89 protein-coding genes, 1 tRNA gene and 1 pseudogene are annotated in these 96,092 nt (G+C 68.1%); 31 read left to right on the top strand and 60 right to left on the bottom strand.

Translation table 11 applies throughout. The annotated features are described in order from the left end of the window. Window positions 1–513 precede the first annotated feature (513 nt). Entirely contained in the window at window positions 514–927 is a 414-nt protein-coding gene (locus ACWCOV_RS27190) for a hypothetical protein (protein WP_449832136.1), read from the top strand. A 17-nt stretch (window positions 928–944) separates the two neighbouring features. Here ACWCOV_RS27190 and ACWCOV_RS27185 read toward each other — a convergent pair whose 3' ends face one another. Next, entirely contained in the window at window positions 945–1,274 is a 330-nt protein-coding gene (locus tag ACWCOV_RS27185; protein WP_449832135.1) for a hypothetical protein, read from the bottom strand. An 87-nt stretch (window positions 1,275–1,361) separates the two neighbouring features. Here ACWCOV_RS27185 and ACWCOV_RS27180 point away from each other — a divergent pair, with 87 nt between their 5' ends. After that, window positions 1,362–1,910 (top strand): AAA family ATPase, encoded by a 549-nt coding sequence (locus ACWCOV_RS27180; protein ID WP_449832134.1) that lies wholly within the window; start codon window positions 1,362–1,364, stop codon window positions 1,908–1,910. On the opposite strand, the gene ACWCOV_RS27175 is transcribed toward ACWCOV_RS27180, so the two are convergent. Then, on the bottom strand, window positions 1,872–3,086 hold the full coding sequence (locus tag ACWCOV_RS27175) for an MFS transporter (protein ID WP_449832133.1): 1,215 nt from the start codon (window positions 3,084–3,086) through the stop codon (window positions 1,872–1,874). The two genes, ACWCOV_RS27180 and ACWCOV_RS27175, sit on opposite strands and share 39 nt — an antisense overlap. Before the next feature lie 204 nt (window positions 3,087–3,290). Here ACWCOV_RS27175 and ACWCOV_RS27170 point away from each other — a divergent pair, with 204 nt between their 5' ends. From ACWCOV_RS27170 to ACWCOV_RS27150, 5 genes are all read left to right on the top strand, one after another. Continuing rightward, on the top strand, window positions 3,291–5,186 hold the full coding sequence (locus tag ACWCOV_RS27170) for a hypothetical protein (protein WP_449832132.1): 1,896 nt from the start codon (window positions 3,291–3,293) through the stop codon (window positions 5,184–5,186). 323 nt (window positions 5,187–5,509) lie between these two features. Beyond that, on the top strand, window positions 5,510–7,174 hold the full coding sequence (locus ACWCOV_RS27165; protein WP_449832140.1) for an ABC transporter ATP-binding protein: 1,665 nt from the start codon (window positions 5,510–5,512) through the stop codon (window positions 7,172–7,174). Beyond that, on the top strand, window positions 7,171–9,042 hold the full coding sequence (locus ACWCOV_RS27160) for an ABC transporter ATP-binding protein (RefSeq protein ID WP_449832131.1): 1,872 nt from the start codon (window positions 7,171–7,173) through the stop codon (window positions 9,040–9,042). Before ACWCOV_RS27165 ends, ACWCOV_RS27160 begins: the two co-directional genes overlap by 4 nt. Window positions 9,043–9,144: 102 nt before the next feature. Beyond that, complete coding sequence (locus ACWCOV_RS27155; RefSeq protein ID WP_449832130.1) at window positions 9,145–10,296, top strand: AAA family ATPase; 1,152 nt, start codon at window positions 9,145–9,147, stop codon at window positions 10,294–10,296. Between the two features lie 204 nt (window positions 10,297–10,500). Further along, window positions 10,501–13,860, top strand: a complete 3,360-nt coding sequence (locus ACWCOV_RS27150; protein WP_449832129.1) for a S8 family serine peptidase — start codon at window positions 10,501–10,503, stop codon at window positions 13,858–13,860. Between the two features lie 66 nt (window positions 13,861–13,926). Here ACWCOV_RS27150 and ACWCOV_RS27145 read toward each other — a convergent pair whose 3' ends face one another. From ACWCOV_RS27145 to ACWCOV_RS27110, 8 genes are all read right to left on the bottom strand, one after another. Then, the gene (locus ACWCOV_RS27145) at window positions 13,927–14,763 is read right to left on the bottom strand and encodes a hypothetical protein (RefSeq protein WP_449832128.1); all 837 of its coding nucleotides are present in this window, start codon (window positions 14,761–14,763) and stop codon (window positions 13,927–13,929) included. Next, window positions 14,764–15,492: a CDP-alcohol phosphatidyltransferase family protein gene (locus ACWCOV_RS27140; RefSeq protein WP_449832127.1), complete on the bottom strand. Its 729-nt coding sequence runs from the start codon at window positions 15,490–15,492 to the stop codon at window positions 14,764–14,766. A 219-nt stretch (window positions 15,493–15,711) separates the two neighbouring features. Further along, window positions 15,712–16,152, bottom strand: a complete 441-nt coding sequence (locus ACWCOV_RS27135) for a nitroreductase family deazaflavin-dependent oxidoreductase (RefSeq protein ID WP_449832126.1) — start codon at window positions 16,150–16,152, stop codon at window positions 15,712–15,714. Window positions 16,153–16,176: 24 nt separating this feature from the next. After that, window positions 16,177–16,548, bottom strand: coding sequence for an ArsR/SmtB family transcription factor (locus ACWCOV_RS27130; protein ID WP_449832125.1), 372 nt, complete (start codon window positions 16,546–16,548; stop codon window positions 16,177–16,179). Continuing rightward, a complete protein-coding gene (locus ACWCOV_RS27125) occupies window positions 16,545–16,985 on the bottom strand; it encodes an SRPBCC domain-containing protein (protein ID WP_449832124.1) in 441 nt (146 codons plus the stop codon). Before ACWCOV_RS27125 ends, ACWCOV_RS27130 begins: the two co-directional genes overlap by 4 nt. Window positions 16,986–17,041: 56 nt before the next feature. Next, window positions 17,042–17,494, bottom strand: a complete 453-nt coding sequence (locus ACWCOV_RS27120) for a hypothetical protein (RefSeq protein ID WP_449832139.1) — start codon at window positions 17,492–17,494, stop codon at window positions 17,042–17,044. Window positions 17,495–17,536: 42 nt separating this feature from the next. Beyond that, entirely contained in the window at window positions 17,537–18,631 is a 1,095-nt protein-coding gene (locus ACWCOV_RS27115; RefSeq protein WP_449832123.1) for a PP2C family protein-serine/threonine phosphatase, read from the bottom strand. Window positions 18,632–18,694: 63 nt separating this feature from the next. Continuing rightward, the gene (locus ACWCOV_RS27110; RefSeq protein ID WP_449832122.1) at window positions 18,695–19,522 is read right to left on the bottom strand and encodes an Fpg/Nei family DNA glycosylase; all 828 of its coding nucleotides are present in this window, start codon (window positions 19,520–19,522) and stop codon (window positions 18,695–18,697) included. A 10-nt stretch (window positions 19,523–19,532) separates the two neighbouring features. Between ACWCOV_RS27110 and ACWCOV_RS27105 the strand changes: the two genes are divergently transcribed. Then, the gene (locus ACWCOV_RS27105) at window positions 19,533–19,730 is read left to right on the top strand and encodes a hypothetical protein (protein ID WP_449832121.1); all 198 of its coding nucleotides are present in this window, start codon (window positions 19,533–19,535) and stop codon (window positions 19,728–19,730) included. Here the strand turns inward: ACWCOV_RS27105 and ACWCOV_RS27100 are convergent. The 3 genes from ACWCOV_RS27100 to ACWCOV_RS27090 form a co-directional block, all read right to left on the bottom strand. Then, window positions 19,694–20,161, bottom strand: a complete 468-nt coding sequence (locus ACWCOV_RS27100) for a ribose-5-phosphate isomerase (RefSeq protein WP_449832120.1) — start codon at window positions 20,159–20,161, stop codon at window positions 19,694–19,696. The genes ACWCOV_RS27105 and ACWCOV_RS27100 overlap by 37 nt on opposite strands. Window positions 20,162–20,181: 20 nt before the next feature. Then, a complete protein-coding gene (locus ACWCOV_RS27095) occupies window positions 20,182–20,946 on the bottom strand; it encodes a hypothetical protein (protein ID WP_449832119.1) in 765 nt (254 codons plus the stop codon). A 92-nt stretch (window positions 20,947–21,038) separates the two neighbouring features. Continuing rightward, a complete protein-coding gene (locus ACWCOV_RS27090; RefSeq protein ID WP_449832118.1) occupies window positions 21,039–21,653 on the bottom strand; it encodes a mycothiol-dependent nitroreductase Rv2466c family protein in 615 nt (204 codons plus the stop codon). A 122-nt stretch (window positions 21,654–21,775) separates the two neighbouring features. Between ACWCOV_RS27090 and pepN the strand changes: the two genes are divergently transcribed. Next, complete coding sequence (gene pepN / locus ACWCOV_RS27085; protein ID WP_449832117.1) at window positions 21,776–24,346, top strand: aminopeptidase N; 2,571 nt, start codon at window positions 21,776–21,778, stop codon at window positions 24,344–24,346. Window positions 24,347–24,423: 77 nt separating this feature from the next. Continuing rightward, window positions 24,424–24,954, top strand: a complete 531-nt coding sequence (locus ACWCOV_RS27080) for a hypothetical protein (RefSeq protein ID WP_449832116.1) — start codon at window positions 24,424–24,426, stop codon at window positions 24,952–24,954. Here ACWCOV_RS27080 and ACWCOV_RS27075 read toward each other — a convergent pair. Beyond that, window positions 24,951–26,063 carry a serine hydrolase domain-containing protein gene (locus ACWCOV_RS27075; protein ID WP_449832115.1) on the bottom strand — a complete coding sequence of 371 codons (1,113 nt, stop codon included), beginning with the start codon at window positions 26,061–26,063 and terminating at the stop codon, window positions 24,951–24,953. The genes ACWCOV_RS27080 and ACWCOV_RS27075 overlap by 4 nt on opposite strands. 286 nt (window positions 26,064–26,349) lie before the next feature. Between ACWCOV_RS27075 and ACWCOV_RS27070 the strand changes: the two genes are divergently transcribed. Further along, window positions 26,350–27,063 (top strand): hypothetical protein, encoded by a 714-nt coding sequence (locus tag ACWCOV_RS27070; RefSeq protein WP_449832114.1) that lies wholly within the window; start codon window positions 26,350–26,352, stop codon window positions 27,061–27,063. On the opposite strand, the gene ACWCOV_RS27065 is transcribed toward ACWCOV_RS27070, so the two are convergent. From ACWCOV_RS27065 to ACWCOV_RS27035, 7 genes are all read right to left on the bottom strand, one after another. After that, complete coding sequence (locus tag ACWCOV_RS27065; protein ID WP_449832113.1) at window positions 27,033–27,611, bottom strand: GNAT family N-acetyltransferase; 579 nt, start codon at window positions 27,609–27,611, stop codon at window positions 27,033–27,035. The two genes, ACWCOV_RS27070 and ACWCOV_RS27065, sit on opposite strands and share 31 nt — an antisense overlap. Before the next feature lie 5 nt (window positions 27,612–27,616). Next, window positions 27,617–28,015 carry a DUF5130 family protein gene (locus ACWCOV_RS27060; RefSeq protein WP_449832112.1) on the bottom strand — a complete coding sequence of 133 codons (399 nt, stop codon included), beginning with the start codon at window positions 28,013–28,015 and terminating at the stop codon, window positions 27,617–27,619. Next, window positions 28,002–28,283 carry an aa3-type cytochrome oxidase subunit CtaJ gene (gene ctaJ, locus ACWCOV_RS27055; protein ID WP_449832111.1) on the bottom strand — a complete coding sequence of 94 codons (282 nt, stop codon included), beginning with the start codon at window positions 28,281–28,283 and terminating at the stop codon, window positions 28,002–28,004. Before ctaJ ends, ACWCOV_RS27060 begins: the two co-directional genes overlap by 14 nt. Window positions 28,284–28,327: 44 nt before the next feature. Then, on the bottom strand, window positions 28,328–28,831 hold the full coding sequence (locus ACWCOV_RS27050) for a hypothetical protein (protein ID WP_449832110.1): 504 nt from the start codon (window positions 28,829–28,831) through the stop codon (window positions 28,328–28,330). 81 nt (window positions 28,832–28,912) lie between these two features. Further along, the gene (locus ACWCOV_RS27045) at window positions 28,913–29,512 is read right to left on the bottom strand and encodes a lytic polysaccharide monooxygenase auxiliary activity family 9 protein (RefSeq protein ID WP_449832109.1); all 600 of its coding nucleotides are present in this window, start codon (window positions 29,510–29,512) and stop codon (window positions 28,913–28,915) included. Window positions 29,513–29,792: 280 nt separating this feature from the next. Continuing rightward, entirely contained in the window at window positions 29,793–31,910 is a 2,118-nt protein-coding gene (malQ, locus tag ACWCOV_RS27040; protein WP_449832108.1) for a 4-alpha-glucanotransferase, read from the bottom strand. A 55-nt stretch (window positions 31,911–31,965) separates the two neighbouring features. Then, entirely contained in the window at window positions 31,966–32,967 is a 1,002-nt protein-coding gene (locus tag ACWCOV_RS27035) for a hypothetical protein (RefSeq protein ID WP_449832107.1), read from the bottom strand. A 69-nt stretch (window positions 32,968–33,036) separates the two neighbouring features. Here ACWCOV_RS27035 and ACWCOV_RS27030 point away from each other — a divergent pair, with 69 nt between their 5' ends. Then, entirely contained in the window at window positions 33,037–33,837 is an 801-nt protein-coding gene (locus ACWCOV_RS27030; protein WP_449832106.1) for a mechanosensitive ion channel family protein, read from the top strand. Here the strand turns inward: ACWCOV_RS27030 and ACWCOV_RS27025 are convergent. The 5 genes from ACWCOV_RS27025 to ACWCOV_RS27005 all read right to left on the bottom strand — a co-directional run bounded on the left by ACWCOV_RS27025 (window position 33,737) and on the right by ACWCOV_RS27005 (window position 36,269). Continuing rightward, the gene (locus ACWCOV_RS27025; RefSeq protein WP_449832105.1) at window positions 33,737–34,441 is read right to left on the bottom strand and encodes a GNAT family N-acetyltransferase; all 705 of its coding nucleotides are present in this window, start codon (window positions 34,439–34,441) and stop codon (window positions 33,737–33,739) included. The genes ACWCOV_RS27030 and ACWCOV_RS27025 overlap by 101 nt on opposite strands. Before the next feature lie 95 nt (window positions 34,442–34,536). After that, a complete protein-coding gene (locus ACWCOV_RS27020) occupies window positions 34,537–34,965 on the bottom strand; it encodes an OsmC family peroxiredoxin (protein ID WP_449832104.1) in 429 nt (142 codons plus the stop codon). Between the two features lie 27 nt (window positions 34,966–34,992). Beyond that, on the bottom strand, window positions 34,993–35,412 hold the full coding sequence (locus ACWCOV_RS27015) for a globin (RefSeq protein WP_132207589.1): 420 nt from the start codon (window positions 35,410–35,412) through the stop codon (window positions 34,993–34,995). 15 nt (window positions 35,413–35,427) lie between these two features. Beyond that, the gene (locus ACWCOV_RS27010; protein ID WP_449832103.1) at window positions 35,428–35,847 is read right to left on the bottom strand and encodes an acyl-CoA thioesterase; all 420 of its coding nucleotides are present in this window, start codon (window positions 35,845–35,847) and stop codon (window positions 35,428–35,430) included. Beyond that, window positions 35,844–36,269 carry an acyl-CoA thioesterase gene (locus ACWCOV_RS27005; RefSeq protein WP_449832102.1) on the bottom strand — a complete coding sequence of 142 codons (426 nt, stop codon included), beginning with the start codon at window positions 36,267–36,269 and terminating at the stop codon, window positions 35,844–35,846. Before ACWCOV_RS27005 ends, ACWCOV_RS27010 begins: the two co-directional genes overlap by 4 nt. Before the next feature lie 90 nt (window positions 36,270–36,359). On the opposite strand from ACWCOV_RS27005, the gene fabG reads away from it, so the two are divergent. After that, window positions 36,360–37,115, top strand: a complete 756-nt coding sequence (gene fabG / locus ACWCOV_RS27000; RefSeq protein WP_449832101.1) for a 3-oxoacyl-ACP reductase FabG — start codon at window positions 36,360–36,362, stop codon at window positions 37,113–37,115. A 13-nt stretch (window positions 37,116–37,128) separates the two neighbouring features. Further along, window positions 37,129–37,584 (top strand): MaoC family dehydratase, encoded by a 456-nt coding sequence (locus tag ACWCOV_RS26995; protein WP_449832100.1) that lies wholly within the window; start codon window positions 37,129–37,131, stop codon window positions 37,582–37,584. Here ACWCOV_RS26995 and ACWCOV_RS26990 read toward each other — a convergent pair. Both ACWCOV_RS26990 and ACWCOV_RS26985 read right to left on the bottom strand, forming a co-directional pair. Next, a complete protein-coding gene (locus tag ACWCOV_RS26990) occupies window positions 37,581–38,465 on the bottom strand; it encodes a GNAT family N-acetyltransferase (RefSeq protein WP_449832099.1) in 885 nt (294 codons plus the stop codon). The genes ACWCOV_RS26995 and ACWCOV_RS26990 overlap by 4 nt on opposite strands. Before the next feature lie 110 nt (window positions 38,466–38,575). Next, on the bottom strand, window positions 38,576–39,484 hold the full coding sequence (locus tag ACWCOV_RS26985; RefSeq protein ID WP_449832098.1) for an N-acetyltransferase family protein: 909 nt from the start codon (window positions 39,482–39,484) through the stop codon (window positions 38,576–38,578). A gap of 254 nt (window positions 39,485–39,738) precedes the next feature. On the opposite strand from ACWCOV_RS26985, the gene ACWCOV_RS26980 reads away from it, so the two are divergent. Then, window positions 39,739–40,284, top strand: a complete 546-nt coding sequence (locus ACWCOV_RS26980) for a hypothetical protein (protein ID WP_449832097.1) — start codon at window positions 39,739–39,741, stop codon at window positions 40,282–40,284. Here the strand turns inward: ACWCOV_RS26980 and ACWCOV_RS26975 are convergent. Further along, on the bottom strand, window positions 40,275–41,249 hold the full coding sequence (locus ACWCOV_RS26975) for a helix-turn-helix transcriptional regulator (protein ID WP_449832096.1): 975 nt from the start codon (window positions 41,247–41,249) through the stop codon (window positions 40,275–40,277). The two genes, ACWCOV_RS26980 and ACWCOV_RS26975, sit on opposite strands and share 10 nt — an antisense overlap. A gap of 53 nt (window positions 41,250–41,302) precedes the next feature. Between ACWCOV_RS26975 and ACWCOV_RS26970 the strand changes: the two genes are divergently transcribed. Beyond that, entirely contained in the window at window positions 41,303–41,878 is a 576-nt protein-coding gene (locus tag ACWCOV_RS26970; protein ID WP_449832095.1) for a TIGR03086 family metal-binding protein, read from the top strand. Window positions 41,879–41,881: 3 nt separating this feature from the next. Here the strand turns inward: ACWCOV_RS26970 and ACWCOV_RS26965 are convergent, their stop codons facing one another. The 3 genes from ACWCOV_RS26965 to ACWCOV_RS26955 are packed head-to-tail and all read right to left on the bottom strand — an operon-like array spanning window position 41,882 to window position 45,016. Next, window positions 41,882–42,637, bottom strand: a complete 756-nt coding sequence (locus tag ACWCOV_RS26965; protein ID WP_449832094.1) for an SDR family oxidoreductase — start codon at window positions 42,635–42,637, stop codon at window positions 41,882–41,884. Then, the gene (locus ACWCOV_RS26960; protein ID WP_449832093.1) at window positions 42,637–43,857 is read right to left on the bottom strand and encodes an acetyl-CoA C-acetyltransferase; all 1,221 of its coding nucleotides are present in this window, start codon (window positions 43,855–43,857) and stop codon (window positions 42,637–42,639) included. The genes ACWCOV_RS26965 and ACWCOV_RS26960 overlap by 1 nt, the downstream gene beginning before the upstream one ends. Before the next feature lie 13 nt (window positions 43,858–43,870). Further along, the gene (locus tag ACWCOV_RS26955) at window positions 43,871–45,016 is read right to left on the bottom strand and encodes an acyl-CoA dehydrogenase family protein (RefSeq protein ID WP_449832092.1); all 1,146 of its coding nucleotides are present in this window, start codon (window positions 45,014–45,016) and stop codon (window positions 43,871–43,873) included. A gap of 73 nt (window positions 45,017–45,089) precedes the next feature. Between ACWCOV_RS26955 and ACWCOV_RS26950 the strand changes: the two genes are divergently transcribed. Beyond that, a complete protein-coding gene (locus tag ACWCOV_RS26950; RefSeq protein WP_449832091.1) occupies window positions 45,090–45,689 on the top strand; it encodes a TetR/AcrR family transcriptional regulator in 600 nt (199 codons plus the stop codon). Between the two features lie 42 nt (window positions 45,690–45,731). On the opposite strand, the gene ACWCOV_RS26945 is transcribed toward ACWCOV_RS26950, so the two are convergent. Beyond that, complete coding sequence (locus ACWCOV_RS26945; protein WP_449832090.1) at window positions 45,732–46,307, bottom strand: YceI family protein; 576 nt, start codon at window positions 46,305–46,307, stop codon at window positions 45,732–45,734. 146 nt (window positions 46,308–46,453) lie between these two features. On the opposite strand from ACWCOV_RS26945, the gene ACWCOV_RS26940 reads away from it, so the two are divergent. Continuing rightward, window positions 46,454–46,912: a MarR family winged helix-turn-helix transcriptional regulator gene (locus ACWCOV_RS26940; RefSeq protein WP_449832138.1), complete on the top strand. Its 459-nt coding sequence runs from the start codon at window positions 46,454–46,456 to the stop codon at window positions 46,910–46,912. A 104-nt stretch (window positions 46,913–47,016) separates the two neighbouring features. Then, a complete protein-coding gene (locus ACWCOV_RS26935; protein ID WP_449832089.1) occupies window positions 47,017–47,904 on the top strand; it encodes an aminoglycoside phosphotransferase family protein in 888 nt (295 codons plus the stop codon). On the opposite strand, the gene ACWCOV_RS26930 is transcribed toward ACWCOV_RS26935, so the two are convergent. The 4 genes from ACWCOV_RS26930 to ettA form a co-directional block, all read right to left on the bottom strand. Further along, window positions 47,888–48,514: a dihydrofolate reductase family protein gene (locus ACWCOV_RS26930; protein ID WP_449832088.1), complete on the bottom strand. Its 627-nt coding sequence runs from the start codon at window positions 48,512–48,514 to the stop codon at window positions 47,888–47,890. The genes ACWCOV_RS26935 and ACWCOV_RS26930 overlap by 17 nt on opposite strands. Beyond that, window positions 48,511–48,984, bottom strand: a complete 474-nt coding sequence (locus ACWCOV_RS26925) for an SRPBCC domain-containing protein (RefSeq protein WP_449832087.1) — start codon at window positions 48,982–48,984, stop codon at window positions 48,511–48,513. Before ACWCOV_RS26925 ends, ACWCOV_RS26930 begins: the two co-directional genes overlap by 4 nt. Beyond that, window positions 48,981–49,283, bottom strand: a complete 303-nt coding sequence (locus ACWCOV_RS26920) for an ArsR/SmtB family transcription factor (protein ID WP_449832137.1) — start codon at window positions 49,281–49,283, stop codon at window positions 48,981–48,983. Before ACWCOV_RS26920 ends, ACWCOV_RS26925 begins: the two co-directional genes overlap by 4 nt. Before the next feature lie 201 nt (window positions 49,284–49,484). Continuing rightward, window positions 49,485–51,167 carry an energy-dependent translational throttle protein EttA gene (ettA, locus tag ACWCOV_RS26915; protein WP_449832086.1) on the bottom strand — a complete coding sequence of 561 codons (1,683 nt, stop codon included), beginning with the start codon at window positions 51,165–51,167 and terminating at the stop codon, window positions 49,485–49,487. 146 nt (window positions 51,168–51,313) lie between these two features. On the opposite strand from ettA, the gene ACWCOV_RS26910 reads away from it, so the two are divergent. Together ACWCOV_RS26910 and ACWCOV_RS26905 are read left to right on the top strand one after the other, a co-directional pair. Beyond that, window positions 51,314–51,898, top strand: a complete 585-nt coding sequence (locus ACWCOV_RS26910; RefSeq protein ID WP_449832085.1) for a single-stranded DNA-binding protein — start codon at window positions 51,314–51,316, stop codon at window positions 51,896–51,898. A gap of 78 nt (window positions 51,899–51,976) precedes the next feature. Continuing rightward, entirely contained in the window at window positions 51,977–52,594 is a 618-nt protein-coding gene (locus tag ACWCOV_RS26905) for an SRPBCC family protein (protein WP_449832084.1), read from the top strand. A 56-nt stretch (window positions 52,595–52,650) separates the two neighbouring features. On the opposite strand, the gene ACWCOV_RS26900 is transcribed toward ACWCOV_RS26905, so the two are convergent. From ACWCOV_RS26900 to ACWCOV_RS26890, 3 genes are all read right to left on the bottom strand, one after another. Beyond that, window positions 52,651–54,297, bottom strand: a complete 1,647-nt coding sequence (locus ACWCOV_RS26900; RefSeq protein ID WP_449832083.1) for a GTPase — start codon at window positions 54,295–54,297, stop codon at window positions 52,651–52,653. Window positions 54,298–54,326: 29 nt separating this feature from the next. Then, the gene (locus tag ACWCOV_RS26895) at window positions 54,327–58,190 is read right to left on the bottom strand and encodes a dynamin family protein (protein WP_449832082.1); all 3,864 of its coding nucleotides are present in this window, start codon (window positions 58,188–58,190) and stop codon (window positions 54,327–54,329) included. Between the two features lie 90 nt (window positions 58,191–58,280). Beyond that, window positions 58,281–59,762, bottom strand: coding sequence for a PrsW family intramembrane metalloprotease (locus tag ACWCOV_RS26890; protein ID WP_449832081.1), 1,482 nt, complete (start codon window positions 59,760–59,762; stop codon window positions 58,281–58,283). 147 nt (window positions 59,763–59,909) lie between these two features. Here ACWCOV_RS26890 and ACWCOV_RS26885 point away from each other — a divergent pair. From ACWCOV_RS26885 to ACWCOV_RS26860, 6 genes are all read left to right on the top strand, one after another. Further along, window positions 59,910–59,983, top strand: a tRNA-Arg gene (locus ACWCOV_RS26885). A gap of 91 nt (window positions 59,984–60,074) precedes the next feature. Further along, the gene (locus ACWCOV_RS26880) at window positions 60,075–61,520 is read left to right on the top strand and encodes a tyrosine-type recombinase/integrase (RefSeq protein WP_449832080.1); all 1,446 of its coding nucleotides are present in this window, start codon (window positions 60,075–60,077) and stop codon (window positions 61,518–61,520) included. Between the two features lie 64 nt (window positions 61,521–61,584). Then, complete coding sequence (locus ACWCOV_RS26875; RefSeq protein WP_449832079.1) at window positions 61,585–62,697, top strand: hypothetical protein; 1,113 nt, start codon at window positions 61,585–61,587, stop codon at window positions 62,695–62,697. Between the two features lie 928 nt (window positions 62,698–63,625). Beyond that, on the top strand, window positions 63,626–66,604 hold the full coding sequence (locus ACWCOV_RS26870; RefSeq protein ID WP_449832078.1) for a hypothetical protein: 2,979 nt from the start codon (window positions 63,626–63,628) through the stop codon (window positions 66,602–66,604). 611 nt (window positions 66,605–67,215) lie between these two features. Next, a complete protein-coding gene (locus tag ACWCOV_RS26865) occupies window positions 67,216–68,403 on the top strand; it encodes a hypothetical protein (protein ID WP_449832077.1) in 1,188 nt (395 codons plus the stop codon). A gap of 132 nt (window positions 68,404–68,535) precedes the next feature. Then, a complete protein-coding gene (locus ACWCOV_RS26860; protein WP_449832076.1) occupies window positions 68,536–68,964 on the top strand; it encodes a hypothetical protein in 429 nt (142 codons plus the stop codon). Between the two features lie 85 nt (window positions 68,965–69,049). Here ACWCOV_RS26860 and ACWCOV_RS26855 read toward each other — a convergent pair. The 15 genes and pseudogenes from ACWCOV_RS26855 to ACWCOV_RS26785 form a co-directional block, all read right to left on the bottom strand. Further along, window positions 69,050–69,870 (bottom strand): annotated as a pseudogene (locus ACWCOV_RS26855) (bifunctional DNA primase/polymerase). An 86-nt stretch (window positions 69,871–69,956) separates the two neighbouring features. Continuing rightward, on the bottom strand, window positions 69,957–70,181 hold the full coding sequence (locus ACWCOV_RS26850) for a hypothetical protein (RefSeq protein ID WP_449832075.1): 225 nt from the start codon (window positions 70,179–70,181) through the stop codon (window positions 69,957–69,959). Next, window positions 70,178–70,474 carry a hypothetical protein gene (locus ACWCOV_RS26845; RefSeq protein WP_449832074.1) on the bottom strand — a complete coding sequence of 99 codons (297 nt, stop codon included), beginning with the start codon at window positions 70,472–70,474 and terminating at the stop codon, window positions 70,178–70,180. Before ACWCOV_RS26845 ends, ACWCOV_RS26850 begins: the two co-directional genes overlap by 4 nt. Window positions 70,475–70,476: 2 nt before the next feature. After that, window positions 70,477–71,232: a hypothetical protein gene (locus ACWCOV_RS26840; protein WP_449832073.1), complete on the bottom strand. Its 756-nt coding sequence runs from the start codon at window positions 71,230–71,232 to the stop codon at window positions 70,477–70,479. Window positions 71,233–71,414: 182 nt separating this feature from the next. Next, window positions 71,415–72,959: a DNA cytosine methyltransferase gene (locus tag ACWCOV_RS26835; RefSeq protein WP_449832072.1), complete on the bottom strand. Its 1,545-nt coding sequence runs from the start codon at window positions 72,957–72,959 to the stop codon at window positions 71,415–71,417. A gap of 84 nt (window positions 72,960–73,043) precedes the next feature. After that, window positions 73,044–73,235, bottom strand: coding sequence for a hypothetical protein (locus tag ACWCOV_RS26830; RefSeq protein WP_449832071.1), 192 nt, complete (start codon window positions 73,233–73,235; stop codon window positions 73,044–73,046). A 298-nt stretch (window positions 73,236–73,533) separates the two neighbouring features. Then, on the bottom strand, window positions 73,534–78,180 hold the full coding sequence (gene mobF / locus ACWCOV_RS26825; RefSeq protein ID WP_449832070.1) for a MobF family relaxase: 4,647 nt from the start codon (window positions 78,178–78,180) through the stop codon (window positions 73,534–73,536). After that, window positions 78,174–78,428, bottom strand: coding sequence for a hypothetical protein (locus ACWCOV_RS26820; protein WP_449832069.1), 255 nt, complete (start codon window positions 78,426–78,428; stop codon window positions 78,174–78,176). Before ACWCOV_RS26820 ends, mobF begins: the two co-directional genes overlap by 7 nt. Further along, a complete protein-coding gene (locus ACWCOV_RS26815) occupies window positions 78,425–79,885 on the bottom strand; it encodes a DUF2637 domain-containing protein (RefSeq protein ID WP_449832068.1) in 1,461 nt (486 codons plus the stop codon). Before ACWCOV_RS26815 ends, ACWCOV_RS26820 begins: the two co-directional genes overlap by 4 nt. Continuing rightward, window positions 79,882–80,649, bottom strand: coding sequence for a hypothetical protein (locus ACWCOV_RS26810; RefSeq protein ID WP_449832067.1), 768 nt, complete (start codon window positions 80,647–80,649; stop codon window positions 79,882–79,884). The genes ACWCOV_RS26815 and ACWCOV_RS26810 overlap by 4 nt, the downstream gene beginning before the upstream one ends. Then, complete coding sequence (locus tag ACWCOV_RS26805; RefSeq protein ID WP_449832066.1) at window positions 80,649–80,852, bottom strand: hypothetical protein; 204 nt, start codon at window positions 80,850–80,852, stop codon at window positions 80,649–80,651. Before ACWCOV_RS26805 ends, ACWCOV_RS26810 begins: the two co-directional genes overlap by 1 nt. Beyond that, a complete protein-coding gene (locus ACWCOV_RS26800; RefSeq protein WP_449832065.1) occupies window positions 80,849–83,140 on the bottom strand; it encodes a type IV secretory system conjugative DNA transfer family protein in 2,292 nt (763 codons plus the stop codon). Before ACWCOV_RS26800 ends, ACWCOV_RS26805 begins: the two co-directional genes overlap by 4 nt. Next, the gene (locus ACWCOV_RS26795; RefSeq protein ID WP_449832064.1) at window positions 83,140–83,655 is read right to left on the bottom strand and encodes a Pycsar system effector family protein; all 516 of its coding nucleotides are present in this window, start codon (window positions 83,653–83,655) and stop codon (window positions 83,140–83,142) included. Before ACWCOV_RS26795 ends, ACWCOV_RS26800 begins: the two co-directional genes overlap by 1 nt. Beyond that, window positions 83,652–84,080 carry a hypothetical protein gene (locus ACWCOV_RS26790; RefSeq protein WP_449832063.1) on the bottom strand — a complete coding sequence of 143 codons (429 nt, stop codon included), beginning with the start codon at window positions 84,078–84,080 and terminating at the stop codon, window positions 83,652–83,654. The genes ACWCOV_RS26795 and ACWCOV_RS26790 overlap by 4 nt, the downstream gene beginning before the upstream one ends. Window positions 84,081–84,193: 113 nt before the next feature. Continuing rightward, window positions 84,194–84,445 (bottom strand): helix-turn-helix domain-containing protein, encoded by a 252-nt coding sequence (locus ACWCOV_RS26785; RefSeq protein ID WP_449832062.1) that lies wholly within the window; start codon window positions 84,443–84,445, stop codon window positions 84,194–84,196. A 117-nt stretch (window positions 84,446–84,562) separates the two neighbouring features. Between ACWCOV_RS26785 and ACWCOV_RS26780 the strand changes: the two genes are divergently transcribed. The 3 genes from ACWCOV_RS26780 (at window position 84,563) to ACWCOV_RS26770 (ending at window position 86,824) form a co-directional block, all read left to right on the top strand. Continuing rightward, entirely contained in the window at window positions 84,563–84,910 is a 348-nt protein-coding gene (locus tag ACWCOV_RS26780) for a GntR family transcriptional regulator (RefSeq protein ID WP_449832061.1), read from the top strand. Between the two features lie 121 nt (window positions 84,911–85,031). Then, a complete protein-coding gene (locus ACWCOV_RS26775; protein WP_449832060.1) occupies window positions 85,032–86,255 on the top strand; it encodes a helix-turn-helix domain-containing protein in 1,224 nt (407 codons plus the stop codon). A 20-nt stretch (window positions 86,256–86,275) separates the two neighbouring features. Beyond that, window positions 86,276–86,824, top strand: a complete 549-nt coding sequence (locus tag ACWCOV_RS26770) for a flavoprotein (RefSeq protein WP_449832059.1) — start codon at window positions 86,276–86,278, stop codon at window positions 86,822–86,824. A gap of 60 nt (window positions 86,825–86,884) precedes the next feature. Here ACWCOV_RS26770 and ACWCOV_RS26765 read toward each other — a convergent pair whose 3' ends face one another. From ACWCOV_RS26765 to ACWCOV_RS26745, 5 genes are all read right to left on the bottom strand, one after another. Further along, window positions 86,885–90,127, bottom strand: coding sequence for a hypothetical protein (locus tag ACWCOV_RS26765; RefSeq protein ID WP_449832058.1), 3,243 nt, complete (start codon window positions 90,125–90,127; stop codon window positions 86,885–86,887). A gap of 622 nt (window positions 90,128–90,749) precedes the next feature. Next, window positions 90,750–91,829 carry a GTP pyrophosphokinase gene (locus ACWCOV_RS26760; protein WP_449832057.1) on the bottom strand — a complete coding sequence of 360 codons (1,080 nt, stop codon included), beginning with the start codon at window positions 91,827–91,829 and terminating at the stop codon, window positions 90,750–90,752. Next, window positions 91,816–93,012 (bottom strand): DUF262 domain-containing protein, encoded by a 1,197-nt coding sequence (locus ACWCOV_RS26755; RefSeq protein ID WP_449832056.1) that lies wholly within the window; start codon window positions 93,010–93,012, stop codon window positions 91,816–91,818. The genes ACWCOV_RS26760 and ACWCOV_RS26755 overlap by 14 nt, the downstream gene beginning before the upstream one ends. Window positions 93,013–93,124: 112 nt before the next feature. After that, complete coding sequence (locus ACWCOV_RS26750) at window positions 93,125–93,355, bottom strand: hypothetical protein (protein ID WP_449832055.1); 231 nt, start codon at window positions 93,353–93,355, stop codon at window positions 93,125–93,127. Window positions 93,356–93,733: 378 nt separating this feature from the next. Further along, window positions 93,734–94,366, bottom strand: a complete 633-nt coding sequence (locus tag ACWCOV_RS26745) for a hypothetical protein (RefSeq protein ID WP_449832054.1) — start codon at window positions 94,364–94,366, stop codon at window positions 93,734–93,736. A gap of 233 nt (window positions 94,367–94,599) precedes the next feature. Between ACWCOV_RS26745 and ACWCOV_RS26740 the strand changes: the two genes are divergently transcribed. Continuing rightward, window positions 94,600–95,619: a hypothetical protein gene (locus ACWCOV_RS26740; RefSeq protein WP_449832053.1), complete on the top strand. Its 1,020-nt coding sequence runs from the start codon at window positions 94,600–94,602 to the stop codon at window positions 95,617–95,619. Window positions 95,620–96,092 lie beyond the last annotated feature (473 nt).

Raw genomic sequence — 96,092 nt, 5'->3', positions numbered from 1 at the left:
AATACATGCGATGGTTTGAGATTTCGTTGTCAGGCTACGGACCGGAATAGACCGGTCACCGCACGTTGCTAGCTGTGATCGGCACGAACGTCTGGCCACCACCCGCCTCAACCACGTGTGGCATCTCAGACTCGTGCCCTCCACGTGCCCTAAGGGGTGGTCATCGGCGGTCACTCACGGGGCGTGGCGGGGGTGTGTTTCAGGTGCGAAGATCCCACCCAGGCGGGCGGTCGGCCGCACTTCCAAACTGGCTACGCGAGTTCGATTCTCGTCACCCGCTCCACCCCTAAAGGCCCAGGTCAAATGACCTGGGCCTTTGGTGTAGAAGCGCCCGTGGTCCCGTTTGCATGTGGATTCCTGCCCGGGCGGGGATTGGCTATGAGGCCCTGGTTGGACAGCGCCGGGTTGTAGCGTCGGGCCGTGCATGAGGAACCGTGGGAGGCGGTGGACTGGGCGGGTGTCCCAGGGCCGGCGGCTTACCGGCCGGAGGCGGTCCTTGGTGCGTTGCGGGCCATGGTCTCGGCGAAGGCCGGAGGGTGGGCCGATCCGGCCACGATGATGCGGTCTGCGGCCGGCAACGACCACGGTGGCACGATCTACCCGGCCGGGGTTGCGGCCACAGCGGCACTGCTCGAAGTCATTGACGTGCATCCGGGCTGTCCTAGGCGCGCGGCGCTGGCTGTGCTGCTCGATTGGTGGGTCTTCGATCCGGAATCGGGCTACGAGCAGTACCTCGGAGAGAACAACAAACCTGTCAGTGTTGTGCTGGCCATCCAGGGCACCGTCCTCGCCGCCTCGTCCATGCTGGAGCGGGTGGCCTCCGATCTGCAGGATCCCACCGCGGGCCGCCTCGCAGCCGAACTGATCCTCTGCGCCCGCCACGGATGGGGATCCTTCGTCCACGACGGCACCGTCCACCATCGATAGAGCGAGTGTCGGGGGTGTCAGGAGACGAGCTCGTCGAGGGGGATGCCTTCGATCGCCAGGGTTTCCCGCATCCAGCGACGCATCAGCTCGTTCGAGATGTCCCACGCGTACTGCAGGGCTTCAGCAGGCGTCTGGCGCGTGTCAGGGCGGAGAGACCCCGGCAGGCCGGCGGCGGTGTTCGCCAGCAACCGGATGAGCTCGTGGTGGTCGTCGACGGGTTCGTCCGCGACGGGTCCGGGGTCTCGTCGGAGATAGGCGATCGTGCGAATGCCGGCCAACGCGTTGTGCATGAGGATCGCGTTCGCCCGCGCGGCCAGGTTCTCGGCGCGACGTTCTCTTCTCCGCATGCGGGCAATCATCCAGCCATCGACTAGGCCCAATTCACCGGTTGGGAGCCACCGCGCTCAGGCTGCTGGCGGGCTAGGGTCTGCTGGGTGGCGAAGCTTGGGGATGAGGGGTCGCGGTTGGTTGTGGTTCGGGGGAACTCGGCGTCGGGGAAGAGCACTACGGCGCAGGAGGTACGGCGGCGGGTCGGTCGCGGCGTCGCCTGGGTCGAGCAGGACTATCTGCGGCGGACGCTTCTGCGCGAGCACGATCGGCCGGCTGCGCCCAACATCGGTCTGATCGACCAGACAGTGCGGTACGCGCTCGACAACGGCTACCACGTGATCCTGGAAGGCATCCTCTACAGCCCGACGTACGGCGCTATGGTCCGCCGGCTGATCGCCGACCACGCCGGCCGCACCGGCGTGTACTACTTCCAGCTCCCCTTCGAGGAGACCGTACGGCGACACCACACCAAACCGTCGTACGGCGTCGACGCGGACAAACTGCGTGACTGGTACCAACCGTGCGACCTCCTCGGCGTACCGGGCGAGCAGATCATCGACTCCACCAGCACCCTCGACGACACCGCCACCCGCATCATCACCGACCTCTCCTGGTCATCGGGCGGCCGGATCGCCCACCCGCTCGAGGACTGAAAGGGTCCGTAGGGGTGAGAGGCCCGCGATGAGGGTGCCGAGAAGCATCGCGGTGGTGGAGAGGATGAGTGTGGGGCGGAGACCGAGCGTCGTGGCTAGCAAGCCTGAGGTCAGGGCGCCCAGGGATTGGCCGCCGATGACGAGGGTGCGCCAGGTGGCGGCGACCTGAGCCAGAGCGGTGGGTGGGACCAGGAACTGTCGCAGGGTGCGCTGGGGTACGGCGAACAGCGACATGCCCAGCCCCGCCAACGCCTGGCCCAGCAGGACGACCGGAGCGAAGCCGACTGCCAGCGCAGCCCCAGTCAGGGAAGCTATGAGCTGCCCAGTGATGTAGCCGCGGCCGATGCCGACCAGGCGGATCCACGCAGGCGCGACCAACGAGCCGACAATGGCGGCCAAGCCGAAGACCGTGATCGCCACACCGACCAGTCCGGGCGCCCAGTGGAGCTCGCGGACCAGGTAGAGAACGATCAGCGGCCCCTGCAACGAGCCAGCGATCGCACCGACGGTCGCGGACACCGCCAGCGGTCCCAGCACCGGGCTGCCAAAGATTGTCCGCAGCCCATCCGTCAGCCGCACCTCCGACCGCTCAGCCACCTCACGTCGAGGCTCACGGATCAGGTACGACGCCACAGCAGACACCACGTACGACGCCGCGTCGAACAAGATCGCAAACGACGCAGTCACCAACTGCACCAGCAACCCCGCCACAGAAGGCCCTGCCGTCGACGCGACGTTCAGGTTGAGCAGATGCGCGCTGTTGGCCCGGATGAGGTCGTCACGCGGCACCAACGCGGGCATCAACGTCATCGACGCGGTGTCGGACAGCAGCGTCAACACACCGGTCAGCACGGCCACGACGTACAGCTGCCACATCCGTAGCACCCCAACGGCCGCCGCGGCCGGGATGGACCCGAGCAGTACGGCGCGCCCAATGTCCGTCACCACCAGCACCCGCCGCAGCGACCACCGCTCCACCCACACGCCAGCCGGCAAGCCGAAAACGAGGTGCGGGAGCACATTCAGCGCCGCCAGCACACCCATCTCCACGGCCGACGCATGCAGCGTCAGTACGGCGACCAACGGCAGCGCCACTGTGGTGATCGCACTCCCCGACGCCGACACCAACTGCCCGACCCACAGCTTCCGGAACTCACCCCTGACGACCCAAGCCATGCCCGGCAACCTGTCACCGAGCACACTCGCCCGACTACACCTGTTCGCCCCCGGCAGAGCCTGTTCACCACCCGCGAAACCGATGCGCCGACAGCCCGCCCAGTCTGGTCCAGGCCGGTAAGCGCTTCCGTTACCGGTGGTTACTGGCTAGGGTGCCGCCCTGTGTCGACGGGCCCGCTGGGGAGCGGCGCCGAGGGGGTTCTTGTGGTCAGGTTGCGGGTCAAGGCGGCCGCGGTCGCCGGTGCGATCGCTCTGGTACCGGTGCTGGCGAGTCAGGTGATGGCAGCCGATCCACCGGAGCACCTGGGCGAAGGTGTACTGGTCACCCCGCGAACGCCCACGGCACAGGTCGGCGAGGTCGGCCTGTCCAGCGCGCGGGTGGTGACGACGGACCGCACCGACCAGACGCTCTGGGAAACCAGCAACAACGGCACCACCTGGACAGCTACAGGCGGCTCGAACGACACCAAGCCCTTCCAGCTCGAGGGCTCGTCCCTGCTCACGTTCCAGGCAGGTACGGCGAAGGTCGGCGGCCTCACCTTCCCTGCAGCGGATGAGGTGATCCTCGGCAAGGGCGGCAAGCTCGTCTCCCACCGCACCCCCAACGCTGCGACCGCAGAGGTGTACGACGTCGCCACCAAGACCAAGCTGGCCGACTACGCCCCGCCGTTCGCCATGTCCGACAGCACTGTCTGGAAGGTCACCGATCCCGGACAACTGACCGGCAAGGACCTCACCACGGGCACCGTCAAGACAGTCCTGGTCGCCAGCAACTGCGCTGTCGGTCCGGACCGCGTCAACGGTCGCTGGGCCCTACTGAGCGGCTGCGGCCAAGTGGTGGACGTCAAGGGCCCCCAGGCCCCGCGCAACCTCACCGTCGCGGCCGACTCCCAGCTAGGCAACGGGTTCACCGTCCAGGCGACCACCGACCAGAACCTCCTGGTCACTGACCTCAACGACCCGGCCCTCGGCCAGCGCACGTACGGACCGGTCCGGCAGTCCGCCGGCTTCCGCGCCGACGGCTCGGGACTGGCCAAGATCGTGTACGCCGACCCGGACTCGAAGGCCCGCGTCATCACCCTGAACTGGCTCACCGCGGACCCGCAGCAGCGCCCGGACACAGTCGCACCGGTGCTGACCAGCGCGTCGGCAGGTGAGCGCATCCGCGACAACACGAGCCTGTCGTTCGAGTGGGCCTTCACCGACCCGCAGGACCCCAACTCCCCCGCGACCGGCGTCGACTCGTACGACCTGCGCATCCAGCAGCGCCCCAACCGCACATCGCCGTACGGCGCATGGAACCAGGTCCCCTCGTGGCAGGGTCTCAAGACGACCGGCGCGAGCTACACCGCAGCGATCGGCACTGACACCTGCTGGCAGGTCAGGGCACGCGACTACGCGGGCAACGTGAGCGCCTGGAGTACGTCGTACTGCAGTGAGGTCGACGGAACGGCGCCAGTGCTGCAGACACTGCGGATCGGTGACCGGGTCGCGGTCACGGCGCCGGTGACGTTCCGGTGGGCCTACAAGGACGACACCGACATCGAGTCGTACGACGTGGTCTACAAGATCGCCGCTCCGGGCGTTGCTCTGGGCAAGTGGATCTACCCGCCGACCTGGCAGAACACCAAGATCACGTCGATCACCTGGACGCCGCGGCTGGGCTGGGACGAGTGCTTCCTGGTCCGCTCCCGCGACTACCTGGGCAACCTTTCCGCCTGGTCGCCGCAGATCTGCGCCGTCGCGCCCCAGGACGACCGCGCCCTCACCTCGGCCGGGTCGGTGACGCGGTCGACCAGCACGCTCGCGTTCCAGGGCACCACGTCGATCCTCAAGGCGAACGGCGCCTACCTGACCAAGACCGCGGAGGCCGGGGCCCGGATCGCCCTGGTCGCGATCCACGGACCCGGGCAGGGCCGGGTCGACATCTACCACGCGAACATCAAGATCGGCACAGTCTCGCTGGCAGCGACCACGACCGCCCGCAAGGTGACCTACCTGCCGATCACGCCGTTCCGCACCGGTGCGGTCAAGATCGTCTCCACCTCCACGGCGCCGGCCACGATCGACGGCATCGCGTTCCTGCGAGTCAATCCGTAGACCTATCGCGATCCGTAATCACTGTGACCCCCGTCACCGCGTGGTGGCGGGGGTCGCCTATTGCGACACGAGGTTATTCATCGCCGGGGAATGGAATTCGAGGGACAAGCGCTTACCCGTAGGCGATACTGGAAAGTGCGCCGTTTTCCGGTGGCAACCCCCACGAACCGAGCATGATGGGAAGTGCGCCCGTCCAGATGCCCTCAGAGAGACCTGCCCAAGCGCCGTCGATCGCAGCCCCTACCACCAGAGCACCCGAACGCAGCCGCAACCTCTGGCGGCTCCGCCCCTATCTCCGACCACACCGCTGGCGCTTGGCGACGATGTTCTCCACCGCCATGCTGGGCGTCGGCGTCAGCCTCACCGTCCCCCTCGTCACCAGGGCCATCATCGACGGCCCGGTCACCCGCCGCGAGCTCGACATGCTGGTCCCGCTGGCACTGCTCGCCCTCGGCCTCAGCATCTCCGAAGTGATCCTGGTCTGGGTGCGCCGCTGGGCCCAGTCCCGGACGGTCAGCGACCTCGAGGCCACCCTCCGGCACGACCTGTACGTGCGGTTGCAGTCCCTCCCGATGGAGTTCCACACCCGCTGGCAGAGCGGCCAGCTGCTCTCCCGGGTCACCACCGACCTGTCCACCATCCGCCGGTTCATGGGCTTCGGCCTGCTGTTCCTGGTGATGAACATCCTCCAACTCGTGGTCGTCACCACCCTGCTGCTGCGGCTGTACTGGCCGCTCGGTGTCGTCGTCCTCGCGGCGGCGGTGCCGATCATCGTGGTGTCGCTGAAGTTCGAGCGCAAGTACCTGGTGATCTCCCGGAAGGTCCAGGACCAGCAGGGCGACCTGGCCACCCAGATCGAGGAGTCGGCGCTCGGTTTCCGGGTGATCAAGGCGTTCGGCCGGCGCCAGCACGTCCAGCAGCAGTTCGACGACGGCGCGGTCACCCTGTTCAACACCTCGGTCGACAAGGTCCGGCTGGCGTCGCGGTTCTGGAGCTTCCTGGGCGTGATCCCGAACCTGACCCTGGTGGTCGTGCTGCTGCTCGGCGCGCTCGCCGTCGGCCGGGAGGCGATCACCCTCGGCACCCTGGTCGCCTTCATCACGCTGATGCTGTCGCTGATCTGGCCGGTCACGTCGCTGGGCGCCATCCTGGCGATGGCCCAGGAGTCGATGACCGCGGCGGACCGGATCAGCGAGATCCTGGACACCTGGTCCACCATCCAGTCCGGCGACGAGGAGCTGGTGAACCCGCGCGGCCACCTGCGGTTCGAGAACGTCAGCTTCCGGTTCTCCCCGGACTCCCCGGAGATCCTGCACGACGTCAACCTCGACCTCACCCCCGGCACGACGCTGGCCCTGGTCGGCGCCACCGGGTCCGGCAAGACCACTCTGACCGCACTGGTTCCACGCCTGTACGACGTGACCGGCGGGCGGATCACGCTGGACGGGCACGACGTCCGTGACCTGACCCTGCAGTCGCTGCGCGGCGCGGTCGCGTCCGCGTTCGACGACCCGACGCTGTTCTCGATGAGCGTCCGGGAGAACCTCACCCTCGGCCGGCCGGGCGCGACCGAGGCAGACATCCAGCAAGCCCTCCAGGTAGCGCAGGCCGAGTTCGTCAACGACCTGCCGTGGGGCCTGGAAACCCGGGTCGGCGAGCAGGGCATGTCGCTGTCCGGTGGCCAACGGCAACGACTTGCGCTTGCCCGGGCCGTGCTCGCCAAGCCCGCAGTGCTGGTGCTCGACGACACGCTGTCGGCGCTGGACGTCCACACCGAGGCCCTGGTCGAGGAGGCGTTGCGCAACGTGCTCGCCGACACCACCGGCATCGTGGTCGCGCACCGCGCGTCGACGGTGATGCTGGCGGACAAGGTCGCCCTGCTCCAGAACGGCACGATCACCCATGTCGGCACGCACCACGAGCTGCTCACCGACGTACCGGCGTACCGGCTGCTGCTCGCGGCCGAGGAAGAGGAGGTGCACGCATGACGACGACCCAGCAGACACCTCCTCAGTCCGACGCCGGGGAGGAGAAGTCGGCGGAACAGTCCTGGCGGGGGTACTTCGAGGACGAGGGCGACCGGGAGTTGTCGAGGGCAACGACCATCCGGTTGAAGGAGGACTCGCGCAAGCTGCTCGGCGAGCTGCTCCGGCCGTACTCGAAGATGATCTGGCTGCTGGTCGTGATCGTCGTGGTCGAGAACGGCGCCCGGCTCGCGGTGCCGTACCTGGTCCACCTCGGCATCGACAACGGCATCCCGCCGATCCTCGCCGGTGAGGGTCCGAAGACCCTGATCACGATCGTGGTCACCGTGTTCGTGATGGCCTTGCTGCAGGCCTTCGCGCGGCAGCTGTTCCTGATGCGGTCCGGCAAGCTCGGCCAGACCATCCTGCTCGGTCTGCGCCGCCGGGTGTTCGACCACTTCCAGCGGCTCAGCCCGGCGTTCCACGACAAGTACACCTCCGGCCGGGTGATCTCCCGGCTCACCTCGGACGTCGGCGTCATCGACGAGATGCTGGCCAACGGGTTCGACGGACTGGTCACGGCGCTGCTCACCCTGATCGGCACGGCGATCCTGCTGCTGACCCTGGACTTCAAGCTCGGCCTGCTGGCGCTGCTGTCATTCCCGGCGCTGATCCTGATCACCGCCTGGTTCCGGCGCCGGTCCGCTGTCGTCTACCGCCGTACCCGCGAGGCCGTCGTACTCGTCATCGTGCACTTCGTCGAGTCGATGACCGGCATCCGCGCGGTCCAGGCGTTCCGCCGGGAGCCGCGCAACGAGGAGATCTTCCACGGCGTCAACGACAAGTACCGCGAAGCCAACCTCGAGTCGTTCCGGCTGAACGCGATCTTCATGCCGTCGATCAAGGGCGTCGGCAACATCACCATCGTCGCGATCCTGGCGTACGGCGGGTACCAGGCGTACCACGGTCACGTGACGGTCGGCGTACTGACCGCGTTCCTGCTCTACCTGCGGCAGTTCTTCGAGCCGCTGCAGGACATCTCGCAGTTCTACAACACCTTCCTGTCCGCGAGCGCGGCCCTGGAGAAGCTGTCCGGGGTGCTCAACGAGAAGCCCGACGTACCGGAGCCGGTCAAGCCGGTACGACCGGGCAAGAGCCGTGGGCACCTGGAGCTGCGCAACGTGCAGTTCCAGTACGTCGACGGTGTCGCGGTGCTGCCCGGTCTCGATCTCGATGTGCCGGCGGGGCAGACACTGGCGCTCGTTGGTACGACGGGTGCGGGCAAGACCACGATCGCCAAGCTGGTGGCGCGGTTCTACGACCCGACCAGCGGTCACGTGCTGCTGGACGGATCCGATCTGCGCGACCTCACCGAGGACGACCTGCGCGAGCGGGTGGTGATGGTGACGCAGGAGAACTTCCTGTTCACCGGGACGGTCGCGGACAACATCCGGTTCGGCAAGCCGAGTGCGACGCTGGACGAGGTGGTCGAGGCGGCCAAGGTGATCGGCGCGCACGACTTCATCATGGCGCTGCCCGAGGGGTACGAGACTCAGGTGGAGAAGCGCGGCAGCCGGTTGTCCGCTGGTCAGCGGCAGCTGGTTGCTTTTGCTCGGGCGTTCCTGGCGGACCCCGCCGTACTGATCCTGGACGAGGCGACATCCAGCCTCGACATCCCCAGCGAGCGGCTCATCCAGCGCGCGCTGCGGACCATCCTGGCGGACCGTACGGCGATCGTCATCGCCCACCGCCTGTCCACGGTCGAGACCGCAGACCGCGTCCTGGTCCTCGAATACGGCCAGATCATGGAAGACGGCTCCCCCGACACCCTGATAACCACCGGCGGCCGCTACGCCGGCCTCCACCAGGCCTGGGAAGACTCCCTGGCCTGACCCAACCGCGACAGACGGGCGCGTGGGATCTTCCCACGCGCCCGCTGGCTGACGCCAAGTCTCCCGAGCAGTCTGTCGGAGTGGCTAGGTAGCGTGAGCGGCATGCTGACGGCGTTGGCGGTGGAGAACTACCGGTCCTTGCGGCGGTTGGTGATGCCACTGGGCGGGCTCAACGTGGTGACCGGCGCGAACGGGACCGGGAAGTCCAGCCTGTACCGCGCGCTTCGACTGCTCGCTGACGCGTCGCGCAACGGCGCCGTCGCCGCCTTGGCCCGCGAAGGCGGCTTGCAGTCGACGCTGTGGGCAGGCCCGGAGTACGTGCGCAAGGACCGGCCGGTGCAGGGCACCGTCCGGACCAAGTCGGTTGGGCTGCGGATGGGGTTCGCGGGGGACGACTACGGCTATCTGATGGACCTCGGCCTGCCGCAACCGAACGGGTCGGTGTTCGACCTCGACCCGGAGATCAAGCGGGAAGCGCTCTGGTCAGGACCATTCCTGCGCCCGGCCGCGCTCCTGGTCGAGCGGGTCAACCGCGAGGTGCGAATCCGTTCCAACGACGGGGACTGGCAACGCGGCGGCCATCAGCTGCAGACGTTCGACAGCATGCTCAGCGAGTACGCCGACCCCGAACGCGCACCCGAACTCCTGACCGTCCGGGACCGCCTCCGGTCGTGGCGTTTCTACGACCACTTCCGCACCGACGCCGACGCGCCTGCACGACGGGTCCAGGTAGGCACTCGCACGCCAGTTCTCGGCCCCGATGGCAGCGATGTCGCAGCAGCCCTGCAGACCATCCGCGAGATCGGTGCGAAGGGCGCCCTCGACGAGGCGATCGAGCTGGCGTTTCCCGGCAGCCGCGTCGAGATCGTCAACGCCGCAGGGCGCTTCGAGATCGCCTTCCGCCAGCACGGCCTGCTCAGACCGCTGTCCGGCGCCGAACTCTCCGATGGCACCCTCAGATACCTCCTCTGGGTCGCCGCACTCCTCACCCCGCGACCGCCCGAGCTCCTGGTCCTCAACGAGCCCGAAACCAGCCTCCACCCCGACCTCCTACCCGCACTGGCCAACCTGGTCGTCACCGCGGCGAAAGACACCCAGGTCATCGTCGTCACCCACTCCCGCCCGTTCCTGGCCGCGCTCGACGCTCTCTCCGACGACCTGCACACCATCGAGCTCGTCAAAGACCACGGCGCCACCACCATCGCCGGCCAGCGCCCCCTCGACGAACCGCCCTGGAAGTGGCCGACGCGGTGATGGATCCAGGTCTAGCCGGGGTCGGCGTTCTCGCATAGCCTCAGCTCAGGCACGCACCGTGGGGGTGCGTGCCGTTACGCCGGTACCCGGGGGGGTTCGGTCACAGGACTGAGGGGTCTGCTGCGTCGACGTCGCGTCTGCCCGATGTCCCATGTCTGTCTCCTGTGGTGACGGCGTCTTTCCGCCTTTCACAGGAGGCCGCGCATGAGGTCACCGATCCACCGACGAACCACTCGACGTACCACCGTGGCCGGCCTGTCCGCCGGCCTGCTGCTTGCTGCCACGCTGCCTGCGCTGAGCGCGTCAGCCGCTGACCCGTCCCCCACCGCGCCGAACGGCCGCGCCTGGACGGCGACGCCCCTGACCGTCGCCAGTACGGTCAACGGGGCGAAGTCGCCCAGCGGTCAACTCGCCAAGAGCGACCCCGATCTCGTCAACAGCACGTCGGCCAAGCAGGTCCGAGTGGTCGTCAAGCTCGACTACGACTCGCTGGCCGCATACCGCGGCGGCATCAAGGGCCTCCCCGGCACCAGCCCCTCGGTCACCGGCAAACGGCTCGAGACCAAGAGCGCGAACTCGGCCAAGTACCTGCGGCACGTGACCGCGATGGAGAGCGACTTCCTCGCCGCCATGAGCACGAAGGTCCCGAGCGCGAGGGCCGGCCAGAAGCTGCGCACCGTGTACGGCGGCGTCGCGGTCAGCGTGCCGGCGAACAAGGCACGCGACCTGCTGAAGCTGCCCGGCGTGGCGGCGGTCCAGCCCGACGATCCGCAGCAACTGCTGACCGACTCCAGCGCCTCCTTCATCGGGGCTCCGGCCATCTACAGCCAGCTCGGGGGCTCGGCCAACTCCGGCAAGGGCATCATCGTCGGCATCCTCGACAGCGGCGCCTGGCCGGAACACGCGTCCTTCGCCGATCCCGGCACGCTGCCGGCGCCGCCGCCGAAGGCTGACGGCACACCGCGGACGTGCGACTTCGGCGACAACCCGTTGACACCGGCCGCGGACCCGTTCGTCTGCAACCGCAAGCTCATCGGCGGCCAGCCGTTCCTCGACACGTACAACGCGGTGATCGGCGGCGACGTGTACCCCGACAGTGCGCGTGACTCGAACGGTCACGGCACCCACACCGCCACCACGTCCGCCGGTGGACCTGTCGCGCAGGCCAATCCGCTCGGCATCAACCGGGGCCCGATCGCCGGGATCGCGCCGGCCGCGGCCGTGTCGGCGTACAAGGTCTGCGGCGCCGAGGGCTGCTTCCCGTCCGACTCCGTCCAGGCCGTCGCACAGGCCATCCTCGACGGCGTCCGGGTGATCAACTTCTCGATCTCGGGCGGCAGCAACCCGTACAGCGATCCGGTCGAGCTCGCCTTCCTGGACGCCTACGCGGCCGGCGTGTTCGTCTCCGCCTCGGCCGGCAACTCCGGTCCGGGCGCCAACACGACCGACCACCGCAGCCCGTGGGTCACCACGGTCGCCGCGTCCACACAGAGCCGGACCTTCCGATCGACGGTCACGCTGAACGATCCCGGTGGCGCCCTCGCGACCGCCACCATCTCGGGTGCGTCGATCACGGCAGGCCTGAGCACCGCGGCACCGGTCGTCCTCGGCTCGGCACCGCCGTACAACAACGCGCTCTGCGACACGCCCGCGCCCGCAGGCCTGTTCACCGGCAAGATCGTCGCCTGTCAGTTCAGCCCCGGCCGGGTGATGAAGGGCTTCAACGTCAGGCAGGGCGGCGCCGTCGGGCTGCTCATGTACAACGCCACACCGGCCGACGTGTTCACCGACAACCACTGGTTGCCGGCCGTGCACCTCGAGAAGCCTGAGTCGGACACGCTGCTGGCGTTCCTCTCGGCGCACCCCGGCACCACTGCATCGTTCACCCAGGGCGCTACGACCACCTGGCAGGGCGACGTGATGACGCACTTCTCGTCGCGCGGCCCCGGTGGCGACTTCCTCAAGCCCGACGTCACCGCACCCGGTCTGCACATCATGGCCGGAGCGACTCCGACGCCGGAGTCCCCGGCCGAGGGACCGCCCGGGAACCTCTACCAGGTGATCGCCGGTACGTCGATGTCCTCGCCACACGTGGCTGGCTCGGCTGCCCTGGTCCTCGCCCTGAACCCGTCCTGGACGCCGGGCCAGATCAAGTCCGCGCTGGAGACGACCGCCAAGACGTCGGTCACCAAGCCCGACCGCGTCACCCCGGCCGACCCGTTCGACTACGGCGGCGGCCGGATCGACCTGACCAAGGCCGGCAACCCCGGCCTGACGCTGGACGAGACGGCGGCGAACTACGCCGCATCGGCCACCGACCCGCTGAACCGGATCGACCTGAACCTGCCGTCGGTCAACGCGCCGACCATGCCGGGCCTGATCACCGCCGAGCGAGTCGTCAAGAACGTCACCAACCAGACGCTCACCTTCTCCGCCTCCGGCACCACCGTCAACGGCGCCAACATCACGGTGCTGCCGCCGGTGTTCCAGGTGAAGCCCGGTAAGACGCAGAAGCTGACGATCACCATCACCGCACCGGAGCTGCCCGACGGCCAGTACTTCGGCCAGGTCAACCTCAAGCAGGTCGGCGGCAGCCGGACCTTGCACCTTCCGGTGGCGTTCTTCCGCCAGGAGGGCATCGTGCCGGTCGACCAGACCTGCACTCCGTCCAGCATCCCGCGCAACACCGGGCTCTCGACCTGCACCGTGACGGTACAGAACAACAGCCTGCAGACCACGGACGTCACCGCGGTCAGCACGCTGAGCTCGCAGTTGCGGCTCGACAGCGTGACCGGCGCGACCAAGGTCGGCTCGCAGGTCGCGACCAAGACGGCCACCCTGGCCGGCCGTCAACCCGACGCACCCGGAATCGCGCCGGGGAACGGCCCGGCGCCGTACCTCCCGCTGGACGCGTTCGGGATCACGCCGACTCCGATCGGGGACGAGGCGGCGATCAACTTCACCGTCCCGTCGTTCGTGTACGCCGGACAGACGTACAACCAGATCGGAGTCACCTCCAACGGGTACTCCGTCGTGGGTGGCTCGACCGGGGACGACGTCCAGTTCCAGCCGCAGACGCTGCCAGACCCGGCCCGTCCGAACAACGTGCTCGCGTCGTACTGGACCGACCTCGACGGCACCGGGGCGCCGGGCATCTTCGCCGCCACGCTGACCGACGGGGTGAGCGACTGGCTGGTCCTGGAATGGCGGGTGAACCTGTTCGGAACGACCAGCCTGAAGGTGTTCCAGCAATGGATCGGTGTCAACGGCAGCGAGGACATCACGTTCACCTACGACCCGGCGAACCTTCCCGGTAGTCCGCCCGCAGGCTACGGCCTGACGGTCGGCGCCGAGAACTTCGAGGGCACGGCCGGCGGCCAGATCACCGGCCCGCCGGTCACGGACTACCGGGTGACGAGTACGCCTGGCGCTCCGGGCGGTTCGATGACCTACTCGATGAACATCAAGGGCGTGCAGCGCGGTACCGGCACGGTCACGACCGGCACCTCCACCCCACTGGTCAAGGGCCTCACGATCGAGGTCGACAGGATCATCGTGAACTGACGACCTGACCGTCGCCCTGACGCCCGGGCCGGATCCTTACGGGTCCGGCCCGGGTCCTTGCGCGGATCAGTCTTTGACTGATTCGAAACGGACCAGGATCACTGAGCCGATGGCGGAGAGGATGAAGCCGGTGATGGCTCCGGGCCACCATCCGGAGCGGACGGCGTCGTCCAGGACGAAGACGCCGACGGCCGCGGGGGTGATGGTTTGGAGGGCGATCATGGGGGTGGTCGCGAGGGTTACCGACCCTCGTTGGAGGGCCAGCGAGTAGAGGATGAAGGCCAGGGCGCCGCTCAGGAGCAGGGTGTAGGTGGTCGGGCTGCGGACCACTTCGGCGATCGAGCCGTCCTGGAGCAAGCGCGCCGAGATGGCGACCCCGGCGTACCCGAGGCCGGCCAAGAGGCCCAGCAGCGCTGTGGAGACGCCGTGCTGGGAGCGGCTGGCGATGGCGCCTAGTACGGCGATGACCACGAGGCCGACGATGAGGCCGATGGTGAGACCCTGGTGGCGGTCGCTGTCACCAGCATCGCCGGCTGAGACCGCGAGCAGGCCGAGGCCGACGCAAACTGCGACTACGGCAGACCACTCGAGCGCGCTCAACTGGTCCGACATCAACCGGGTTGCGAGCAGGGCGGTGACGACCAGGCTGACCGCGATCCCGGCCTGCGCGAGGTAGAGCGGAAGCAGGCGCAAGGCAACGAAGTGCAGCCCGAAGCCGGCCAGGTTCAGCAGCAGCGCCGCGAGGAACGCAGGCTGCTTGAGCAGCGCGACGACGAACCCGCCGAGCCGTCGCGGATCCAACTCCGACTCGGTCGGCACAGCACGCGAGCCAACGGCCTGCAGGATCGACGCGATACCGAAAAGCAAGGCGGCACCGAGTGCCGCGCCGAGACCTAGGACCACTCAGGCGGCCTTGCGCCGAGGCACCCAGAAAGTCAGGTACAGACTGAGTACGGCGTAGTACAGCAAGTAGGACAACGACACCGCGACTACGACGGCGTTCGGATCCGGCATCTGGGCGAGGAGTACGGCGTACGCCGCCAGCCAGATCGCCGTCGTCAGCAGGTTCAGCGACCGGAACGCCCTGGTCCGCGACGGGTAGACGTACTTGACCGGGATGAACACCAGGATCGAGCAGACCACCAGGATCACGCCGGTGGTGACCGGGCTGAGGCCGAGGATGACGACGTAGAAGGCGACCACGTTCCAGTAGCTGGGGAAGCCGAGGAAGAAGTGGTCGTCGGTCTTCGCGTCGACCCGGCAGAACTGGTAGCTGGAGGCAAGCAACGGCAACGCGGCCAGGACCGCGCCCCACGCGCCGGACGGCAGGTAGTCGCCGGTCCAGAGCAGCACGATCGGCGCGAACGCGTAGGTCAGGTAGTCGACGATGTTGTCGAGCATCGCCCCGTCGAACCACGGGATGGTCTCCTTCACCCGCAGCCGGCGTGCGAGCATCCCGTCGGTTCCGTCGATCACCAGGGCGGCCAGGCCGAGCCAGAGCGCGCGGACGGCGTCGCCGTCGATGGCGGCAATGACGATCAGCAGCGCGAGCACCGTTCCGCTCGCGGTATAGGCATGCAGTGCGAGTCCGGCCAGACGCAACCGCGTCGACCCGACGAACGGTTCCTGCACCGCGTCGTGTGTGGTCAGGACGACTCCCAGAACTCGGTCGACGCAACGCGTCGTGCCCGGTCAACGGGACCGGGCCGAGCCCAGCGTCTCACAACCCTCGGGCCGCTTCAGTCACCCTGTACCGTTCCGCCGCGGATCTGTGCACAGTCCTTACCGGGACGCGGTGACCGACGGCATCCTGACGGTCGCCGCCGGTTCCACCATCGTCCGGCTGAGCTGCTAGCTCACCGGCTCCAGCACGAACTGCGGGATCTTCCGGGTGGTCTTGGTCTGGTACTCGGCGTACGGCGGGTAGGCCGCGACCGACCGCTCCCACCACTCGTCGTACTCCGCGCCCTCGATCTCGCGGGCGACGTACTCCTTGGTGACCTCACCGTCCTGGAGCGTGAGCTTCGGGTCGGCCTTGAGGTTGTAGTACCAGACCGGGTTCTTCGGCGCACCGCCGAGCGAGGCGACGGCGGCGTACACACCATTGTGCTCGACCCGCATCAGCGGGACCTTGCGGATCTTGCCGGACTTGGCGCCGCGCATGGTGAGCAGCACGACCCGCATCCCCATGATGTCGACCACCTCGGTGGTGCCGGCCGCCTCGACCTTCTCCACCTGGGTGCGCACCCAGTCGGTCGGGCTCGGCGCGTACTCGTCGTTGTTCGATGTCATGTCATCAATACTAATGGTGACGCGTCACCCTTCGACACCGCCGGCGCGTCGCTCGCCGCCGAGCTGGGCCTCGACCTGCGCGGTCTCGGCGATCTCGGCGATGATCCGCAGCCGGTTGTCCCATTGGGCGGCCACGTCCGCCATCCAGGCCGCGGTCGCGGTCAGCGCCGCGGGACGAAGCTCGAAGCGGACCTCGCGGCCCTCACGACGGCTCTCGACCAGGCCGGCCTCCCGCAGTACGGCGAGATGCTGCACCACCGCCTGCCTGGTCACCGGCAACTCCCCCGCCAGCGAGGTCGCCGTCCCACCGCCCGTGGCGGCCAGCAACTCCACGACGACCCGCCGCGTCGGATCCCCCAGCGCACCAAGCACCCCGTCGACACGTACGGCGGTCACAGCGTCGGCGCCAACTCCGTGAGCGCAGCGAGACCACCGTCCCAACCCCGCGCCGACTCCTCGGCCCGCTTCGCCTGCTCCTCGACGGAAACGTCCAGCCGGTCGAACCCGCTCTCCACCACGTGCAACCTGGTCCCCTCACCTTCCGGCGTGAGGGTGAACTCGACCAGGTTCGAGTTCCCCGGCGCTGCATCCACGCCCGGATCCACCGCGTACCGGTACGCGAACCGCCGCCCCGGCTCGACCTTCTCGACGAACCCGCGATACTCCCCGTGCTCGTCCCACCGCATCACCAGCCGCCCGCCCGGCCGCAGGTCGATCTCCGCTCCGCCGAACGCGTACCACCGGGCGAAGTTCTCCGGATGGGTCACTGCCGCCCAGACCACCTCCGGCCGCGCGTCGACGTACACCTCACGTTCCACCACCCTGCTGTCCATGCCTCCACCCTGCCACTCAGCCGATCGATGTGCAAGTCGCGACTTGCACATCGGCCTCAGACCGCGCAGGATCGGAGCTGGGTGGCGGTGGCGATGGTGGCCTCGACCCAGCGGCGGCGGAGGAAGTGGGCCTTCAGCAACCGGTGGGCGCCGTCCAGCACGACCAGGCGGCCGCGGTAGGCGACGAGGTTGACCGGGTGGTCGAGGTCGGCGTCCATCACCCGCTGGTAGTGGGCGCGGAAGTTCATCGGGGTGGCCGCGACCTGGTTCGGCGTGACCTTGAACCGCTCGCCGTCGAGCTGCCACAGCGGCAGGTCGAAGATCCAGGCCAGGTCGGCGACCTCGACCGGCTCGACCTTGAGGTCGAGCTCCCACAACTTCTCCAGCTGCCAGCGGTACGGCGGGAACACCTCGCGGACCGAGTCCGGCATCATCGCGAGCAACTCTTCGAACGAGACGTCCGGCGCACTCAGGTCCGAGTCCGCATCGAAGGAGACATCCTTGTCCATCGTCACGACCGAGCAGGCTACGCCATCGGCGGACCGCACGACCTAGCCGTGCGCGGTCCTGTGGATGATCACGATCGCCGAGTCGTCACCCGGGCCGCCCGCCGCCGCGACCAGTTCGGCCGCGCCGCCCTCGAAGCCCTGCGCGACAAGGCGTTCGGCGTGGCCGGCGAGCCGGTCGGTCCCGCGCCCGATGTCGCGCCGCGGTGTCTCGACCATCCCGTCGCTGTAGAGGAACAACGCATCACCCGGTTTCAGCTGCCCGTGGTTCACCTCGAACTCCGGCGCCTCCATCAGCCCGAGCAAGGGCCCGTCGGACTCCTTCGTCAGCCACCGCCCCGACCATGCGTCGAACTGGATCGCCGGCGGGTGACCGGCGGTCCGGACGTCGAAGTCCCCGCTCTTCAGATCGACCGCGACGTGCACGACGGTGGCGAAGTCGTCGTCCCAGTCCTGCCGCCGCATGTACCGGTTCGCCGACGGCAGGAACTCCACCACCGGTACGACGCCGAGCAGCCCACCGAACGCACCGGACAGCAGCAGCGCCCGCGTCCCCGCGTCGATTCCCTTGCCCGAGACATCGACCAGCGCGACCTCGAGCACGTCGTCGCGCGTCGTCGAGACGACGAAGTCGCCGGAGAACGTCGAGCTCCCCGCGGGCCGGATCGCGGCCTCGGCCCGCCAGCCGGACGGCAGGTCCGGCAGCTCACCTTGGGCGGTGAGCGTGTCGCGCAACTCCGTCAGCATCGACTCGCTGCGGGTCCCCGGAACGCCGAGCCGGCTGCGGACCTTCGCCGAGGTGATGACGATCCAGCCGACGACACCGAGCACCAGGACGAACCCGGTCTTCGGCAGCTCCGGCGGCCGCGACATCACGATGTACGAACCGGCGGCCAGCGAGATCAGTGTCAGCGCCACCAGCTGCCGGAAGCGCAGCAGCAGACCGCCGAGGAGCAGCGGGATGACCAGTAGCGACGCGGGCACGTGTCTCGGCCAGGCAAGACTGCAAGCACTGCCGACGAGTGCCATCAGCAGCAGAACGACGAACGCCATCTGGTGCGAACGGCGCGCGCGCCGTGCCAGCGCTTCAGCCCTGCGGCTGAGCCGTCGTACCTCAGCGAGACCGCCGCTCCTGTTCATGGTGTGAAGAAGATAACGGGACTGCCCGGTCCGCGCATCCACTCGTAACACAACTGATGATTGTCAGCTCTTGCGAGTGAGGCCGGTGCGCTGGCACCTGGGGCACCAGAACAAGTTGCGCCCGGCCAATATCTCGGTCCGGATCACCGAGTGGCAGACGTGGCAGCGCTGCCCCTGCCGGCGGTAGACGTACACCTCGCCGCCGTGGTCGTCCTGGCGCGGGTCTCGCCCCATCGCCTCCGGAGTGTGGTCGTCGGCAACGGTGTCGATCCGCCCGGTCTCGACGCCGTACTTCATCAGCTCGAGCAGGTCGTCCCACATGCCCTGCCACTCGCGCCTCTTCACCAGGTGGCCGCGGGTCATCGGGTGCAGCTTCGCCCGGAACAGCACCTCGGCGCGGTAGACGTTGCCGACACCGCTCAGCACTTCCTGGTCCATCAGCAACTGCCCGATCGGCAGCTTGCTGCGGTGGATCCGCTTCCAGGCCAGGTCGGGATCGGCGTCGTCGCGCAGCGGGTCCGGGCCGAGCCGCGCGAGCAGCGTCTCGCGCTCGGGATCGGTCAGCACCTCGCAGACGGTCGCTCCGCGCAGATCGGCGTACGCCGTCTCGTTCTGCAACCGGAGGCGGACCTGGCCGACCGGTTCGGGAACCGGCGCCGGGCCGAAGTCGACCTTGCCGATCAGGCCGAGGTGGATGTGCAGCCAGCCGGCGCCCTCGAAGTCGGCGAGGAGGTGTTTGCCGTGGGCCTCGGTCTGGCGCAGGACGTGCCCGTTCAGCAGCGCGGCGCCGTCGGCGAACCGGCCCTGCGGGCTGGATGCCTGGACCGGGCGGCCGCCGAACGCGTCCCAGACGTCGTTCGCCAGCCGGTGCAGGGTGTGACCTTCAGGCATGATTCCTCTTATGGGGACGACAGGTGGTGCGAAGGGCGGCGGCCGCGGCGGTCCGCCCACTCCGGCGGTCGTCGGCACCGGCCGCTCGATGCGGGCCCGGGACGTCTCCCGCCAGCGGCAGCCGGTCAACCGCCGGCCGGTGCTGCCGCCGGCGGAGGCCGACGACAAGGATCAGGACAGCGGCGGCAGCACGCCGGTCGACTCGTAGTCCGACAGCATGGCGATCCGGCGGGTGTGCCGGTCCTCGCCCGAGTAGTCGGTGGCCAGGAAGGTCTCGACGAAGGCGGTCGCCTCGTCCTCGGAGTGCATCCGCGCCCCGACGCTGATCACGTTCGCGTTGTTGTGCTCGCGCCCGAGCCGCGCGGTGTCGGTGCTCCAGGCCAGGATCGCCCGGACCCCCTTCACCTTGTTGGCCGCGATCTGCTCGCCGTTGCCGGAGCCGCCGATCACGATGCCGAGGCTGCCGTCCTCCTTCGCCACCCCCTCACCGGCCCGCAGGCAGTACGGCGGGTAGTCGTCGACGGCGTCGTACACGGCCGGGCCGTGGTCGACGACGTCGTGTCCGGCAGCCGTGAGGTGCTGGACCAGGTGGTTCTTCAGTTCGAAGCCGGCGTGGTCGGAGCCGATGTGCACTCGCATGGCCAGAAGTCTTGCACCTGCTACCGACGGTCCGGCACGCCGGGCACGGTCAGTGCCCCGGTCAGCCGGGTCACCTCGGCGTACGCCTGCTCGTACGGCGTCCCCGCCGGATGCAGCGTGAACACCGCCACGATGGTCCGGTCGTCCGGTCCGACCGTCCCGGTGGTGTGCAGCGCGTCACTGACCAGGTCCACCGGGCTGTCCACCGGCTTGGCCTTGTCGCTGCGGTAGCCGCTCGACCCGAGGAAACCGGACCAGCCCTGCTTGATGCTGAAGTCCTGGTCGAACACCGACGCGATCCCGAAGTACTGGTCGAAGCCGTCCGTGCCGTAGCGGGTCGCCCGGTGCAGCAGATCCATCACGAACTCCCGGACCGGCGCCGGCGCCTGCTCCAGGATGTATCGATAGATCCGGACGGTGTCCGCAGGCGTGATGGCGACGTACCCCCAGAAGCCCGGGTGGGTGGCGGGCGGTCCGGCCGTGTGGGTCAGGCCGAGCCGCGTCACCATCCGGTCGACGATCGAGCCACCACCGAGCTCGTCCCAGTAGTGGCTCGCCGCGTCGTCGTCACTGCTGCGCAGCATCACCTCGAGCCGCGTCCGGTCGCCGGCTGGTACGTCGTACGCCGGAGCGCGGCCCCAGAGGTAGTCGAGCACGATGAGCAGCTTCACCACGGACGCGGACCGGAACTGGTGGTCCGCGTTGTGCTGCTGCACGAACAGGCCGGTGTCGCGGTCGTACACAGCGACACCGGCCGTCACGCCGGTCGGCACAGTCAAGGTCATCTGAAACCTACTCACCATCTGGACGAAGTCATCGGTGAGCAACCTTCACCAACTGGCGCGGCCGGAAACAAGCCTTGAACCACAGACCGAAATCAGTCGAAGATCGGGCCGCGGTCCCGGGTCCGCTTGATCTCGAAGAAGCCCTCGGTGCCGGCCACCAGCCGGACGCCGTCCCAGAGCTTGCCGGCCGCCTCACCCTTCGGCGCCGGCGTCACGACCGGGCCGAAGAAGGCGGTGCCCTCGACCGAGATGACCGGGGTGCCGACCTCCATCCCGACCAGGTCCATGCCGGTGTGGTGCGACTTCTTCAGGGCGTCGTCGTACCGGTCCGTGTCGGCGGCCTCGATCAGCGCGGCCGGCAGGCCGACCTCGGCCAGGGCCTCCTTCACGACGTCACCCTTGCCGTCGCCGACGCCGCGGCCGGCGACATGGATTCGATTGCCGAGAGCGGTGTAGAGCGGCAGCAGCACCTCGTTGCCGTGCGCCTGCTCGGCTGCGATCAGGACCCGGACCGGGCCCCAGAGGTTGCGGAGATTCGCCTTGTACTTCTCGTCGAGATGGTCACGGCCGTCGTTCAGGACGGCCAGGCTCATCACGTGCCAGGTCGTCGTCACATCGCGGACCTGCTCGACCTCGAGCATCCAGCGAGATGTCATCCAGGCCCAGGGGCAGGCCGGGTCGAACCAGAAATCGGCGGAGGCAGTCATATTCACCATCATACAAAGTTGAAGGAACGGGATCCGGCGCCAGATACCGGCTTGGTATCCAATACCCAATGTCGCGGGGAAACCCTCAGCAATCCCGGCAGCCAGGTGCATAGGATGCCGACATGCCTGGAACCAACCTGACGCGCGACGAGGCGCGTACCCGTGCCGGGGTGGTCAGCGACGTCAGCTACGCGATCGAGCTCGACCTGACCAACGCCCCGAGCGGCGCTCCGACCTTCCGGTCGGTGACCACCATCACGTTCGCCGCCGAGGCCGGCGCCGGAACCTTCGCCGACCTGATCGCGGAGAAGGTGCGTGAGGTGACCCTGAACGGCCGCTCCCTCGACCCGGACACGGTGTACGACGGCGCCCGCGTCCAGCTGGACGGGCTGGCGGAACGCAACGAGCTGACCGTGGTCGCGGACTGCACCTACTCGCGCACCGGTGAAGGGCTGCACCGCTCGGTCGACCCGGCCGACAAGGAGACCTACCTCTACACCCAGTTCGAGGTGCCGGACGCCCGCCGGGTGTTCACCACCTTCGAGCAGCCGGACCTCAAGGCTCCTTTCACTTTCACCGTGTCCGCCCCGGCTCGCTGGGTGGTCATCTCGAACGCGCCGACGCCCGAGCCCACGCCGTACCAGGGCGAGAACGGCGAGGAGCTGGCTCGCTGGGAGTTCCCGCCGACCGAGCGGATCTCGACGTACATCACCGCGGTCGTGGCCGGTCCGTACCACGTCGTCACCGACTCGTACGACGGTGCGCACGGCAGCTACCCGTTGTCGCTGCTGTGCCGTCCGTCGCTGAAGGACGCGCTCGACATCGACGACCTGTTCGAGGTGACCAAGCAGGGCTTCGAGCTGTTCGAGAAGGCGTTCGGGACGCCGTACCCGTTCCACAAGTACGACCAGGCGTTCGTGCCGGAGTACAACATGGGCGCGATGGAGAACGCGGGCTGCGTGACGCTGCGGGACGAGTACCTGTTCCGCAGCCGGACCACGCACGCGGAGATGGAGGCCCGCGCCAACACCGTGCTGCACGAGCTCGCGCACATGTGGTTCGGCGACCTGGTCACGATGACCTGGTGGGACGACCTGTGGCTGAACGAGTCGTTCGCCGAGTGGGCCAGCCACTGGGCGCAGGCGGTCGCGACAACCAAGTACGCCGGCGCCTGGACGACGTTCTGCAACGCGCGGAAGAACTGGGCCTACCGCCAGGACCAGCTGCCCTCGACGCACCCGATCGCCGCGGACATGGTCGACTTCCACGCGGTCGAGGTGAACTTCGACGGCATCACCTACGCCAAGGGCGCGTCGACGCTGCGCCAACTGGTCGCGTTCGTCGGTGAGGACACCTTCATCGCCGCGCTGAAGGAGTACTTCTCCGACCACGCGTTCGGCAACACCGAGCTGACCGACCTGCTGAAGCCGCTGGAGAAGGCGTCCGGGCGGGACCTGGACGACTGGACCGAGCGCTGGCTGCGGACGGCCGGCGTCAACACGCTGCGGGCCGACTTCGCGGTCGACTCCGAGGGCGCCTTCACGTCGTTCGCGATCGAGCAGACCGCGGCGGAGAACTTCCCGGTCCTGCGGCCGCACCGGCTGGCCGTCGGCCTGTACCGCCGTACCGAGGAAGGACTCGTGCGGACCGAGCGGTTCGAGGTGGACATCGACGGGCCGCGCACCGAGCTGGCCGAGCTGGTCGGCGCGACCCAGCCGGACCTGGTGCTGCTGAACGACGACGACCTCACCTACGCCAAGATCCGGCTGGACGAGCGGTCCCGGGCCACGCTGGTCGAGTCGATCGACCAGTTGCCCGAGTCGTTGCCGCGGGCCCTGGCCTGGGGTGCGGCCTGGGACATGACCCGGGACGCCGAGATGCCGGCCAGCCAGTACGTCGGCATCGTGCTGCGCGGGATCAAGGCCGAGACCGACCTGACCGGCGTCCGGTCGCTGCTCGCCCAGGCGACCAACGCGATCAACCTCTACGCGGCCCCGGAGAACCGGCCGGCCCTGCGGGCGCGGTTCGAGCAGGCTCTCTCCGAGCTGCTGGCCGGCGCCGAGCCGGGCAGCGACCACCAGCTGGCGTTCGCCCGCGCGTACAGCTCCGCGGTGTTCTCCGACTCCGGCGCCGACCGGCTGCTCGCGTGGCTGGACGACCGGGAGCTGCCGACCGGTCTGGTGGTCGACACCGACCTGCGCTGGACGCTGATCGTCGCGCTGGCCCGGCTCGGCCGGATCGGCGCCGACGAGATCGAGGACGAGCTCACCCGCGACACCACGATCACCGGGCAGGAGCGGGCCGCGCAGGCTCGGGCCGCCCGGCCGACCGCCGAGGCCAAGGAAGAGGCGTGGCGGATCGCGGTCGAGTCCGGGGACACCCCGAACGAGACGCAGTTCCGGACGATCCTCGGCTTTCAGCAGCCGGGCCAGGAGGACCTGCTCCGGCCGTACGTCGACAAGTACCTGAGCGCAGCCAAGGACGTGTACACGCGGCTCGGCTCGTCGATGGGCGAGAACGTGCTGGTGTACCTGTCGCCGCGCAACCTCCCGGAGCAGCCGACGCTCGACGCGCTGACGTCCTGGCTGTCGACGGAGTCGTCGGCGGTGGACGCCCCGACTCTGCGCTACGTCAGCGAGGCCCAGGCCGACCTGACCCGCGCGCTGGCGGCGCAGGCACGCGACGCGAGCTGACGCTTCGACGACAACACCGCCGGTCTGGTTGAGACCGGCGGTGTTGTGTTGGACCGGCTACCGGTAAAACTGGGTCGGTGCCCGCTTCTGACCCCGCCTTGGCAGGTGCGGCAGCCGTTGCGCTGACCGGACTCGCTGAGGCGTACCGCCCTCGCCCTGTCACTCCGCTGATGCCCTGGCGCTACCCCCACCGGTTGGTGAAGCCGTACGTCATCACCGCGCGCGGACGGCAGTGGGACGATGAGATGGTCGAGGTCGCGCGCGCCACGGCCGGTCGGCAGCTCGAGTTCGACGACGCGATGGGGGCGGTCGGGCTGGGCGTCGTCGTACTGCACCTCGGGGACGACGGGATCTACCTGGTCGTGCAGAGCTGGGCGAAGGACTTCCAGTCCCGGCTGAGCATCTTCAGCGGGATGGAGGTCGACGACCTGCGACCTGCCCCGATCGGCGCGGCCCCCTGCGTGTGGGAGCTCGAGGTGCTCAGCCACGAACGTGCGGCCTACGTGAACCACATCCTCGGCGCCGCCGTCGACGTGGACGCCTGGCTCGACGACGCCCTCGACACCCGCCCGCAGCCCAAGCACGACGGCATCCCGTCCGGCACCTAGTCGCAGATCGCGTGGTCGACGAGAGTCTTGGCGGTCCGCTCCTGACTGAGCAGGGCGTCCATGGAGTCGTTCAGCTGGGTCGACATCGAGACGACCACGCTCTCCCGGCCGTCCGCGGTCGAACCGAGCCGGGTCTTGTACCCGATCTGGTCGCCACCCGGGATCCACACCGTGCCGCCACAGGGCAGGTCTCGAGAGAACAGGCCCAGCCCGTAGCGGGCGCCGGGCCAGATCTGCTCGGCCGACTCGTCCACCGCGACAGTCTGCGTCAGCTCCCGTAGCTGCGCCGGCTTCAGCAGGCGGCCGCCGAACAGTGCGCGCACGAAGACGTCGAGGTCCTTCACCGTCGAGATGTAGCCGCCGGACGCGTCCGCATCGATCAGCTCTGTGGTGTCGGTGTACTCCCCCGGCGTGAACCGCGTGTACCCGCGGGCGTGCGGTCCGGCGATCCGCGGGTCCGTCCCGGGGAAGTACGTGTCCTTCAGCTTCAGCGGACGGACGATCCGCCGGTCGACTTCGTCGTACCAGGTCCGGCCGGTGACGGCCTTGATGACCAGGCCGACCAGGTCGTAGCCGGTGTTGGAGTAGCTCCAGCCGCCCTCCCCCGGCTGGAAGTCCGGCGGGTGGCTCAACCCGGCCCGGACGATCTCCTCCTCGGTGTGGATCCGGTAGCGGCGTTCGTAGTACTGCTCGGCGCTGTCGATGTTCGGGAAGTTGCCGTCGTAGATGCCGGCGGTGTGCTGGAGCAGGTGCCGGACGGTGATCCGCCGGCCGTCGTACCCGTTGCCCTGGACAAGGCCCGGCAGCCACATCTCGACCGAGTCGTCCAGCCCCATTCGCCGCTCGGCGACGAGTTGCAGTACGACGGTCGCCACCAGCGTCTTGTTCGTGCTCCCGATCCGGAACCGGCCGTCCCGCCGGGCCTCACCGCTGACCACCGTGCGGGAGCCGTGTGGTGACGTCTCCCGCGCCAGCACCCCGGTCACCCCGACAGCCCGGATCGCGTCGGCATCACGCTGCAGCGTCGACCGCCCCGCCTCGGCACTCACCGGTACGGCGGCTGCCGCGAGCGTGACCGCGAGCGTCCGGACCAAAGGCTTGAATCTCATCGCGAAACCCCTCCAGTAGGTCAAGCATTTGCCAGGAGGTTTTCAGCGCCGGGGATTGTTCACCATCGCCCGCGGACCCGGACAGTGGTAGCGCGAACGCTACCCGTGAAGGTCAAACGATTGTTTTTCTGCGGACAGTGAGGGGCCGACCGCGGGCCGCGATGTGCTTGCGCAAAGGGAGATTCTCATCACGTGAGCAGTACTCATTTACTCGGTGGTTCGGTTTAAGCTGCACGCAGTTAACCGCCACAGGGGAATCTGGGGAGGGACCCTTGCCGTGACACCCGTGGATCACCGGCGACCGCCCGCCCGCGCCGCCCGGAGACAACACAAGAGCCCTTCCCGGCAGCGCACCGATCCCCAGCAGGGCCATGCACGCAAGCCGCAGCGATCGCACAGCGCGGTCGGCGCGGCGATCGTGGCGGCCGCCGCGATGGTCGCCGTGTTCGCGTTCATCCTGACCCGAGGATCGTCCGACCCAGCCACCGACGACGCGCTCCGCAGCGGGGCCGCGGACGGCGGGGCCGGGGCACCCGCGGCGAGCGCGCCGGCGCAGACCTCGGATCCGTCGGCAGCCGGCAACACGGCCAAGGCGGACCGCAAGCCACCGGCCTCCTCCGCGCCGAAGGCAAAGGCGATCGCGCCAAGCGCGACACCCGACACCGGCCCTGCTTCACCGGTCTTCAGGCGCGGGCAGTGGATCGCCGTACTCGAGAAGTACGGGACGGACGGCGGGCTGGACGCCGAGCCGCTGGCCAAGGCCACCGCGATCAAGCTGATCAACGCCGGTGTCCCGGCCAAGGCGATGCTGGTCGACGGGCAGTACCAAGGGATCGCGAACAGCTCCATGGAGCCGGTCACCGACACCTGGATGGTCTACCTGGGCCCGGGGAAGTCGTCGGCGCAGATGCTGGACCTGTGCGCGGCGCCGAAGACGCAGCGCGCCTACAGCAGCCCTGCTTGTCCTACCTACGAGCCGGCCGGCGCGCCTGCGGGCTGATCGGTCGCCAGCCGGGCGTGCAGGTGCGAGTCGTGTCGCTGGCCGGTGGGCTCGACGAAGTAGTCGCGCATGGTGCCCTCCAGCTGGAAGCCGGCCCGCATCGCGACCCGGCACGAGCCCTCGTTGACCAAGGCGTGGTCCAGGGACAGCCGGTGCAGACCTAGTCCGTCCTTGGCGAACGCCCAACGGGCAGCTGCGTCCAACGCTCGGGCCGCGAGTCTGCGGCCGCGTGCGGCCGGGCTGACCCAGTACGCGACCACGGCCTGATCCGGCACCCGGTTGACGTCGCGGACCGACACCGTGCCGAGCGCGTAGTCGCTGGCGGCGTCCGCGATCGCGAACACCGCGCTGCCGCGCGACCAGCCGTCGATGCGCGACTCCAGCCAGCGCTTCGCGCGCTGGTCCGCGGGCGTGCGGATCACCGCCGTACCCGCGGTCCAGCGAAGAACACCCGGATCCCGCAGCGCTTCGGCGACCGCCGGCTCGTCCGTCCACAGGAACGGCCGCAGGACCAGGTCGCCCAGCTCGATGCGGGTCGGCTGGAGCACCGGGCTCACTGCTTGTGCGGCTCGTTCGCGTGCAGGAGCGGCGCCTGGTGCGCGTGCTCGCCCAGCTGCTGTACGCCGGTGACCAGACCGCCGGTGAGGTCACCGGTGGCGAACGACGTCTGCATCGCCAGCGCGGCCAAGCCGGCCGATGAGTCGGACAGCTGCCGCTTCGCAAGGGCGCCGGTGACGATCTCCAGCCGGCGTCCGGCCGGGTCGACGTACACCAGGACAGTGTGGTCCGGGTCGTCCAGCTCGTTCAGCAGCTCCAGCGCGAACGGCCGGGTCTCGGAGTCGGCGCCGCCGACGTACACGGAGAAGCGCAGGCCGGAGACCTCCTCGGCGTGCCGGACCGCCCGCTCGATGTCGTAGAGCTGGTCAGGGGTGAAAGCGTCACCAGCTGGCACTTGCGCCTCCGGTCGAACGGGCGACGCCGTCGCCGGCGGTCGCGGTGGTCCCTGGTGCGCCAGGCAGCTCGGGCAGGTTGGCCGGGTCGGGCTTGGTGGCGGTCGGCCCGTTGATCCAGACCGGCGGGGCCCACCAGGACAGGCCGGGGCGGTAACGCGGTCCGCTCGCGATCGACGACGCGAAGACCAGGAGCGTCACCACCGCGATGACCAGTGCGGGGATGCCGACGAACACCAGCAGGGTGTGGCCGGAAACTTCAGTGATCACACCCAGAGCCTAGTCCCCCGGCTCCCCGCACGAGTCAGGACCCGTCAGCAGCCGCCGCAGTTGTAGTACGTCACGTCCCAGTGGTTGCTCTCGAGGGCGTAGATGTTGCCGGCCGCGCTCCGCCACTGGGCGGCGCCGTCACCGCGGTCGGCGATCCGGGTGAAGGTGTTACGGATGTAGTTGCCGACGCAGGTGTAGAGCGAGAAGTCCACCTTGTAGCCGTTGCGGTGGCTGTAGGTCCCGCTCGCGTGGCCGACCTCGGTGCCACCGGTCAGGTTGATCGCGCACCCACTCGCCTGCTTCAGCGTGCGGACGCCGTACACGGTGCTGTCGTTGATGTTGGTGAACGACGTGCAGGTCGGGTTGTTCCAGTCGGAACAGTTGCCGCTGGACGACCAGGTGATCCCGGCGGCCCGGAAGATCGAGGTCGCCTGCGCGTGCGTCATCTTGGTGAGCGCGGCGGCCTGCTCGACCGCGACCACACCGGGCAGCAGCCCGGCCAGTACGGCGACCAGCGGGACGAGCACACGTCGGAGCACAGTCTTCATGGGGACACTCCTTGAAATACGGGGCGGATATTTCAAGGAGTGCACTTCCCAAGAAAGATATTGACGAAACGTCCGGCTGAATCAGAAACGAACATCCGAACACTGGTAGAAGGCGTTCGCCGTGTCGTGAATCGTCCAGACCGCGAGGATCATGTGCCGACCGGTCCGGCCGCCCGGCACGGTGCCGGGGTGACTGACGTTGTTGGCCGGCCGCCCGCCGTTCATCGCGACGGTCAGGAACGGGTTCAGGTCGAGCGCCGAGCGGGTCAGCGGGGCGTTCTGGTTCCAGCCCTGCTTGGTGATGTAGTACTTGAAGCTCGTCGTGGCGTGCGGTGCGGTCAGGTACCAGCGGAAGTTGTAGCTCTGGCCGGCCGTGAGCTGCTCCGCCGGCCAGGCGCCGTTGCGCTGATCGTCGAGTTGGGCGAACTGGGCCAGCCCGGCCGAGCAGAGCTTGCCGTCAGCCGGCCCGGCCGCCGGGAAGCCCTTCGGGCCCTCGACGCTCTGCGGCTCCCACTGGATCTGGCCGCAGTTCTGGACCGTGCCGTTCTGGCAGTGCTTGGCCCGGCTGGTCGGCCCGGTGGTGTAGCCGTGGCCGTATGCCAGCGGAACCGAGGTGCTGACCGTCAGCGCCAGGGCGCCGACGGCAATTCCGGCGAGGCTGAGTTTGCGTAGTCGGAGCATGCGGACAACTCCTTCGACTGTTGGGGCGGAAAGACAGTGAAGGAAGGCGCCTTCTCGTTAGATAGAAAACAACCGTTCAAATCTATTGTCAACAGCTCGTGATCGAGCGGTGACTAAAGGTCGTGTCTACTGATCCCGCGCCGTCGCGAGCAGGTGCTCGGTGCGGTGCATCGCCGTGCTGGAACGGAGGTCTCGATGCGGAGCATCGTGGCCTTCGGGCCAGTGCGGCGAGGTGCCGTGCCGAGTGCCGCGCAGTAGGCGCGGGATCAGTAGACACGACCTAAATGTTGAGTGCGCCGATGAGTCGGCGGAGGCGCTGGTTGTTCGGGAGGTCCTCGATCAGGATCGGCGAGCCGTCCGGTCCGCTCAGCGGGACCCGCCAGTTCGGGTACTCGTCGGTCGTCCCCGGCTGGTTCTGGGTACGGCGCTCCCCCACGGCATCCGTCAGCGCCACACCGACCAGCTTCGCCGGCGTGTGAGCGACGTACCGGTGCAATGCCTCGACTATGCGCTCGACGTCGCCGTCGGTGTTGCTGAGCAGGTGCCGCTCGCGCAGTGCGTTGAGCCAGGAGTCCCGCTCGGCCTCGTCGACCTCGAGCTCCTCCGCGAACGGCCTGGTCAGCAGGCCGAGCTCGTTGCGCAGCTGCACGTGGTCTCCGGCCAGGTAGCCGGCGGTCGGCGGCAGGTCGTGCGTGGTCACGGTCGCCAGGCACAGCTCACGCCAGCGCTCCGGCGCCAGCGGCTTCCCGTCGGCGTCCCGCTCGAACCACAGCACCGACGTACCCAGCACGCCGCGTTCGGTCAGGTAGTCGCGCACCCACGGCTCGACCGTGCCGAGGTCCTCCCCGATCACGGTCACGCCGGACCGCATCGCCTCCAGGACGAGGATGCCGACCAGCGCCTCATGGTCGTACCGGACGTAGGTGCCCTCGGTCGGGCGCTCCGGCGACGTCACCCACCAGAGCCGGAACATGCCGAGGATGTGGTCGATCCGCAGTCCACCGCCGTGCCGCATGACCGCACGGACCAGGTCGCGCCAGGCGGCGTACCCGGTGTCGGCCAGCGCGTTCGGGCGCCACGGCGGCTGGGACCAGTCCTGCCCCTGCTGGTTGAACGCGTCCGGCGGCGCGCCGACATGGATACCGGGCGCCAGCACGTTCTGCAGCGCCCACGCGTCCGCACCGTCCGGGTGCACACCGACAGCCAGGTCGTGTACGACGCCCAGCGACATGCCGGCCGCCTTCGCCCGGGCCTGGGTGCGGGCGAGCTGGTCGTCCAGCTGCCACTGCAGCCAGCAGTGGAACTCCACCGCGTCCGGGTTCTCGTTGCGGAAGGCAACAACGGCCGGGGAGGCCGGGTCCTGCAGCTCCTCGGGCCACTTGCTCCACTCCGGCCCGTGCACGTCGGCGATCGCGGCCCAGGTGGCGAAGTCGATCAGCCCCTGGCTCTCGCGGTCGCAGTAGGCGCCGTACTCCGCGATCCGCCCGATCGACGGCCGGACGCCGAACAGCAGCTGCAGCGCCTCCCGCTTGGCCGCCCACACGGTGTCGCGGTCCAGCGCGGTCGGGTCCTCGCTCAGCGCCCGGGTCTGCAGGCTCAGCGCCCGGACCCGATCCCGCTCGGCCGGCGCGAGGTCGCCGTACTCGTCGATGTCCTCGATGCGCAGGTAGACCGGGTTGCCGAACCGCCGCGAGGCCGGGAGGTACGGCGAGGGCTCCATCCGGCCCGAGGTCTCCGCGGCGTGCAGCGGGTTCACCAGCACGAAGCCGGCGCTCAGGTCGGTCGCCGACCAGGCAGCGAGGTCTGCGAGGTCGTGCAGGTCGCCGATGCCCCAGGAGCGGCGGGAGCGGACGGAGTACAGCTGCAGCACCCAGCCCCAGGTGCGGTGCAGCTTCTCCGGCTCGAGCTTCCGCGGGGTGACGATCAGCGTGCTGACCGAGATCTCCGGGCTGCTGCCGACCCGCGCGCACAGCCGGTGGTAGCCGCTCGGCAGGTCGCCCGGCAGCTGGAACGTCGCCTCACCGACCTGCACGCCGTCGATCCACTCCGGCTCGACCCAGCGATCCTGCTGCGTGACGTCCCGCCGGTGCCCGCCGTCCTCCAGGTCCACCCACACCTCGACCGGGGACCCGTGCGGCAGGTGTACGGCGAACCAGGGCGTCCAGCCCTCCCGCATCACCACGGTCGGCGGCAGCGTACGACGCCAGCGCGCCTGCCGGTGCTCCTCCAGCGCCTCGGCGGCCTTCTCCGGTGTGGACGCGTCCACACCGAGCGCCGCGAGCACCGCGGACACCACCTCGCTGGAGACGATCACATGCTCGCCCTGCCAGTTCCAGTACTCCGTCGCCACGCCATGGGCAACCGCTAGCTCGACAAGGGCCGGAGTAGGAGCTGTCACCTCAGCGAGTCTGCCGCATCACCCGCCCTTCCGCGCAACGCCGCGCGCCGGACTGTTACTGGTTCGCGCGTCGGCGGGAGAGCAGCAGTACGGCGACAAGCAGCACGGCGCTCGCGATCACCAGGCCGACGGCGACGCCGGCCATGTTGTCGGTGAGCTGGTAGAGGGCTGTCGGCCAGATGACCAGCAGGATGGCGCAACCGACGACCGCGTACGCCGACGCCTGCCGGCGGCCGTAGGCGACCAGCAGGGCGGCCGGACCGGCCGTGCCGACGGCGAGGGCCATGATCTCGCCGCGCTCCTGGATCAGCCAGCAGATCGACGAGCTGAACATCGCCGCCCCGGCCAGCGACCACGCGGTCACCTGATCCCGGACCAGCCCGAGCATCGCCATCGCGAACGCGACCAGGATGAACCCGGTCCCGGCGATCCCGGCGCTGTTCGAGGACGCGCCGGTGTCCGGAGTCAGGACATCTGCCGTGATCACCAGCACACCGACGGCCAGGATCCCGAACGTTGCCACCAGCAACGACGAACCCGCCAGCCACCACAGCCCGGCCCCGGCCAGCAGCAGCGCGACGGCGACCCCGACGATCCGGCCGGTCTCGCCCTCGATCGCGACGTACGTGGCGAAGCCGGCCACGCAGCACCCCAGCGAGGCCAGCGCCGAGCTGAGCTGCTCGTGACGGCGCAGGAAGCCGAGGACGGCCGCGGCGCCGAGCAGGACCACGGCGGCGCTGGTCCCGGTGCTCACGCGGGCGGCGCGGCCCATCTCGCCCCAGTTCGCCACCGTGAGCAGCGCGACCGCGCCGAGGAGTAACGCTCCGCCGATGTAGCCGAGCACCTCGATCAGCGCACTGGAGTGGGTCGCCGTCGGCGGCGGCTTGGGCTTCGCCGGGGCCTGCTCGGCGGGTGGTTGCGGCCGCGCCCGGCCGGGATCGGCCAGCGCCGCCGCGACCTCGGCGTCGGCGGCGTCCCGCAGCGCGTCGGCCTGGTACTGGCGCAGCACACCCGCGCTCACGAGCCTGAGCAGCTCGTCATCCAGCCGGCTGGGCATGCGATCGCGTCTCCCTTGTCCTTCTCACTAAGATCGGGCGGCGAGATGCCTATTCTGACCAGCTACCTTGTGTCCTTGTTCAGTCACCCCCTGTTTTCGCTGCCCGACCAGTTCCCGACCTTCTTCCGGTACGGCAACGACGGCAGGCTGGAGGTGACCGACCAGATCGTCATGGTCCCGGCCCGCATCGCGGGCCTGATCATCGGCTTCCTCGTGCTGCGCTGGCTGCTGCACAAGGTGATCCGCCGGTTCGCCCGCCGGACCGGCAACGGCGCGGTCGCCGGCGTGCTGTCGAGGTCGAAGATCGGCCAGGAGTTCGTCGAGAACACGCTGGCCAGCCAGCGCCGGTCGCAGCGGGCCGAGACGATCGCCTCCCTGCTCTGCAGCACGGTGACCATCGTGCTGACCGCCGTCGCGGTGGTGATGGTGCTGGCCGAGCTCGGCTTCAACATCCTGCCGGTGATCGCGTCGGCGAGCATCATCGGCGTCGCCCTCGGCTTCGGCGCCCAGACGCTGGTGAAGGACTTCCTGGCCGGCGTCTTCATGATCTTCGAGGACCAGTACGGCGTCGGCGACCTGATCGACATGGAGAAGGCGACCGGCGTCGTCGTCGCGGTCGGCCTGCGGATCACCACCCTGCGCGGCGAGGACGGCACCACCTGGTACGTCCGCAACGGCGAGGTGCTCCGGGTCGGCAACCTGACCACCCGCGACCCGGCCAGCTCGGCGCCGTCCGGGGTCGGCAGCGCCACCGAGCGGGCCGAGGAGGCTAGGCCGGAAGACGAAAGTGCGGAGACCGGAACACCGGCCGGAAGCCGAGCTTCAGGTACAGCCCTTCAGCCGCAGAGCCCTCGACCACCTGCAAGGTGAGCCGTCCGCCGGCCGCGTCCCGCCGCGCCTGAGCCAGCAGCTCCGAGGCCAGGCCGCGACCCCGGTACGCCGGTTTGGTCGCGACGGCGTAGATGCCGAAGACGTCGCCGGTGCGGAACACGAGCGTGATCGAGGCCGGGTCGCCGTCGACCCGCAGCAGGTAGAGGGACTGGTCCGGCGCGCGGTAGTTGCGCAGCGCCATTTTGCGCAGCTCCTGCCGCCACCAGTCGACGTCCGGGTCGTCCTCGCCGAGGAAGGCAGCGGCCTGCACCTCCGCGAAGGCCTCGGCGTCCTCGTCCGTGGCGACCCGCTCTAGGGGCTCTCGAGCCACCTCACCGGCCGGCGCCTCCATGTGGACGAGCACTTCGGCCGGCTCGAAACCGGCCGCGATCAGCCGCTTCTCCCACCCCTCGCCGCTCCACGGCACCAGCCGGACCGCCGCCGTACCGTCCGGGATGCCGGCGTCCGCGGTCAACGGGATCCAGCACGAGAAGAAATCGTCCGCGCCGACCACCTCGATCCCGGTGCCGGTACGCCGTACCAGGCCCCGATGGGCAGCCAGAAACGCCAGGTGGTTGTCGAGCAGCACAGCATCGTCCGGCACAGCCGCAGTATGCCGCCGGCCCTGGCTTGCTGTCTGGCAGTAAAACGACGACCGCCCGCGCGACCGAAGTTGCGCGGGCGGTGTGCTGGTGGTTCTCAGGCGGTGAAGCTGACCTCGAGGGTGATCGGGGCGGCGAGGGCCTGGGAGACCGGGCAGTTCTTCTTCGCGCCCTCGGCGAACTCGGCGAACTGGTCGGCGGTCAGGCCCGGCACGCTGCCGACCACCGTCAGCTTGATGCCGGTGATGCCCTCACCGGGCTGGAAGGTCACGTCGGCCTGGGTGTCCAGCGACGCCGGCGGGTTGCCGGCCTGCGCCAGCGCGTGCGACAGCGCCATCGAGAAGCACGCCGAGTGGGCGGCGCCGAGCAGCTCCTCCGGGCTGGTCCTGCCGCTGGCCTCCGGCTCGGTCCGGGCGGCCCAGGTCACGTCGAACGTGCCCAGCCCGGACGACTGGAGGTTGACCTGACCGGCCCCCTCCAGCAGCGAACCTTCCCAGTGGGCCTTGGCGGTACGGGTAGCGGCCATGCTCGTGTTGTCTCCTTCGAAAGAGATTCAGCGGCCGGACACGTCGATCGCGCCCGGGTACTGCGGTTCGTCGGTGTTCACCATGCTGTGCGCGGCCATCACCATGTAGGTCCAGATCTCCTCGTCCCGATCCGGTGGCAGCGCGATCTCGTCCAGCGCGGCCCGCATGTGGCCGAGCCAGCGGTCCCGGGCGCTCGGGGTGACGGCGAACGGGGCGTGCCGCATCCGCAGCCGGGGGTGCCCGCGCTGCTCGGAGTACGTCCGCGGGCCGCCCCAGTACTGCTCCAGGAACATCCGGAAGCGCACCTCGGCCGGGCCGAGGTCCTCCTCCGGGTACATCGGGCGAAGCTCCGGGTCGGCGGCGACACCGCGGTAGAAGGCCGCCACCAGCCGGTGGAACGTCTCGGCCCCACCGACAGCGTCGTAGAAGCTCAGTTGCTCAGTCATAACCGTCCTAGTGTCTCAAGTGGTCACAACGTGGTTGAGCAGGGCGTCCCGTTCTGTGGTTGCGATGGGGCGTTTGGCGTGGGTCTCGCCGTCCACGGTGACCAGTACCGACACCGCCTTGGCGTACACGTCCTCGCCACCGCCGCTGCGGTCGACGATCCGAGATCCCAGCGTGTACGACGATGCGCCGACGGACTCGACCCAGACGTCGACGTCGTACGGCGGGTGCCGGAGCAGGATCGGGCGCAGGTAGTCGACGGTCTGGCTGACCAGGACGACCGGGTGGTCGGCGAAGAAGTCGCCGGTCGTGCCCATGATCTCGGACAGGAACGCGATCCGGGCTTCCTGCAGGTAGTCGAAGTACCGGACGTTGTTGACGTGGTCGTAGGAGTCGATGTCGGACCACCGGACCAGGACCGGGTGGGTGAAGGTCACGAGCCCACCAGCTTCGAGAGGGCTTCCCGCTCGACCGGGCTGATGCGGCGGAGTCGGTTGGCGGTGAAGTCGAACGGGACCAGCTTCGTCCGGGCCTCGACGTACGTCCGTCGCTGCGGCTCGGCGTCCAGGATCTCGTAGTCGACCGTGAACGAGGCGGCCCTGATCTCGCTGATCCACAACTCGATCCGCACCGGCTCGGGCCGGAAGTGCAGCGGGGCGCGGTACTGCACCTCGTGCCGGGCCACCAGCAGGCCGGTCTCCAGGTCGTCGGCGCCGAGCTCCTTGGCGGTCCGGAACAGGAAGTCGACCCGGGCGTCCTGCAGGTAGTCGACGTACCGGCCGTTGTTCACGTGGCCGAGGGCGTCCTGGTCTCCCCACCGCAGCGGGCAGTGGTAGACGTGGCGGTTGTGATGATCCACACGGCGATCATTGCATCCGGGGTGCTTCCGGCGTGACGCAGCGTGGGTAATGTCATCCCCGGCACGACCATGACCGTTAGGAGCAGCCGGATGACCGAGCAGAGGGTGGCGATCGTGACCGGGGCGGCCCGGGGAATCGGCGCTGCCGTCGCGCAGCGGCTCGCCAAGGACGGGAACGCGGTTGCGGTCCTCGACCTGGACGAAGGCGCCTGCGAGGCGACGGTCAAGACGATCACCGAGGCGGGCGGTACGGCGATCGCGGTCGGCTGCGACGTCAGCAAGGCCGACCAGGTGGCCGCGGCGGTCGAGCGGGTCGTCGCCGAGCTGGGCAGGCCGACGATCCTGGTGAACAACGCCGGCGTGCTCCGCGACAACCTGCTGTTCAAGATGTCCGACGACGACTGGGACACGGTCATGTCGGTGCACCTGAAGGGCAGCTTCCTGATGTCCCGCGCGGTCCAGGCGCACATGGTCGAGGCCGGGTACGGCCGGCTGGTCTTCCTCTCGTCGACCTCGGCGCTGGGCAACCGCGGCCAGGCGAACTACGCCTCCGCCAAGGCCGGCCTGCAGGGGCTGGCGAAGACGCTGGCGATCGAGCTGGGCAAGTTCGGCGTCACCGCGAACGCGATCGCCCCCGGCTTCATCGAGACCGACATGACCGCCGCCACCGCGGCCCGGGTCGGTGTCGACTTCGAGGAGTTCAAGAAGGCCACCGCCGCGACCATCCCGGTGAACCGGACCGGAAAGCCCGAGGACATCGCCGCGGCCGCGTCGTTCTTCTGCAGCGAGGAGGCCGGCTTCGTCTCCGGCCAGGTCCTGTACGTCGCCGGCGGACCCCGGAACTGAGAGGGCCCAGGAGATGGCACAGTCCTTCACCGGCATCGACGACGTCGTGCACGCGGTCGGCACCCAGCTGGGCGAGACCGAGTGGCTGGAGATCACCCAGGAGCAGGTGAACCAGTTCGCCGAGGCGACCGGTGACCACCAGTGGATCCACGTCGACGTCGAGCGCGCGAAGAAGGGCCCGTACGGCGGGACGATCGCGCACGGCTACCTGACGCTGAGCCTGATCGCGCGGTTCGGCGACGAGCTGTTCTCGGTGTCCGGGGTGACCGCCAAGCTCAACTACGGCGTGAACAAGGTCCGGTTCCCGGCCCCGGTCCCGGTCGGCTCCCGCGTCCGCGCCGGCGCCTCGATCTCGAACACCTCCGAGACCCCCGCCGGCGTCCAGGTCTCGCTGAACTGGGTCATCGAGCTGGAGAACTCCACCAAGCCCGCCTGCGTCGCGGAGACCGTCGTACTGCTGGTGCCTTAGAGCGGGCAGATCAGGACGGCGTGGGTGGCGACGCGGTAGTAGCCGAGCCACTCGTTGACCGCGATCATCGGGGTGTTGCCGTCGTAGTTGGCGGTGTAGGCGGCCTGCACACCCGCCTCGGCGGCCCGGCGCAGGGCGGCGCACTTGACCAGCTTGGCCAGGCCGCGGCCGCGGTACTCGGGCATCGTCGCGGTCATCCGCGACCAGATCTTGGTGTGGTCGCCGGTGCCCAGGGTGAACGCGATCACCTGGCCGTCGTACACCGCCGCCCTACTCAGGTCGAGCACCACGGCCGGCGACTTCCACACTCCGTCGAGCCAGTCGTCGTACGGCCGGGAGGTGATCTTCGCGTCGCCCGGCTTGGTGCGCTGCGCGACCACATCCGCCTCGTAGAGCCTGCGCGGGTCGACTTCGTTCAGCGGCACCAGTTCAACGCCGGACGGCACGCCGGGCAGATCGGGTGCCTTCCGCGGGTCGATCCCGGCGTAGTGCACCTGCCGCGTCTGCCGGTAGCCCCAGCGCGCCGCCCACTCGGCTGCCGACGGCTCGGCGAACACCCGCGCGCTCCTGGCCCCGGCCGAGCGCAGCTCCTCATGCGTTGCCGTCAGCAACTTCGTTCCGATCCCCCGGCCGCGGTGGTCCGGCCGGACCAGGATGCGCAACTCCCCGTCCAGCGGGTCCGATCCGGCGATCAGCGCGGTCGACGCCCAGCCGACCACCTCACCCTCGTCCACCGCGGCGAACGTGCCCCGGCCCGGAACGGGAGCTCCGGAGAGTCCGCGCCGCAGGGCCGCCGCCGTGACCACCAGGTACGGCGCATGCGCGTCATGTAACGCGATCGCGCCTTCGACATCCCCCGGTTCGGCAGGCCTGATCTCCATGCGAACTCCTTCGGCGAAGTTCCCCGGAACATAACCCGATCCCGGTGCATACCGAATCCGGAAACCCGTTACAGCTCTGTCTCAGCGCGGATTCTTAACGCGTTGATCACCTAGCCGCCAAGTGGACGCAGTAGTCCCATCTCGGTTTGCACGCGGCGGTAGCCGAGCCAGTTGTTGATGGCAAGCATCGGGCCGTTCTCGTCGTCGTTCGACGTGTACGCGGAGGTGATCCCGGCCGCCGCGCAGCGACGCAGCGCGACCGACTTCACCAGCTTGGCCAGCCCGCGACCCCGGTACGCCGGGATGCTCCCGGTCATGCCCGACCAGGCACGATCACTGTCGGTCTCCACCGCGGTGAAGCAGGCGACCTCGTCACCGGCGACCGCGGCGACGCTGAGCGCCTTGTCCAGGGCCGGACCGTTCCAGATCTCCTCGAGCCAGCGGTCGTAGTCGATCGAGTCCAGCGGCGAGTCACTCGGCTCGTCAAGCGTGGCGACCGAGTCAGCGACGTAGGCCTGCCGCGGGTCCAGTTGGTCCATCGACACCAGCTCGATGCCGTCCGGCGTCGGCGGCTGCTCGGGGAGTACGCGCGGATCGACGCGCGAGTAGTGCATCTGGCGGGTGCCGTCGTACCCGCGGTTGCGGGCGAACTCGAGACCGTCGGGGTGCACGAAGGCTCGCGTCCGGACCGCGCCGACCTCGCCGAGGTGCTGGTGCAGCCGCTCGGCCAGGGCGCTTCCAATGCCCTGGTTGCGGTGCTTCGGGTGCACGTAGATCGAGGTGTGGCTCTGGCCCGGTTCGCTGGTCCAGATGTTCAACGCGGCCGATCCCCAGGCGACCAGCTCGCCGTCGACCTCGGCGACCAGCGCAAGAAAGCGTTCCGCGGGCGCGGACACGGTGATCAGGTGCCGGGTCGCGGCCGGCGACATCACCTTGTACTCGTAGACCGCGCGCCGTACCGCCGTCACACCGTCGGCGTCGTCGCCCACGGCCGGCCTGATCCTCACCGGGTTCGCCATGCCCGGACCCTAACCAGCACACCGGTCACCCGCCACGGATTAACACCGGAGCCGAACAGCAACGCGATCGCAACAGCTGCGCGCTCGCTGTGATTCTGCCGTGTGGCCGACTGGCACTAGAGTGGCCCGGTGCTGTCGGACTGATCGCCCCGACCGCCGGAAGTGCCATCGTGCTGGGACACGACGTGGTCACCGGCGGCGGGCGGTCCGCACCCCCTTGACTGGCAGTTGGGAGTCAGGGGTAAATAGCCACTATGCGCGTTACAGATGGTGCGACCGCGGCCGAGGTCTTCGCCGGGCTGATGGTGTCCGACGGGCCGCGAGACGAGTACGAGAAGGCGTTTCGGCCCTTCGCCCCGCTGATCGGGAGCTGGGACCTCGACGTCACCTGGTACGACGACGACGGCCACGTCACCCGGCAGACCAAGGGTGAGTGGCACTTCGCCTGGGTCCTCGACGGGCGCGCGGTCGCCGACATCTGGATCACGCCGAGCCGGGCCGCCCGCGCCACCGACGGCGACGGCGAGTGGGGTCTGTCGATCCGCATCCACGACCCTGAGCTGAACGCGTTCCGCTCCACCTGGATGGGTCCGAAGGCCGCGTTCGTGATGACGTTCATCGCCCGCGCGGAGGCCGACTCGATCCGGCTCGAGTCCCGCGAACCCCTTGCCACCAAGACTCGCTGGATCTTCACCGGTATCACCGAGACCGGCTTCCGGTGGCGCAACGAGGACGAGGATGCCGATGGCAACATCATCGTCCGGCAGCGCTTCGTCGCGACCCGGCCGGCTCAGCCGTAGGTGCGCACCGCGGCGGTGGCGAGTTCGAGCATCCGCGCGCGAATCTCCGGCGGCTCCAGCACCTCGACATCAATGGCGAACCCGAGCAGCACCCCACAAGCAGCCTCACGCACCCGGAAATGCATCGCGAGACGCGGCCAGTCGTCGTCCGACGGGACGTCTCGCGCCTGCTCCCCCTTCACGAGCATCGGTGCGGCAATCCGCCGTACCTGATCGACGACCTCGGGCCGCACTCGCACGACCACCTCGACCCCGACCGGCATGTTCTGCTCCAGCCCGGACCGCAGCCGCTCCCACTCCGCCTGCACATCCAGCTCGGCCGGCCGGTCCGCGACCTCCTCCAGTACGTCGACCTCCTGCACCCGCGACACCCGGTACATCCGTGCCACCCCACGGTGCGCCGCCACGAGATACCAACGCCCAGCCTGCTCAACCAGCCCCCACGGATCGACAGTACGGCGCTGAGGCCGCCCAGCACTCGCCGACGCGTACAACAGCCGCACCCGCCGACGAGTCACCACTGCCTGCCGCAGCACCGGTAGCGCCCCGGTGTCCTCGGCCTCCGCGAACCACCGCCGCCGGTCCACCACGATCGACCCCGACAACGCCTCCGCATCGCCCTGCAACTCGAGCGGCAACGTCGACGACAGCTTGCCCATCGCGGACTGCAGCGCGTCCCGCAGCCCAAGCTCCTCGGACAACGCAGCCCGCCCCGACCAAGCAAACAACGCTTGCGCCTCCCGCGGCGTCAGCCCGCTCACGTCAGCGCGGTACCCGGGCAGCAGCACGCAGCCGCCGTTCCGCCCGCGCTCCGTGTACACAGGTACGCCCGCCGCCGACAACGCCTCCATGTCACGCATCACCGTCCGCGTGGAGACCTCCAGCCGCTCGGCCAGCTCGCGTGCACTCAGGCGCGCATGCCGCTGCAGCAACAGGATGATCTGCAACAACCGGTCCGCTCGCACGGGTTCAGAATATGCGACAGAAGATGTCCTATATCTGCCGCGAGGCTGTCTCCATGACCAATCTCGTGAACGACCCACGCCCGATGCTCGCCCGTGCCCTGGACCAGACCCAGCGCATGATCGGCACCGTCGGACCCGACGACCTGGACCTGCCCACCCCGTGCCCGGAGTACGACGTCCGGACCTTGCTCGGCCACCTGCTCACCGTCGTCGCCCGCATCGACCGGGCGCTGACCGGCGGCGACCCGCTCGAGATCCCGCACATCACCACCGGCGTCGACGACATCCCGACGACCTGGAAGGAGCGCCGTACGGCGCTGGACGCCACGCTGACGAACGACGCCGTCCTCGGCCGCATCTGCAAGCTCCCGTGGGGCACGCTCCCGGGCGTCGCGGCCATCGCCGCCTACACCGGCGAACTGACGACCCATTCGTGGGACCTGGCCAAGGCGACAGACCGCCTCGGCCTGCTCGACGACACGCTGGCGCTGCACTGCCTGCCGCTCGTCCAGCAGTTCATCCCGGCGGACACCCGTGGCGGGCAGGTCCCGTTCGGTCCCGTCGTACCGGTCGCCGACGACGCGTCGCCGTACGACCGTCTTGCCGGCTGGCAAGGACGTCAGCCGTAGGTCCTAGCCGACGATCCCGCCGTTGAGGGTGAGGCCGCCGTCGATCGTGATGGTCTGGCCGGTGATCCAGGACGCCTCGTCCGACAGCAGGAACCACACCAGCGAGGCGACGTCCTCCGGGGTGCCCAACCGCTTCAGCGGGTACGTCGACGCGACCTTGTCCTCACGGCCTTCGTAGAGGGCTCCGGCGAACTTGGTCTTCACCACCGCCGGAGCCACTGCGTTGACCCGGATCTCCGGGGCCAGCTCGACCGCGAGCTCGGCCGTCACCCGGGACAGCATCGCCTTGGTCGCGCCGTACCAGCCGATCCCCGGTGACGGCGCCAGGCCGGCGACCGAGGACAGGTTCACCACCGCGCCGCCGTGGGCGCGCATCCACGCGTCCCGGCAGGCCTTCACCCACGCGATCGTGGCCAGCACGTTCGTGTCCACCATCTTGGCGGCGACGGCCTGGTCGACGTCGAGCAGCTTGCCGTAGATCGGGTTGATGCCGGTGTTGTTCACCAGCAGGTCCACCGACCCGTACGTCGCCACCGCAGCGGCGACCACGGTGGCCCGGTGTTCCGGATCGGCGGCCTTGCCGGCCACCGCGATCGCGTGCTCCCGGCCGCCCAGGGACTCGACGGCAGCGTCGAGCGTCTCCTGGGTGCGGCCGGTGATGACGACGCGAGCGCCATCGGCCACCAGGCGCTGCGCGATCGCCAGCCCGATTCCCCGTGAAGCGCCGGTGATGATCGCCGTACGGTCCCGCAACGACATCAGCTGAGGCGCTCCAGGATCACGGCCATGCCCTGGCCACCGCCGACGCACATGGTCTCCAGGCCGAACTGCTTGTCCTCGAACTGCAGCCCGTTCACCAGCGTGGTCATGATCCGCGCACCGGTCGACCCGAACGGGTGACCGAGCGCGATCGCGCCGCCGTGCACGTTCAGCTTGTCCTCGTCGATGCCGAGCTCACGCGCCGAGCCGATCACCTGGACCGCGAAGGCCTCGTTGATCTCGACCAGGTCGATGTCGCCGATGCTCATCCCGGCCCGGGCCAGCGCCTGCTTCGACGCCTCGATCGGCCCGAGGCCCATGATCTCCGGGGAGAGGCCGCTGACACCGGTGGAGACGATCCGCGCCAGCGGGGTCAGGCCGAGCTCGCGGGCCTTGGTGTCGCTCATGATCACGACCGCGGCGGCGCCGTCGTTCAGCGGGCAGCAGTTGCCGGCCGTGACCGTGCCGTCCGGGCGGAAGACCGGCTTGAGCCCGCTGACACCTTCGAGGGTCGTGCCCGGCCGCGGGCCGTCGTCCTTGCTCACCACGGTCCCGTCGGGCAGCGTCACCGGCACGATCTCGCGCTCGAAGAAGCCGTTGCCGATCGCCTTCTCGGCCAGGTTCTGCGAGCGGACGCCGAACGCGTCCTGGTCGGCCCGGGTGATGCCCTTCAGCGTCGCCACGTTCTCGGCGGTCTGGCCCATCGCGATGTAGATGTCGGGGAGCTGCCCGTCCGCGCGCGGATCGTGCCAGGTCTCGTTGGTCTCGGCGTACTTCTCGGTCCGCTGCACCGCGTCCGCGAACGCCTCGTTGAACGAGCTCGGGTCGCCCACGCCGGCCGAGCCGAAGTTCTTGTACCGCGACACGCACTCGACGCCGGCGCTGACGAAGATGTCGCCCTCACCGGACTTGATCGCGTGGAAGGCCATCCGCGCGGTCTGCGTCGACGAGGCGCAGAACCGGTTGACCGTCGTGGCCGGCGTGTTGTCCCAGCCGAGCTGCACCGCGATCCGGCGGGCCATGTTGCCACCGTGCTCGTCGTGCGGCTCCGCGCAACCGACGGCCAGATCCTCGATCTGGTCCCCGGTCAGGCCGGCCTTGTCGACCGCCGCCTTGATCATCTGTACGGCGAGGTCGTCCGGCCGGATGCTGGTCAGCGACCCCTTGTACGCGCGGCCGATCGGCGAACGCGCGGTGGACACGATGACTGCTTCAGGCATTGCCAGGTCCTTCCTACAGGCCGAGGTCGCGGCCGATGAGTTCCTTCATGATTTCGTTCGAGCCGGCCCAGATCTTGGTCACCCGGGCGTCCCGCCAGGCGCGCGCCACCCGGTACTCGTTCATGTAGCCGTAGCCGCCGTGCAGCTGGACGCACGCGTCCAGGATCTCGTTCTGCACCTGGGCGCTCCACCACTTCACCTTCGCCGCGTCCACGGCGGAAAGCCGGTTCTCGTCGTGCGCGACGATCGCGTTGTCGACGTACGCCTGGGTGACCTCGGCCTTGGTGACCAGCTCGGCGACCAGGAACTTGTTGTACTGGAACGAGCCGACCGACTGGCCGAACGCCTTGCGCTGCTTCACGTACTCGATCGTCTCGTCCAGGATCTGGGCGGCCTGCGCGATGTTCGACACCGCGGCGCCGACCCGCTCCTGCGCCAGCCGCTCCATCATGTGGATGAAGCCCCGGTCCACCTCGCCGAGCACGTTGCCGTCCGGCACGAACACGTCCTCGAAGAACAGCTCCGATGTCCCGGACTCGGTCTGCCCGACCTTGTCCAGCTTCCGGCCGCGGGCGAACCCGTCCATGCCCTCCTCGATCACGAACAGGCTGATGCCCTTCGCGCCCTTGGCCGGGTCGGTCCGGGCCGCGGTGATCACGAGGTCGGCCATGTCGCCGTTGGTGATGAAGGTCTTCGACCCGTTCACCACCCAGCCGCCGTCGACCCGCTTCGCGGTCGTCTTCAGCGCGGCCAGGTCGGATCCGCCGGACGGCTCGGTCATCCCGATCGCGGCGATCGACTCACCGGCGCAGAACTTCGGCAGCCAGCGCCGCTTCTGCTCCTCGGTGCCCAGATCCACCAGGTACGGCGCCGCGCAGTCGAAGTGGATGCCGAAGCAGCTGGACAGCGACGCGGAGACCTTGGAGACCTCCTCGGCGAACACCGCGTTGAAGCGGTAGTCGCCGACGCTCGAGCCGCCGTACTCCTCCGGGACGTCGAGGCCGAGGAAGCCCTGCTTGCCGGCCTCCAGCCAGGCGGACCGGTCGATCGTCTTCTCCTCGAGGAACTGCTCCATCCGCGGCACCAGGGAGCGGTCGCAGTACTCCTTCGCGCTGGCCCGGAAAGCGTGGTGGTCCTCGTTGAAAATGACGCGTTCCATGGGGCCTCCCGTGGATTTGAGACAGATGGCTAAGCGCTTGCTTAGCTTCGCGTGGTTGGGGCAAGGTGTCAACGTGTCCGCAGTCACCAGCCCACTCGTGTGGGAGCACGTCCAGCCGGCCGCCGCGCGCCGGCTGCTGACCGGCGCCATCGACGCGTTCGCCGAGCGAGGCTTCCAAGCCACCACGACCCGCGACATCGCGTCCCGCGCCGGGATGAGCCCGGCCGCGCTCTACGTGCACTACCCGTCCAAGGAGCGGCTGCTCTTCGAGATCAGCCGCTACGGTCACACCGCCGCGCTCGACGTACTGCGCTCTGCCGACACCGGCTCGACACCGGCCGATCGGCTGCGCTCTCTCGTAGCCGCCTTCACGGCCTGGCACGCACAGCACCACACCATCGCGCGGGTCGTCCAGTACGAGCTCGCCGCCCTCACCCCCGAACACCTGGCCGAGGTGGCCGCCATCCGGCGCGCTATCTCCGCCCAGATCGAGGAGGTCCTGCACGCCGGCGTCGCCGACGGATCCTTCGCGGTCGACGACCTCCCCGGTACGACGCTCGCCGTACTGTCCCTCGCCATCGACGTGGCCCGGTGGTACACGCCGCACCGGGGCGACCCGGAGGCGCTGGGCAAGCTGTACGCCGACCTCGCCCACCGGATGGTCCAGGCATAGCAAAGGCCCCGCATCTCGCGATGCGGGGCCTTGAAGCTTGCGTCAGGCCTGGAGCGCAGCCTGGACGTCGAGGTGGATGTCCACCTTGTCACCGATCAGCAGCTTGCCACCCTCGAGCGGCACGTTGAAGTCGATGCCCCACTCCTTGCGGCTGATCTGGGCGGAGGCCTCGAAGCCGATGATGGTCTGGCCGTAGGCGTTCTGGTCCACACCGAGGAACTCGACGGCGAGCTCGATCGGCTTGGTCACGTTCTTGATGGTCAGCTCGCCGGCCAGGATGTAGTCGTCACCCTCCGGCTTCAGGGCGGTGCTGACGAACGTCATCTTCGGGCTGTTCTCGGCGTCGAAGAAGTCACCGGACCGCAGGTGGCCGTCGCGCTGCTCGCTGCGGGTGTGCACCGAGGCCAGTTCGACGCTCACGTTGGTGGTCGACTCCTCCAGGGTGTCCTTGACGTGGATCTCGCCGGCGTACTCCTGGAAGGTGCCGCGGACCTTGGTCATCAGGTGCCGGACGGTGAAGCCGATCTCGCTGTGGGCTGCGTCGATCGCGTAGGTACCGGCGACCAGGCCGGGGATGGTGCTGGTCGGGGTTGCGCCGGTGGTGACGGTCTCGCTCATGGGTTCCTCTCGGGTCTTACTGGGGACGTAACTGGTCGGGGGCGACGCAGTCGCTAGGAAGTTCAAATTTCAACCTGTTGACTACGACAGTAGGCATCAACGGTTTAAATGTCAACTACATTCCCGGTACACTAGGCTCCGTGACGATGACGACTGAGACCCGGTGGCTCAACGCCGAGCAGCAGGTGGCGTGGCGCGCGTACCTGCTGGGGACCGCGCGCCTGATGGCCAAGCTGGACGACGACCTGCGGCAGTTCGGTATCGGCATCAACGACTACGAGATCCTGGTCCGGCTCTCCGAAGCGCCCGACCGCCGGCTCCGGATGGCCGACCTGGCCGACCGGCTGCACCAGAGCCGCTCCCGGCTGACCCACACCGTGGGCCGCCTCGAGGCCGCCGAACTGGTCCGCCGGACGTCGTGCACCAGTGACAAGCGGGGTGTTTGGGCCGAGCTGACCGACGCCGGTCTCGAGCTGCTCGAGCAGGCCGCGCCGACTCATGTCGAGGGTGTCCGCGACAACCTCGTCGACCTTGCCTCCGCCGAGGACTTCGCCGCGATCGGCCGGGTGTTCGACGCGGTCTCGGAGCACATCGGCCAGCGCTGACCGGCGACGCAGGCGGGAGCGCCCAGCCGGCCTAGCGGACTTCGTTGTAGCGGAGAGCTAAATACTTTGAGCCCGCCGCGCCTCGCCGGGAAGACTCTCGTGGCGTGACGGACTTTCACCAAGACGGCCGGGCCGGCATCGACGCTGCCCTGGTACGACGACTGCTCGCCGACCAGTTCCCGCAGTGGGCCGACCTGCCGGTGACTCCGGTCAAGATCGACGGCTGGGACAACCGGACCTACCGGCTGGGTTCCGACCTGACGGCACGGCTGCCCACCCACGAGTCCTACGCCGCCGCCGTACACAAGGAGCACCAGTGGCTGCCGGTCCTCGCGCCGGCGTTGCCGGTACCGATCCCTGAGGCGGTGGCCAAGGGCGAGCCGGGGCGTGGATATCCGCACCACTGGGCGATCCGGCGCTGGATCGACGGCCGGACCTCGTCGTACGACACCGTCGCGGACCTGTCCGACTTCGCCCGCTCGATCGCGGAGTTCATCCTCGCGTTGCAGGGTTGCGACGCGACCGGTGGACCTGCGGCCGGGGCACACAGCTTCTACCGGGGTGCGCCGCCGGAGCATTACCACGACGAGACCATGGAGGCCCTCGCCGCACTGAAGGGTCGAATCGACACCGACCTCTCGCAGGAGGTCTGGGAGACGGCACTGGGTACGGCGTGGGACCGGCCGCCGGTGTGGTTCCACGGCGACATCGCGAGCGGCAATCTGCTGGTGCAGGACGGCCGCCTGTCCGCCGTGATCGACTTCGGGACCTCAGGGGTCGGCGACCCGGCGTGCGATCTGGTGATCGCCTACACGTTCTTCTCCGGCGAGTCCCGGGAGGTCTTCCGGGACGCCGTACGGCAGGACGCGGGCACGTGGGCACGTGCCCGCGCCTGGGCGCTCTGGAAGGCGCTCATCACCTACGACTCGCCGGAGAGCCCTCGGGTGGTCACCGAGGTCCTCGCGGATCACCTGGCTACACGAAGGCCGTGACACCTTCGTACTCGGCGACGCGGGCCGCGCCGACGGTCTCGTACTCAAGGACGACGAGGCCGTTCGGCGTCACCTCCTGCTCGACGAGCCGGAGGCCGAGGGCTTCGCTCGGGTGCTCGATCAGGCGTCGGCCCGATCCGACCACGGTCGGGGCGACGACGAGCCTGAGCGTGTCGACCAGGCCGGCGGCCAGCAGGGCGTTGCCGAGGCGTGCGCTGCCGTGGATCTGGAGCTCGCGTCCTGGTTGGGTCTTGAGCTTGCCGACTGTCTCGACGGCGTCGCCGCGGAGCACGGTCGTGGGGTTCCAGCTACCCTCGGTCAGGGTGTTGGTGGCGACGTACTTCGGCAGGGAGTTCATCCGGGCCGTGTACGGGTCGTCGGGGTCGGTGATCTCCGGCCAGTCCCGGGCGAACGCCTCGTAGGTACGGCGTCCGAGCAGGATGCCGTCGGCCAGGTCGAGCCAGCCGGACGTACGCCGTACGAACTGTTCGTCGATGTACGGCACGAGCCAGCCGCCCTTGGTGAAGCCATCACTGGTGTCCTCGGTCGGCGAACCGGGGCCCTGGCTGACGCCGTCGAGGGAGACGAACTCGGTGAGCACGAGCTTCATCGGTCAGCCCCCTCCGCGAACTCGGCGAGCTGCTTGGTGACCGTGCCCCAGCCGTCCGCGAAGCCGAGTTCCTCGTGGAGGGCGCGGGACGCCGGGTCGGCATGCCGTACGACGATGCGGTAGTCGGTGCCGTCCGGGTGGTCGGCCAGGCTGATCTCGGCCGTCATCGCGATCGGCTCCGGCTTCGCGGGACGCCAGGAGCTGTCGACCGCGTTCGTGAACACCAGCCGCTCCTCCTGGTCGACGACGAGGAAGGTCGCGTCGAGATGCGGGCCGAACCGCTCGCCGTCTTCGCTCAACCGAGTCACCATGGCGCCGCCGGGACGGACATCCAGCCGCTCGACTCGGCACTTGGCCGGCGCCGGCACCCACCACTGCGCGAAGCGGTCCGGATCCGTCCACGCCTTCCAGATCACGCCGCGCGGCGCGCGGATGACCCGCTCCAGGGTCAGGTCGAGCTCCGGGTTCATGCCTGCTCCTCCATCGAATCAGTGACGAACCGTTCGAGCCGATCGGTCCGGTCTTCCCAAATCCGCCGCTGCTCGGCCAGCCAGTCGTCGACCAGCGCCAGCCGCTCCCGGTTCAGCACACAGGTCCGCACCCGCCCGACCTTGACCGTCCGGATCAGCCCGTTGCTCTCCAGCGTCCGGACATGCTTCATGAACGACGGCAACGTCATCGGAAACTCACTGGCCAACTCCCCCACACTCGTCGGCCCCCGCCCCAACCGCCGAATAACGCCCCGCCGAGTCGAATCCGCCAGAGCCACGAACACCCCGTCAACCTCCGCCAAATACTGAGCCACAAAGCTAAGTATTAACCCTCTCAACACTTAGCGCAAGAGCTAACTATCAACCCCCACCCCGGCACCTCCCCCGGCCCACCCACACCCCGCCGCCGCTCCGGCCCCGACAAACAGCAGCGCCCACCTCGCCGGAGGCGAGGTGGGCGCTGCAAGTTCTTGCTTCGACTAGTCCCGAGTCAGCTTCCGGTAGGTGACCCGGTGCGGCCGCGCCGCCTCCGGCCCCAGCCGCTCGACCTTGTTCGCCTCGTACGACGCGAAGTTCCCCTCGAACCAGAACCACTGCGCCGGGTCCTGTTCAGTCCCCTCCCACGCCAGGATGTGCGTCGCCACCCGGTCCAGGAACCACCGGTCGTGGGACACGACCACAGCGCACCCCGGGAACTCCAGCAGCGCGTCCTCCAGCGACTGCAGCGTCTCCACGTCCAGGTCGTTGGTCGGCTCGTCGAGGAGCAGCAGGTTGCCGCCCATCTTCAGCGTCAGCGCGAGGTTCAGCCGGTTCCGCTCACCGCCGGACAGCACACCGGTCGGCTTCTGCTGATCCGGGCCCTTGAAGCCGAATGACGCGACGTACGCCCGGCTCGGCATCTCGAAGTTCGCGACCTTGATGTAGTCGAGCTCGTCGGACACCTGCTGCCAGACCGTCTTCTTCGGGTCCAGCCCGCCGCGCGACTGGTCGACGTACGAGATCTTGACCGTGTCACCCAGCTTCAGCGTGCCCGCGTCCGGCTGCTCCTGGCCGACGATCATCCGGAACAGCGTCGACTTACCGACACCGTTCGGGCCGACGATGCCGACGATGCCGGCGCGCGGCAGCGAGAACGACAGACCGTCGATCAGCTTGCGGTCGCCGAAGCCCTTCTCCAGCTTGCTGACCTCGAGCACGGTGCTGCCCAGGCGCGGACCGGCGGGAATGTTGATCTCGTCGATGTCCAGCTTCTTGGCCCGCTCGGCCTCGGCCGCAAGCTCCTCGTACCGGGCCAGGCGGGACTTGCTCTTGGTCTGCCGGGCCTTCGCGTTCGACCGGACCCACTCGAGCTCGCGCTCCAGGATCTTCTGCCGCTTCGCGTCCTTCTGCCCCTCGACCACGAGCCGCTGCTTCTTGGTCTCCAAGTACTTCGAGTAGTTGCCCTCGTAGCCGTAGGTCCGGCCGCGGTCGAGCTCCAGGATCCACTCGGCCACGTTGTCCAGGAAGTACCGGTCGTGGGTGATCGCCATGACGGCGCCCGGGTACTTCTGCAGGTGCTGCTCCAGCCACAGCACGGACTCGGCATCCAGGTGGTTGGTGGGCTCGTCGAGCAGCAGCAGGTCGGGCTGCTGCAGCAGCAGCTTGCACAGCGCGACCCGGCGGCGCTCACCACCGGACAGGTTGTCGACCAGTACGTCGGCCGGCGGGCAACGCAGCGCGTCCATCGCCTGCTCCAGTTGGGCGTCGATGTCCCAGGCGTTGCGGTGGTCGAGCTCGGTCTGCAGGTCGCCCATCTCGGCGAGCAGCGAGTCGTAGTCCGCGTCCGGGTCGGCGAGCTCGGCGGAGATCTCGTTGAAGCGGTCCAGCTTCTGCTTGGTGTCGCCGACGCCTTCCTCGACGTTCTCGAGGACCGTCTTGCCCTCGGTCAGCGGCGGTTCCTGCAGCAGGATCCCCACCGTCGCGTCGTCGGCCAGCCGCGCCTCGCCGTTGGAGGGCTGGTCGAGCCCCGCCATGATCTTGAACAGCGAGGACTTTCCGGTGCCGTTCGGCCCGACCACGCCGATCTTCGCGCCGGTGAGGAAGTTCAGCGTGACATTGTCGAGAACGACCTTGTCGCCGTGCGCCTTCCGGACGTTGCGAAGCGTGTAGATGAATTCCGCCATACCCCAGAGCCTATGTGCTCGGGCGAGGGTGTTCCCAACCAGCCCTCGATTGTCCACAGATCCGCGATCGGTACGGCGGAACCCGGCGCGGCCCGTGCATCTTCTCCGGTGACAGCGCATCCGCGATCGATCGGAAGGTGGCCATCATGAGCTTCGGCGAGACCTATGTGACGGTGCAGGGCTGGGTCGGCAGCGACCTGGATTTCAAGGAGATCGGCGGGCAGACCGCCCGGGCGACGTTCCGGCTCGGCTCGACCCCCCGGACGTTCGACCGCAACCTCGGGACGTACGTCGACAAACCGACGACCTGGTACACGGTCGAGTGCTGGCGCGCCCTCGCCCAGAACGCGTACGAATCGGTGCATGTCGGTCAGCCGATCCTGGTCACCGGCCGGCTGCGAACGCACGAGTGGACCGACGACGCCGGCGAAACCCGCAGCCGCGTCATCCTCGAAGCCTTCTCCCTCGGCCACGACCTCAACCGCGGCACGACGACCTTCACCAAGACCCCACCCCGCCACGCCACCGCACCCACCTCATCCTCCGACACCTTCGAGTCCACCACCGCGTTCTCCCTGACCGGCTCCACCGGCTCCCCTGGGTCCTCAGGCGACTACGGCAGGCCCTCGCCGGGCCCGGCCGACGCCTCCGCCTCGCCGTACCCGGCCGAGGAGTACTCAGCCACCCCGCTGCCCCTCACCCCGACGACCAGGGAGTCCGAGGCGGCATGACTATCTCAGTCTTGACTTATATAAGTGATGAGCGGCAGTCTGAGACGCACAACAGCCTGAGACGAGAGGGACAAGACCGTGATCGACATCCTCGAGCACATCAACGCGGTTCAGCGCGAAGTCAGCCGGACCGGGGAGACGGTCACGGTGGTGATGCGCCGGTCGTACCAAGCCGACCCCGACGAGGTCTGGGACGCGCTGACGGACCCGGAGCGGATGCGGCGCTGGTTCCTGCCGGTGACGGGCGACCTCAAGGTCGGCGGCTCCTTCCAGCTGGAGGGCAACGCCGGCGGCGAGATCCTGGAGTGCGAGCCGCCCAAGCGGTTCAAGGTCACCTTCGGCGGCCCGACCAGCCTGCTCGAGCTTCGGTTGGCGCCCGGCTCCGGCGCCTCGACCGAGCTCGAGCTCGAGCACTCGATGAGCGAACCCCCGGCGCCCGGTGGTTCCGGCGCGCTCTGGGTCGGCCCCGGCTGGGACGGCGCCTTCCTCGGCCTCGCCCTCTACGTCAGCGGCGAGCTCCCCGAGGACACCGACCCGATGGAGATGGCCAACTCCCCCGAGGTCATCAAGTACAACGAGCACTGCGTCCGCGCCTGGATCGAATCCGTCCGCGCGTCCGGCACCACCAAGGAAGAAGACCTGGCAGAAGCCGCCAAGCTCTCCATGGCGCAGTACTCCCCTGGTGCCGAGGTCTGACCGAGCACTCCAGCAGCTGTCCCACGGTGACTACCCCGTGGGACAGCCATGGACGACTAGCGGCGGGCGGTGGCCAGGCTGTCGCGGCAGGTCGTGTAGGCGTCGAGCTCGGCCCGGGCCGGCGCGACGATGTGGCTGTCGGCAACCTTCTCGAGCTCGGCGCGGAGAGCCTTGGCGACCAGACGGCCACGGCGAGCGGCTCCGCTGGTCGCGAAGAGGCGGCACGCAAACGAGACGGCGACGCCCAGGAGCGCGCCACCGATCAGCATGATCGTGGCGTACGGGATACCGTTCCACTTCGGCAGTGGCGGATCCTCGAGCTGCAGGAAGCCGAACACGGCCAGCGCGGCGAGCCACAGCCCACCGCCGAGCGCCACCAGGAACAGCAGCCACTGGATGAACCGCACTGCGCTCCACCAACCGGGGTTGTTGCTCGTCCCGAGGTCCGTGCGAGCGACCGCCTGGTCGAGCTCGTCGCCGAGCGACTCCTCACGGCGACGGATCGCCGAGCGGACGGAGTCGGCCCACGGACGGGACAGTCCTTCGGCGGCCTTGTTGGTGATCGTGCGGACCGCGGTGTCCATCCGCGCGCGCTGCACGGGTGTTGCCGCAGGCAACGAGGAGCGCGCGATCGCGACCTCCTGGGACGCGGACTTGCGCAACGCCTTGCCTTGTTGCCTCGGCACCTGATCCAGGTGTAGCCGCCGCAGCGGATCCGGCCGGAATCGCCCAAGCCACTTGGTGACCGGCCAGCCCGTCGCTCCACGAGCCCGCTGCAGGTAGGAACGACGTACGGCGTCAACGACCACTGGCACGCCGCTCGCGTCGGACAGCGCGTCGACGAGTTCGGTGATGTCGGCCTTCGCGATCTCCGGAGTCTTCGCGTTGCCGCACTGGCTCGCCATCCGGTCCGCGACCCGGTCGACATCGGCGGCGAGCCGCTCCCGTGCGGACCGCTTGTTGTTGACGCGCTTGACCAGCAGCGTGCGGAGCTCCTCCAGTCCGTCGCCGCTCACCGCGGACGTCGCGACGACGTTCGGCGACTTGAGTCCGTCCGACTTGAGCAGACGGTCCAGGTCGTTCAGGCAGCTCTTGCGCTGGTCCGGGGTCAGCTTGTCGATGTGGTTCAGCGCGAACACCATCACGCCGGAGTGCGAGGCGAACGGCTTGATGTACCGGTTGTGCAGCGCGGCATCGGCGTACTTCTGCGGATCCACCACCCACACGAGCATGTCGACCAGCTCCACGAGCCGGTCGACGATCAGGCGGTGCTCGACCTCGGTCGAGTCGTGGTCGGGGATGTCCAGCAGGACCAGACCGTCCAGGTCTTCCGACCGCGCGTCCTCCAGGGAGCTGCGATGCTGCACCTGGTGGCGGCGCGGGATCCCCAGCCAGTTCAGGATCTCGCCGGCCGGCTCCTCACCCCACACACAGGCGAGCGGCATCGAGCTGGTCGGCCGGCGGGTGCCGATCGCGGCCAGGTCGAGCCCGGTCATCGCGTTGAACAGCGACGACTTCCCGGAGCCGGTCGCTCCGGCCAGCGCCACCACGGTCAGCTCGCCGGACATCCGCAGGCGTTGCCCGGCCCGCTCCACGATCTGCGTGGCCTCGGTGAGCACCACCGGGTCCAGCCGGCCCTGACCGGCCTCCGCGGCCTGCTCCAGTGCCTCGATCTTCGTCAGGACATCGGTAGAGCCCCTCACCAGGCCCTTGACCGTATCCACAATTCCCGTCACGTGCAGTCCTCCACCGCGCGCGCGGCCTCCGTCAGTTGCCTGGCTGCCTCGGGATCGACCGGATGCTGGTCGAGGACAGCCAGAAAGCGGGCGAATTCGGCATCCATCAAGGCATGAACCCTACCGTCAAGGTCCTCCCGGGCCTTAGCCACCAGGGTCCGAACGGCCTGATCGCCGAAAACGGCCTCCAGCAACTTCTGCCCGACCACGGCGGTTCCGGCGCCGACACCCACCTCGGCGCCGGTGATTCCCGCCGTACTGGCGAAGATCACGATCATCAGCGAGAGGCCGAGACCGTTCACGCCGTACGCGAGGATGCGGGCGGTCGAGCGCTTGTCGGCGCCCTCCTTGCGGACCAGGTCGAGCACGAAGCCCTGCCACTCGCGGACCGCGCGACCGGCCGCAGCCGGGAAGTCCTTCGACATCCGGCCGAGGTCGCGGTCTCCGGCGGCGAGCAACTGACGCCCCGGCGCGGTGGACTGCCAAGACTCCTCGGCGCGTTCGGCCGCTGCCTCGGCGTGCTCGCGCAGCAACGACTCCAGGCCGGACTCGACCGCGTCGTTCAGATCCCGGGTCGGCGGCGGCTTGCCGACGACCGCGCTCTTCATCTTGTCTCGCAGCCGTCCGACGTTGGTCTGCAGGCCCTTCAGGAGTTCGCCAGTCCCGACGAACTCCTGCCAGCGGGCCAGCACCTCGCCGCGCAGCAGCGTGCCGTCCTGCGTCGCCTTCGCGATGTCCTTGACCGCCCGGTCGTATGCCGTCTCCGCCGTCGACCGCAGCTCGATCGCCGTCTCCGCCTGCGCCTTGACCGCGGCCGCGAACGGCGGCGTCTTCTTCACCATCGCGGTGACAGCGCCATGCAGGGTACGGCGGACAACGGCCGACCGCGCCTCCTGGTCGGCGGCCAGGTCGATCAGCCAGTCCTTGATCGAGGCAACGGTCTCCGGCGGCAGCATGCCGTTGCCGTCGACAACCGTCTCCTTGATCGAGAACAGCGGCGAGTCGCCGAGCCCGCGCTCGAGCAGCATCTGCGCGAGGTGCCCGGTGATGTCGTCGATGGTGTCTTCCGGAGCCCGGTCCAGCACGACCGCGACCGCCGTACTGCGGTCCGACGCGCTCTGCAGGAACTCCCACGGCACGGCGTCCGCGTACCGAGCCGCCGTGGTGACGAACAACCACAGGTCGGCCGCGGCGAGCAGCTGGGTCGCGAGGTCACGGTTCGCCTCGACGACGGAGTCGATGTCCGGTGCATCCAGGATCGCGAGCCCGCGCGGAACGGTGTCAGCGGCAACCAACCGCAGCTGGCCCGGATCCTCCATCCCACCCGGCTTGTCCCCACTCGACCGAGCCATCCCAGGCAGCACCCGGTCCCCGACGAACCAGTCCGCGTCAGCCGGGTGGTGAATCAGAACCGGCGACCGAGTAGTCGGCCGCAGGACGCCGGGCTCACTGACGACCTTCCCGATGATCGTGTTGACCAGCGTCGACTTCCCCGCGCCAGTAGACCCACCGACCACGGCAAGCACCGGAGCCTCGAGCTGCACCAGCCGAGGCAAGATGTAGTCATCCAGCTGATCCAGCATCGCCTTCTGCTGCTGGCGAGCCTCATCAGCCCCCACCACATCAAGAGGCAACTGACTGCCGGCCAACGCTCCCCGAAGCCGCATCAACGCCGTAATCAACGCCATAGCAGCCTGCTCCGCAGCCACCTGCTCAGCCAACTGCTCCGCAGTCAACTCCTCCGCAGGCTCCTCAACCTCCCCACCCTCACCCGCATCACCAGAAGCCACACCAGCCAACTCCCGGGACCCGCCATCGGAGCCCTCACCACCCGCCGCCTCGGAGCCCTCACCCGCGGCCCCCGCAGAGCCATCACCAGACGCCTCACCAGCCGCCGGCCCCTCAGAGCCCTCACCAGCCGACCCCGCCGAGCCGTCACCAGAAGCCTCAGCCGCAGACTCCCCACCACCCTCACGGGAAGCCTCGCCCGCGGCCTGCTCGCCACCCTCACCAGAGGACTCACCCGCGGACGCATCATTCGCGTCACCGGAGCTCTCCCCAGCCGGCTGCTCGCCTGCGTCGCCGGAGCCCGCAGTTACGGCCTCCTCGCCAGCCTCCCGCGCACCAGCGTCGCCCCCGGTCGCCTCCGCAGCCTCCCCAGAGGTCCCCGCCGCAGCCGGCTCGCCAGACTCCTCGGCTGCCTGCTCGTCAGCCGAGCCGCCTTCGTGAGCCTCAGCAGACGGCGACTGCTCGTCAGCTGCAGCCTCGTCAGCAGATCCCTGCGGCTCAGCACCCGCAGCACCGCCGGTCTCACCGGACGCCAACTGCTCGACAACCGCGGCTTCGTCGACCTCACCGGTTGCCTGCGGCTCAGCGACCACAGCATCGTCGCCCTCAGCGGATGTCTGCACCCCGGCAACTGCTTCGTCAGCCTCGCCGGGCTGTTCCGCCGTAGCCTGAGCTCCCTCAGCACCCCCGCCGGCCCCATCGCCCGACTCGTCGGCCTGCCCGGCAACCGCCGACTGCTCCGCCGTCCCAGCCTGCTCCGCCGTCGCAGCCTGCTCGGCCGTCTCCGGCTGCTCTGCCGTCACGGACTGGTCGTCGGCCGCGCTGGAGTCCTCGGGAGCACCCTCAGCAGCTTCAGCACCCTCGGCGCTCTCAGCACTCCCGGCCTGCTCATCGTCTTCAGCCTGCTCAGCAGTGGACTCCTCGACACCGCCGGCAGTCGGGCCCTCGGCGGGCTCGCCGGCGGCCGACTCTTCGGACTCCTCGGCTGCTCCGTCGGCCTGCTTGGAGGCGTGCTGCTCCCCAGTTACTTCCGCGTGCTCGGATGCCTCGGTGGGCTGGTCGGGTGAGTCGTCGGCCTCGGCGCCAGCCTGCTGATCAGCCGCAGTCTGCTCGTCGGCAGGCTGTTCGCCGGCAGGCTGTTCGTCGGCGGGTCGCTCGTCGGCGGCGCCATCTGCGCGCTCAGAGTCTGCCTGAGGCGGCTCGACTGCCTCTAGTGGAGCGGCTGCCTCGTCCGACTGCTTGTCCGAGGCATCTGCCTGCTCGGGGGCGTCGGTGGGTGGCTCAGCGGGGTTGTCGGCTGCGGGTTGCTTGGCGGCGGACTTGCCTGACTTCTTGGACTTCGCCGACTTGGGCTTGGCTTCCGCGGCAGCAGGCTGCTCGGCGTTCGCGGACTTCTTGGGGAGGCCGACGATGATGTTGCCGTACTCAAGGGGGAAGCCGTCAGGTGACTCGTCCGGCTCGTAGACGACGCCTACGGTCGGGCGTTCCGCTCCAGGGTCAGCCCCCGTCTGCGCGGCTTGTGCTGGCTCGGTTGATGCCGGCTCGACTGGAGCCCCCGCTGCACCGTCCTGAGCGGCCGCACCGTCCTGCGCGGCTGCACCGTCCTGAGCCGCCCGGCCGTCAACGGTTGCTTCCTCGGCAGCGGTCTGCTCGTCAGCCTTGCCCGTCGGCCCGTCGACCTCGGTCGCCTTCACGGCTGCCTCGGGCTGGTCGGGAGCTGTCGCCTCCGCATCGTCCGCGTCGGTGCTGGGCTCCCCTGCAGGCGACCCCTCGGTGCCGGGTGCCGCGGCGGCCGACTCCTCGGTGCTGGGTTCCGCTGCAACCGACTGCTTGACGGCGTCCTTCGCCACGTCAGGCTGCTCGGCTGTCGGCTTCGCCGTACCGGAGTCCTCGGTGCCGGTCGAGGCGGGGGGTTCCGGCGTGGTGGTGGTCTTGCGGCGGCGGCGCCGCCAGAAGCCTTTGCCTTTGGCATCTGACTGGGCGATCAGGTTCGCCAGCTCCTGGGCAGGCTGATCCCGGTCCGGAACCCGCGGCTCCGAACCCTCACCTGCTGCTGACCTGATGTCAGCCACGGCGTCCGCCCACGAGCACAGAGTGCCCGGTCGGACAGCGCAGAAGCAAAGTCATCGTCATCCCCGTTTGGCGGCGTGGACGGGTGGCAGTCACTGCGATGGTGGATACGGACCGTATCCTCCCGGCGGTCCTTGTTGGCCAGGGGGTCCCGGTGGGTAACCGGGCTGGCCCGCTGGGTAACCGGCTTGACCCGAGGGATACCCCGCCTGGGCAGGCGGGTAACCACCCGGTGGCGGACCCCCCGGCGCACCCGGGTACGGCGGACCGCCCGGCGCACCCGGGTAGGGCGGACCGCCCGGCCCCGGCCCCTGGAACTGCGGGGTGGCCTGGGCGAAGGCCGGCATCGGCGGGAACGGCACGCTCGGACGCCGGGCGCGGAGCTCGTTGAGCAGCCGTTTCTCGGTGTCCAGCGCGTCCGGGCCGATCACCTGGCGGACGATCTTGTCCCGCAGGTAGGCCAGGTCGGTGGCGTTGCGCTGGAACGCCTTCGCGGCGGCTTCGGCCTCGGCGCCGTACCGCTTCGCGTTCTGCCGCAGCGCCTTGCGCCCGCGCAGCGTCGCGATCAGCGGCACGTCCTGGGCGACCAGCCAGCCGAACCGGACGTAGTCGTACAGCCGGGAGGCGATCATCTTCCCTTCCCGGGACCGCATCACCAGGGCGAAGACAACCATGCCGATGAAGATCGGGACCATCAGGAACAGGTAGGCCATGAAGAAGCCGGCGCCCTGCGCCCAGCTCGCGAAGGCGTTCCACAGGGCGTGCGCCAGTACGGCGGCCAGGTAGCCGACGAGCGGGGCCAGGAACCGGACCCAGGTGCTGCGATGGCGTACGGCGATGCCGATGCCGATCGCGGTGAACGAGGTGAAGAGCGGATGCGCGAACGGCGAGAGGAACCCGCGGAAGAAGAACAGCACGAACACCCCGCGCAGACCGGCGTCGCTGCCGCCCTCCTCGGAGAGCTGACTGAAGATCCGGCCGTAGTAGAGGATGTTCTCGGTGAAGGCGAAACCGACGCCGACCATGCCGGCGTAGACGAGGCCGTCGATGATGCCGTCGAACTCCTTGCGCCGGACCAGCGCCAGCAGCAGGATGACCGACCCCTTGGCGAACTCCTCGACCGGCGGGGCGACGAAGACGGCCGAGCGGTTGCCGCCGCTGCCGGTCTCCTCCATCCAGTGCGAGACCTCGGTGTTGATGAAGATCGCGACCAGGGTCGCGATGAACGCTCCCCAGCAGAGCGCGAACAGAACGTACTTGGTCGGCTCCGGTTCGTAACGGTCCAGCCAGAGGTACAGCGCGATCACCGGGATGACGGGGACGAACGCGAACACCAGCCCCCAGGTGAAGCCGCCCGCGCCGGTCGACTTGGCCACGATGCCGAAGATCACCAGGCCCGCGATCGCGAAGATGACCGCGACCACGATGCCGATCAGGATGCCCTGGTTCCGCCGCTGCCCCGGGACGGGGTGGCTGCCGAGCACGTTCGGCTGCGGGTACGGTCCGCCGGGCGAGTACGCCGACCCCGCCGCGGGTTGCGGCGAGCCGGCCGGGCCTGGTGAGGGGTAACTCATGCCCGCAGCCTAGTTGGGCGGCCCACCGCGCGGCAGGACCACCCACGCAGCGTTACCGGGATGGAACGACAAGCCTGTGGTTCGACCCGCCCACCGGTAACCCACGCGCACGATCCACCCCGGATCTGAGAGACTCTTCCGTGCCACGCGCCCGTAGCTCAGCTGGATAGAGCGTCGGACTTCTAATCCGTTGGTCGCAGGTTCGAATCCTGCCGGGCGCGCGTCCTGTGACCAGGGCAGATGCCGGCAGCGGTGTCTGCCCTGGTCTGTGTTTGGAACAGATTTTGGAACACGCCGCTCTAGACTCCCCGCATGGGGAAGCGTCGGGGCCACATAGAAGAGGTCGGCGGCAAGTTTCGAGGAGTTGCCTCCGCGGGTCGTGATCCGGTGACCGGCCGCCGTCGGCAGCCGAAGACCGAGCTGCTCGCAACAGCAGCAGAGGCTGAAGCCGAGCTGCTCGAACTGCACCGGCAGATCGATGAGGAACGGCAGCCGAAGAGCAAGATCACCGTCAGCGCCCTGATCGAGAAGTGGTTCGAGGTCGCCGAGTTGGAGGACTCCACGCGCGAGCGATACGACGGCCTCAACCGGAAGTACATAGAGCCAGCATTCGGCTCGACCCAGTTCGCCAAACTCGATCCTGAGCACCTCGAGACCTTCTACTCGCGGCTACGCAAGTGCAGGCACCTCTGTGACAAGCGGCGCGCTAAGAATCACGTCTGCGCACCTCTGGCGCCGAGCAGCGTCCGACAGATCCACGCCGTGCTGACTGGCGCCGGCCAGCGCGGCGTGCGCTGGAAGTACTTCAGGGTGAATCCAGCGGAACTCGCCAAACCTCCTGCCGCGCGGAAGGGCGCACCCGATCCACCGAACGAGGCTGAAGCCGCGGCCATCCTCAATGAGGCTTGGAAGACGCCAGCCTGGGGTGCACTTCTCTGGACCGTCATGGTCACAGGTTGCCGGCGCGGCGAGCTGTGCGCGCTGCGTTGGTCGGACATCGACCTTGACCGAGGCAAGGTGACCATCGACTCCGCACTCACACGAAAGCTGCAAGAGAAGTCGACCAAGAGCGAACAGGACCGGCGAATCTCTATCGATCCCTACACGGTAGAGATGCTGCGCTCCCACAAGGAGCGTTCCATTGCCCAGTGCAAGGCCGCTGGCATAACGCTCGGCCGATACTCCTACGTGTTCTCGCTCGAACCAGACTTCTCGAAGCCTATGAAGCCTGACACCGTCACGCAACGGTACAGGCGTCTCGCCGGCCGCAACGGCCTTCGCAGCACGAGGATCCATTCCCTCAGGCACTACTCGGCGACCGAGCTGCTCGCTGCTGGCGTCGACTTGAAGACAGTCTCTGGCCGGCTCGGTCACGCTAGCGGCAGCACCACTCTCCGCTTCTACGCCGCCTGGCTGGAGGAAGCCGACCAGCGCGCCGCAGGCAGCATCGCGACTAAGCTGCCTGTCCCCGACCCATTGAGGCGGACACCACGGACGCCGTACGAGAAAGTACTCGCCGACCTCCGGGAGTCAATCGAACGTGGCGACTACAAGATCGGCTCGCAACTGCCGTCCAACGAGACCATCCGCGCTCAGTATCGCGTCTCAACCGGAACGGTCAGCCGCGCGATCGCAGCACTGAAGGCTGCTGGCATGATCGAAGGCCCGCGCGGCAAACGACCACGAGTTGTGGCGAAGAGCCCTGTGGCGGTCACGGCGGGCTTGTCGAACGCAGACATTGAATCCCAGGGCGAGTAGAAGGCTGACGGTGTCCGCGTGGGGGTAACGGCTGACCCGCGAAGCCATGCGTACGCTGGCCACCGTGAAGCAACAGCTTGCCTTCCCCGAGCCCGTCGTAGTCTCCGACGGCCCAATGGCAGGATCCGAACCGGCAGTAAACTTCTTTCGTGGATCGACGCGGGCGATCGCTGTGACGTCTCGCAACAACGTGAACGATTGGTACTCAAGGTTCCCCGATCCTTCAGGGGCTTTCTTGGGTCGATTACGCTCAGTAAAAGACTTTGACCACTTCTCAGCACTCGATGAGCTCTTCGTTCACGACCTTCTTTCTCGCCAGCTAGACACCGTTTATGAGGAAAATGGCGAGGGGCCAGATTTTCGCCTCTATCGCTCAGGTGACTACATCGGCGGCATCGAGGTACTCACACTCATGATGCGGAACGACTGGGCAGGAGAACAGGCGCAACACGATCGGATAGCTGACGAATTGAACAAGAGGCTGCACGCCAATCGATGGTTCATCCATTTCGAGATTCTGGAGCTCACACGTTCGCCTGCCGTGAGCAAGCTCGCGACTTGGGTGCAGCAAACCATCAAGGCGCTCCCCCAGCCCAGCGAGCCGATCGGTCGTGAGGCCGAGCTTCCGACTGCAACATATCGCGACACCGGTGTCTGGCTTCGTTTTGAGTTTCTTCCGCGGCGACCGTCGCCCGATGCCACGTCGGATCGCATCGTGGGAACCGGTGCGATAATTGGCGGCCTCGTCAACTCTCGTGAACGGCTGCGAGGAGCTCTGCGCGACAAGTCGGGCCAACGCTACTCACTCCGAGACAAGCCATTCGCGCCGCTTGTCGTCATTCGTGATTCGTTCTGTGATATCGACGACGTTGTTAGTGCTCTGTACGGGTCGGAGCAGATCCATGTGGAGTCCATGCGTACGATCCGAGCCAATGATGGGTTGTTCGGGCGGTCATCTGCCGCTCCGACCGGGAAGAATCGTCGCGTCTCATGCGTGTTCATCGTCCAAAATTGGCAACCCTGGCAACATGAAGAAGCAACCATCCTTCGCCTGGACAACCCGTTTGCAATAGAGCCCTTTCCTGACGATGTACTGGAGGTCAATTACCGTTTCACCGAAGTCCACAGGACCGAACAGCAGTTCCAGCTGGACTGGACTCCCGAACGCCCAAGCTAGGGGTCAACTGCAAAAATGTCAGCGCCGCGGGCAAGTGGACGGGCTGCGAGGACACAACCGCTGACCATTAGGCGGTTGTGGATAACGTCGCGCCCCGTATCCGCCCGAACGTCACAGTGGTGTGGTGTCGCCAGTCCTCAGCCCGGAGCCACCGGCGGGTGAAGCCGCTGCCCGCATGGCGTCGAGGCACGAGGCCCCGCCCCGGCAGGCAAGCCCGGGACTGGCGAAACTCAGACCGCCTTCCGCCGATGTTCACCAGCTGACCCTCGGCGGTGTAAAGACCAGCGATAACGGCTTCGGGCCGGGGTGATCGAGCCGAGGACTCCTCCGACGATGACCTCTCTGGTCTCGCGGTGCTTGACCTTTCATCGGGCGTCTCGCGGCGCCGCGCACTGTTGCAGTGAGTGGGTGGCGAGGGCTGGGCACGAGACCCTGGTCGAGACCGCTGACGGGCTGTGCACGCTCGTGGATCGACCGCGTCGTGTCCTCGCGAGAGAATGGGTATGTGACACCGGAGACCCCTCGGCGGCGTTCGCAGCTCGACCGGCGCCAGGCTGAGATTCACCGATTGTTGGGCCTGTTCGGACCCGTTCCCGCGGCCTTCTACGAGGACGCATGCCGAATCGTGGCCGAAGAGCCTCCACTTGACTCGGCGAGCCACGTAGTTGGTCATCTGCTCCGGGAGCTCGAGTCAGCAGTTAGGGACGTGCTTCGCCCCCTAATCCAAGGGCAGCCAGCCGTAGGCTCACCACCAGAGCCACGCCGAGACGGGGCCGACGAGCCGGTACCTGGCTCTGCGAGCCACACGATCGATCATCTGCGCCGCGCACTAGGGTCAGCGATTAGAAACGTCGTCCGCCGCCTGCTCCAAGGGCAGGGAGCGGCAGGTTCATCGGAACCGGGTAAGGCGAGCCAACAGCCCGAACGGTTGCATCACAAGGAGGAGATCGACGCGATCGCGACCGCGCTGGGGTTCCCCTCGGATGACGAGCTGCGGAAGCTCTGGAAATCGCTGGGCCTCCATCGGGTTGGGCATCGGGGTTCGCAGCTGCGGCCGCGGCCCCTCGACGACGAGTTCCGCGCCTGGTGGAACGGCGTTCAGGTTCTGCTGCTCAGGCTTGGCCGCCAGTTCGAGTCGACGTACACCACATCTTTGCCAGCGATCGATGAGTTGGCCGATCTCGAGCAGCCCACTCGCGACGACCTAACAAGGTTGGGCAGTGTTCCGCACAGCGTGGTGGCGTTGGAGCGCTTCTTCGAACACGCCGGCCCGGGCTGGTTCCCGCTGCTGCGTCGCAAGGGCTACCTGAGCAATCCGCCGGCCCTTGAGGTCGCGGAGGATGGCACGATCGCCTATGTCCGGTGGCCGGCCGCGCGGTATCTGGCCCGGATGGCAGTCGAGCCAAGCGTGCGTGACGACCTGCTCGCGGTCCTACTGGCGGAGACGACCGACAACCCTGCGGCTCACGAGTCGACGGCCGACGCGGCTTTGGCGCTGCCCGTCGTAGACGCCGCTCGGCTGGCCCCCAAGATCGCCGCATTCCTGACGACGCCCTACCAGTGGGCCTTGCCGTTCAAGGCCCGTGACCTGGTGATCCGCCTGGCTGACGCTGGCGAGGCCACGGCAGCACTGGTTGTCCTGCGGCCCATCGTCGAGGCGGAATCGGAACGAGACTGGTGGCGTTCGGCTGGGGTGTTGCGAGAGGTCGTTCCGGCCGCCTTTCCACAGCTCGGACTCGACGGGCTGGAGCTGATAGCCGAGGCTCTCGACCAACTTCTGGACGAGCGGCGACCAGAGATCCGGACATGGCGTGACTACTCGACTACGTGGCGGCCGGTCCTTGATGACGGCGATGAACACGATCGAGAGGACACGCTCGTCTCGGCCCTGCGCGACGCAGCGGTCGATCTGGCCAAGGCCACTCGACCAGGCGTTGCCGACGTGGTTCACGCGCTGGAAGGACGCGACCGCGCCATCTTCCACCGCGTCGCGTTGCATGTACTACGCGTAGTCCCGCACGAGGACCTGGTCAACGAGCGGCTCCGCCAACGCAAGCTCTTCGACGATCCACTCGTCGATAGGGAATACACCATGCTCTTGCGGGAGCACGGCTCATCGATACCTGCGGATACCCGACGGCAGATCATCGAGTGGATCGACGCGGGCCCTGAGAACGCGGCGCTCGACCCCGAGACCGCAGACGCGTGGCGGCTGCAACAGTTAGTCCGGTTCGGTGACAATCTGCCCAGCGATCAATTCGAACGCCGCGACGAGCTCGTCGCGCGCTTCGGCGAGCCCGTCTATCCGTGGGAGCAGCAGCGCCGATTCGGCTGGGGGGCTACGGCACCGTTGACGATCGGTGAGCTCCTCGCCTTCGACGATGACGACTTGCTGGAACTGCTGCACACCTGGCAGCCCGACGAAGGATCGTTCACACCTTCACGGGACGGGCTGCGCCAAAATCTCGAGGAGGCTACGGCACGTGCGGCCGACCGATTCGCCAACCTCGCCCCAGCCTTCACCGGACTCCACCCGACCTATGCGTACGGCCTCATCAGCGGGCTTCGAAAGGCCACGAATGAAGACACCGCCTTCGCATGGGAACCGGTGCTCGAGCTGTGCCGCCATGTTCTGGCGAAAACCCACGAGTCTGCTTCAACCGACCGGCCGGTGGACGAGCAGGACAGCGATTGGGCGGGCTTGCACCCGGAGATCGCCCGCCTTCTGGGCGACGGCCTTCAGCATGACACGGTTCCTGAGCGGCACGCCGACGACATCTTCAACATGCTGGCCGAGCTAGCCACGAGCCCAGACCCAACCCTCGGTGCCGAACGGCGACACCTGGCCGACGGCGACAACTGGCCCCGCGACCTGAACACACCACGTGGTACGGCGTTCCACGCCCTGATGCAGTACGTCTGGTGGCGCAAGAAGCAGACACCTGCCGGCGAGGTCCCGCACCTCAGCGCCGAACTGAAGAATCTGCTCGATCGTCATCTCGACCCTGACCGTGAGCCCACGGAGACCATCCGTTCCGTCTACGGGCAGTACTTCCCCGCCCTGCTGGCCTGCGACGAGGACTGGACGCGGTCTCGGGTCGACGTGATCTTTCCGCCCGACCCCTCCTTGGGCCACCTGCGGGAGGCGGCGTGGACCAGCTACCTGCTGTTCAACAGCGCCGACCCCAAGGCGTACGAGCTGCTCCGTGAGCACTACCGCGAGGCGGTCAGCCAACTCGGCGACGAGAGCCCCGCAGAGCCGTCTGAACGTGTCAAGGAGATGCGAGAAGCGTTGACCGGGCACATCGTTGGCCTCTACGTGCGCGGGGCGGTCGACCTTGAGTCCGGCTCTCTTGTCGACCACTTCTTCACCTGCGCGCCGGCCACCCTGCGGGCACACTTTGTCGACCTCATCGGCTACGACCTGATGAGTAACGAGGATCAGCCATCCGAGCGCGTTGTAGCGCGGCTCCATCGACTGTGGGAGTGGCGCGTCAGCACCCTGCAGGATGACGACGGACATCGCGAACTCGACGAACTCGAGGGATTCGGCCTGTGGTTCGCCTCCGGCAAGCTCGACGACAGCTGGGCACTCAACCAGTTGCACCAACTTCTCACCGCCGGCGGCTCGATCGACTCTGACCACAGCGTTCTCGAACGCCTCGCTGCGCTGCGGCGCCAGCACATCACCGAAGTCGTAGCCTGCTTCGCCCTGGTTATCGACGCCGCGCAACGAAACACGCCGCCACAGCCATGGTTCGTCTCGGCCAATGACGCCGAAATCCGCGACGTACTCGAGGTCGGGACAAAGTCCGACGATCCGGCAACCCGGCGCCTAGCCCAGCAGACCGTGAACCGCCTCATCGCACGCGGCCACGCGCAGTTCGGAGATCTTCTCGCGTCGTAGACGGCCGCACAGTACGCCCGCTGTTGGACGCAGCAGCGTAGGCTCCGGGTCCGCTGGCAGCCAAATTCCCCTTCAGGCACGTCCACCCTCGTCCACGACACATGTCGTTCACGAGCAGACAAACACGATCTGGCGCCAGACCAGGACGGACAGCCCCTGCGGCAGCAAAGCGAACACCGCTGACCCCAACAGAATTGACCTTCATCCAGGTGTCGCGGCGGCCAGGTGGCCCTCGGTTCACTCCTCGCCGCTGGTAAGGCTCGACTTCGCCTCGGCCACCGTTCCGCCTTCTCTCTGTCGAAGTAGTTGCTCCTGGCACCCAGTACCCCACCAACATGTCACCACGTGCGGCCTAGACGTGCTGCCATCCGGCCGGGCCGGTCCAAGCTCACGGCCTCCGCTCTTGCCGCCGGGCGAAACCTCGGCGCACCGAGTGAGGTACTCCAGGCCCTCTGGTCAGTGACGCTCCGTGACTATGAGAGCGCCCTAACTGGAGTGACTTGGACCTTACACGCAGATCTGCAGCCGCGGTGGTTGTTGGTCTCGAGCGTCGCCATGGGCAAGACTCCAGCTGAGCCGCGTCAGGAACGCGCAGCCGTAGGGAGGTGCGAGTGAGCAAGAAGGTAAGGGAGAGGCGTCGGCAGCAGCGTCGTGAGGCTGCGGCGGCCTCCGCCCGGCAGCTGACGATTGCAGTGGTCACGACACCACAGTCGGCGGGTCGCACGGTGGACGTCCGTCATGAGGTCGAGCTGATCAAGTCCGCCATGCTCTATGCCGACAAGGTTGAGTTGTTCAGCCCCGCCTTTGCCATGATCGGGTATGCGGCCTTGGTCGCTGAACGTGGTTCCGCGGGCTTCGCCGAGCTGTTTGCCACGCTGAGCGATGACGAGATGGCCGCCCTCCTTCGAGAGCAACAGTTGGCCCCGGAGTGGCGTGGGAACCTCACATATCTCCGCGACCCGCAGACGGAGGAGCAGCGGCGCCAAGTCGCCGCGATCGAAGCCGAACTGCACCGGACGATCCAGGGTTTGCTTGTGGAGTCGGGGGCCGACGAGCTCGCGCCGGCGTTCGAGGCCGGCATCCTCAGTCAAAACGACTCGATGTTGGCCACAGATGGCGATCACGCTGGCGCGTTCGTGGGAGAGCTGACGCGACTGTTGGGTGACAGTTCGATGCGACTGCTCCTTGATGGTCAGACCGGAGAGTTGGCGAGGGCGCTGATCGACGAGAACACGGTCAGTCCAGGCCATCTGTCCCTGAAGCACGCCCAGGAGGCTTTGCTCGGCAGCGGCTTGGTGGCGCGTCTGCCTGCGTTCCATCAGGCACCGACCAACGAACTTCTCGATCTCCGTGCCGATTTGTCGGGACCCCTGACTCGCTACCGGGCAGCCGTGGCCCAGCTCGCGAACAAGATGACAGCCCCGGCGTTCAGCGGTGCTGGAGCCGGGGAGATTGATGACATGTGGCTCACTGACGTTGCTCCGGCGTTGTTGGAGATCGAGGAGTCGTTGGCCGAACACACGCTGGCGAAGGAGATCGCGAGGTCAGTCGGGAAAGACATTGGCTCCGTCATCAAGGGCCTCACGTCGTGGCCGGCCATCTACATTGGGTTGGAAGCAGTCACCGATGTTCGAACGTGGATCGCGGCCGCTGTCGCCGCTGCGCCGACGGTAGCCACGCACCTCACGGCGGCTGTGACCGGTCGCGCTGACGGTCAGGGTCGAGCCCGCAGCCACGAGTTGTTCTACCTCTACGAAGCCGACCATCGACTGACTGAGCAGGCGGCAGCGCGGCGCTGACGACAGACGTTGCAACGTCCAAGCGGCTCGGCCCAGCTGCCCCTAGCGTCGGCGAGACTCGCCGACGTTAGGGGCCGCAGTCCGGGCAGTCCCGATGGAAACTGTCGGTAGGACATGGGATCGTGCTGTGGTATGGAGCTGACTGCCCGGCACTTCGAGCGGATACCGCGGAGGAACCTGCGGATACCTGTGCGTGAGTTCGCGCGGCTGTGGCTGGTGGCTGAGCGTCACGACGATGCTATGAAGGCCGCCGACCAGGCGGAGGATTCCTACCTGCGCGGTGTCTGCGCGACCTGCGAGTGGCTGGCAGGGGTGATCATCACGGTGCACGGTGCTGACGGACGGCCTGCCTCCGTGTTCAGGCCTTCTCCTGTGACGGGGTTGCAGTCGAAGGCGTACGAGGAGCTGATCGCTGAGGAGACGCTTGCCGCCGAGCGGATCGTTGCGGACAGCTTGCCTGGTGTGCCGGGCTTTGTTGACGGTGTGCTGGCGACGCTGAAGTGGGCATGGCGCCGATCTGCTGAGCCGCCGATCGATGTAGAGCGCGCCCAGGCAGGCTGAGTCGGGTCTGGCCGGGAAGAGCGGGGCCTCAGAGCCGTTGCACGGCTTCTGAGGCCCTCTTCGTCGGTCGTGGTCAGGTCCAGGGTCAGGCTGTCCGTTGGCGTGGGTGGCGTTCGCCGGCGGCGAGGCCTGAGGTGATGGTGCGGTGGGCTTCGTTGCGGGGTAGGCCGATGCGTTCGGCTGCGGAGACGAGTTCGTCTCGCGCGATGTGCTGGTCGAGGAGTTGTGCGCCGACGAGTTGGCCGAGGGCGAAGGCGGCGCGGTTGAGGGTGTGGTTGCGCTGGCCGGGTGTGGCGGCGAGGACTTTCTCGAGTTCCCCGGTGAGTGCTGCGAGGGTGTAGGCGCTGGCGTGCCGGAGGTCGGGTGCGGTGGCCTCTGCGTCGGTGGCCGACGGTGTCGTGTCGAGGAGGTTGGTGATCCAGTTGGGTAGTGGGTGCGGTGCCGTGGTGGTGTTTGCGAGGTAGCGGCCGGCGGCGGTGATCGATCCGGCGCCGAGGACGTAGCCACCGTGTCCGCGGGTGTCGATCTTCCAGCCCAGGCGGCCGGCGCTGTTGCCGAGCTGTGGCCCAACGGCGGGTTGGCGGTAGTACAGGTGCGCTCCGCCTGAGGGCGTGGTGACGCTGTAGGTCGGTGCAGGTCTGCCGCGTGGTCGGCGGCGACCAGCGCGAGGACGTCTTGGCCGTTGGTTGCTTCGCGGTGTCGCCATGGCTCGGGTGGCTGGTCGGTGGGGGTCTTGGGCTGGTCCAGGTCGATGACGAGAAGTCCTGAGGGTCCGGTGGCGACTCCGATGTTGTACGGTGCTTTGCGCCAGGTGCGGGCAATCGCGAGGTGGTCGATGGTGGCGGCGGCTTCCCAGTCCTCGACCGCAGGTACTTTCCGTCCGGGGACCAGTGGGAAGACGGCCATGCCATGGTCGGCGTGCCAGTGCGCGGCGCGGCTCAGCAGTTGGTGGTCGCTGTCCAGGACGGGTCCGGCGCCGCCCGCGGTGGTGGTCACGGCTCGATTCCTTTCCGGTCGGGGCGTAGGCGTTCGCTGCGGACTCGTGGCGAGTCGAGGCTGGAGTCGGGGTCGCGGAGTTCGAGGTAGACGCGGACGCCGAAGGCTCCTCGGTTGGGGTAGGCGCGGTCTGCGCCGGCGACCTGGAACTGGTGTCGCAGGTGCTCGACCAGTCGGGCGATTTCGTCGGGTTCTCCGGATAGCCGGACCTTGATCGTCATGCCGACGCCTCCTGCTGCGGGTTCGCGCCGGGCCACGCCTCGGGGCTGGTGTCACCGTTGAACACCACGCGCAGCGGACCGCGCTCACACAGTCCGGCGAAGTCCGTCCGGCCGGGAATGTTGTCGTCAGGGCACGGCACGGTGACCGCGTAGTCGTCGCCGTCCTCGGTCTCGAACACGATCCACGGGGTAGCGTCGCGGTCAATCACCACAGGGACCAAAGCCCAGCCCACCAGCTCGATCAGCTCGTCGTAGGTCGTGAGGATGGTTCCGTTCGGTACGCGTTCAGACATGGTCAGCTCTCCTTCGCGGTCGTGGGCACGCCGTAGTGGGCGAGAGTGGGGATGCGCAGGTGCGGCCAGTGTCCGGCGGCCAGGAGCGTGTCGGCGTGGCGTTGGCCGGCCGCCCAGTCGGGTGCGGTGTCGCTGCCGGGCAGTGGTGTGGTTTCGCGGGCGTGCTGGTAGAGGAGGCTGGCCAGGTCGCTGCCCCAAAGGTCGGTCAGGTCGCCGTTGCGAGCGGGATAGGTGGGGTCTTCGTCGGCGAACCGGACGGTCACTGTCAGGTGGTCGGGGTAGCGGTGTGGGTCTTCGGTGCGCAGCTGCTCGAACCGGGCCCGGACGGTCGCGGTGAACCGTCGCTGGTACTCGGCTCGGTCCGTGTGCTCGAGCTCGGCGAGCAGTCCCTCGATGTCCTCGATCTGTTCCAGCTGGTCCAGGGTCAGCCGGTCGCGCGACGGCGTCCAGCGGTCACCGAACAGCGTCTGGCCGATGTGGTTGGTGCTGGCGTCGTAGGTCTCGAACATGCCGAGGTCGTCCAGCTCGTAGACGCTGTTGACCATGATCTCGATTGGTTCGGTGCGGTACGTCAACAGGTACTCGTCGTCGTACCCGACGGTGGAGCGCAGCAGGTCGCCCACGCCGGCGGCTTCCCACGATCCGGGGCGCCCGGCGGTCACTGCTTCGCTGCTGCCGAGGTTCGCGGCGACCGTGGCGAGCAGGTGAGTGAATGAACTCGGCGCCGTCTCCGCCGCACTGGTTGGCGTTGATCGCACGGATCGCGCGGGTGACCGCGGTCGCGGCCACATGGAAGTCGTCCGGTTCGGTGCCGGTGTCAGTCTCAGTGTTGGTGGATTCGCTCATCGTTGGTTTCTCCTCGCGGGTTGACGGTTACGTGTCAGTGGCCGGGCGGCGGAGGGGCCGGACCTTGGCGGGAGGTCCGCCGACTGCGGCCCGGTCAGGCAGTGGTCAGGTTGGTAACGTCGTGTCCGAGGGATTCGGCGACGGCGGCGATCAGGTCGCGCGCGGCGGGTGGGGTGACGGCGTTGCCGAGCTGGCGGACCTGCTCGCGCTTGTTGCCCAGCACCACGTAGCCGTTCGTGAACGCCATTCCGGCCGCTACCTCGTGCGGCTCCAGCATCCGGAACAGGCAGTCCTCGACCGCCACGGTCTGCGGCTCCACCACCGACTGGTGCCCGGCCGTTGTCATCGTGCGCAATGTCTCGGTCGCGGGTGTGCACATCTCGGCGCCGCTGGAGCGGGAGCCGTTGTTTCGCATCACCAGCGCGTACCGGTCGCGAGTGATGAACGTGCCGTGTCGCTCGCTCGTCTTACGGCTGGTGGCGTTGCCGTAGTACGGCATCAGCAGCCCGTGATGGTTGCCTGCAGCAGCGAACGTGTCGAACGGGTCCATCGCCCGCTTGGTCGTGTTGTTGTTGCGCAGCGGCACCACCAGCGCCTCGGACTCCCGCGTGGTCCTGGTCCGCATCACCTCCGCCAGCGTGGTCGCGGTCTCGTTCCACGTGCCACCGGCAGGTACCAGTAGCCCGGTCTCGTTGCGGGTCGTCATCGTGCGCATCGCCTCCGACAGCGGCGCGGCGGTCTTGCCGTCGCGGCCCTCGACCGGCACCAGCAGCTCGGGCTTCGCATAGCGGGCCAGCCCCGCCCGGATTCGAGCCATGGTTTTGTCGGCCAGCGGGCGGGCACGGTCCCCGATCCGTTCCCCGGTCAGGGTCCAGTCGATCGCGGCCGCCGCGGGGAGCCATCCGGGCTCGACGGTCTGGTTGCGGCAGGCAACGTTCGGGCAGCGCCACACGTACTGGGCGCGGTAGCGGCCCCAGGTCCGGTCCGGCTTCTTCCACGCCTGCATCGCCCGCACCAACTGCCCGCAGCCCTCACACCATGCCTGCGGCCGGGTCCACCGGTTCAGGTCCGGGCAGACCGACGTGCGCACGTGGGCCACGACGTACAGCCGGTCCCGTGACTGCGGCGCCGGGAGGCCACCAGACTGGGCATGCATGCTGTTGAGGTAGACGACGTGCACGCAGTAACCGAGCGCATCCAGCCCCGAACGCCACGCCGGCCACAGCACCCACAGCGCCGCGTCCACGACGTTCTCCACCACGATCGCGTCATAGCGGTGGTGCTCGGCGAACCGCACCACATCCCACATCGTGGCCCGCGACCGCTCCGCCGCCTCGTCCGGCAGCGTGTCCCCGAACAGATCCGGCATCGCGTCAACGTTGCGCTTCTTGCCCTTGGCCTGGGAGTGGTTCGTGCACTCAGGCGACGCCCACAACACATTCGTGCGCGGGTAGCGACGCGGCTCGACCTGGGACAGGTCCGCGCAGTCGTGGTCGGTGGTCGGGTGGTTGCTGTTGTGCGTCTCGCCGGCCAGCTTCCAGTGATTCGCAGCCAGCTTCACCGTCACACCCGGCACCTGCACAGCACCAGTGCTCGATCCCCCGGCACCGCAGAACAGATCAGTCATCGTCAACGTCATCGGTGTCTCAACCCCTTCTATGGTTGGTGCGGGGAGGCGCCGTGGGTGCGTGGTCCTTCACCACGGCCCTCCCCTAGCTCGGTGTCAGTTCGTGGCGGAGTTGGCGGTGCCGTTGGCGCTGTGGATGTGCTCGACCAGCAGGTAGTCGGCCTCGTCGGGGTCACGGCCGAGGAACTCGGCGCCACATCCGCAGGTGCTGACGAACATGCCGTCGCGGTAGGGCTGCTCGATCGGTGTCGTGTCGCGGTGCTCGGCGGCGGTGGTGGTGTCCGGCATCTGGGTGGCTCCCTTGTCGCTGGTGGGCTTGTGTTGGCGGCAGCCCCGTTCTTTGGGGCCTGCCGGCTACTGCCGCACAGCGGGCCGGGTCAGAGGCTCCGCCCAAGTTGGTTTCGGTCGTTGTCAGCTGGTGGACGCGGTTTGTCCTCCAGGTGAGAACTGCCGGAACCAACGTGGGTGGAGTGGGCCTGGTCCGCTAGCCGCCCACCAACCCCAGCCACAGAAGGGCTTTCGTCCCGGCCGGAGGCCGGGGTGCTCTCCCGCCCGCCAGGGGCGGGAGAGCCTGAACTACACGCGGTCAGTCGTCGTAGCGGCCGAGCTCCATCGCTGGCCCGGGATCGTCCGTGGCCTGATCGGCCGCGGACACGCTGGCAGTGTTGGCCTGCTCAGCGGTGATGTCGTCGGCGTGCCACCGGGCGAGCTCCTCGGCCCGGGCTTCGGCCTCGGCGTCGGCGTGACGCTCTTCGGCTTCGCGGCGGTGCTGAATCTCGATCAGCGCCCGCTGCGCACGGCGCACCGCTTCGGCCGTCTCGTCCGCAGACGGAACCCGCGGCATGTCCGACTCCGCCACCCGTTCCTCGCCGGCGGCGACCTCGCGGATGTCGGCCGGCGCCTGACTCTCTCGAACGGCCGCCTGCTCCTCGGTCAGCGCGTGGCTGCTGTCGTGGCTGGTGTTGTCGTCGGTGACGATCTCCGCATCGGGGACCTCGTCGGCAGCCTCGTGCAGTTCCGCTTCGCTCGAACTGGCTAGCTGGTTGTTGACCAGCTCCGCCTCCACGAACTCGTCACCGGGAACGGCTTCGATCCTGTCGGCGTCGCGCTGCTGCGCGACGTCGGCCAGCTCGTGCTCGTCTGTGACCTCGCGGTGCTCGTCCTCGGCAGCTTCGGCCGCGTCGATGTCGAGCCACTCCTCAGGAGTCGGCCCGTCGTCCGTGTTGTCGATGCCGCGGGCCTCCAGCTCGGCCTCGGCGCGCTCGGCGGCGGCGCGGGTTTCTGCGGTGTGTGCCCACCAGACGGCGCGCGCTTCGTCAGCGACGGTCAGCTCGGCGGCCCGGGCGTCGAGGGCCTGTGCGAGGGCTTGGGCCTGCTCGGCCTCCGTGCGGAGTCGGTCTTGCGTCGCGGCGTCGTCGCTGGCGTCGGCTTCCGCGAGGTGCAGGGCGGCGGTGCGCCGTTCGCGTTCGGCGGCCTGCCGGGTGCCGGCGAGTTCCTCGCCGACGTAGGGCGGCGCCCACGCCTCTTCGCGTTGCAGGGCGCGGACCCGAACCCGCAGTTGGCCGTTGGACATCTCGGCCTCGGCCCGGTCGGCCTCGGGTCGGTCGAGGGCGCGCCAGGCTGCGCGCCACGAGGCGTACTGCTCGACTTGGCCGGGTTTGGGTGCCGGGCCGAGCGCGTCGTCGCTGGCCTCATGGCCAATGGTCTCGCGGTGGGCGGCGACCGTGCCGGCTCGCCGTACCCAGTTGTCACGCTCTGCGCCGTGGTCAGCGGGCGCGCGGCCGAACGCTTCGACGGCCCACTGCGGCTGCTGCTCGGCGACCTGCTCGCCGAGTTGGTTGACGCGGGCGTCGGCCTCGGATGCGAGGCTGGTCAGGTAGTCCGACCAGCGCGGGTCCTCGACCTGCGGCAGACGGTCGGTGAAGGTGTCGCCGATCGGGTCGGACTGGGTGGTGTTCTTGATCCGGTCCTGGACAACGTGGCTGATCTTGCGGGCGTCGTGCAGCGATCGGCGCTGGATCGCCTCGGTCAGCACCTGGCGCGGGTCGTGGCCGGCCAACTCGACCCGGCGCAGCAGGTTGTCGAGTGTGCCGGCACCGTCCTCGATCGCCAGTTGGGTTCGCTGATCGGCGGTGAGCACACCGGAGTCGGCGAGCTCGTCCAGCCAACGGGCGGTGCGCCCTGCGGTGGCCAGTGCGATCCCGTCGGCGAGCAGTTCGGCGGGTGTGCGCAGGCGGTCGGCTTCGGCGGCGGACTCGGCCGCGGCCTGCAACGCCGACAGTTGCGGGTCGTCCAGCTCGAACGCGCGACGCAGCACCGACAGCGGCGAGTGCTTCGCAGCCGCGCCGGTCTCCCCGTACTCGGCCTGGCTCGCCAGTGACTGGGTGACGACGTGCACGGTGTTCGCGACCCGGCCCCGGGTCATCGCGACATACAGCGCATACACGGACGTGTTCTGGGTGGCGACCAGGTGGCTGGAGTCCACCGTCAGTCCCTGGGAGGAGTGCACGGTGGCGGCGTAGCCGAGCGCGACCCACTGCCGCACGTAGTTCGCCGGCAGCACCATCGTCTCGCCTGCAACGGGTCGCCGGGTGCCGCGGATCAGCGGCGCGACCCGCAGTCCCCCGTCGTCCAGGACCTCGGTCACGAGGAACTCGTCGCGGTTGAACGCGGCCCGCTTGTTGCCTTGATACCCCTCCAAGTGCCAGGCGTTCAGCCGGGTCTGGATCAGGTCGCCCTTGCCGACGCGGTTGCCGGTCGAGTCCAGCCACGCGGTACGCGTGTCGTCAACCAGGCCGTAGTCGATGAGCCGGCCGCGCAGTTGCGCGGACAGCTCGGCGGCCTGGGCGTTGGTGTCAGCAATCAGCAGCGAGTGCAGCCCATTGAGGTGGTCGGCCAGCCAGGCATCGGCTGCTGACCGCTGGGCGGCTTCGAGGTGGCCGCCGTCGAGGATGCGGCCCTGCTTGTGGTACTCGGCCAGCACCGACTCGTCGGCGTCGCGCAGCCGCAGCGACGCCGGGCCTTCCCAGTCGGCGGCGAAGCGGCGGGTCTCGGTCAGCTCGTGGGTCAGCGCGCCGGCGGCAACCAGTTCCATCCCGCCGCCGGCACCGACCGCGGCCAATTGGCGGTGGTCACCGACCAGCAGCAGCTTCGCGCCCGCGGCGTCACAGTGCGCCTGGATCTGGGTCAGGTCTCCGGTGCTCGCCATGCCAGACTCGTCCACCACGACCAGGTCGCCCTCGCGCATCGCCCACGTCCGGTCAGTGGGTGCAGCCGAGCCATCAGCGAGGCGCTGCTGCGTCGCCAGCCAGCGGGTGATGTTCTGTGCGGTGACGCCGTCGGCGGCCAGTACTTCGGTGGCGACCTGAGACGCGGCCAGCCCCACCATGCGGTGCTGCTGGCCTGCCCACAGCTCCGGGTCTTCCCAGGCCTTCGCCAGTGCGCCGACCACGCGGGATTTGCCGGTGCCGGCCGGGCCGATCAGGGTCTCGACCTTCGCCCCTGAGCTGAGGATGCCGCGCACCGCAGCGGCCTGGTCGTCGCCGAGTTCCAGCCCGGCCGCCGTGAGCTTCTTCACGAATACATCGGTGTCGGCCGCGGTCATCGCCACCGCGCCGCGCGCATAACCAGCCTTGGCGAGCTGCCGCTCGGCCCGCAGGTGATCGGGTGTGACGTAGCGCTCCGCGCCGGGAGCTGAGTAGGCCGACGATCCGTCGGCACGGCGAAGCTCGTCCGGCAGCGCGCCGGTCTGGCCCAGGTGCCGGGCATCGACCTGCTGCGCGAGCGCGATACCGCGCTCGGTCAGCCGGTCCAGCAACCGGGCGATCTTGTCCGGTTTCATGTTGCCGAGGTTGTCGGGCAGCGCGTTGCTGATTGCGCGGGTCAGGTCCGGAGCGCGCCAGGTGGCGTGCTTAGACTGCACCTCGGCCAGGGCCGTCTCGAGCACCTTGGCCTCGTTGATCCGCCCGGGCAGCCACTGTCGCTGCCGCAACGCGAGCACGTCGGCGGCGACCTTCCCGAGCCCCCCGCGGACCTCGGCGCGCAGTTCGGCGTCCCAGCGCGCCAGCCGTTCCTCCACTGTCTCGCCGTGGTGCGACTTGGCCTTGCGCGTGGCCAGCGTCGCCTCCTGCTGGATGTAGGCCAATTCCAGGTTGTTCGGCGCGCGGTCGAACTTCTTCTCGAACGCGGCCACCAGCGCCGCGGTCTTCTTCGTGATCGCCCGGCGGCGCGAAGAGAACAGGTCCATGGCGGCCTGGTCGATCCCGACGATCTCCCGGGACTTGCCGTCGGGCCGGGTCGCGAACTGCACACCGAGGCTCTTGATCAGGTGCTGCTCCATGACCCGCTCGCCGACCGCGCCGGCGGCCTTGTCGTAGCGGTGCAGCGCCTGCCCGTCGAGCGTGCGCCACCTGCCGTCGGGTCCCTGCACGCGGTTCAGGATCGCGTTGTGGATGTGCAACTGCGGGTCGTGCTCGCGGCTGTCATGCTGGAAGAACGACGCGATCGTCCAGTCGTGGGTGTCGGCCCACCGCCCGGCCGCACCGCCGTGGTGGCCGACGCGGGTGTAACCGGCCTTGTCCTGCAGATAGTTCAGGGCAGCGTTGTTCCCGGCCCAGATCGCGTCCTCGACCGCCTGGCGGTGCTCGCTCCATTGCACCGCTCCCTGCTCCGCTTGCCGCACCGCAGTGCGGTAGCGGTGCACTGCTTCACTGTCACCGGTGCGCTCGGCCTCGGCCAGTGCAACGCGGGCCGCATCGGCGGCGGTGCGGGCCTGCACCTCTTGGGCCTCGAACGCGGTGTGGAGCACCGTCACCGACTTCTGCGGACTGAACGTCGCGTCGTGGAACGCGACGTTCTTGCGCACCGCTTTGCCAGCCAGTGCACGCAGTTCGGCGCGCCGCTCCGGGGATGCACCGGGCTCCTTGGCCAGTGCAGCCGCGTACACCTGCTCCTCGGACTTGTACGCGCGCCCGGTGTGGCCGAGCGTCTCGGCCTCGTCCCACCGTGACGGGTCGCGGAACGCGTCGTCGCGCGGGTCGATGAACCGCTCGTACAGCGCGGTCATGTCCTGGTTGTCAACCTCTCCGGACAGACCAAGAGCCTCCGCCCCTTTGCCGAACCACCGGCCTGGCGGCTCGCCGGCCGCCACGGCACCGGTGTAGTAGTTCTCCCGCCCCGCCGCGACCGAACCGGTCAGATAGCTGGCACTGTGACCGCTGCGCACGCTCAGCACGAGGCACCCCCAACCCTCGCCGCGACCGCCGCCGCAGCGCCGCCGGCCGCCGGAGGCGGCGTGCCGATACGACGACGCGAAGCGGAGTCGAGGCTCCATTTGATCGTGATGCATGGGTGTGTACTCAGTTCTTTGGTCTTGCTGCTGCCTGCTATCGGCTGCTGAATCGTCGGTTCTGTCGTCGTGACTTCGGGTGCGTTGCTGTCCTGGCTGCTGGCTGCTGATCGGGTCTTCTCGGTGTTGGTCATCGGCTGCTGCTCGTTTCGAATTCGCGGCTGTTGGCGGTGTGCTCATCGGTCTCGGTCTCGGTCTCGCGTTCGGTGGGGTTCTCACCGGGCTCCGTGACGAGCTGGAGTTGTCCGCGTACCTGTGTCTCGGCGACTGGTGAAGCGTCGTCGTGGGGGTCGGTGGGCTCGGCCCACCCCGCCAGTTCGGCCAGCCGCTTCGCGCGTGGAGTGCCGACCCCGGTAACGCGCCGGATCGCGCGCTGGCTCATCGGCGCACCGCCGTGCTCGGCGGCCGAGTGCTGGCGCACCACGGCCAGGAGTTCGTCGTCGGTGCGGTCGTCATTGCCGTTGACCGACCCCGCCTCGGTCCGGGCCGCAGTGCGGGTGTCGGTGCGGTGCGGTGGGTGCACTGGTGCGGGTGCACTGGTGAGGGGGTCGTCGTGCACTGGTGCGCTCGGTGCGGTGCGGGTCGCAGCCTGCACTGGTGCGGTACGGAGTGCACCGAGTAGGTAGGCGACCAGCCACACCGGTGCGCCGGTCTGGTTCGCGTTCGGTTCGGACGAGTCGTCGCCGGTAGCTTCGCCGGTGCGGTGGCCCGGGGTGGTCAGGCCGAGGGCGGCGGAGTCGACCAGGGCGAGCAGCTCCCCCGGGGTCAGCGGACCGGTGGCCGGGAGGAGCTTGGCGAGGTCGCCGGCGGACAGGAGGCCGTCGCGGATCGTCTGCAAGCACGCCGTGCGTGCGTTCCGGGCGGCGTCGAATGGCCACAGCTTGTGGCTGGGGCACAGGGTCGCCAACCGCGACGCCATCCGGACGACCTGCTGCACCAGCGCCCGGGCCGCGGCCGGGTCATCGGCACCGGTCCGGGACAGGTGCAGCCATACGCGGGTGGTGATCACCGGCGACGTGAACCACGTGAGCGCGCTGAGCTTGGCCCGGGCCGGCTGGGCGAGCCGCAGATGCAGCCGCAGCAGATGCGCCAGCATCTCGACCAGCACGGCATAGGCCAGCGGGGCGAGGGCGTGCGCGACCGCGTCCGCGATGCCGTGCGCGGTGTCGACGTTCAGCCACACGGTGCCGCCGATGAACACATACGTCGTCACCAGCGCACCCGGAATCCGCCACCCGCGAGTCAAGGCGGCAAGCCGCAGCGCGGTGCAGGCCACGATCATGCCGTCGGCAACCAACGGCACCAGCGGGCTGTCGAACTTGTCCGACACCGCGTCGAACGACCGGGCACCGCCGATCGCGGCCACACCGAGCGCGGCGACGACCGCGACCACAATCAGCACCCGCCGGGTCGTCAGCCGTCCAGCGGCGACCGCGTTGGTGACCGCGCCGACGGTACGCCGAACCGCCCACACCGTGCCGATCACCGAGGCGGTCAGGGCCAGCAGTCCGGCGGCGCCGGCGGCGAGCATCGGCCACGTCACCGCGCCCGGCTCGAACACGTCGGGCAGGTTGAGGAAGTGCGCAGTCATCGGTGACCTCCAGCGGTCGAGTTCGGCGCCGAGTTCGGTACGGCGGTCAGGCCGCCGCGGCGCCCGGCCTTGATCTGGTCCGGTGTCGGCGCCGGGCCGTGGGTGGTGCGGCTGGTGGTCCACCAGGTCACGAACGGGTCCGCGTCGGCCGCGAGCGGGACGGTGACGGCGGGGTGTCCGGCGGTGTCGCGGTGGGCGAGTACGTCGCAGGACTCGGCGTACTCGCCGATGCGGCGGGTGACGCCGGGGCGCTGGCGGTCGTGCCAGTCACCGACGAGCTTGTTCGACGCCTCGTCGCTGTCGTAGGCGGTGGTCCAGGTGTCCATCAGCCACAGGAGTTCCTCGACGATGTCGGGGTGCCACAGCCAGCACGGCGGCAGCGTCTCGCGCGCCGTCGCGTACCGCAGATACGTGGATTCCATCCACGGAAGCAACTCACTCAGCACGGCTTCGACCGCCGCCGGGTCGTGCTCGGGCATCCGCAGCCACGACCGCACCGGCTCCACGTCGCTTCCGTCGGCGGGCTTGCCGTTGCTGGGCTTGGCGGCGGCGAGCCGGGTCAGGAGTTCCTCGAACGAGGCGACCGTGTTGCCCAGCGACGCGACCGTGTCGTTCAACCTGGCGACCGCCGTCTTGGACGCGGTCTGCCGTAGACCGGTCTTCATCGCGGCCACGTCGCGGGTCAGGGCCTCGACCGAGCGGGCCAGCCCAGCCACCGCCGCCAGCGCGGCGGTGCCGGGATCCTTCTCGTCGTCGTAGCGCATCAGTCGTCGTCTCCCTGGAACAGGTCGGCGGTGTAGTCGTCCAGCCAGTCGCGGAAATCGTCCGGGTCGATCGCGACCCGCCCCGTCGGTCGGCCGGCCTCGTCAAAGGCGAGCACCGCGCGCAGCCCGGTGGCCTGCTCGAGTTCGGCGCAGCCGTAGTAGGCGCGCAGCTCGTCGGCCGCGCTCTCGATCGGCGTCGTCATGGCCGGCTCCCGTCGTTGTCGCGGTCCGGGGCGACCAGCTCGCGCGGACGATCCGTGTCACGGGCGGCGAGGGCAGCCCGGGCCTTGCGCATCGCGCCGGCCAGCCGCAGCCGGGCGAGCAGTTCGCGAGCCGGGTCGGTCGCCTCCAACCAGGTCACCGTGGCGTCCACCCCGGCAACCACCCGCCGTACGACAGGCGCGAGGACGCGGTGCGCGACTCTTCGGGTAGCGGTGTCGAGGTGCGCGGACCCGGTCAGCGCGTGGTCACGCAGCCAGACGCAGCCTCCGATCAGTCGGGCACCGACCCACTCCTCGACCCGGGCCGCGTTGCGGCTGGTCCACTGGACGGCGGGGCGGTTGTGGAAGCGTTCGCGGCGCAGGTCGCGGCGGTTCCAGGCCATCTGTACGCGCCCGATCGCCGGCGGCATGCCCCGGGTGATGATCAGCGCCTGTCCGGCGCGGAGCTGGGCAATCTGCCCGGGAGTGAGCACCGGCACGTGCCGGTCACTGATCGACACGCCACCGGTGGTGCGGTCCTTGGTCGCGGTCTGCTCCAGCCGCGACCCGCACAGTGTGGACCAGAACTGCAGGTCGTCGTCGTCGCTGGTCCCGGCGAGCACGACCTTCGTGGTCACGTTGGTCATCAACGACCCGGTCGCGGCCTCACCGAACCGATCCCGCAACTGGGCGCGGGACTGGGCGACGATGTGCAGCGTGATCCCCCGAGACCCGAAATCACCGGTCCACTCATCCAGCGGGATCAGGCAGATCAGCGCGGCCTCGTCCAGCACCATCGTCAACTGCGGCTCCAACCGGCGCCCCGGCGTCTTGACCGCGATCGCCCGCGCCGACCGCGCAATGTGCGCCGTCAACGCGGTCACCAGTGGCGCGGTCTTCTTGTCCTCCGCACCGAGCAGGTAGACGGTGCCGGTCTCGGCGAGCAGCCGCGCAACGTCGAACCCCGGCCCGCCCGGTGCCGCGGCAGCCGCCGCGGCCGGGACGGACAGCCACGAGAGTGCGGGCATGATCGTGGTGGAGATGCTGGAGCGGGTGCGGTCGTTGTTGTTGAAGAACTGCTTGGCCTGCTGCTCGAACCCGACCGCGCCCACCGCGCGCAGCTCGTAGTCCACGTCCGCCGCGGCCTGCTTGTCGGGGTGGGCGACCCAGCGCTGTACGTCGGACATCGTGTAGCCGCCGAGCGCGGCGGCGTGCATCAACGCGGTTAGCGCCTGCCGCGCCAGGTTCAGCCAGTGCTCGGCATCGTCGGACTTCGCGCCGACCCCGTCGAGCAGGTCCGAGGCACGGTCCATCGCCACCGCGCGGTCGCTGCACCCTGCCAGCGGGTCGAACGTGATCGTCGACCCGTCCTCGGTGAGTCCGTCGGGGTCGAACACCCACACCGGCCCACGCCGGCTGCGCAGGTTGCGGGTGACATCGAGGACGTCGGTCTTGGTCGACGTCACGATCGCAGCGCCCGGGGCGTCGAGCAGGTGCCCCATCACCAGGCCGGTCTTCCCGGCCCGCGGCCCAGCCACCGTCAACGTGTGGTCTTCAGCGCTCGAACGGACCTTCACCCAGCCGACCGTCGCGACCGTCGTCCCCAGCTCCGTGAGCGGCACGAACCGCCGCTTCCACACCGGCACCTCGGCCAGCGACGGCCGGACCTGCTTGGCCTTGCGGCGCAGCATCCGCGCCGACGCGGTGCGGTGCACATCCCACGCCGACGCCAAACCATCCGTCACCCGTCCCGCGCGGCCCAGCCGGCGCAGCAGACCCCGCGAGCTCGACCGCGACCGCAGCGTGAACCCCGCCGTCGCCAGCAGCACCACCGTTGCGGCGAGCAACAGCACCCACCACCGGCCCGAGGCCTCCATCGACTCCGGCAGCGCACGCAGCACGAACCCGGCGTAGCCCAGCCACAACGCGACCGCGAGACCGCAACCGACCGGGCGGTTCACCGCCACCAGACCCAGCGTCACGGCCATTAGCACGCCGGCCGCGATCACCCATCCGGCAGCGCCACCGGGGGCGCTGAACCGGAACCCGATCGCGCCGGCCAGCAGCACCCACAACGGGGCCGCGATCAGCGCGCCGTGCATCAACCGCCAAAACAACAGCCCCGCGGTCACCAGACCAACCGCCCCGGCCGCGGCAGCCCAATAGCCCGCCTCCACCAGGCCCGGCGTCTTGTCCCACGCCACCGCCGCGACACCGCCGCCGGTCAGCGCGACCATCGCCATGGTGAACCGCGGCACCAGCACACCCTCGGTCCGGGTCGGCCGCCGCATCATCGCGCACCACCGACCAGGACACCGGCCACCGCGAACACCGCACCAGCCACGGCGGCGAGGAACGACACCCGCAGCCACCGATGCTTGGTCCACGCGATGTCCGCGAGCCGCTTGGCCTGATGCGTAACCGCGACCAGCGGGCCAGCCACCTTGTCGCCCGTGAGCTGCGGGTCGATGTGACGGTCGAGCAGCTGCTCGACCGACCGACGACGGACCGCACCGAAGTACAAGAACTCCCCCGGCACGAGCGCATCCGCCGGGCGGTGCAACCGCGGCACCACCACCAGCAGCGCCGAACCCAACGCCACCGCCAACGCCACCAGCGCCACCCCGAACAACACCCGCGCGGCCAGCGGGTCGTCGTGCGACTGAGAGACCAGGGTCAGGACGACCGCCGCGAGCGCGGTCTCGACCGTCGCCGCGAAACCCGCCTTCGTGTCCGCCTTGTCGATCGCCGCAGCGGCCGAATCATGCATCCGCCACGCCAAATCCAGCTGCGTACGCTCGCTCATCGCGCACCCCCGGCCGCCTCAACCGAAGCCGTCGCGGGCTTGACGTTGTCGCTGTACGACATGTGCGCACGGTGCTGCGCCATGTGTTCCGGTGTGATCGCGAAACTGGTGACCTCGACAGGACCCATCTGCGTGCTCACGTCGTAGTGCGTTCCCCCGGCGCTCGTCTTCGGCTGCGATCCACATGCCCGCGCCACGCTGTCCACCAGACCCCGGCTGGCGGCATACTGCGCCGCATCGTCGCCGACGCCGTACGGCGGGAACCACACCGCCCGAACCTTCGGCGCTGGCAGCTCCGGGTGGTCAGCGACGAACGCGGCCAGCTCGAACAACCCCTGAATCACCGCCGCGTGCTCCGACTGCAACTCCTCCAACTTCCCAATCGCCGGCACCCATTCGGTGCCAGGCTGTACCGCGTCAGTCATGCTGTAGACCTCTCGAACTCGTGGCTGAGTGATGGGAGAACCGGCCCTGTTCTGGTTGGCGCCTGTGCGGGGCCGGTCTTGCTCGCTGGAATGGCGTGTCGGCGACGGGCCGCTCATCCAGCGACCTGGCTGGACTGCCACTCGGCCGCATCGACAACGCGGCCCGTGGCGAGCGCCTCGGCGTGCATGTCGTCCAACGCCTTGCTGGGGATGAACACCCGGCGTCCGACCCGAACGGCGGGAAACGAATTCGCCTGGATCAGCCGATAGAGCGTCATCTCGGACAGTCCGAGTTCAGCGGCGGCCTCGGCGATGCTGAGGAACCGCCTGGGGCTGCCTTCACTCGTCGTCATGTCGTGATTCATGGGTGCCACTCCTTTGCTGACTTTAGCTAGGTTGACCTAGGTTAACCTAGGTCACTTTGTTGTACAAGAGTTCGGGCGACAACTGATCTAGCTATCTAGGTCGACTACCTTTGATGCATGAAGGTGGAGACGAACGACCCGCGACCGCCGTACGCCCAGGTGGCAGACGGGCTTCGGCGAGCCATCCAGTCAGGCGAGCTTGCCGCCGGCAGCAAGCTCCCGTCAGGTCGCGAGCTGGCTGCCGAGTGGGGCGTCGCACTCATGACGCTCCAGAAAGCGGTCGACCAGCTGCGCGCGGAGGGCTTGGTGTACAGCCAGCAGGGCCGAGGCGTCTTCGTCGCGGCGTCTGGGGATCGCCCGCCCGCCGAGGACCTGGCCTCGTTGCGCAGGATGGTGGAGGAGCTGAGCCAGCGACTTGCCGCCGTCGAGAGGCAGTTGGGTACCAGCGATGCTCCGCAGACCTGACAGGGAAGGCTGACCAGCGTGGCTCCTGTGTTCATGGGAACTAGTGGACACTGGTGTTGCTTCCGGCACCCGGACAAACTGTCCGGGTAGTCCTCAGGCTCGCTGAACTATCGTTGTGGTCATGCGAGGAGCAGGCGATCACCTGAGCATCGGCGAGCGCGTCGCCTTCTACCGCGCTCGCCGTGGCCTCACGCAGTCGGTGCTGGCCAGTCTGGTCGGCCGAACTGAGGACTGGCTTAGCAAGATCGAACGTGGCGAGCGCGAGATTCGCCGATTGGACGTGCTCGCCGAGCTGGCTTCGGCCCTGCGAGTGTCACTCGCGGACCTTCTCGGACAACCGGTGCTCCTTGAAGACGACAACCAGCACGACGATGTGCCAGCAATCCGCGACGCCCTGATGGAACCGCGTCGCCTGTCTCGTGTGCTGTTCGCCGATGAACAGGCCGCCCGGCCGCCAGACATCAGGCAGGTCGCAAGCCTCACCGAAGGCGCCTGGCACCACTACCAAGAGGGCCGGATCGGCCGGACGGTCGAAATGTTGCCTGGACTGATCCGCGCCGGCCAGACGCTGGAGGCTGACCGATCGAACGGTGGTCAAGGCGCCGCCGTGTCAGCCCGAGTGCATCACCTTGCTGCGACCACCTTGACGAAGATCGGCGAGTCCGATCTGTCGTGGATCGCGGCCGAGCGAGCCATGAATGCGGCGGACAACTCGGACGATCCGCTTGTCTTAGCTTCAGCCGCTCGTGCCGGCACGCACGCGCTACTGGCCGTCGGGCGGTACGACGACGCGATCCAGCTCGGAAGGACTGCGCGTTCCTGGCTGACCGGCCGGGTGCGCGAATTGGACCCGGCGGCACTAAGCCTGCTCGGCATGCTCGATCTCCGCATGGCAACTGCCGCAGCACGCCGTGGCGACCGAGCTACGGTGACGGAACTGCTCGCCTCCGCCGAGTCCGCAGCCGATCAGCTCGGCTCGGACGCCAACTACTGGCAGACCTCATTCGGTCCGACGAACGTCATGCTTCATCGGCTGTCGTCGGCGCTCGACCTGGGAGACATCAACTTCGTGACCGAGCACGGTCCACGGATCGACTCATCCGTCCTTCCCACTGTCCGCCAAGTCGCGCACGGCATCGACTTGGCGCGGGCTCACAGCTACGCAGCCCAAGACGACGAGGCAATCACTGCGCTCCTCGCCGCCGAGGCGAAATCCCCTCAGCTCGTGCGGCACAACCCCGCCGTACGGGAGATCGTTCGAGACATTCACCGACGCACTCCGAGTACGGGCGGCAGAGGTTCCGAAATCCTGGCGCTCGCCGAGCGTTGCCGGGCGGTCCAGTGACCGGCCGGACCCTCGGTCTCGTGTGCGCCGCTGCCGGCGGGATCGAAGAGGTCCGCGAGCGGCTGATCGAGCCGCTACTCGAGGACGGTTGGACGGTCGCCGTCACGCTGACCCCAACCGCCGCCGTGTGGCTGGAGGCGAGCGGGGAACGCGACAAGATCGAAGCAGTGACCTCGCTCCCGGTCCGCAGCGCACCCCGCGTACCAGACGAGCAAAGCCCGCACCCAGCCGTCGACTGCTACGCCGTTGTGCCAGCCACCTCGAACTTCGTCGCCAAGCTGGCACTCGGGATCGCCGACAACCAGGCTCTGACCCAGGTCTGCGAAGCGATCGGCGGCCACAAGCCGCCTGTGGTGGTGTTTCCTCGGATCAACGCAGCGCACGCTGGCCAGCCTGCGTGGAACCAGCACATCGACGCCCTGACCGCGGCTGGCGTACACCTCGTGTATGGCGAAGACGTCTGGCCGCTCCACACCCCACGCAGTGCTCCTGGCAAGCAACTCCCCTGGTCCGCGATCCGCGCCGCCATCGAGAACTCAATCGCCGAGGCCAACCCGCCCCGCCCCTGACGTCAACCTCGGGGGGAGGGCTCGCACCGGGAACCGGGGAGCTACGGTGGCCGTTGAACGTCAGATCACAAGCTGGGCGATGCGCACACGCACCGAGTGTCGCGCGTCGCGCTGCAGGATGCTGACGACCTCCTTCGCTGGCCCCGATAGCGGTCCATGCGTTGCAGCCGAAGCCAAGGCTGCAGCTAACTCCATGCGGACCCGGTAGTCCCCGTCCGTGGCGAGGCGGGAACCGATGCCCGAGTCGAGAGCACCGTCCCGCACCCAGGCCTGAGCCGCCAGCGCGCGAAGCCCTGCGGTCCCTTGGCTGACCAAGAGGTGGAGATCCTGTATCTCGGGCAACTCTCTGAAGGCGAGCAACAGGTGCCGACCGTCGTCGTCACCGCGCCAGGGCAGCATGCCAAGGCACACGTGTTCGACGGCCTGTCGTTGGGTTGTCGTGGAGGCCAGGCGGGCGGCGAGAGCTGCCGCCGCCGGCCGTGAGTCACGCTCTAGTGCCGACATTTGCACCAGGGCCAGTGGTGAGTCATCGAAGATCCGGCCATCTGCGTCAGGAACGGTTCCGGCCAGCGTCAGCGCGCGGCCGAAGAGTTCAGGCGCCGGCGCCAGGCCACTGGCCAGGTTGAACGCGGCAATCAGATAGTCCGGCCAGTTGACTGCCTTGATGGGCGGCTCGTCCTCAACCCTGCGTAGGAGCGCCACGATCATCCGTTGGCGTTCGTCAGCGGGAAACCCTGCAAGCAAAAGCGAATCGTTGATTGCGTTGGTACCTAGGTGTCCGGTGTCGGGGTCAAGGTCGGGATCCTCCAGCAGCCGCTGCCTGGCGGCAGCGACCACCTCCCGGGTTGGGTCGAGCTCTGGTTCGGGGTGGAGGACCGCGAGCAGGGCTGCGACGGCCGAACCCGCGCCATCATTCAACGCTTCCTGCAACCGCGGGACCACCGTGTCGGTGGCATGTCGCAGCACTGGAAGAGCCCGGCGACGTACGGTGTCAACGAGCGCGTCGTCCGCCAGCAGGTTTATCACCAGCTCGACGACTTCCTCGGTCAAGTCCGGATGCGTGACGCCGATCCCGTTAAGGATCCGCAGCACGCTATCGTCGGTGGCGAGGTGCCTGCCGGGCTCACGTACAAGGAATGGGCCGAGGAGCGCAATCGACTGTCGGCTCGCGTCGAGGTCGAGGCGCCTGGCCAGTCCGGCCAGCACCTCGAGTGCGGCCAGGAAGCAGTTGTGCTGCGGCACCGGCAGAGCACCTGCAGCCACCGCCGACCTCGCAAACTGGACGACAGTTGTCACAACCGTAGCGACCTGGTCGTCAGGCAGCAGGTCCGCCTCGCGGCTCAGGGCCTTGAAAGCGGAACCCCGTACTAACGGTGACGGGTGGTCGAGAAAGCTCGTCACGTCGACGTACCTGTCGCCGATGCTGGCCACGTGCTCGGCTGCCTCCTTGGCGGCGCCGGTCGCCACCAAGTGGCGCACGGCCTCGTCGTGCTCTTGGCTGTGCTTGTAAACGCGGGCGAGCAGTCCTGCCGCGTGCCCCACTTGCCTCCAGCTACCAGCCGTGTAAGCGAGCCTCAGGTAGGCACGTCCGGCGAGCGCTGCTTCACGCCATCGGCCGCCGAGCGCTGCTTCGCTGACGTTGGCGGCGATCCGTGTCACCACTGCTTGACGGTCGCCACCACCAAGGTTGCGCAGGGCGGCGGCGAGCCGGTCGTCCTCGAAGGCGCCGACAGGAAAGCGCTGGGTCGCCAACTTGACATTGCGGCGCGCGTAGACCCACTCGGCCGCATCGGAGTCGTTGCCGTCCAGACAGGCTGACTCCACGGCCTCTTGCCACAGAACGTCCGCATCCTCGAACTCACCCCGATCCGCCGCAGACAATGCTGCCCGCGCCTGGACGATGGCCCGGTCTTGCCGTGACATCTGACGTCTGGCCGCCGCGCTGAGTAAGTTGGTCCACCCGTCGACGGACCTTGCGAGCTCCATCTCGAGCCGACGGCACAACTGCAAGCCAGCCGCGTCGTCCGGCCTGGGTTCAAGGTGGCCCAAAGCCCTTCGGAGCAGGTCGGCGTGTTGCACCGTCCAGTCGTCGAGCGGCAGCGACCCAGAGGTCTCGGCGAGGAATGCGAGCAGCCGGCAGGTCGGTTCAACGAGCTCACGGTCGGCAAGTGTCGAAGCGATCAACTTGGCCAGGACATCGTCATCGACCGCGGTGGCAACGGTCCCGACCGGCTGGCCGAGCACCTCGGCGGCGATCTCAGATAGTTGGTGGAGGAGCTGAATGTCGTCCGCGAGTTCGGTCTGTTCGTCGCTGGCCCCCGCGGCTTCTTCCTTAGAATCATCGTTCTCGAGGTCCGGGCCGCTGAGTGCTGCCGTGTTGCCTGCCAGCGCCGCGAGTCGACGGGCGGCCACATGGGCGGAGTCCGAGTCCGCCACTTCTACGGCCTCCCAGAAGCCCCCCGCAGCCATAAGCGCGGCCTCCCTGCGGCGGCCTGCCGCGACCAGGGCTTCCGACAGCCTTTCGTCGAGCATCTGCGCGTGGCCCGGAAACCCATGCGCTACTAGCATTTCCTGTGCGGCCGTGAAGTGCCCGGCCGCGCCCTCGAAGTCACTCGCCTCCATAAGCTCGGCCGCTCGTGTCAGCTCGGCCGCGACGGCCTGGTCGCTCGTCGGGCCGCGGACCACCATCTCTGCGATCACGGCGTTCTGTGGTTTTGCGGGTGGGATGATGGCAGGGCGGTAGCCGCAGAACTGCTTAGCCGCCTCAGTGCCGAAGAACTCCGTTACTAGATCGGCTCGGGGGCGCAACATCTCATCTAGGTGTCCAGCGTTCCAGAACTCCAGCTGCAACCTGACATTGGCTGCCTCAAGCTCATCTTGGCGGGCAGCGAGCGTGTCGACGATCTGGCGGCGATCCGCCACGGTTGAGGTCGCCACGATCAACCGCTCCACGTTTCCGACTGGCAGCCCATCGGGGTCGAACGCGTCGAGCGCCTTGATGAGGTCGGCTTCGTCGAAGGACTGGTACCGCTTGGATTGGATGGTGCCGCGGGTGCCGTCCGGCTGCCGACCGACCACGTCGATGCCGAACTGTTTCTGCCCGCGTGTGCCGTAGGTGTGGACGTCTGTCCAGCCCAGTGATTCGCGGGCGATCCGGTGCAGCAGCCGCTCGAAATTCTCCCATCGAAGGGCGGCGAAGGGGAGACCCTTCGCTAAACCACGTGTGAAGACGGGCTGCTCACCGGCCGCCGACAGCGTGGGCGGGGTGAGATCCTCGACGACGAGGTCTTTTTCGGCGTCCATCGCAATGAGTGTCTCCGCTCGAGAACGCGACGAGCTGGCTCCTCTGATCTTCAAGAACCGACCCGGCAGCCTGGGGTTTGGTGCGATCCTAGCGTTCGAGCAGTCTGCTGAGGTCGTCCCTCTCCCTGCTGCCGCCGTAGGTGCTGTGGAACGCCTGGCCGAGAACCGAGCCAAGCGCAGCTCCTGAGGCTGAAATCGGGGCCGCGGGACGATCTCTCCGGGGCTCCAACTCGGGGTTCCCATCAGTCGCTGGCGTTTGGCCACATGTGTGGGGGACTCTCGGATTGCCGACGGCTGCGGCGGCAAGGCTTCACTGCCGCTGGCGGACCGGATCGAGGGAATGTTCAGCGGGGATGGCTAGATAGGCTTGCGAGATTGGTGTCGACGGGGTCCCTCGGCTTCCTAAACCGCGCGTCGGCCCTCGGATCTGTCGTCGCGCCTATTGCGGACCGCTGCCTATGGTCGCTATCGAGCCACGCACAAACACTCGTGCGGTGCGCCTAAGTCTCAGCCGACGTCCGGCGGACGCCGGCCGACCGCAGTGCTTCCGCAACTCGGCACGCCGCTTCGCACCGCAAGGCTCCTCAGCTGCGATCACCACACGCCCAGCACCTCGATATGTTCACTCGGCGTCTGGAGATTCCGTTTCCTGTTCTTCTGCAAGGTCTGGAGATTCCGTTTCCTGTTCTTCTGCAAGTGCCATCGCCAACTCGTAACCGTAGAGATCAGGGAACCTGCTCGGCACACTCTGATCCGCGGTCGCCGCCGCGAGCAAACATAGAGCGTAGTGTGAGCACTCACTCGGCGTACTTCCGGCGTCGGCCGCGAATCGCTCGACTGCGGCGCGCAATTCCTCGCGACCCAACCACTCGAGCAACTTCTGGGGCGTCGACAGTCTTGCGGCCTTTAATGCGCTCACACAGGCGTTCTCGCTGTGCGGCGCAAACGCTTTGTTTGACTTTCCGTCGACACGCCAACCAAGTCCATGTGGCCTGTTGACCTCCAAGAATGCTATCAATCGTGCTGAGTCAAATTCGATCTGCAACTCATCCAGCGACTGGAATTTATCTTTGTGTGCGTCGATTATATGATGTTTGTGCTCGCGGAGCTCAATGAATTCCCGATCTAGTATCTCCAAGGTGCCAGCAATTGCGTGAAATCGCCTCAAAAAGGCATCCGGGTAGTTGACACCTGCCTTATAGACGACTTCGTGCTCAATTTGCGCCCACGCATGTTCTAGGAGGCTACGAATCTGTACTTCAAACATCAGCGGGTTTTCGACTGGGAGCCCTCGCAGCGCAAGCCACTCCTCTGGAAGTGTGCCGATAACGTGGACTGATCGGTAGCCGAACTCTTTACCTGACAAATCACTCCGCTTATCGACACTCCGATCCTCGTCGACAATCGCCAGACTCCCGCGAATGAAGGCCGCCACTCCGTCCACTTCATCACTGTAGTAGGTGATAATTCTGGCGCCGACCAGGTCAGTGATTTGGTCACCTGGCGAGTCGTAGGCCTTGCGTTGCATCTTCTCGAGAAGGCCCTGGGGGTCCTTCGCCCGAGCGAAGACCGCATGCACACTAAAGCCAGCATCCTGCAGCGTGGTAGTCAGATACTCCGAGACGACAGATGCGTAATCTTTGTAGAAGTCGAACTTTTGGGCGTATTCCTCATGAAACGCAAGACTGTCATTCGAGTCCACTGACAGTTCCCCCAGCCAGAAGATGGCTCAGTATTTCGATCCGCGTCTCGCGTGGCCTCAAGTTATCCGTCTGCCGACTGGCAGCAGTAAGGTATCTGACTGCGATGCTAGATGGCTCCTCGGACGACCGGTCGTCCTCGAAGGCTGACAGCCGAACACCCGCCTGCGTAGCATCCAACTCCTCTAGCGCGGTTCCAGCGGCCGTTACCAAATCCAAAGCACCAATCAGTGCATAATAGTCCACGGGTCGGCGGTATTGGGTACGCGAAAGGTTCGGAACCGCATTTGCAATCCACTGCTGGTACGAGCGGAGGCGCTTCTCCAACTCTTCACCCTCAGGGAAGTCGTCACGATATTGCTGATACCAAATGTCTATGGAGGACTTCTTATCTTGCGGTCCCTCGGCCAAAAGAATGATCAGCTCGGCCGCGAACTCAACCGCCCTGTAACGCTTCACCTGCTGAGGCGTTATGATGCGATTCTCGACCCAGTAGTCCCAGCCCCCGACCTTCTCCACGAAGGTTGCGAACGCGCCGCGCTCTCTCGCGTTCCGAATCTCCGCCTGATTCAGCGTAACCACGAACCGATTAAAGCGAACGAAAATGTCCTGAATATCTTCAGCTCTGTAGCCAGACAGTTCTTCGACGACGAAGTCATAGTCGAGAATACGGTCCTGGTCGCCCCTAGAGAGGTCCTTGAAGCGCTTCGCGGCCCTATCTTCCCCGGCGGTACTATTCAATCGAAACCGATTCGATAAGAACTCGAATACGGTGCGCAACCGCTGCTGACCATCGATCACCTCGTACCCTACACGACCTCCGCCTGCGGCGCTGTGACGTTGGACGAGTAGTGGAGGGATCGGGCGCTCTCTAAGAATCGAATCAATCAAATAGACCTTCGCGGCGCGCGGCCACACACTGTTCCGTTGATACTCGGTGGTCAGCTTCAACTGACCCTCCTCATACAACTGGAAGAGCAAGCCTATGTCTTTCGTCGTAGTTCGGCGTGTTGCCACGAAGTTTCGACTTTCTGTGAGATTTCTGTCACCATATTGGATATCTAGCAATAATCTACCTTCGAGCACAGCGAAGTCTGGCCGAAACGCCGTGGCCGCCACCCCGGGGTCGCCTTCAAGTCCAATGCCGATGAACAGGATCTCCGACTCCGTGACCGGCTCCGTCACCTCAGGTGCAGACAGCCGAACGACCCGCATCCCGTGCGCCGAACATGCTCTGGCCGCGGGTCGTTGACGGCTGTTCCGGGCACCCCAGGGGGCACCGCGCCTGGCCGAGTTGCTACAGCGCCCAGGCCTGTCCGGGCTTAGCCTCAGCGTCAACCGCCTTTAGCTTCTTGGTCAGCCGGTCGACGTTGGCTTCCGCCTCAGTCAGACTGCCCCGGAGAACGACCTCGTCACCTCCGAGCATGAATGCGACAACGGCGTACTCGTCGACTTGCCCCTGCCTGCGGACGCTAATCAACTGAACTGCGGCGGTGTTGACCAGCCCGCTGTCGGTCGACAACCACATTTAGATCCCCTCCATCGATCGAATCTTGCGCAGGGCCATTCTTGCCCCTGTCCCCCAGGTAGCTGCTAACCCAGGTCACCGCAGCGCGCGGTCAAGCGTCTGCCAGCCGATCTCTTAGAACGCCGGGGGCGCGACACGGTCGCCGAGGGCCGACGGGTGCTGATCAACGATCCCGCCCGGTTGAACGGTGTGAAGGTCCTCGGGGTCGATGAGCACGTGTGGCGCCACGCCCGCCGCGGGGACAAGTACGTCACCGGACGGCATACGCCGCCGTCACCGTGTCGCGGTCCACGCGCCCCCGCTGGGGGTTCACTAAAACACCAGTCCACATCCCTAACCGCTTCCGCAGGCAGCGATGAGGCCGCCTAACCTACTCGGCTACTGGCCGTCGCTGGACCGTTCGGCCAGCAGATCCGGCAGATCCTTTGCAACTGCCTCCTTTGCCGCCTCCGTCAGGCTGTCGGCCGTGAATCCGAACCAACCACCATGCCGGCCTTGCATCCATCCGACCTCCCATCGCTCGTCGCGCGTTGGTCGAAAGCTGATCGCATACCCGTGGAACGCGCCCAGGTGGATGAGGCTCATGACAGCATCCTTGTCGGGCGGGGCGCTGACCAACTCGATCGCGTCGTCGGGATTTTCCTCTGCCCACTCGGTCAGCGCACTAGCCAACGATGGAGGCAGTCCGGACGATTCTTTGAGTGTCGTGAGCGCCTCGAAGAACTTCTCTCCATCGTCGACATGGTCGACGTGGTACCAGGTTTCGTCCGCGGATGCCGTGTAAGCCTCGTATCCCACGCCCTCTGATAGGACCTCCCTGGTTCGCCAATCGATGTTCTGCCATATCGCCTCACCGGCATCGTCGCGGTCACCAGTCTGTCCCCCATCGATGATCCGAAAGCCGTCCGCCTCCAGCGTTCTGATCTTCGTGTCCGTGCGCACCCGATCCTTCTCAATCTCGGCTAGCACTCCAACTACGAGGATGCGGATCGCATCGAGCGTGGTGTCCATCCCGGCAGACTCCCCCTCCTACCTACGTCGCTACAACGGGGCCCACGTGCCCGAGCATGAAGCACCTGGTGGCCCCCACATCTGCAGCAGCCGAACCAGCGGCGCCCTTTCAGCCGCATGAGTCTAGCGGCGGACGCCGACTGAACCCGCATCCGCGCCACGGTTCGCCGCACCGGATGCGGGACGGCGGAAGTCGCTCGCTTGGTCAAGCCCGGGAGTCATACCCTCGTCTGATGCAAGCATCAGGTGAACAGACCGAGCGACTCGCCGTAGGTTCGTCGTCGTTCTACGGTCTGCTCCGTGTCCGCCCGGTCATTCTCGACACGGGCCCGCTGACCACCGACGTGATCCGATCGGCCCGCAAGGGCGAGCCGTCTCCTCTCGCGTTGGCGATGCTCGTGGGCGTATTGAGGGGCTATGCGGCACACCACGTTTGGGCTGAGGTACCGCGTGTGCTCGCCAAGCGGGCACCGCGAGCAGGCGTGACGTTGGCCGCGCTCGAAAAGTTGTGGTGGGACTCCTACGTGCCGCTCATCCATTTCGTAGACACCCACGGGCTTCCAACAACGGAGCAGTCGCGAGCGCTGGCGGAGCGGGACGCCTCCGACGCCCCCACGCTAGTTCTTGCTGGGCTGCTTGCGCCTGCGGTGATCATCGCTGAGGACCGTGACATCTTGGCTAGCGGCCTGGCGTACGAACAGTGGAACGAGTTCTACGACGTTGTACGGACCCTGAACACCGGCCGTACGAACGTTCACGGCGCGTCCCTGCTGATCTCGCTTGGTGCTCGCGGCGCCCTGGCGACCATGCGCGGTCTTGCGAACCTCGGCGCTAGTCCGATGGGCGGGACGCTGGCGGCAATCGCCCTACTAGGCCTCGGCGCCGCCGCTTACCGCAGGAGCCCGGATGTCAGAGAGATCTGGAGCCGCGGCAAGCAGACTTGCGTCGAACTAGGTCAGCGGCTGACTACGACGTTCCTCGCCTTCTCCAAGCGCCTTGAGGAAGCCGAGTCGACCTGGAGCGAAGCAGAGCGCGGCGCGCGGCGGCCGGACCTCGTGAGTCGCATTGCTGGAATGCTCGCCACGGCAGAATCGCCGCTGACCCGTACAGAGATCGTCGCCGCTCTTCACCTGCCGCGCCAACGTGGACTGCTGGACGTGACGCGGGGGCTGCACTCATATCCTGCCTTCGTCCAGCCGACGCCGCACCGCTGGCAGCTCGGCAGAGACGGGATGGATTTTGGTGGCTCGTAGCCAGTCTCAGCGGCTCGCAGTAGCCGACGTCCCGCCGGGCGCGGCCGAAGGCGCCGGACGACGCGAGGCCAGCTCTGCGGAGGTCGCGGACCTGGAACCGTTGGAACACTTTTTGGAACGAACTGGCGAGTAGCAGAGTTGTTCGAGTCTGAAACAGCCCGGACTCTTGTTGGCTGCCAGGGCTCAAGTGACCGGTGTTCACGCGGTGCGGCGGCCTTCTAATCCGTTGGTCGCAGGTTCGAATCCTGCCGGGGGCACCGTGTGATGTCTCCAGACATACCGGACAGGTGAACCCACGATTCGTGGGTTCACCTGTCGCGTTTTGGGGTGGGGCCGGGTGGTTTTCCGGTGGGTTGGTAGTCGCGGCTGGGGTCGAGGACCAGTTCGCGGAGGAGTTGGCCGGTGGCGGCGTCGACGACGCGGATGTGGAGGTCGTGGACGAGGAGTAGGACGTGGGTTCGGGCGTGGGTTCG

The sequence above is a fragment of the Kribbella sp. NPDC002412 genome, assembly GCF_053592935.1.
Note: the sequence above shows the minus strand (reverse complement) of the source record. Positions and strands in the feature narration are given on the sequence as shown.

Coding starts and splice junctions, on each gene's coding strand:
- ACWCOV_RS27190 (WP_449832136.1), top strand. CDS start 514: ATGGTCTCGGCGAAGGCCGGAGGGTGGGCCGATCCGGCCACGATGATG.
- ACWCOV_RS27185 (WP_449832135.1), bottom strand. CDS start 1,274: ATGCGGAGAAGAGAACGTCGCGCCGAGAACCTGGCCGCGCGGGCGAAC.
- ACWCOV_RS27175 (WP_449832133.1), bottom strand. CDS start 3,086: ATGGCTTGGGTCGTCAGGGGTGAGTTCCGGAAGCTGTGGGTCGGGCAG.
- ACWCOV_RS27165 (WP_449832140.1), top strand. CDS start 5,510: ATGTTCTCCACCGCCATGCTGGGCGTCGGCGTCAGCCTCACCGTCCCC.
- ACWCOV_RS27160 (WP_449832131.1), top strand. CDS start 7,171: ATGACGACGACCCAGCAGACACCTCCTCAGTCCGACGCCGGGGAGGAG.
- ACWCOV_RS27155 (WP_449832130.1), top strand. CDS start 9,145: ATGCTGACGGCGTTGGCGGTGGAGAACTACCGGTCCTTGCGGCGGTTG.
- ACWCOV_RS27150 (WP_449832129.1), top strand. CDS start 10,501: ATGAGGTCACCGATCCACCGACGAACCACTCGACGTACCACCGTGGCC.
- ACWCOV_RS27135 (WP_449832126.1), bottom strand. CDS start 16,152: ATGACATCGAACAACGACGAGTACGCGCCGAGCCCGACCGACTGGGTG.
- ACWCOV_RS27125 (WP_449832124.1), bottom strand. CDS start 16,985: ATGGACAGCAGGGTGGTGGAACGTGAGGTGTACGTCGACGCGCGGCCG.
- ACWCOV_RS27120 (WP_449832139.1), bottom strand. CDS start 17,494: ATGGACAAGGATGTCTCCTTCGATGCGGACTCGGACCTGAGTGCGCCG.
- ACWCOV_RS27115 (WP_449832123.1), bottom strand. CDS start 18,631: ATGAACAGGAGCGGCGGTCTCGCTGAGGTACGACGGCTCAGCCGCAGG.
- ACWCOV_RS27110 (WP_449832122.1), bottom strand. CDS start 19,522: ATGCCTGAAGGTCACACCCTGCACCGGCTGGCGAACGACGTCTGGGAC.
- ACWCOV_RS27105 (WP_449832121.1), top strand. CDS start 19,533: ATGGGGACGACAGGTGGTGCGAAGGGCGGCGGCCGCGGCGGTCCGCCC.
- ACWCOV_RS27100 (WP_449832120.1), bottom strand. CDS start 20,161: ATGCGAGTGCACATCGGCTCCGACCACGCCGGCTTCGAACTGAAGAAC.
- ACWCOV_RS27095 (WP_449832119.1), bottom strand. CDS start 20,946: ATGACCTTGACTGTGCCGACCGGCGTGACGGCCGGTGTCGCTGTGTAC.
- ACWCOV_RS27090 (WP_449832118.1), bottom strand. CDS start 21,653: ATGACTGCCTCCGCCGATTTCTGGTTCGACCCGGCCTGCCCCTGGGCC.
- pepN (WP_449832117.1), top strand. CDS start 21,776: ATGCCTGGAACCAACCTGACGCGCGACGAGGCGCGTACCCGTGCCGGG.
- ACWCOV_RS27075 (WP_449832115.1), bottom strand. CDS start 26,063: ATGAGATTCAAGCCTTTGGTCCGGACGCTCGCGGTCACGCTCGCGGCA.
- ACWCOV_RS27050 (WP_449832110.1), bottom strand. CDS start 28,831: ATGAAGACTGTGCTCCGACGTGTGCTCGTCCCGCTGGTCGCCGTACTG.
- ACWCOV_RS27045 (WP_449832109.1), bottom strand. CDS start 29,512: ATGCTCCGACTACGCAAACTCAGCCTCGCCGGAATTGCCGTCGGCGCC.
- ACWCOV_RS27035 (WP_449832107.1), bottom strand. CDS start 32,967: ATGCCCAGCCGGCTGGATGACGAGCTGCTCAGGCTCGTGAGCGCGGGT.
- ACWCOV_RS27020 (WP_449832104.1), bottom strand. CDS start 34,965: ATGGCCGCTACCCGTACCGCCAAGGCCCACTGGGAAGGTTCGCTGCTG.
- ACWCOV_RS27015 (WP_132207589.1), bottom strand. CDS start 35,412: ATGACTGAGCAACTGAGCTTCTACGACGCTGTCGGTGGGGCCGAGACG.
- fabG (WP_449832101.1), top strand. CDS start 36,360: ATGACCGAGCAGAGGGTGGCGATCGTGACCGGGGCGGCCCGGGGAATC.
- ACWCOV_RS26995 (WP_449832100.1), top strand. CDS start 37,129: ATGGCACAGTCCTTCACCGGCATCGACGACGTCGTGCACGCGGTCGGC.
- ACWCOV_RS26990 (WP_449832099.1), bottom strand. CDS start 38,465: ATGGAGATCAGGCCTGCCGAACCGGGGGATGTCGAAGGCGCGATCGCG.
- ACWCOV_RS26985 (WP_449832098.1), bottom strand. CDS start 39,484: ATGGCGAACCCGGTGAGGATCAGGCCGGCCGTGGGCGACGACGCCGAC.
- ACWCOV_RS26980 (WP_449832097.1), top strand. CDS start 39,739: ATGCGCGTTACAGATGGTGCGACCGCGGCCGAGGTCTTCGCCGGGCTG.
- ACWCOV_RS26970 (WP_449832095.1), top strand. CDS start 41,303: ATGACCAATCTCGTGAACGACCCACGCCCGATGCTCGCCCGTGCCCTG.
- ACWCOV_RS26965 (WP_449832094.1), bottom strand. CDS start 42,637: ATGTCGTTGCGGGACCGTACGGCGATCATCACCGGCGCTTCACGGGGA.
- ACWCOV_RS26960 (WP_449832093.1), bottom strand. CDS start 43,857: ATGCCTGAAGCAGTCATCGTGTCCACCGCGCGTTCGCCGATCGGCCGC.
- ACWCOV_RS26955 (WP_449832092.1), bottom strand. CDS start 45,016: ATGGAACGCGTCATTTTCAACGAGGACCACCACGCTTTCCGGGCCAGC.
- ACWCOV_RS26945 (WP_449832090.1), bottom strand. CDS start 46,307: ATGAGCGAGACCGTCACCACCGGCGCAACCCCGACCAGCACCATCCCC.
- ACWCOV_RS26940 (WP_449832138.1), top strand. CDS start 46,454: ATGACGACTGAGACCCGGTGGCTCAACGCCGAGCAGCAGGTGGCGTGG.
- ACWCOV_RS26930 (WP_449832088.1), bottom strand. CDS start 48,514: ATGAAGCTCGTGCTCACCGAGTTCGTCTCCCTCGACGGCGTCAGCCAG.
- ACWCOV_RS26925 (WP_449832087.1), bottom strand. CDS start 48,984: ATGAACCCGGAGCTCGACCTGACCCTGGAGCGGGTCATCCGCGCGCCG.
- ettA (WP_449832086.1), bottom strand. CDS start 51,167: ATGGCGGAATTCATCTACACGCTTCGCAACGTCCGGAAGGCGCACGGC.
- ACWCOV_RS26910 (WP_449832085.1), top strand. CDS start 51,314: ATGAGCTTCGGCGAGACCTATGTGACGGTGCAGGGCTGGGTCGGCAGC.
- ACWCOV_RS26890 (WP_449832081.1), bottom strand. CDS start 59,762: ATGAGTTACCCCTCACCAGGCCCGGCCGGCTCGCCGCAACCCGCGGCG.
- ACWCOV_RS26880 (WP_449832080.1), top strand. CDS start 60,075: ATGGGGAAGCGTCGGGGCCACATAGAAGAGGTCGGCGGCAAGTTTCGA.
- ACWCOV_RS26860 (WP_449832076.1), top strand. CDS start 68,536: ATGGAGCTGACTGCCCGGCACTTCGAGCGGATACCGCGGAGGAACCTG.
- ACWCOV_RS26850 (WP_449832075.1), bottom strand. CDS start 70,181: ATGACGATCAAGGTCCGGCTATCCGGAGAACCCGACGAAATCGCCCGA.
- ACWCOV_RS26845 (WP_449832074.1), bottom strand. CDS start 70,474: ATGTCTGAACGCGTACCGAACGGAACCATCCTCACGACCTACGACGAG.
- ACWCOV_RS26835 (WP_449832072.1), bottom strand. CDS start 72,959: ATGACGTTGACGATGACTGATCTGTTCTGCGGTGCCGGGGGATCGAGC.
- ACWCOV_RS26830 (WP_449832071.1), bottom strand. CDS start 73,235: ATGCCGGACACCACCACCGCCGCCGAGCACCGCGACACGACACCGATC.
- ACWCOV_RS26820 (WP_449832069.1), bottom strand. CDS start 78,428: ATGACCAACACCGAGAAGACCCGATCAGCAGCCAGCAGCCAGGACAGC.
- ACWCOV_RS26815 (WP_449832068.1), bottom strand. CDS start 79,885: ATGACTGCGCACTTCCTCAACCTGCCCGACGTGTTCGAGCCGGGCGCG.
- ACWCOV_RS26810 (WP_449832067.1), bottom strand. CDS start 80,649: ATGCGCTACGACGACGAGAAGGATCCCGGCACCGCCGCGCTGGCGGCG.
- ACWCOV_RS26805 (WP_449832066.1), bottom strand. CDS start 80,852: ATGACGACGCCGATCGAGAGCGCGGCCGACGAGCTGCGCGCCTACTAC.
- ACWCOV_RS26800 (WP_449832065.1), bottom strand. CDS start 83,140: ATGCGGCGGCCGACCCGGACCGAGGGTGTGCTGGTGCCGCGGTTCACC.
- ACWCOV_RS26795 (WP_449832064.1), bottom strand. CDS start 83,655: ATGAGCGAGCGTACGCAGCTGGATTTGGCGTGGCGGATGCATGATTCG.
- ACWCOV_RS26790 (WP_449832063.1), bottom strand. CDS start 84,080: ATGACTGACGCGGTACAGCCTGGCACCGAATGGGTGCCGGCGATTGGG.
- ACWCOV_RS26785 (WP_449832062.1), bottom strand. CDS start 84,445: ATGAATCACGACATGACGACGAGTGAAGGCAGCCCCAGGCGGTTCCTC.
- ACWCOV_RS26780 (WP_449832061.1), top strand. CDS start 84,563: ATGAAGGTGGAGACGAACGACCCGCGACCGCCGTACGCCCAGGTGGCA.
- ACWCOV_RS26775 (WP_449832060.1), top strand. CDS start 85,032: ATGCGAGGAGCAGGCGATCACCTGAGCATCGGCGAGCGCGTCGCCTTC.
- ACWCOV_RS26765 (WP_449832058.1), bottom strand. CDS start 90,127: ATGGACGCCGAAAAAGACCTCGTCGTCGAGGATCTCACCCCGCCCACG.
- ACWCOV_RS26750 (WP_449832055.1), bottom strand. CDS start 93,355: ATGTGGTTGTCGACCGACAGCGGGCTGGTCAACACCGCCGCAGTTCAG.
- ACWCOV_RS26745 (WP_449832054.1), bottom strand. CDS start 94,366: ATGGACACCACGCTCGATGCGATCCGCATCCTCGTAGTTGGAGTGCTA.
- ACWCOV_RS26740 (WP_449832053.1), top strand. CDS start 94,600: ATGCAAGCATCAGGTGAACAGACCGAGCGACTCGCCGTAGGTTCGTCG.